Consider the following 113,048-nt stretch of genomic DNA (forward strand, 5'->3'; position numbering starts at 1 on the left):
GGGAAACCCGCCTCCACCCAACCCACCCCCGGACGCCCGGGGTCCGGGGGCGCTGCCCCCGGGAAACCCGCCTCCACCCCCACCCGCCCCCGGAGGGGCCGGGGAAGGGGCGGGGTGGGGCCACGTCAGCCCTTCGGGGCCTCCGCGTCCCGCAGCAGACACGTCAGCCGCGCAGTGCACACCCGCTTGTCCTGCTCATCCGTGATCACGACCTCGTACGTCGCCGTCGAGCGCCCCCGATGCACAGGCGTGGCCACCCCCGTGACCAGCCCGCTGCGCACCCCCCGGTGATGCGTGCAGTTCAGATCGACCCCCACAGCGATCTTGGAGATCCCCCCGTGCAGCATCGACCCCACCGACCCGAGCGTCTCGGCGAGCACCGCCGACGCACCCCCGTGCAGCAGCCCGTACGGCTGGGTGTTCCCCTCGACCGGCATCGTCCCGACGACGCGCTCCGCCGAGGCCTCCAGGATCTGCACGCCCATCCGGGTGCCGAGGTGTCCCGCGGAGAACAGCGCGGGCAGGTCGATGCCCAGCGCCGCGTACTCGTCGATGACCTCCTGCGGGAACTTCACCTTGCTCTGCTCACCCATGGGTGGGACTCCGATCGTGGTCCGGTTCCATCTGGCTGTCCGGCCGGCGGCGGCCCGCGCGGCCGACCTGTCTGAGCGAACGCTTAGACGGTCGCCGATTGTTCCAGACGTACGATCACGGACTTGCTGGCAGGGGTGTTGCTGGTGTCCGCCGTGGAGTCCAGCGGCACCAGGACGTTGGTCTCCGGGTAGTACGCCGCCGCGCACCCCCGCGTCGTCGGGTAGTACACGACGCGGAAGCCGGGCGCCCGCCGCTCCACGCCGTCCTTCCACTCACTCACCAGATCCGTGTACGAACCGTCCGCAAGCCCCAGCTCGCGCGCGTCCTCGGGGTTCACGAGCACCACCCGGCGCCCGCCCTTGATGCCCCGGTACCGGTCGTCCAGGCCGTAGATCGTGGTGTTGTACTGGTCGTGCGAGCGCAGGGTCTGGAGCAGCAGCCGGCCCTCGGGCACCGTCGGATACTCCACCGGCGCGGCCGTGAAGTTGGCCTTGCCGGTCGCGGTGGGGAAGCGGCGCTCGTCGCGCGGCGCGTGCGGCAGCCGGAAGCCGCCGGGCTTCGCCACGCGCGCGTTGAAGTCCTCGAAGCCGGGGACCACGCGCGCGATGCGGTCGCGGATCGTCGCGTAGTCCCTCTCGAACTCCTCCCAGTTCACCGTGGAGCCGGCGCCGAGCGTGGCGCGCGCGAGGCGGGCGACGATGGCGGGCTCGGAGAGCAGATGCGGGCTCGCGGGCTTGAGGTTGCCGCGCGAGGAGTGCACCAGGCCCATCGAGTCCTCGACGGTGACGAACTGCTTGCCGCTCTTCTGTACGTCCTTGTCGGTGCGCCCGAGCGTCGGCAGGATCAGCGCACGGCGGCCGGTGACCGCATGCGAACGGTTGAGCTTGGTCGACACATGGACGGTGAGCGAGGCGCGGCGCATCGCGGCCTCGGTGACCTCGGTGTCGGGCGTGGCCCCAACGAAGTTGCCGCCCATCGCGAAGAACACCTTCGCCTTGCCGTCGCGCAGTGCCTCGATGGAGCGGACCACGTCATAGCCGTGGTGGCGCGGCGGCGCGAAGCCGAACTCCTTCTCCAGGGCGTCGAGGAACGCGGGCGCGGGCCGCTCGAAGATGCCCATGGTGCGGTCGCCCTGCACGTTGGAATGGCCGCGCACCGGGCAGACCCCCGCGCCGGTGCGGCCGATGTTGCCGCGCAGCAGAAGGAAGTTGACCACTTCCCGGATGGTGGCCACCGCGTGCTTGTGCTGGGTCAGGCCCATCGCCCAGCAGACGATGGTGCGCCTGGAGGCGAGCGCCATGGACAGCGCCTGCTCGATCTCCGCGCGCGTGAGCCCGGTCGCGGCCAGCGTCTCGTCCCAGTCGGCCGCCCGGGCCGCCGCGGCGAACTCCTCGTACCCATGGGTGTGTTCGCGGACGAACAGCTCGTCCACGGCCCCCTCGGTCTCCACGATCAGCTTGTTGAGCAGGCGGAACAGGGCCTGGTCGCCGCCGATGCGGATCTGGAGGAACAGGTCGTTGAGCGCCTGGCCGCCGAGCGCGAGGCCCTTGGCGGTCTGCGGGTTCTTGAAGCGCTCCATGCCCGCCTCGGGCAGCGGGTTCACCGAGATGATCTTCGCGCCCGCCGCCTTGGCCTGCTCCAGGGCCGAGAGCATCCGGGGGTGGTTCGTGCCCGGGTTCTGCCCGGCGACGATGATCAGGTCGGCCTGGTGGATGTCCTCCAGGGAGACGCTGCCCTTGCCGATGCCGATGGTCTCGGTGAGCGCCGAGCCGGACGACTCGTGGCACATGTTGGAGCAGTCCGGCAGATTGTTGGTGCCGAACTCGCGCGCGAAGAGCTGGAGCAGGAACGCGGCCTCGTTGCTGGTGCGTCCCGAGGTGTAGAAGAGCGCCTCGTCCGGTGAGTCCAGCGCCTTCAGTTCGGCCGCGATGATCTCGAACGCCCGCTCCCAGGTCACCGCCTCGTACCGGTCGGCGCCCTCCGGCAGATACATGGGCTGGGTGATCCGGCCCTGCTGTCCCAGCCAGTACCCACTGCGGCCCGCGAGGTCGGAGAGGGGGTGCGCGGCGAAGAAGTCGGGGGTGACGCGGCGCAGCGTCGCCTCCTCGGCGACCGCCTTCGCGCCGTTCTCGCAGAACTCCGCCACGTGCCGTTTGTCGCCCTCCGGCCAGGCGCACCCCGGACAGTCGAACCCGTCCTTCTGGTTGACCTTCAGCAGCGTCCGCGTGGCCCGGGCCACGCCCATCTGCTGCTGGGCCACCAGCGCCGTGTACCCGATGGCGGTGAGCCCGGCGGCGGCGTGCTTGGGCGGCGCGACCTGCGGCGCGTCCTGAACCGGGTCCCCATCGGGCGGCTTGGTGGCCATGGCGCTCCCCTTCGAGCGACGTGTGCGATACGTACGGTTCCGATCCTGTCACGGACCACTGACAGCCGTCCCGGCGCGGTCCCCGCTGGGCACTGGCCGGGATTGTCAGTGGGGCGTGGCAGGATCGGGGACGTGGCTGAGACAGCATCGAAGACCCCAGACAACCGACCGCGCCTGCTCCTCATGGACGGGCACTCCCTGGCGTACCGGGCGTTCTTCGCGCTGCCCGCGGAGAACTTCACGACCGGCGCAGGTCAGCCGACCAACGCCGTGTACGGCTTCGCGTCGATGCTGGCGAACACGCTGCGTGACGAGGCGCCCACGCACTTCGCGGTGGCGTTCGACGTGTCGCGCAAGACCTGGCGCTCCGAGGAGTTCCCGGAGTACAAGGCGAACCGCTCCAAGACCCCCGACGAGTTCAAGGGCCAGGTCGAGCTGATCGGCGAGCTCCTGGACGCGATGAACGCACCGCGCTTCGCGACCGAGGGCTTCGAGGCCGACGACATCATCGCGACCCTCGCCACCCAGGCCGAGGCCGAGGGCTTCGAGGTCCTCATCGTCACCGGCGACCGCGACTCCTTCCAGCTGGTCTCCCCGAACGTGACGGTGCTCTACCCCACCAAGGGCGTTTCCGAGCTGACCCGCTTCACCCCGGAGAAGGTCGAGGAGAAGTACGGCCTGACCCCGCAGCAGTACCCGGACTTCGCGGCCCTGCGCGGCGACCCGTCCGACAACCTGCCCGGCATCCCCGGCGTGGGCGAGAAGACCGCCGCGAAGTGGATCAACCAGTTCGGCTCCTTCGAGCAGCTGGTCGCGCGCGCCGAAGAGGTCAAGGGCAAGGCCGGGCAGAACTTCAGGGACCACCTGGAGTCCGTCAGCCTCAACCGCCGCCTCACCGAGATGGTGCGCGACGTGGAGCTGGCCAAGACCCCGGCCGACCTGGAGCGCGCGCCGTACGACAGGACGGCGCTTATCGGCGTCCTGGACGTGCTGGAGATCCGCAACGCGTCGCTGCGCGAGCGGCTGCTCGCGGTCGACCCGGGCGCGGGCGAGGAGGAGGCCCCGGCCCCCGCCGCCGGCGTGGAGCTGGACGGCGCGGTGCTGAGCGCGGGCGAGCTCGCCCCGTGGCTCGCCGAGCACGGCTCCGGGCCGCTGGGCCTGGCCACCGTCGACGCCTGGGGGCTCGGCACGGGCAGCGTCAGCGAGATCGCGCTGGCCGCCGCCGACGGTCCCGCGGCCTGGTTCGACCCCTCCGAGCTCGACGAGGCGGACGAGCGCGCCTTCGCCGCCTGGATCGCGGACGCCGCCAAGCCGAAGGTCCTGCACAACGCGAAGGCCACAATGCGGGTCTTCCCCGAGCACGGCTGGAGCGTCGACGGCGTCACCATGGACACGGCGCTCGCCGCGTACCTGGTCAAGCCCGGCCGCCGCTCCTTCGCCCTGGACGCGCTGTCCGTGGAGTACCTGGGCCGTGAGCTCGCCCCGGCGGCCGCCGCCGGCCAGCTCGCCTTCGGCGCCGACGACCAGGCCGAGGCCGAGGCCCTGATGACCCAGGCGCGCGCGGTCCTGGACCTGGGCGGCGCCTTCACCGAGCGCCTCAAGGAGGTCGGTGCGACCGACCTGCTCCACGACGTGGAGCTGCCCACCTCGACCCTCCTGGCCAAGATGGAGCGGTACGGCATCGCGGCCGACCGCCCCCATCTGGAGGCGATGGAGCAGCAGTTCGCGGGCGCGGTGCAGCAGGCGGTGAAGGAGGCGCACGCCTCGGTGGGCCACGAGTTCAACCTCGGCTCGCCCAAGCAGCTCCAGGAAGTCCTCTTCGGCGAGCTCGCCCTGCCCAAGACGAAGAAGACGAAGACGGGCTACACGACGGACGCGGACGCGCTGGCGTGGCTGGCCGCCCAGACCGAGCACGAGCTGCCGGTCATCATGCTGCGCCACCGCGAGCAGGCGAAGCTGCGGGTCACCGTCGAGGGTCTGATCAAGACCGTCGCGGCGGACGGCCGCATCCACACCACCTTCAACCAGACGGTCGCGGCGACCGGCCGCCTCTCGTCCACCGACCCCAACCTCCAGAACATCCCGGTGCGTACGGACGAGGGCCGCGCCATCCGCCGCGGCTTCGTGGTCGGCGAGGGCTTCGAGTCGCTGCTCACCGCCGACTACAGCCAGATCGAGCTCCGGGTGATGGCCCACCTCTCGGAGGACGAGGGCCTCATCGAGGCCTTCGCCTCCGGCGAGGACCTGCACACGACGGTGGCCTCCCAGGTCTTCGGCGTCGACAAGACCCAGGTCGACCCGGAGATGCGCCGCAAGATCAAGGCGATGTCGTACGGCCTGGCCTACGGCCTCTCGGCGTTCGGCCTCTCCCAGCAGCTGAACATCGAGGCCGCCGAGGCGCGCGGCTTGATGGACACGTTCTTCGAGCGCTTCGGCGGTGTACGGGACTACCTCCAGCGCGCGGTGGAGGAGGCCAGGGCGACCGGTTACACGGAGACGATGCTCGGCCGTCGCCGCTATCTGCCGGACCTCAACAGCGACAACCGCCAGCGCCGTGAGATGGCCGAGCGGATGGCGCTCAACGCCCCGATCCAGGGCACGGCGGCGGACATCGTCAAGGTCGCCATGCTCAAGGTGGACCGCGCCCTGACCGAGGCGTGCCTGGGCTCCCGTCTGCTGCTCCAGGTCCACGACGAAATCGTGCTGGAGATCGCGCCGGGGGAGCGCGAGAAGGTCGAGGCCCTGGTCCGCCGGGAGATGGCCTCGGCGGTGTCCCTGCGCGCCCCGCTCGATGTGTCGGTGGGCGCGGGCGCGGACTGGGAGTCCGCCGCGCACTGACCACCGGCCCGGACCACCGGGCCCCGAGGACCTGCCCGCCCGGTGCCGCACCCGGCGGGCAGGCCCATGTGCGGTAGGGGGAACCGATTCTCCGCCATATCCGGGCAGCCACCGGGTGACGAAGCGGTGAAAAGGTGAATAAGGGTCAGGGGGCGGTGTCGCGCTACCCGGTGGGTCCGTTAGGGTCACCTGAGGCCTGCGCTGGGGAGCGCGAACTGCTGACCACGGGGAGGGGCTGGACGTATGGCACCGCAGATCGGGCGACGGCTGCGCAAGGGAGCGACCACGACCGCTGTGGCCGCGGTGGCGGTGGCGGCGCTCTCCGCCTCCCAGGGACCGGGCGTCCTGGCCAACGGCCCGACGGGTGAACACGCGGCGTCCGGTACCCCGACGCCTCCCCCCGGAGCCCCGGCCAGCGGCAACTCGCCGTACTACACGGACCTCCCGCCCCTCGTCTCCCCGAACCCGGTGCCGGGCGCCCCGACCACCGGCTCGCCCGTCATCGGCGCGGATCTGCAGGGCATACCCGCGACCGTCCTCGACGCCTACAAGAAGGCCGAGGCCGAGCTCGCCCGCGACCGGACCTCCTGCCACCTCCCCTGGCAGATACTCGCGGCCATCGGCAAGGTCGAGTCCGGCCAGGCCAACGGCGGCCGCGTCGACGCCGACGGCACCACCCTCACCCCGATCCTGGGCCCGGTCCTCAACGGCGTCGGCTTCGAGAACATCACCGACACCGACGGCGGCTCCTACGACGGCGACACGGTCCACGACCGCGCCGTCGGCCCCATGCAGTTCATCCCCTCCACCTGGGCGAGCTCCGGCCGCGACGGCAACGGCGACGGCCGCAAGGACCCCAACAACGTCTACGACGCCTCGCTCGCCGCCGCCTACTACCTCTGTGGCAGCCGCGACCTCGCCGTCCAGTCCGACCTGGACAAGGCGGTGCTCAGCTACAACCACTCGCAGGAGTACCTGAGCACGGTCCTGTCGTGGTTCGCCTACTACAAGCGCGGCTCGCACGAGGTCCCGAACGGTACGGGCGTGCTGCCGGGCAGCCGCAGCGACACCCCGGGCCGCCGGCCCTCCGGTACGGTCCCGACGCCGCACCCGTCGGCCCCCGGCCCGATGCCGAAGCCCACCCCGTCCAAGCCGGGCCCGACGCCGACGCACCCGCGGCCCTCCAAGCCCACCCCGAGCGATCCCGGCTCACCCAGGCCGCTGCCGTCGAAGAAGGCGAGTGCGTTCGAGGACGCGGACACCGCGCCCCTGAAGGCCACCGCGGGTTCCTCGTTCGCCGGACAGCCCAAGGTGCGCGTCAAGGACCAGTTCGGCCGGCCGATGGGCAAGGCGACCGTGCGCTTCCAGGTCATCGGAGCCACCGACGCCCGCTTCCCGGGCGGCGCCACCCAGGTCACGGCCACCACCGGCGCCGACGGCCGCGCCACCGCCCCCGCACTGCTGGCGGGCGAGCAGACCGGCAACTTCACCGTCCGGGCCACCGTCGTTGGCACCACCCTGCCCGAGATCAAGTGGACCGCGACCGTCAACGCCCGCCAGGCGGACGCCCTGGCGCGCACCGACACCAAGGAGCTGACGGCCGCCCCCGGCGCCGAGTTCGCCAACTACGTGGAGGTCAAGGCCACGTACAAGGGAGCCGTCGTCCCCGGCATCGCCGTCGCCTCCGCGATGATCGTCACCCCGGAGGCGCCCGCCGTCGGCACCGCGGTCGCCGACCCGAAGGTCAACGACAAGGGCCCCTACTTCAAGGACGACAAGGGCAACCCGATCCGGTCCCTGAAGGATCTGAAGACCGACGCCAACGGTGTGCTGCGGCTTCCCAAGATCTACGCGGACGGCCAGACCGGCACCTTCGTGCTCCGCCTCACCACCCCGGGCGGCGCCACCCTCGACGTCCAGCTCAAGGTCGCCTGACCGCCTTCCCTCCCGCGGCAATCCGCCGCCGTCGTCTCCGGACCGCCCCCGCTGCCGCAAGTGCAGCGGGGGCGGTCCCACGTGTTCTCATCTCACCCCCGCGTTGCTACGGTGCCCCAACCCTGACGACCCATCAGCTCCGGGAGGCCGAGCATGCGCGCCCTCGTCGCCGCGGCCATCGGGCTCGCCGCCGCCCTCGCCATCGTCCTGACCGTCTCGGCGATCGGCGGCCCCGAGGGCACCACCTCGCCCAAGCCCCTGCTCACCACCGTCCCCACCGCCCCCGGGGCCATCCCGCCCGGGAAGTAGAGGAGAGCCGGCCGCATGCGACGCAAAGCCAGCCTCATCCTGCTCGCCCTCGCCGTCTTCTTCACGGCGCTCTCCCCGCTGCTGCGCTGGTACGCCTTCCCCCGGCTCGCCAAGATCCCGCCCAGCCAGTACCAGGAGACGGTCCTGGAGGCGAAGAACGCCACCCTCCTCGACTACAACCGGTTCAAGTCAGTGACGGTCCCAAAGGTGACCATCGTGCAGACCCTCAAGGGCAACGTCGAGGAGTCCCGGAAGATCGAGAAGACCTCGGGCAAGGACGTCGTCGTCTGGGACTCCCTGACGTATGTCCTCGACGACAAGGGCCAGTTCGTCTCCAAGAACCCCGAGCGCTATATCTTCGACGCCCACAGCCAGGCCCCGGTCCACGCCACCGGCGAGATGGTCGACGGCGACCCGGTCAAGCGCGAGGGCATCGAGTTCAAGTGGCCGTTCCTCACCGAGAAGCGGGACTACGAGTACTTCGACGCCCAGAGCCGCACCAGCGCCCCCATCCACTACAAGGGCACCACCACCTTCCACGGCCTGAAGGTCTACTACTTCGAACAGACCATCCCCTGGACCCGGGTCCCCTTCCCCAAGGCGATGCCCCTCGGCGTCACCCCCGAGGTCGCCAAGCAGACCGGCCTGACCCGGTGGTACAGCGCCAAGCGGATGTTCTGGGTCGACCCCGTGACCGGCGGACCGGTCAACGGCGAGGAGATCCACCAGGAGGAACTCCGCAACGCCACGGCTCTGTTCGGCCAAGACAAGATCACCGCCTTCTCCGGTCATGTGAAGATGCGCGAGGACTACGTCGACCACACGGTCGCGCTGATCAAGAAGAACCGCACCCTGGTCCTGCTGCTCACCTCCTACCTCCCCTGGGGCTTCCTCGGACTCGGCACCGCACTGCTCGCCCTCTCCCTGTGGCTGGAGGCCCGCAGCCGCCGCCCCGCCGCCCCGGCCCCGACGGCCCGTACCGAGCCGGAGCCGGTCAACGCGTGATCTCGGCGCGAGAGCGAGCCGGGTCTCCGCAGGACGCCTTTCCCTCGGGTCGCCGTTCCGCGGGTCACCGTTTGAGCCGGGCGTTGGTGTAACGCGTCGGTTGGGCCTGCGAAGGGTCCTCCGGCCAGGGGTGCTTGGGGTAGCGCCCGCGCAGCTCGGCGCGGACCGCCCGGTACCCCTCCCGCCAGAAGTTCGCCAGGTCGGCCGTGACGGCGGCGGGCCGCCCGGCCGGGGAGAGCAGATGTATGAGCACGGGCACCCCGGCGACCTCCGGCGTTCCCTCCAGCCCGAACATCTCCTGGAGCTTCACCGCCAGCACCGGCTGCGCGCCCCCGTACTCCACCCTGATCCGCGACCCGCTCGGCACCTCGATGCGCTCCGGTGCCAGCTCGTCCAGGCGCGCCGCCTCCCCGCTCGCCCACGGCAGCAGCCGGTTCAGCGCCTGCCCGGCGTCCAGCCTCCCCAGATCGGCCCGGCGCCGCGCCCGGGACAGCTCCGGCTCCAGCCACTCCTCGGCCCGCGCGAGCAGCGCCCCGTCCGACACGTCCGGCCACGGCTCGCCCAGCGTCCGGTGCAGAAACGCCAGCCGCTCCCGCAGCCCCCCGGACTCCCGCGACCACCGAAGCAGCCCTATGCCCTCTCTCGCCAGCCCCTCCAGGAGCGCCTGCCGCACCAGAGCGGGGTCGGGCTGTTTCAGCGGACGCACGGACAGCTCCACCGCGCCCAGTCGCTCCACCTCCCGGGCGACCACATCGCCGTCCTCCCAGTGCACCTCCTCGCCCTCGGCCCCCAGCGGCCCGGCCGCCACGCGCGCGATGCCCTCGTCCACGACGGCGGCCAGCCGCACCCGCGCCGAAGCGGCCTGCACCGGCCGGTCCGCCACGGCCACCGCGAGCCACCCGGCACTGCGCAGCCCGGACCCCTGGCCCAGCTCGGCCCGGGTACCGGACACCATCAGGAACGAGCCCTCGCCCCGAGCCCGCGCCACCCGCTCCGGAAAGGCCAGCGCGGTGACCAGCCCGGCAACGGCGTCGTCCGATCCCGATGCCGGGGAGGATTCCGCCCCGGAGCGCGAGGCAGAGGCGGACACGGGGCCCGCTCCCGTCGCCGTGGACACCGAACCCGCTCCCGTCACCGCCGACGTCAGCCGCCGCACCTCCTGGCGCCAGCGCGCCGCGTATCCGTCGCCGCCCCGGCGGGCCGTGCGCCACGCCGCCGCCAGGTCGTCCCCGTACTCCCTCGGCGGCTCCTCGCTCAGCAGCGCCACCACCTCGGCCGCCCGGCGCGCGCCCACCTCGGCCGCGCCGTCCAGGAGCGCCCGCGCCAGCCGGGGGTGCACCCCGAGCCGGGCCATCCGCGCGCCCCGCTCGGTGGCCCGGCCGTCCTCGTCCACCGCGCCGATCGCGGTCAGGACGGAGCGGGCCGCCGCCATGGCCCCGACGGGCGGGGCATCGAGCAGCGCGAGGCCCCGTGCGGTCGGATCGCCCCAGCACGCGGCCCGCAGGGCGAAGGACGCCAGGTCCGCGATCTTGATTTCGGGGGACGGGAAGCGCGGGCGCCGTGCGTCATCGGCCGGCGCCCAGCACCGGTACACCGTGCCGAACGCCTCCCGGCCCGCGCGGCCCAGCCGCTGGGTCGCCCCGGCGTCCGACACCGTCACGGTCGCCAGCGATCCGAGCCCCCGTGCGTGGTCGACGCGCGGCTCGCGGGCCAGCCCCGAGTCGACGACGATCCGCACGCCCGGCACGGTCAGGCTGGACTCGGCCACGGAGGTCGCGAGGACCACCCGCCGACGCCCTTCTCCTCCCCGCAGCACCGCGTCCTGGACCGCCGCCGGAGCCCGCCCGTGCAACTGGAGGACCTCGGCGTCCACCCCGTCCAGCATTCCGGCTGTCCGCGCGATCTCGCCGGTGCCCGGCAGGAAGCAGAGCAGATCCCCTTCGTGCGCCTGCAGTGCCAGCCGGACCGTCGCCGCGACGTGGCGCAGCAGCTGCGGGTCCACCCAGGTGCCGTGGGCCGGGCGGATCCCGGCGCGCGGCGGGGCGTAGTGGATCGCCGCCCCGTGGCCCTGTCCCGTACTCCGCACCACCGGGGCCGGGCCCGAGCCGTCGGCCACCGTCAGAAGCTGTGACCAGGCCTCCGCGTCGCTGGTGGCGGAGGCCGCGATCAGCTGGAGCTCAGGGCGCAGAGCGGCCCGTACGTCCACCAGGAAGGCGATCGCGGTGTCCGCGTCGAGATGGCGCTCGTGGCACTCGTCGAGCAGCACCACGTCCACCCCCGCGAGCTCGGGGTCGCGTTGCAGCCGTTGCAGCAGAACGCCGGTCGTCACCACTTCGACCACCGTGCCGGGGCCGGTGCGGCGCTCCCCGCGCACGGAGAAACCGACCGCGTCCCCGACCTCCTGGCCGAGCAGCCAGGCCATCCGGCGGGCGGCGGCCCGGACCGCCATCCGCCGCGGCTCGGCCACCAGCACCCGCCGCCGTGGGCCGGACCCGGTCAGCCCGGCCAGCGCCAGCGGCACCAGCGTGGTCTTGCCGGTGCCCGGGGGCGCGGACAGGACCGCCGTGCCGCGCCCGTCGAGTGCGCTCAGCAGCTCGGGCACGGCATGGCGTACGGGAAGACGCTCGATCGCGTCGGTTCGGATCACGACCACAGTTTCGTACGTCCGGGCCCGGACCCGTTTCCGGCCGTCCACAGACCAGCTGGTTTGTGGGTTCGTATTACTAATGAGGTGCGGCGGGTCCTCCGCCCGGACAGCCGAACCGGGCGCGGGCCCGGCCGCGCCCGAACTACTCCCGCTCGCACACGAAGATCGCCGTGCCCGGAATCAGATTGCCCCGCAGCGGGGACCAGCCGCCCCACTCCTGCGTGTTCCAGGCCGGCCACTCCGGTTCGACCAGGTCGACCAGCCGGAAGCCCCCGGCCACCACGTCGCGCACCCGGTCGCCCAGCGTCCGGTGGTGCTCGACGTAGACCGCGTGCCCGGCCTCGTCCTGCTCCACATACGGCGTGCGGTCGAAGTAGGACGCGGCCACGCTCAGCCCCTCAGGGCCCGGCTCGTCCGGGAACGCCCAGCGGATGGGGTGGGTGACGCTGAAGACCCAGCGCCCGCCGGGCCGCAGTACCCGTCGTACCTCGCGGAAGACCCGCACCGGCTCGGCCACGAAGGGGACCGCCCCGTACGCCGAGCACGCGAGGTCGAAAGAGCCGTCCGCGAACGGGAGCGCCCCCGCGTCCGCCTCCACCAGCGGAACCGCCCCGCCGTCGATGCGCAGCGCGTGCTGGAGCTGCCGGTGCGAGAGGTCCAGGGCGACCGGCCGGGCGCCCTGGGCGGCCAGCCAGCGCGAGCACTGGGCCGCCCCGGCGCCGATCTCCAGGACGTCCAGTCCCTCAAGGGACTCCACGGGTCCGAGCAGTGCCGCGTCCGCCTCGTCCAGCCCCTCTGGGCCCCAGACGAAACGGTCGTCCCCCAGGAACGCTCCGTGGTCGGTCTGGTACTCATCGGCGTTACGGTCCCACCAGCCGCGGCTGGCCCGGCTGCTCTCCGCGTCGCCTGCGTCACGCCGCGTCGCATCGGGCTCGTATTCGGCCTCGTACTCTTGGATCATCGTGCCCGTCGTTGTAGTTTGCGCAGAAGCGCGAGCGCGGCTTTGCCGCCGCTTTCTGCTTGGGGGCCGGCATGGGCCTGCGTGGCCTCGGAGAACCTTAATTCTGCCGGGATTGCGGAGATCCGCCCCCGGTGTGCGCCTTCGCGCATTGACCCTGTCCGGCTGCCCCCGTATGCTACAAGTTGCGCTGCGAGCCTGCGCACCTCAGACGTAGCAGGCGCGCTTCCATCTGTTGCATGTCCCCTCGGTTGTCGAGGCGCCCACCGGACCGACCCGGAGTGGCGCTTCCCAGGCTGTCCGGCTTCTGCAGAGGGCGATGAGGGCTTTCGGCGTAGCAGTACCTACGACTTTCTGTCCGTAACCGGAGCCCTTTCCCACATGACGAGCAGCACCGAGACCACCGCCACCACCCCTCCGCAGGTAGCGGTCAACGACATCGGCGACGCGGAAGCGTTCCTCGCGGCGATCGACGAGACGATCAAGTACTTCAACGACGGCGACATCGTCGACGGCGTCATCGTCAAGGTGGACCGGGACGAGGTTCTCCTCGACATCGGTTACAAGACGGAAGGCGTGATCCCGAGCCGCGAGCTCTCGATCAAGCACGATGTCGACCCGAACGAGGTCGTCAAGGTTGGCGACGAGATCGAGGCCCTGGTTCTCCAGAAGGAGGACAAGGAAGGCCGTCTGATCCTGTCCAAGAAGCGCGCTCAGTACGAGCGCGCCTGGGGCACGATCGAGAAGATCAAGGAAGAAGACGGCATCGTCACCGGTACCGTCATCGAGGTCGTCAAGGGTGGTCTCATCCTCGACATCGGCCTCCGTGGCTTCCTGCCGGCCTCTCTCGTCGAGATGCGTCGTGTCCGCGACCTCCAGCCCTACGTGGGCAAGGAGCTCGAGGCGAAGATCATCGAGCTGGACAAGAACCGCAACAACGTGGTCCTGTCCCGCCGCGCCTGGCTTGAGCAGACCCAGTCCGAGGTTCGCCAGACGTTCCTCACCACCCTGCAGAAGGGTCAGGTCCGCTCCGGCGTCGTTTCCTCGATCGTCAACTTCGGTGCCTTCGTGGACCTGGGTGGCGTCGACGGTCTCGTGCACGTCTCCGAGCTGTCCTGGAAGCACATCGACCACCCGTCCGAGGTTGTCGAGGTCGGCCAGGAAGTCACCGTCGAGGTTCTCGACGTGGACATGGACCGCGAGCGTGTCTCCCTGTCGCTGAAGGCGACGCAGGAGGACCCGTGGCAGCAGTTCGCCCGGACGCACCAGATCGGTCAGGTCGTCCCGGGTAAGGTCACCAAGCTCGTTCCGTTCGGTGCGTTCGTGCGCGTCGACGAGGGCATCGAGGGCCTGGTCCACATCTCCGAGCTGGCCGAGCGCCACGTGGAGATCCCGGAGCAGGTCGTCCAGGTCAACGACGAGATCTTCGTCAAGGTCATCGACATCGACCTTGAGCGTCGCCGGATCTCGCTGTCCCTGAAGCAGGCCAACGAGTCCTTCGGTGCCGACCCGGCGTCGGTCGAGTTCGACCCGACCCTGTACGGCATGGCCGCGTCCTACGACGACCAGGGCAACTACATCTACCCCGAGGGCTTCGACCCCGAGACCAACGACTGGCTCGAGGGCTACGAGACCCAGCGCGAGGCGTGGGAGGGCCAGTACGCCGAGGCGCAGCAGCGCTTCGAGCAGCACCAGGCCCAGGTCATCAAGTCCCGCGAGGCCGACGAGGCCGCCGCTGCCGAGGGCACTGCCGCCCCGGCCGCCGGTGGCACCGCCAGCGCCGGCATCTCGGGTGGTTCGTACTCCTCGGAGTCGGACGACAACTCCGGCGCCCTGGCGTCGGACGAGGCCCTTGCTGCCCTGCGCGAGAAGCTGGCGGGCGGCCAGAGCTGACGCTCTGACCCCGGTCGGTAGATAGCCGAATGTAAGGCCCGCCCCCCATTGGGGGGCGGGCCTTACATCGTTCTCCGGGGGCGGACGGCCGTCACGGGGTGACCGCGATGTTGGTCAGCCCCCTTCCGCCGGTGACGGTGTTGCTGCTGTAGACGGTCGTCGGGCAGCCGCTCGCGCTGTAGTTGGTCACGTTGACGGCGAGTCGCAGCGAGCCGGGGGAGTCGCTCAGATCCGACTTGTTGGAGCGGAAGACAGTGCCGCAGCCCCAGCCGGACTGCTGGGTGTGCGTCTCGTAGCCGCTGTTGAGGGTGTGGACGCCGGTGTTGCCCTCGACCACGACCTTGTTGCCCTTCACATCGACCCATGAGTCGTCGTAATTGGCGTTGGTCAGCCCGCTGCCGTCGAAGTGGTTGCCGGTGATCCGGGTCCCGGTGGTGCCTTCTTTTACGTCGACGTTCTCGCCGCCGACGCCGGGGCCGATGGTGTTGCCGAGTATCTGGACCTGGTCGCTCCTGTCGGAGAGGTCGCCCGCCGTGCCGACGTACACGCCCTCGCCCATGCCCGAGCCGTCCCGGCCGGTGTCGTAGACGCGCGAGTTCTTGATGACGCCGTTCTTGCTGGACTTGCGGAAGTGGACGCCCTCCATGGCGAGGCCGTGCACGGTCACGGAGTCGATGACGACGCCGCTCGCCGCGTCCATCATGATCCCCTTCTGGCCGCCGGTGACGCTGACGCCCTGGACCGTCCAGTACGAGGCCCCGTTGAGGTACAGGCCATAGCCGCCGCTCGCCTTGAGCACGGCTTTCGACGAGCCCGTGAGGGTGATCCGCGCGGACGGGGTGCCGGCGGCGCTCGTCTTGAAGTTGCCGGCGTACGTGCCGTCCGCGAGCCGGATGGTGTCGCCGGGTTCGGCGGCGGTGAGCGCGGACTTCAGCTGGGCGGCCGTGGACACGTCGATGACGGCGGCGGACGCGTCGGCGGATGCGGCGGCGAGACCGAGTCCACCGGCGGCGAGGGCGCCGGTGAGCAGGGAGGCGAGCAGCGGGCGGTTAGGCATGGGGGGTCCTCCGGGTCGAGGTGGGGGTAACCGTTCTCATATGCGGGAAGTTCTCGTACCTGAACGCTGAACGCGTTTCTGAACTTGGTGTCGTCAGGTGACGGTAGGGAGGGCGCGTGGGCATGTCAAGGTCCGGACCAGCGGCCGGAAATCGCGGACCTGGCCCCGTATCGGCCGTTGTGAGAACAGCATGTGAAACGGACGCGCGCGGGAATGCCGCTGTCCCATGGGGCGTTCTTCCCTACGAACACGAGGAGGAGCGGTAATCGTGCTTGATCCGCAGGGTTTGTACGAATGGGAGCCGAAGGGCCTCGCAGTCGTCGACATGGCGCTCGCGCAGGAGTCGGCCGGCCTGGTCATGCTGTACCACTTCGACGGATACATCGATGCGGGTGAGACCGGCGAGCAGATCGTCGGGAAGCTGCTGGACAGCCTGCCCCACCAGGTGGTGGCGCGCTTCGACCACGACAGACTCGTCGACTACCGCGCCCGCCGACCGCTGCTGACCTTCAAGCGGGACCGCTGGACGGAGTTCGAGACCCCCGCGATCGAGGTGCGCCTGGTGCAGGACGCCACGGGCGCGCCGTTCCTGCTGATGTCCGGCCCCGAGCCGGACGTGGAGTGGGAGCGTTTCGCCGTTGCCGTACGGCAGATCGTCGAGCGCCTCGGCGTACGCCTTTCGGTCAACTTCCACGGCATCCCGATGGGCGTTCCGCACACCCGCCCCGTCGGCATCACTCCGCACGGCAACCGCACGGACCTGATGCCGGGTCATCGCTCGCCCTTCGACGAGGCGCAAGTGCCCGGCAGCGCCGAGTCGTTGATCGAGTACCGGCTGATGGAGGCCGGACACGACGTCCTCGGCGTGGCCACGCACGTCCCGCACTACGTGGCGCGGTCGGCCTACCCGGACGCCGCGCTGACCGCCCTGGAGGCGATCACGGCGGCCACGGGCCTGGTCCTGCCGACCATCGCCCACGGCCTGCGGACCGAGGCGCAGCGCACCCAGACGGAGATCGAGCGCCAGATCGGCGAGGGCGACGAGGAACTCGTCACGCTGGTGCAGGGACTTGAGCACCAGTACGACGCGGTCGCGGGCGCCGAGACCCGGGGCAACCTGGTGGCCGAACCGGCGGACCTGCCGTCGGCGGACGAACTGGGCCGCGAGTTCGAGCGGTTCCTCGCGGAGCGCGAGGGAGACCTGTAATCGTGGGGCGGCGGCAGCTGTGATGGCCCCAAGGCCCTGGGACCGACGGCATGAGCGGCATCCCCTAGGCTGCCGCTCATGCTGAAGGTGGGCCTGACCGGCGGAATCGGCGCCGGCAAGAGCGAAGTGTCGCGCATGCTCGTCTCGTACGGGGCCGTGCTGATCGACGCCGACAAGATCGCCCGCGAGGTGGTCGAGCCCGGAACCGAGGGGCTGGCGGCGGTGGTCGAGGCGTTCGGCACCGGGATCCTCGCGTCGGACGGCACCCTGGACCGCCCGGCCCTGGGCGCGATCGTCTTCGCCGACCCCGCGAAGCTCGCGGTCCTGAACGGCATCGTCCACCCTCTGGTCGGCGCGCGCTCCGCGGAGCTGGAGGCGGCCGCGGGCGCGGACTCGGTGGTGATCCACGACGTTCCGCTGCTGACCGAGAACGGGTTGGTCCCTCTGTACGACCTGGTGGTGGTCGTCGACGCCGCGCCCGCCACGCAGCTGGACCGGCTGACGCGGCTGCGCGGTATGGCGAAGCCCGAGGCCGAGGCCCGGATGGCGGCCCAGGTGCCCCGCGAGCAGCGGCTGGCCGTGGCGGACCTGGTCATCGACAACGACGGCCCGCTGGAAGCGCTGGAACCCCAGGTCAGGAAGGTGTGGGGCCAGCTCCTGGAGCGGGCTGCCGCGCGCTAGGTCCGGGCTCCCGGCCGGAAGTCTCAAATCCCCGCACCGCCTCGTCTCCCGGGATTACGATCCCGATGTGCTCTTCGTACTGGCGGGTTTCACGGTCTTCGGCGGGCTGGTGGCGCTGCTGGCCGGTGCGTACGGGCTGCGTGAGACCCGGCGCATCGCGGCGGCGGGCGGCGTCGCCTGGGCGCTGGTCAAGCCCACCCTGCCCGGTTCCGGGCGCCCGCTCCTCCAGTACGAGACGGCCGACGGCCAAGTCCTGGAGCTGCCGTCCCCCGTACCGCCCACCCGCCGCGAGCCACTGACCCCGGGCGCCCGCGTCCGGCTCGCCTACGATCCGGCCGACCCGCGCGAGGTCGTTCTGCTCGGCCGGGAACGAACGGGCCTGGACCGTACGTTTGTAGCGGCGGGAGCCGCCGTACTGGCCGTGGGTCTGGTCCTGGCGATGGCCGCGCTGTGAACGGGCCTCGCACTCCGTGACGGGCGGAATGAATACGGAATACGGGAACTGGGCAGTGCGTTGTCAACGCGCAGCGAGGGAAAGGACTCGACCGTGGCCGAGAGCACGCCGGAAACACACGTCATCGACTTCCGCGCGGCGGAGCAGCTGCTCGCTGCCCGTGACCCTCGCGGCGCGGTGAAGCTCCTCGACTCGGTCGTCGCGGCCCACCCGGAGAACACCGCGGCCCGCCTTCTGCGCGCCCGCGCGTTCTTCGCCTCGGCCCAACTCCGCGCGGCGGAACTGGAGTTCCAGCTGGTCCTGGAACGCGAACCGGACAACGCCTTCGCCCACTTCGCCCTGGCCCGCACCTACGAACGCACGTCCCGCCCCGACCAGGCGGTCCGCCACTTCCGCCTTGCGGCGGCCCTGGACCCGAAGCCGGAGTATGTGGAGGCGGCGCGGTTCGACGCGGACGGCGCCTAACGCCGCCGAGGCGGCTCGTACGGCGGGATGTCCGGGCCCGGCTGATAGTGGGGGCCCTGGTGGATGTGGTGGATGATCATGCAGAGGTCGATCGTGATCACCAGGGCGAGTACCGCGCACGCGGCCGTCCAGCCGGGGCGGCCCTCCAGGGCGAAGCCCGCCGTGCCGGCAAGGGCCCAGACCAGCCCCCATACGCTCAGCCAGAACCGCATCCGCAGGGGACTGCGCGCAGTCGCGGGTTCACTCCCAGTGCGCATGGCCATCGCCTCTTCCAGGGAAATTTTACCCACTGGATGGCTGAATAGGGCTGTCCGGTGAAGCCCGGTTGTCCGGCAACCCCCGCGTCCCGTGCCCAGTGCCCCGGTGCCGCATAGGGTGACGCGCATGGTGGACGAGGACGCGCTGTTGCCGGTGGGGGACGAGCTGCCCGAGGCGCTGATCGACCTTGCCGTACCGCACGAGGACATCAACGAACTGGTGGGGATCGCACGGAGGATGGTGGGCGATCCGGAAGTGGGCGGGCTTCTGGAGGAGTCCGTTCGGGCGCTCGTGCGGGACATCGGGGGCGTGGGATTTCAGCCTGAAATGCCGGAGTTTCCCGAGGGGTTGGGGGAAGCGGCGGTTGTCCAACGCCTCTTTCCCGTCCTCGTCCTGCTCGCCGCACTGCCGCATACGCGCGCGTACCACGACGAACGCGCCGTGCCCGCCGACATCGCCCGCCGCACCCTCGCCGACCTCGGACGCCACATGGCCCTTCACCGCAGGCGCTACGGGAACGCCGGTCTGGACGAACCGCGCTGGCTGTGGCCGCACTTTCGCGGTGAGCTCTACCAGTTGGGACGGTTGCAGTTCCAGCGGGCTCGGCTGGGCGAACGTACCGGTGAGGCGGTGCGGGCCGCCGGGCTGCCGCTCGGGCCCGGCGACGCCTGCCTCAGCATCCACATCCCGGACTTCCGCGGGCCGTTGACCCCGCAGGCGTGCGACGCCTCGCTCGCGCTGGCCAGGGACTTCTTCGCGCTCCACTACCCCGAGGAGGTCTACCGGGTCGCCGTCTGCCACTCATGGCTGCTCGACGCGCAGTTGGAGAAGTACCTGCCCGCGGAGTCCAACATCGTCCGCTTCCAGCGCCGGTTCCGCACCTCCTACCGGGAGACCGAGGCGGACGATCAGCTTCCGGTCTTCTTCGTCTTCGGGGATCCGGACCTGCCGGTGGAAGCGCTGCTCCAGCGGACCGCCGTGGAGCGCGCCGTCGCGACCCATCTGCTCGCGGGCGAACACTGGTACCGCGGACATGGGTGGTTCGCGCTGTGATCCGGGCGCCGGGTACGCGCCCCGGCCGACGTCAGTGCACGAACGCGTAGCTGCGCCAGGGCAGTGCGTCCGGCGCGATGTTGTCCCCGAGACGGCTCGGGATGTACGCCGTCTCCTTGCCGCGGCAGTTCAGTGTCCGATACACGCGGACGTCCGCCAGCGTGTTGTTGAGGACTGCCGTGGCGCCCGTCGGCGCCATCCGGTGGCAGCCCTTGATGGGCGGGCTGCTGATCTTGACGATCCGCTCCGCCGCGGTTGAGTACGAGAAGGTGCCGACCGCCGTACGGCCGAGGCCGGAGCAGGCCGCGGTGGCAAGCGTCAGCAGCGCCGCCCCGGCGGCGAAGCCGAGCCGCCTCCTGACGGACGCCGACCGCCCCCACGTGGAGCGTCCCGACGCGGACGGGGACGGCGTGGAGGGGGACGGCTCCGACGGGCGCGGCGCGGGCTGGGACACAGGCACGGACATGAGCGGTCCTCGTCTGTACGGTGTACGGCGGTGGTACGGCGGTCAGTAACGTCACCCTGCCCGGTGCACGTCACCCGGGCATCCCGTGCGCGGCCGGCCGGGCGACGCCACTCCCACCAGCCGCCCGCTGGTGATCCGCGCACGGTCGTCCCCACATCCGCTAGCCCGCTTATGTGGTGCGCACACATCCCCCACCCGTGCACCGCCTGCCTAGCGTCTTGGTCGCAGCCAGATCAGCCTAGGCAAGGGGGCCCAAGACGTGCGCAGCAGACACCGTGGGGGATGGAGAACGGCGCTGGCCGTGACAGCGGCACTCGGCGCGATCCTGTCGGCGGGAGGCACCGCCACCGCCGGAAGCACCGCCACAGAGGGCAGCACCGCGACCGCCCCACCGCCGTACCTCACCCAGGAAGCCGCCTACGGCTCCGGCACCGTCACCAACGGCTGGGAGAAGGTCGAGCGCTACCGCGACACCACCCCGGGCTTCCAGGCGGCCGCCGCCGAGGGCTACCCGCCGGACGGGCGCGGCAACCAGGACGGCGTCCGCGTCACCTATTTCGGTGGCGTCGCCCGCCCCACCTCCGACCGCTTCCTGCTCTACTCGGCCCCCGGCTGGAACACGGGCGCCAAAGCCACCCCCGTCCTCCTGGTGCACGGCGCCAACGACACCGCCGACCGGGCCTGGGCCAACCCCGGCGAGTCAGGCGGCTACGGCTGCGGCGCCCTGTCGTGCCCCTCGACCGGCATGATGCAGTACCTGGCGGCCCGCGGCCACCGCGTCTTCGCCATCGGCTTCGCCCACAAGCAGGGCGACAACCTGATGCAGGCGCAGGCCGTCGGCGACGCCGTCGCCCTCATCAGGGCGAAGCTGGGCGTCGGTCAGGTGGACCTGGTCGGCTGGAGCAAGGGAGAGCTCTCCGCGCGCGCGTACGTGTCGTCCCTGAAGCCCTCCTGGGGCCGCGCGTACGCCGGTGACGTACGGAAGCTGCTCACGCTCGGCGGCCCGAACGGCGGCTTCGACTACCCGTACGCCCACGGCTGGGCCCACGACTTCTCGATCTGGCCGGAGTGCGGCGGCAAGATCAACGCACCCTCCCCGCACTCCCGGATGACCTGCTACGGGACATACACGGCGCACCCCGAGTTCTCCATGACGCCGTCCGGCGGCTACGACGACTACCCCGGCCAGCGGCAGATGCTGGCCCGCTGGGACGGCGTGTACGGCGTCGACCAGACGGCTCAGGACTGGTACACGACGTACTACGGAGGCCAGGGCTTCTACACGGCCGGTGACGGCATCCAGCCGGCCATCGACGCGGGCTCGCTGGTCGCCCCGCTGCAGCGGGCCGGAATCCCCGCCTCCGTCACCACGTATCTGCTGGCGGGCGGCTCGCCGGACGTCATCGGCATCTTCAACGAGAACCGCGGCCCGAGCGACGGGGTGGTCTTCGCCTCCAGCGCGCTCGACACGACCGGTGTCGGCAAGGTCGGCGGCAAGGCCACCGTGACCGGCGCCAACCATCTCGAACTCGGCTGGAACAGCGCCTCACAGGCCCAGGTCGCCTCCTGGCTGGCCGCCTGAGCCCGTCGCCCGGCCCCCGGCTCCGGCATCCTGTCGGAGCCGGGGCCGAGGTCCTGAAGCCCCCCGGAAGTCGAACCCTGAAGTCGAAGGACGGCCCGTATGTCCACGCTCACCGCCCGCCGGGTACCGACCGCCCGGCTCACCCAGCACATCCTGGAGGACGCCTCCAGGAACGCGGGCGAACCGGTCGTCTTCGTCCACGGAAACGTCTCCTCCTCCGCCTTCTGGCAGGACGCGATGCTCGCCCTGCCCGAGCGCTACCGGCCGATCGCCGTCGACCTGCGCGGCTTCGGCGGCACCGACCCGCTGCCGGTCGACGCGACTCGTGGACTGCGCGACTACGCCGACGACTTGCTGGCCCTCCTCGATGCCCTGCATATGGAGCGCGCACACTTCGTCGGCTGGTCCATGGGAGGTGGTGTGGTGCTGCAACACATGCGGGACCGGCCCGCCATGGTGCGCTCGCTGACGCTGGTCAACCCGGTGTCCCCGTACGGCTTCGGCGGCACCAAGGGCGTGGACGGGCGGCTCAACTCGCCGGACGGCGCGGGCTCGGGCGGCGGCGCCGCCAACCCCGACTTCGTACGGCTGCTGGCCGAGGGCGACCGTGGTGAGGAGTCCCCGCTCTCGCCCCGCCGCGTGCTCGCCCTCTGCTACGTCAAGCCCCCGCTGCGGCTCGAACGGGAGGACGAGTACGTCGAGTCGATGCTCAGCACCCGGCTCGGCGACGATCACTACCCGGGTGACAGCAGGCCCTGCGAGGTCTGGCCCGGCACCGCCCCGGGCACGCGCGGGGTGCTCAACTGCCTCGCCCCGACCCACTTCCGCCTCGACGACCTGCACACCGCCCTCGCCGCGCTCCCCGCGAAGCCGCCGGTCACCTGGGTGCGCGGCGAGGACGACGTGATCGTCTCCGACACCTCGCTCTTCGACCTCGCCCACCTGGGCGCGATCGGCGCGGTGCCCGGCTGGGACGGCACCCCGGCGCAGCCGATGGTCGCCCAGACACGGCACGTTCTCGCCCTTTACGCGCGCGTGGGCGGCAGGGTACGAGAGGTGACGGTGCCCGGAGCAGGGCACGCGGTGCACGTCGAACGCCCCAAGGAGTTCGGCGAGGCCCTGCTGGAGACGCTGGCCGAAGGAGTCTGAGGCGTAGATGGAACCGATCAAGCCGGTGGAACCGCCCGTGACGCGTGTGTGCACGACCCGGCAGGGCGCGGTGCGCGGCCGGACCGGGAGCGACGCGGTGACGTCCTTCCTCGGCATCCCGTACGCGGCACCGCCGTTCGGCCCGCTGCGGTTCCGCGAACCGGCCCCGGCGGCCTCCTGGGAAGGCGTACGCGACGTCTTCGCGCACGGCCCGTCGGCGCCCCGGGCCCCGTACGCCCCGCCCATGGACGCCCTGATCCCCGACGCCGACGGCGGACAGGGCGAGGACTGCCTCAACCTCAGTGTGTGGACCCCGCACCCCGGGCCGGGCGGCGGCCTGCCGGTGATGGTCTGGCTGCACGGCGGAGCGTTCTCCAACGGCTCGGGGGTGGGTCCGGCGTACGACGGCACTGCCTTCGCGCGCGACGGCGTCGTCTGCGTGAACGTCAACTACCGCCTCGGTACGGATGGTTTCCTGCGGCTGCCCGGCAGGCCGGACAACCGCGGGCTGCTCGACCAGATCGCGGCCCTGGAGTGGGTCCGCGACAACATCGCGGGCTTCGGCGGTGACCCGGACCGCGTGACCGTGTTCGGCGAGTCGGCGGGCGGGATGAGCATCGGCGTCCTGCTCGCGCAGCCACGCGCGCGCGGGCTGTTCCACCGGGCGGTCCTGCAGAGCGGCGCCGCCCACCACTTCCTGCGGCCCGCCACGGCCGACCTGATCACCGCACACCTCGCGGCCGGGCTGGGCATCGAGCCGACGGGTACGGAGCTGACCGACGCGTTCGCCCGCGTCCCCTTCGGGGACCTGCTGCCCGCCCAGGCCGGGCTGCGGGCCGAGATGGGCGCCCGCCCGGACCCGGCGCTGTGGGGTGAGGCGATGCTCAACATGATGCCCTTCGAGCCGGTCCTGGACGCGCTGCCGCTGCCTTCCGCCGACTGCGGGGTGGACCTGCTCGTCGGCAGCAACCGCGAGGAGTACCGCCTCTTCCTGGTCCCCACCGAACGGCTGCACCTCCTGAGCGAGCGGAAGCTGCGCGCGACGACCGAGGCGTACGGGCTCGACCCCGACAAGGCGCTGCCCGTCTACGCCGAGAGCCGCCCCGGCGCGGGCCCCGGCGAGCTCTTCGACGCCGTCGCGACCGACTGGTTCTACCGGATCCCGGCCCTCCGCGTCGCCGAGTCCGTGCCCGGCACGCACGTGTACGAGTTCGCCTGGCGCTCGCCCCAGTACGGCGGTCTGCTCGGCGCCTGCCACAGCGCGGAGCTCGGCTTCGTCTTCGACAACCTGCGCGACCCCGTGTACGCCCCGATGCTCGGCGACCGCCCGCCCCAGGACCTCGCGGAAGCGATGCACGGCGCGTGGGTGGCCTTCGCGGCGACCGGCGACCCGGGCTGGGACGCCTACGACCGGGAGACCCGTACGACGATGGTCTTCGGGGCCTCCCCGGACGCCCCGACCGAGCTGGTCCGGGACCCACGGGCGGCGGAACGTGCCTTGTGGGAGGGGGTGCGCTGAGGCCGTGGTGCCCGATTGTCAGACCCCGCCCGTAAGGTCGTGGAGCAGTCGTGGATCGTGTGCTGATCCACGGCCCTACGCACGAGGGGAGGTGACCTGACATGACGCAGTCCGAGCGGACGACGGCGCTCGCGCCGCTGCCCGGCGTGTCCGCCGCCGCGGTGTTCCTGCCCGCAGGGCTGCCCCGCGAGGGCAAGGTCGCCTTCTGGGACCCGGCGGGCGGCCCGCTGCCCCAAGGCGACGCCGGCGTGGGCGAGGTCACCGAGCTGATCGTGGTGCGGCGCCACGGCAGCGGCGCCGGGCGGCGTACCGTCGCGGCCCGCCTGCTGCCCGTCACCGAGGCCCTGCCCCTGCTCGTCCGGGCCCGGCACCACCCCGCCGCGCACCCCGCGGCCGCCTGCTGGGGCGCCGCCGCTCTGCACGCCCTGCACCTGGTCGCGCGCGGCAAGCTGCTGCCGGGGCTGACCGGGACCGATCACGACGCCTGGCGGGCGGGCCCGCTGGACGCCGACGACATCGCCCAGCTCCGGGCCATCGCCGCCGCCATGCCGTACGAGGCGTACGGAGTCCCGGTGCCGGGCCGCGGCCCGCTGCGGCTGCCCGACCCCGAGGCGCTGGTGCGGGCCTTCCTGGACGCGGTCGCGGACAGCCTTCCGCGCACCCCGGCCGCCGCCCACGCCGTCGGCCCGGCGTTCGCGGCTGCCGCGCCCCAACACCTGCCCGGTGCGCGCCTGTGGGCGGCGGAGGCGGCGGCCGGCATGGACGCGGGCGTACGGGTGTCCCTGCGGCTGGACCTGTCCGGATACGGGATGTTCGACAGTGACGACGAGGAGGACGCGCGGCGCGCGGGCTCGGCGGTCGTCCAGGTCCACAGCCTCGCCGACCCCAGCCTGGTCGTCGACGCGGCGAGCCTGTGGGCGGGCGAGCGGTCCGACGCGTTCGGTCCGCGCGCGCGGATCGACACCCTGCTCGCGCTGCGCCGGGCCGCCCGGGTGTGGCCACCGCTTGGCCTGCTGCTCGAACGGTCGGTGCCGGATGTGCTGCCGCTCACCGAGAGCGAGCTGTACGACCTGCTCGGCTCGGCCGCGACCCGCCTGGACGCGGCGGGGGTCGCCGTGCACTGGCCGCGCGAGCTGGCCCGCACCCTGAGCGCCACCGCCGTCGTACGGCCCGCGCCGGGCTCGGCGACCGACGGCACGGCGTTCTTCGACGCCGGGGAACTGCTCGCTTTCAACTGGGAGCTGGCGCTCGGCGGCGAGCCGCTCAGCCAGTCCGAGATGGACACCCTGGCCGAGGCCCACCGCCCGATCGTGCGGCTGCGCGGCCAGTGGGTGGTGGCCGACCCGGAGCTCGTACGCAAGGCGAGGAAGCGGGACCTGGGGCTGCTCGACCCCGTGGACGCGCTCTCCGTCGCGCTCACCGGCACCGCCGAGGTCGACGGCCAGACGGTCGAGGCGATCCCCGCCGGCGCCCTGGCCGTCCTGCGCGACCGCCTCACCGAGGGCCCGCAGGCCACCGTCCAGCCCCCGGGCCTGGACGCCACCCTGCGCGACTACCAGCTGCGCGGCCTCGCCTGGCTGGACCTGATGACCTCGCTCGGCCTCGGCGGCTGCCTCGCGGACGACATGGGCCTGGGCAAGACGATCACCGTGATCGCCCTCCATCTGCGCCGCGCGCGGTCCGAGCCGACGCTGGTGGTGTGCCCGGCCTCGCTGCTCGGCAACTGGCAGCGCGAGATCGCCCGGTTCGCGCCCGGGGTTCCCGTGCGGCGCTTCCACGGCAGCGACCGCAGCCTGGCGGACATGGCGGGCGGCTTCGTCCTCACCACGTACGGCACGATGCGCGGCAGCGCCCCCCAGCTGGCCGCGCACACCTGGGGGATGGTTGTCGCGGACGAGGCCCAACACGTCAAGAACCCGTTCTCGGCGACGGCGAAGGCCCTGCGCACCGTCCCCGCGCCCGCGCGGATCGCGCTCACCGGCACCCCGGTCGAGAACAACCTCTCCGAGCTGTGGGCCCTGCTCGACTGGACGACGCCCGGGCTGCTCGGCCCGCTCAAGTCGTTCCGCGCCCGCCACGCGCGGGCCGTGGAGAACGGCGAGGACGCGCAGGCGGCCGAGCGCCTGGCCCGGCTGGTTCGCCCCTTCCTCCTTCGGAGGAAGAAGTCCGACCCGGGCATCGTGCCCGAGCTGCCGCCCAAGACGGAGACCGACCACCCGGTCCCGCTCACCCGCGAACAGGCCTCGCTCTACGAGGCGGTCGTCCGGGAGGCCATGGCCGGAGTCGAGGCCGCCGAGGGCATCGCCCGCCGCGCCCTGATCATGAAGCTCCTGACGGCTCTGAAGCAGATCTGCAACCACCCGGCGCAGTTTCTGAAGGAGACCGCGCCCCGGCTGCACGCCCGCTCCGGCAAGCTCACCCTCCTCGACGAACTGCTCGACACGATCCTGGCGGAGGACGGCTCGGTCCTCGTCTTCACCCAGTACGTGTCGATGGCCCGGCTGCTCTCCGCGCACCTCACCGCGCGCGGAGTCCCCTCCCAACTCCTGCACGGAGGAACGCCGGTGGCGGAGCGGGACCGTCTGGTGGACGCGTTCCAGTCCGGTGAGGTCCCCGTCTTCCTCCTGTCCCTGAAGGCGGCCGGCACCGGCCTCAACCTCACCCGGGCGGGCCACGTCGTCCACTACGACCGCTGGTGGAACCCGGCCGTGGAGGAACAGGCCACCGACCGCGCGTACCGCATCGGCCAGACCCAGCCGGTGCAGGTCCACCGGCTGATCGCCGAAGGCACCGTGGAGGACCGCATCGCGGAGATGCTCGCCGCGAAGCGCGCCCTGGCCGACGCGGTCCTCGGCTCCGGCGAGAGCGCCCTGACCGAACTCACCGACCGCGAGCTCGCCGACCTCATCTCCCTGCGGAGGGGAGCATGAACGCTGACCGGCTCCCCACGCCCACGCCCCCGACAGGGCGCCCCGTGTTCTCCACAGGGCACCCCACTCCCCGTTCCGCCCGCGAGAGGAGGCCCGTATGAGCCCGCTTCCGACCACCCGGTACGACGACCGCCGCCGCACCTTCCCGGCCCTGGGCGCCCGTTCGGAGCGGACCGGTACGTGGTGGGGCGGGGCCTGGGTCGAGGCGCTGGAGGACCTGGCCCTGGACCCGGCCAGGCTGGCCCGTGGCCGAAAGTACGCGGAGGCGGGCCATGTCGACGCGATCACCGTCACGCCCGGCCGGATCACCGCGTACGTACACGGCTCCCGCCCCCGCCCCTATCGCACGGAGCTGCGTCTGCGCACCCTGCCCGACCAGGCATGGGAGGACTTCCTGGACACCGCGGCCCAGGACCCCTCCCACATCGCGGCGCTGCTCGACAAGGACCTGCCGCACACCCTCGCCGACCAGGTCGACCTGCTCCCCGCCTCCGGCGACCTGGTCCCCGACTGCTCCTGCCCCGACGACGGCTATCCGTGCAAGCACGCGGCGGCGCTCTGCTACCAGACGGCCCGGCTGCTCGACGAGGACCCGTTCGTCCTCCTGCTGATGCGCGGCCGAGGCGAGCAGGAGACGCTCGCCGCGCTCACCCGCCGCAACACCGCCCGGATGGCGGTGGAGCGGGAGACTCCCGCGCCCGAACTCCCCACGGTCGCCGCCCGCGAGGCCGTCCGGGCCGCCTCGCGGCCCGAGCTGCCGCCCCCGTTCCCGCCCCCGCCGCGCGCGGGCCATCCGCCGGCCTTCCCCACCCTCCAGGGCGCCCCCGACCCGCTCGCGCTCGATCTGCTGGCCACCGAGGCGGCGGCCCGGGCGCACGCCCTGCTGGCCACGGGGGAGGACCCGATCGCGTCCCTGTCGACGTGGCAGGACGCGGTCCGCCTGGCGGCGGCCCACCCGGGCTCCGGCGTGACCTCCACGACCAGGGCGCTGTACGCCGCCCTGTCCCGGGCCACCGGTCGCACCCCCACCGATCTGGCCCGCGCGGTGGCCGGCTGGCGCCAGGGCGGACTTGCGGCGCTTGCCGTCCTGGAAGCGCCCTGGGACCCTCCGGCGGGCCCCTTCGACCGCGCCCGCCCCGCCCTGACAGCCGCCGGCCACCCCGGCTTCCGCCCCTGGCGCAACCACCTCTCCACCCCCACCACCCAACTCCGCTACGGCCGCGACGGCCTCTGGTACGCGTACGAGTCCGACCCGGGGCGCGAGGACTGGTGGCCGCGGGGGATACCGGCGCGGGACCCGGTGGAGGCGGTCACGCGGTGACGCCTCCGACGCGCCGGTGTCACCGTTCCCGCCCCGCAGCCCAAGCCGCCAGCACCGCCTCGATCCGCGGCGCCACCGTCGCCCTGGCCCGGTTGCGCGGCACCCGGGCCATCAGGAGCTCGTCGTAGGGCGTGTCCAGATGGCGTACGGACGCGCGGACCGCCGCCGTCACCGCGTCCTCGTCCAGGGCGCGGCCCGCCGCGCTGCGGCCCACGCGCCCGCTGCCGCGTAACGAGGCGTGGACCGCGACGTCATGGGCCCGTTCGGGCGGGCAGCCCGGGAACAGGCGCAGGATCTCGGCCTCCAGCGCCGCGGTGAAACGGACGTCCTCGGCGGCCCGCCGGAGCGCGTCGCGGGCACGGCGGCGCGCGCGTGCCTCCGCGTCGGCCAGACAGCGCTCCTCGGCGACGGCGAGCGCCGCCTCCTCGACGAGCACGCCTTGGCGTTCGTACCGGTGCCGGCGGCGGTGGAAACGGATCACGACGGCCGAGAACGTGCTCTCCTCGCGGGCGCGGCGCGTCAGGGCCGTGTCGCCACGAGGCAGGAACACGAGGTGTCCGAGATCGGCGCAGTCCAGACAGCGCGGGGCGCCCGTGTCCAGGACCAGCCGGGGGAGGGGACCTCGGTCGCACTCGGCGCAGCGGTGATGGCGTCTGGGTTCGATGACGAGAATGGGGCGCCTCCCTCTCCCGTTTCCCCCACTCTCCCGATCCCGCGATGCGCGTTCGGGTAAACCGCGTACGCGGGCCACGGACCTCGGGCGCCCGCGCTGCGCACCCGGTTCCGGACTACTGCCGGTACCCGCTCAGGAACCGCCCGATCCGGCTGATCGCCGCGTCCAGGTCGTCCGCGTGCGGCAGCGTCAGGATCCGGAAGTGGTCCGGGCGCGGCCAGTTGAAGCCCGTGCCCTGGACCACCTGGATCTTCTCCCGCAGCAGCAGGTCAAGCACGAACCTCTCGTCGTCTTCGATCGGGTGAACCTTGGGATCGATCCGGGGGAACGCGTACAGCGCGCCCTTCGGCTTCACGCAGGACACGCCCGGGATCTCGTTCAGCTTCTCCCAGGCCCGGTTGCGCTGCTCGTACAGCCGTCCGCCCGGCGCGGTCAGCTCCTTGATGGACTGGCGTCCGCCGAGCGCGGCCTGGATGGCGTACTGGGCGGGCGCGTTGGGGCACAGCCGCATGGAGGCGAGCATGGTCAGCCCCTCCAGGTAGTTCTTGGCGTGCTGCTGGGGGCCGCTGACGACCAGCCAGCCGGAGCGGAATCCCGCCACGCGGTATGTCTTCGACAGCCCGCTGAAGGTGAGGACGACCAGGTCGGGGGCGAGGGCGGCGGCGGTGTGGGCGACGGCGTCGTCGTAGACGATCTGGTCGTAGATCTCGTCCGCGAACACCATCAGCTGGTGGCGTCGGGCCAGGTCGAGGATGCCCTCAAGGACCTCCTTCGGATACACCGCACCCGTGGGGTTGTTGGGGTTGATGATGACGACGGCCTTGGTGCGGTCGGTGATCTTCGACGCCATGTCGTCGAGGTCCGGGTACCAGTCGGCCGACTCGTCGCAGATGTAGTGCACGGCCTTGCCGCCCGCGAGCGTGGTGACGGCGGTCCAGAGGGGGAAGTCGGGCGCGGGGACGAGGACTTCGTCGCCGTCTTCGAGCAGTGCCTGCACGGCCATGGAGACCAGCTCGGAGACGCCGTTGCCGAGGAAGACGTCATCGACGGAGACGTCCGGCAGGCCCATCGCCTGGTAGCGCTGGGCGACGGCGCGGCGGGCCGAGAGGATGCCGCGCGAATCCGTGTAGCCGTGGGCCTGCGGGAGCATCCGGATCATGTCCTGGAGGATCTCCTCCGGCGCCTCGAAGCCGAAGAGTGCCGGGTTGCCGGTGTTGAGGCGCAGCACGCTGTGGCCCGCCTCCTCCAGCGCGTTGGCGTGCTCGATCACCGGGCCGCGGATCTCGTAACAGACCTCGCTCAGCTTGCTCGACTGCCGGAACTCCATGCCGTGGCCCTCCCGCGTTGCCCAGATCCCTCTGGTGTGACTCGCCTGTCCTGCGTCACTTGGTTTTACCAAGTTGGAGCTTGGAAAGTCCAACATGTTGTCTAGACTGCGTTGTATGCCACGTCAGCCACGCCGTCGAAGTTACGACCAGTACTGCGCCGCTGCCCGCGCCCTCGATGCCGTCGGGGACCGGTGGACGCTGCTGATCGTCCGGGAACTCCTCGCCGGACCGCGTCGTTATACGGATCTGCACGCAGATCTGCCGGGCGTCTCCACGGACGTGCTGGCCTCCCGGCTCAAGGACATGGAGCGCGAGGAGCTGGCGACCCGCCGCAAGCTGCCCCCGCCCGCGGCCGCGACGGTGTACGAACTGACTGCGCGCGGACGCGAGTTGCTGCCCGTGCTGACCGCCCTCGCGGCGTGGGGTGCGCCGGAGCTCGCCGAGCGGCGGCCCACCGACGCCGTGCGCGCGCACTGGTTCGCGATCCCGCTGATCCCGCTGCTGCGCCGCCTTCCGTACGCCCCGGCGGTCCTCGACGTACGCCTGGACGAGGGCGAGTTCCACGTCCGGACCGGCGGGGACGAAGGCGACGGCGGCGCGGTGTACGGGGACGGGCCCGCGCCGGACGCCGACGCCCGGCTCGCGATGGACGCCGACACCTGCCGCGCACTCGCGGGAGGCAGGCTGACGGTCGAGGAGGGCGTCAAGGCCGGGCGGATCGAGGTGACGGGCGAGGGGCCCGTCGCGGCGGCACTGCGGGGCGAGTGACCGTCCGCCGTACGGCCTGGCTGTACGGAACGTCTCTGTACCCTCCGGGGCTGCCGCCGCACCCGCCGGAGCAGCCCGCATCATGGAGGCGTGCGACTTGAAGCGATCACGTGGGAACGGCTGACCGAGGCCCTGGCGGAAAGGGCCGTTGACGCGCAGGCCGAGGGCGACGTTCCCTGGCTGCGCGTCGGCGTCGACGGGGCGCCCGCGGCCCGTCCCGGTGAGCTGGCGCGGTCGCTCGCCGAGGCGCTGCGCGTACGGGGGCGGTCGGTGCTCGTCCTGTCCACGGAGGGCTTCCTGCGGCCCGCCTCGCTGCGTTACGAGTACGGCCGCGAGGACCCGGACACGTACTTCGACGGCTGGTTCGACACCGCGGCGCTCTGGCGGGAGGTGTTCGATCCGCTGGAGGCCGGGGGCAGCGGTCGGGTGCTGCCCGACCTCTGGGACCCGGTGACGGACCGGGCGACCCGGAGCGAGTACCGGCTCCTCCCGAAGGGAGGAGTGCTGCTGGTGCACGGGCCGTTGCTCCTGGGGCGCTGGTTCCCCTTCGACCTCACCGTCCACGTCCGTCTCTCGCCGGGCGCGCTGCGGCGGCGCACGGAGGACGGCGCCCGGTGGACGCTCCCGGCGTTCGAGCGGTACGAGGACGAGGTGCGGCCCGCCGAGGCCGCCGACGTGGTCGTGCGTGCCGACGACCCCAGGCATCCGGCGTGGAACGGCATGGCCCGCTAGGGGATCAGTCGGGTACGGGCGGCCGTCCGCCCACCACCGTCACCGCCTCCGCGCCCGCCCGGCAGCCGGCCGCCGCCGCACCGGCCGGGTCCGCACCCGCGAGGAGGGCGGCGAGGAAGCCGCCGGTGAACGCGTCGCCCGCGCCCGTCGAGTCGACGGCGGCCGCGCCCGGCGGCGGGGCCGCCACCCGGTCGACGACCTCACCGGCCACCGCCACCAGCGCCCCGGCCGCCCCAAGCGTGACCGCGACCAGCGGGAACCTACGGCTCAACTCCGCCGCCGCCCCCGCCGGTTCGGCAAGCCCGGTGAGCAGCCGCGCCTCGTCGGCGTTGGGCAGTAGCACCTCCACGCCCTTGGCCGCCGCCAGGAACCGCTCGACGCCCAGCTCGGCCAGGAACGCCGCCGACGCGGGGTCCAGGCTCACCGGAACCCCGGCGTCCAGCGCCGAACGGCAGGCGGCGAGGGCCAGTTCACGGCTTGTGTCGGCGAAGAACAGATAACCGGAGAGGTGCAGCCGGCCGACGCCGTCCAGGAACGCCGGGTTCCAGTCGGCCGGGGATATGCGCAGCACGGCGCCGCTGTCGGTGAGGAAGGTGCGCTCGGCGGTCGCGGTGTCGACCAGGGAGACGACGGTGGCGGTGGGCGCCGCCGGGTCCGGGACCAGCAGCGGCCGTACGCCCGCGCGCCGCAGCCGGCGCTCGTGCCAGGCCAGCGCGTCGCTCCCGACCCGCCCCAGGACGCGTACGTCCGCGCAACCCGAACGGGCCGCCCAGCAGGCCGCGTTGGCCCCCGCCCCGCCCGGGACCGTACGGATCTCGGCCGCCGTGTCCGTGGCGGGCGCCAGCGGCCCCCGATACCGGGCGACGACGTCGGTCACCACGTCCCCGACGACCAGGAGGCCGCGGGGCGCACCGGCCGCGGGGGCCGCTGCGCCCTGCCCCGTCCCGGCGGGCGCGTCGGTCACAGCGCCGCCGCGATCGCCGCCGCAAGGCGTACATTGCCGCGCACCGCCGCCACGTTCGCCTCCAGGGACGCCCCGCCGGTGTGCCGCACCAGATGGTCGAGCAGGAAGGGGGTGACGGCCTGGCCCGTGATCCCCTGCTCCCGGCACGCGGCCAGGGCCTCGGCCAGCACCCGGTCGTGCAGCTCGGGGTCGAGCTGTTCGGCCTCCGGCACCGGATTGGCCACGATCAGCGCCGAGTCGGGGCCGATCGCGTCATGGGACCGCAGCACGTCGGCGGCCTCCTCAGGCGTCCGCACCGTCCAGTCGACCGGCTCGCCGGAGTCGGCCAGATAGAACCCGGGGAAGCGGTCCGTTCCGTAGCCGACCACCCCGATGCCCAGCGTCTCCAGCCGTTGCAGCGTCGCCGGTACGTCGAGGATCGACTTCACTCCCGCGCACACCACCGCGACCGGCGTCCGGGCGAGGAGCCGCAGGTCCGCCGACTCGTCCTGGGTCTCGGTCCAGCCCCGGTGGACGCCGCCGAGCCCGCCGGTGGCGAAGACGCGGATGTCCGCCCAGTGGGCCAGATACGCGGTCGCGGAGACGGTGGTGGCCCCGCTCGCGCCCGTGGCGAGCGCCATCGGCAGATCGCGGTGGCCGAGCTTGCGCAGCCCACCGCCCGCGACGCGCTCCAACTGGTCCTTGTCCAGGCCGACATGGGGCCGCCCGTCCAGGACCGCGACCGTGGCGGGGACGGCGCCCCCGGCCCGTACCAGCTCCTCCAGCTCCGTCGCCACCCGCAGATTGCGCGGGCGCGGCAGTCCGTGCGCGATGATCGTGGACTCCAGAGCGACCACGGGACGCCCCTCGGCCAGGGCCTCGCGCACCTCTTCGGACACCTTGAGTACGTCGTCGTAGGACATGCACCATCCCTGGCGCGCCCGCGCACCGCGTAAACGTCTCTCCTGCGATCACCTGTGCGAGGCGCGCGGAGGCGGCGGCCGCGAGGCCTACGGGGCCCGCCCCCGCGACCCACTCACGGGGAGTCTGCTCCCGTTCGGCGGCTCCGGCCAGAGGCGGCGTCGAGGACGTCGAAGGACATGGCTAGATTGGCGCGCCATGACGACCAATGATCACATCGAGACCCCCTCCGTTGTCGCGGCCGCACCGGCCTCGTTCGTTGTCCACATCCCGGACGCCGAGCTGGAGCCCGAGCCCCTGGACCCCGGCCAGATCGTCTCGGGCGCCCCCGAGGTCACCGGCAAGGTGCTCTGGGAGTCGCCCGACGGCAAGCAGGTGCGCGGCATCTGGCAGATCACTCCCGGCGTGGTGACCGACACCGAGGCCAATGAGCTCTTCGTGGTGGTCAGCGGGCGCGCGACCGTCGAGGTGGCGGGCGGCGACACCCTGGAGCTCGGCCCCGGCGACGCGTGCGTGCTGCGCGAGGGCGACCGGACGACGTGGACCGTGCACGAGACGCTGCGCAAGGCGTACCACATCAGCCTCTAGCGCCCCCAGCGCCCGGCCGGGCCTGGAGCACTCAGAACAGCGGCTGCGGGAGCACCCCTTCCAGGGCGAGCAGCTGCCGCTTGGTCTCCAGGCCGCCGCCGAACCCGCCGAGCCCGCCGTCGCTCTCCACCACCCGGTGGCAGGGCACCACGACCGGCAGCGGGTTGGACCCCATCGCGGCGCCCACCGCCTGCGCCGCCCGGGGCTGGCCGACCCGGTCGGCGAGGTCGCCGTACCCCACCACCGTCCCGTACGGAACCGTCGCCTCCAGCTCGCGGAGCACCTGGCGGTTGAAGCCGGAGGACAGCGACCAGTCCAGCGGCAGCTCGAACGCGCGCAGGTCACCCGCGAAGTACGCCTCCAGCTGGCGTATGGGCTCGGCCAGCGGTCCCGTGCCGCCGGGGCCGGCCGGGACCGGCTCGGCCCCCAGCCGGGACGCCAGGCCGCGCAGCGCCTTGTCCCGGACCGCCTCCCGGGCGTGGAAGACCACGTTCACCAGCCCCTGGTCGGTCGCGGCGAGCAGCAGGGGGCCGATGTCGCTGCCGACGACCGCCCACACCACCCGCTCCGGCCCCCGCGAGGCCCGCTCGAACTGCTCGTCGCTGTTCATGTCGCCACCGTACGACCCGCCACTGACAACGCCCGCCGGGCGGGCTGCGGGCGCCGGTCCGTCCGGTCACCGGAGCTCCGGTCGCCGCCCATCGGACGGGCCCGGCCACGCTCTCCGAACCGTCGGAAACGGACCCCCCGGGTCCGGGGTGTCGACAAATTGGCGTGAAAATGTTTGCCTGTCGCTCGGCGAGCCTTAATGTCGCCCCGAACCAGGGCCTCCGCGTCAGCAGTGGGCCTCTTCAGTCGGTAGTCGGTACGGGGTGAAGGGCACACGCATATGCACGGGACGGTCGACGGCTTCACCTACGGCCTCGTTACGCCAGTCGTGGCGTTCCTCATGGCCTGTCTGGGCGGTGCGCTCGGGCTGCGCTGTACGGCCAGGTCACTGCGGGCCGACCGGCCCTTCAGAGCGCTCTGGCTGGCGCTCGGCGCCACCTCCATAGGCTCCGGGATATGGACCATGCACTTCATCGCGATGATGGGGTTCACGGTCCGCCAGGAGGTGCTGAGCTACGACCGGCCGATCACGTTCGCCAGCCTGGGCCTGGCCGTCGTCATGGTCGGGATCGGCATCTTCATCGTCGGTTACCGGGGGGCCACACCCCTGGCCCTGGTCACCGGCGGGACCATCACCGGGCTCGGCGTGGCGTCGATGCACTACCTCGGGATGGCCGGAATTCGACTGCGCGGCGAGTTCGCGTACAACACCCTCACCGTCAGCCTCTCCGTGGTGATCGCGGTCGTCGCGGCCACCGCCGCCCTCTGGGCGGCCGTCTCGGTCAACGGCTTCCTGGCCAGCCTCGGCGCCAGCGTCGTCATGGGCCTCGCCGTGAGCGGCATGCACTACACGGGGATGGCCGCGCTCAGCGTCCATCTGCACGACGGCGCGGGCACCGCCGCCGGGGACTCCTCCGCCACCGTGCTCGCGCCGATGCTCATCGGCCCGGTCGCCTTCCTTGTGCTCGCGGGCGTCGTCGTGATGTTCGACCCGCTCGTGGTGATGGGCAAGCCCGAGTGGGAGAAGCGGCCGCCCCGCCCGGCGCCCGTCCCCCGCCATCTGCCGTCGTTCCCGGACCGGACCGAGTGGGCCGCCCCGCACCGGCCGGGCGAGGGCTCCTCGTCGCCGCACGACTGGTGACCCGGGGGCCGGACGAGCCCGCGCCGGGGCCGATCGCGCCCGACTGTCAGTGGGGGGTCGTACGGTGGTTCCATGCGGCCCGTTTCCAAGATCGAACGTACGGTGGCGCCTTTCGAGGTCGTCAGCCCCTACCAGCCCAGCGGCGACCAGCCGGCGGCCATCGCCGAGCTGGAGCGGCGCATCCGCGCAGGGGAGAAGGATGTCGTCCTGCTGGGTGCGACCGGCACCGGAAAGTCGGCGACGACTGCCTGGATGATCGAGAAGCTCCAGCGCCCCACGCTCGTCATGGCGCCGAACAAGACGCTGGCGGCCCAGCTGGCGAACGAGTTCCGCGAGCTCCTGCCCAACAACGCCGTCGAGTACTTCGTGTCGTACTACGACTACTACCAGCCCGAGGCGTACGTCCCGCAGTCGGACACGTACATCGAGAAGGACTCCTCGATCAACGAGGAGGTCGAGCGGCTGCGCCACTCGGCGACGAACTCGCTGCTGACCCGCCGTGACGTGATCGTCGTGGCCTCCGTCTCGTGCATCTACGGCCTGGGCACGCCGCAGGAGTACGTCGACCGGATGGTGCCGCTGAAGGTCGGCGAGGAGATCGACCGCGACCAGCTGCTGCGCCGCTTCGTCGACATCCAGTACACGCGCAACGACGTGGCCTTCTCGCGCGGCACGTTCCGGGTCCGCGGCGACACCATCGAGATCTTCCCGGTCTACGAGGAGCTGGCCGTCCGGATCGAGATGTTCGGCGACGAGATCGAGGCGCTGTCCACGCTCCACCCGCTCACCGGCGAGATCATCAGCGAGGACCGGGAGCTCTACGTCTTCCCCGCCAGCCACTATGTGGCCGGCCCGGAGCGCATGGAGAAGGCGGTCACCGGCATCGAGCAGGAGCTGGAGCAGCGCCTGGCCGAGCTGGACAAGCAGGGCAAGCTCCTGGAGGCCCAGCGGCTGCGGATGCGCACCACGTACGACATCGAGATGCTGCGCCAGATCGGCAGCTGCTCGGGCGTCGAGAACTATTCGATGCACTTCGACGGCCGCGAGCCCGGCACCGCGCCCAACACGCTGCTCGACTACTTCCCGGACGACTTCCTGCTCGTCCTCGACGAGTCGCACGTGACCGTCCCCCAGATCGGCGCGATGTACGAGGGGGACGCCTCCCGCAAGCGCACGCTGGTCGACCACGGCTTCCGGCTGCCGTCCGCGATGGACAACCGGCCGCTGAAGTGGGAGGAGTTCCTGGGCCGCGTCGACCAGACCGTCTACCTCTCGGCGACGCCCGGCAAGTACGAGCTGTCGCGCGGCGACGGCTTCGTGGAGCAGATCATCCGCCCCACCGGCCTGGTCGACCCGGAGGTCGTCGTCAAGCCCACCGAGGGGCAGATCGACGACCTGGTGCACGAGATCCGCAAGCGCACCGAGAAGGACGAGCGCGTCCTGGTCACCACCCTCACCAAGAAGATGGCCGAGGACCTGACCGACTACTTCCTGGAGATGGGCATCCAGGTGCGGTACCTGCACAGCGACGTCGACACCCTGCGCCGGGTCGAGCTGCTGCGGGAGCTGCGGGCGGGCGAGTTCGACGTGCTGGTCGGCATCAACCTGCTCCGCGAGGGTCTGGACCTGCCCGAGGTGTCGCTGGTCGCGATCCTCGACGCCGACAAGGAGGGCTTCCTCCGCTCGGGCACGTCGCTGATCCAGACCATCGGCCGCGCGGCGCGCAACGTCTCCGGCCAGGTCCATATGTACGCCGACAGGATCACCCCGTCGATGGAGAAGGCCATCGAGGAGACCAACCGCCGCCGGGAGAAGCAGGTCGCGTACAACAAGGAGCGCGGGATCGACCCGCAGCCGCTGCGGAAGAAGATCAACGACATCGTCGCGACCATCGCGCGCGAGGAGGTCGACACCGAGCAGTTGCTCGGCTCCGGCTACCGCAAGGCGAAGGACGGCAAGGGCGCCAAGGCGCCGGTCCCCGCGCTCGGTGCCAAGGCGGCGAAGTCGAAGGCGAAGGCGGGCAAGGGCGGCGAGGTCCTCACCGACCGCCCGGCCGCCGAACTCGCCGAGCAGATCGAGGAGATGACCGACCGGATGCGGGCCGCCGCCGCCGAGCTGCAGTTCGAGATCGCCGCCAGGTTGCGCGACGAAGTCGGGGAGCTGAAGAAGGAGTTGCGGCAGATGAGGGAGGCGGGTCAGGCCTGACGGTCCGCCACCCGCTGTGTTGCAAGACCGACACAAATCCGCCCTGCGCGGTGGCGCACATCGCGCCACTGCGTAGGGTCGGGCCGAGAACGTAAGAAATGCGGAGAGGGGACAGCGCGTGACGGTCAATCTGACCAAGGGCCAGGCCATCAGCCTGGAGAAGCAGGGTGGCGGCACCCTGACCGCGGTGCGGATGGGGCTCGGTTGGCAGGCGGCGCCGCGCCGCGGCCTGTTCGGCTCGCGCACCCGGGAGATCGACCTGGACGCCTCGGCGGTGCTCTTCGCCGACAAGCAGCCCGTGGACGTGGTGTTCTTCCGCCACCTCGTCAGTGACGACGGCTCGGTCCGGCACACCGGAGACAACGTGGTGGGCGGCGCGGGCCAGGGCGGCGACGACGAGTCGATCCTCGTCGACCTCCAGCGCGTCCCGGTCCACATCGACCAGATCGTCTTCACGGTGAACTCGTTCACCGGCCAGACGTTCCAGGAAGTGCAGAACGCGTTCTGCCGCATCGTCGACGAGACCAACGGCCAGGAGCTGGCGCGCTACACGCTGGACGGCGGCGGTCAGTACACGGCGCAGATCATGGCCAAGGTGCACCGCGCGGGCGCGGGCTGGCAGATGACCGCCATCGGCAACCCGTCCAACGGCCGTACGTTCCAGGACCTGATGCCGGCGATCCTGCCGCACCTGTAGACACGGCCGTACGCAGGCACCACCGGCCATCACGGCCGTAACCGCAGCTCCCGGAGGCCAGGCCGCCGGGAGCTGCCCCGCACCACCGTGCGCCACCGGCAACTCGACGAGGGGACAGAGCCATGACGGCCGAGCTGGTACGGGGACAGAACCACCCCCTGCCCCAGACCCGAATGGAGATCCGGGTGTCGGCCGGCACACCGATCGTCGCCGGCGCCACCCTGGGAGACGAGAGCGGCACGGTGCGCGGGACGGAGTGGGTGGCCCACCCCGGCGCGCCCACGCTGCCGGGCCTGGAGGTCTCCCGGCAGGCCGCCGCCGACCACCGCCTCGCCGTGGACCTGGAAGCGCTGCCCCAGGACGTGCACCGGGTGAGCGTGCTGCTCGCGCTGCCGCCCGGGGCGGCGGGCCCGAGCCGGTTCGCCGCCGTCGCCGCGCCCTTCGTGGCCGTCACCGGCCTGGACGGCACCGAGGTCGCCAGCTACACGATCACCGGCCTGGACGCGGAGTCGGCGGTCGTCGCCCTGGAGCTCTATCTGCGAGGCGGCGCCTGGAAGGTCCGCGCGATCGGCCAGGGCTACGCGGGCGGCCTCGCCGACATGCTGGTCGACCAGGGCCTGCCGCAGGCCCGTGAGCTGGCCGCCGTCATCCTGGACGCGGTCGCCCTGGGCGCCTCCCGCTCGGTCGCGGCGCCCCCGCCCCGTACGTCCGACGAGGCGCGGGTACGGGCCGGCGCGCCCGGCACCGGTGGGAGCGACGCCGGTCCTGCGGGCGCCGCACCCCCGCCCGAGGCCGCCCAGCAGCCCCTGACGGACAGCGGGCCCATCGACTACGCTCACCCGCGCCGCACGACCACCGCGCCCCCGCTGCCCCCTCCCACCGCGCCGCCCGCCGCCCCCGGCGAGCCGCCGTCCCCCGTGGCGGGCGACGCCACCGGCTGGTCCATGGACGAGCGGCTCTACAACCAGGTGTGGGGCATGTTCGAGGACCTGGCCCGCACCACCGCCTCGTACCGCAGCGCCGTCGACTTCGCGGACTCGCGGATGGAGCAGGAGCTCGACCGGGCCCTCGCGGATCCGCGCAGCCGGATCGGCTCCACCGGCGACCAGGCCCGCGAGGAGGCCTCGGTCCGGCGCGAGCAGCTGGTCGACCGCGCGCGCGAGGCCTTCGACCGGGACCTCGCGCAGCTGACCGCCGAGTCCGAGGTCGTCGAGCCCGCCCTGCCGCCCGCCTACGCCCGCTGGGACAACCCCGTCTGGCACGCCTACCGGGTGCCGATGGAGATCCCGATGGCCCTGCGTGTCGGCGACCTGCGGCTGCCGGAGCGGCCGGAGCTGCGGATTCCGATGCTGGTGCGGCTGCCGCTGGAGCGCGGGCTGTGGATCGACTCCGGGCGCTCGGCCTCCGAGGCCGCCGCCTTCATGGACGCCGAGCAGGTCAAGCGGCTCGCCGTGGAGACCGCGGTGGCGCTGGCGGCCCGGCTGCTCGCGGTGTACCCGGCGCACGAGTTCGCCGTGCACGTCGTGGACCCGGCGGGGGCGGCGGCCGGGGCCTTCGCGCCCCTGACGCGGTCGGGGGCGCTCGGCGAGCCGCCCGCGGCCGGCGCCGCGGGAGTGGCGGACGCGCTCGCCCGGCTCACCCAGCGCGTCGACCTGCTCCAGATGGCCGCGCGGGGCGGCGCCGGGGCGGACGCGCTGCCGCCCGGCATGGACACCGCCGAGCAGCTCCTGATCGTCAACGACTTCCCGCACGGTTTCGACGACCGCGCGGTCAACCAGCTGCGCTATCTCGCGGACGAGGGCCCGTCGGTCGGGGTCCATCTGCTGATGGTCGCGGACCGTGAGGACGCCAGTGCGTACGGGCCGGTGCTGCAGCCGCTGTGGCGCTCGCTGCTGCGGCTCACACCGGTCCCGGACGACCACCTGGCCGATCCGTGGGTGGGGCACGCGTGGACGTACGAGCCGCCGCTGGTCCCGCCCGGCAGCGCGATCCTGGGGCAGGTGCTCGGCCAGGTCGCGGACGCGCGGCGCGCCTGGCCGCGCTGACCGCCGCCCGGGCGCGCGCGATCCGGCGCGCGCCCGTCCCGTACTCCCTCACCCATTGACGGTCTTGGTTCTTCTTTACCCTTCCCTTTACCTTCTCTTGGCGATTGGGGTAGGGTTCTTGGTGCGGAGGGGAGTACTCCCGACTGCGGCGTTCCCGTCAATACGGACCGAAGTGACCGGTTCCGGGGCGTCGGCCCAGGGCACGTGATGTGCCCGGGTGGAGGAGACCTCCGGCAGCGACGACGCTGATCTGTAGCGGTACGAAGCCGGAGGCACTGTGGACGTTTCCCTGACCCTTTGGGTGCTGACCATTCTCGGTCTGTGCGCCCTGATCGCGGCCGACTTCTTCATCGGGCGCAAGCCCCATGACGTGTCGGTCAAGGAAGCCGGAATCTGGACGGTCGTCTGGGTCGTGCTCGCCGCGCTCTTCGGCGCCGGCCTGCTGGTCTTCGGCGACAGCAAGGCGTCCGGCGAGTTCTTCGCGGGCTTCATCACCGAGAAGTCGCTCTCCGTCGACAACCTCTTCGTCTTCATCCTGATCATGGCGAAGTTCTCGGTACCGACCCACCTCCAGCAGCGCGTGCTGCTCTTCGGTGTGCTGATAGCCCTGGTGCTGCGGGCGGTATTCATCGCGGCCGGCGCCGCCATCATCGCCAGCTTCTCCTGGGTCTTCTACCTCTTCGGCGCCTTCCTGATCTACACCGCCTGGAAGCTCATCCAGGAGGCGCGCTCCGACGACGAGGAAGAGGAGTTCGAGGAGAACCGCCTCCTCAGGTCCATCGAGAAGCGGTTCGGCGTCGCCGACCGGTACCACGGCACCAAGCTCTTCATCCAGGAGCACGGCAAGAAGGTCATGACGCCACTGCTCGTCGTCATGCTGGCCATCGGCATGACCGACGTGCTGTTCGCGATGGACTCGATCCCCGCGATCTTCGGCCTGACCCAGGACCCGTACATCGTCTTCACCGCCAACGCCTTCGCGCTGATGGGCCTGCGCCAGCTGTACTTCCTCATCGGCGGACTGCTCAAGAAGCTGGTCCACCTCAGCTACGGCCTCTCGGTGATCCTCGGCTTCATCGGCGTGAAGCTGGTGCTGCACGCCCTGCACGAGAACGGGGTGAACGTCCCCGAGATCTCCATCCCCCTCTCGCTCGCCGTCATCTGCGGTGTGCTGGTCGTCACCACGATCACCAGCCTGATGGCCGCCAAGCAGCAGACGGCGGACGAGGAGTCCGAGAAGAAGAGCGTCGGGGTCTGACCCCCGGGGGCGCGCGGGGCAACCGCACCGGCGCGCGCACCGGCCGGCCGGGCGCGGAGTTGCCGTGCCGGTCGGCCGGTGCTTGCTTGGACGAGGAGAGCCCCCGGTCCGCGGGGGCACCGCGGACCAGGAGGACCCCATGAAGTTCGCGCAGATCATCGACTTCGAGACCGAGCGTGCGGACGAGATGCGCGAGCTCATCCGCCAGTACGAGGAGAGGGCCCGGGCGGAGGGCCGCAAGCTCGGCCCCTCGCACCGCACCCTGCTGCGCGACCGGGCCAATCCGAACCGCTATCTGGCGGTGGTGGAGTTCGACTCGTACGAGGACGCGATGGCCAACAGCGACGCTCCGGAGACGACCGAGCTCGCCAAGCAGCTCGCGGCCCTGTCGACGCGGCCGCCCGCCTTCACGGACTGCGACGTGGCGGAGTCGGAGTCCCTGTAGCGTCCCAGGGGCGGTCAGGCGGGCGCCGCCTCCGGTGCCGCCTCCGCCGGGTCGAGCACCGGCCGGGTCTCCGGCAGGAGAGCGAAACAGCCGAGGCTCAGCAGCGCGACCCCGGTCAGATATGCCGCCACGCCCCACGGCGGCCCCTCGCCCCGTGCGAGCGCGGTCGCCACGACCGGGGTCAGCGCGCCGCCCAGCACCCCGCCCAGGTTGTAACCGACGGCCGCGCCCGTGCAGCGCACCCGGGGCTCGTAGAGCTCCGGCAGATAGGCCGCGATCACCGCGAACATGGTGATGAACGCGATCAGCGCGCCCAGGATGCCGGCGAACATGAGCAGCGGTTCGCCGGTCTGGAGCAGCGCGACCGTCGGGAACATCCACAGCGCGCAGGCCGTGCACCCCGCCAGGCAGAGCGGCCGCCGCCCGTACCGGTCGGCGAGCAGGGCCGAGACCGGGGTCAGCGCGCCCTTGACGGCGACGGCGGCCATGACGCAGACGAGCATGACCGTACGGCTCACGCCGAGGCGCTCGGTGGCGTACGCCAGGGCCCAGGTGGTCACCGCGTAGAAGACGGCGTACCCGACCGACAGCGCTCCCGCCGTCAGCAGCACCAGCCGCCAGTGGTCGCGGAGCACCTCCGCAAGCGGCAGCCGGGCGCGTTCGCCGATCTCCTGGAACTGGGGGGTCTCGGTGAGGGAGGAGCGCAGCAGCAGCCCGCCCGCCGCGAGCAGCCCCGCCCCCCAGAACGGGATCCGCCACCCCCACGCCCGGAACTCGGCGTCCGTCAGCCCCGCCGAGAGCGCCAGCATCACGCCGTTGGCCAGCAGGAACCCCAGGGACGGGCCCATCTGCGGAAAGGACGACCACAGGACCCGGCGCCGCGCGGGCGCGTGCTCCACGGTGAGCAGGACGGCCCCGCCCCACTCGCCGCCCAGCCCGAGCCCCTGAAGGAAGCGCAGCACGAGCAGCAGGACGGGGGCGGCGGCTCCGATCGTCGCGTACGAGGGCACACAGCCGATGGCGACCGTGGCAAAACCGGTCAGGAGCAGCGAGAGGAACAGCACCGGGCGCCGTCCGTGCCGGTCACCGATATGACCGAAGACGACAGAACCGAGCGGGCGAGCGATGAACCCGATCCCGAAAGTGCCGAAAGCGGCCAGGGTTCCGGCGAGCGGGGAGAACGTCGGGAAGAAGAGCGGGCCCAGGACCAGCGCGGCGGCCGTCCCGTACACAAAGAAGTCGTAGAACTCGACCGCCGTCCCGGCGAGCGAGGCGGCGGCGAGCCGCGTCATCGACGGTGGTGCGTGTGTGGGGGGAGAGGTGGGGGAGAAGCGCATGCCGCGCCAACTACCCGTGCTTACGGGCGGTTATGGGGGGCGTGCGGAAGCACGCCCGCGCGGCGAACGAGCGCTCGGCCCGATGGGGCTACCAGCCGCGCGCGTGCCACTCCGGCAGCTTGGGGCGCTCGTCGCCGAGCGTGGTGTCGTTGCCGTGGCCCGGGTACACCCAGGTCTCGTCCGGCAGGACCGCGAAGAGCTTGGTCTCCACGTCGTGGATGAGGCTGGCGAAGGCCTGCGGGTCCTTGTGGGTGTTGCCGACCCCGCCCGGGAACAGGCAGTCGCCGGTGAACAGGTGCGGGTGGCCGTGCGGGTCGTCGTAGAACAGCGCGATCGAGCCCGGGGTGTGGCCGACCAGGCGGCGGGCGGTCAGCTCGACCCGGCCGACGCGGATCGTGTCCCCGTCTTCGACGGGGACGTCGGTCGGCACGGGGATGCCCTCGGCGTCGTAGCGGCCCGCGTAGGTCGTCGCGCCGGTGGCGGCGACGACCTCGGCGAGCGCCTGCCAGTGGTCGCCGTGGCGGTGGGTGGTGACGACGGACTTGATGCCGTCGTCACCGATAAGCGTCAGGAGGGTGGAGGGCTCGGCCGCCGCGTCGATCAGCAGCTGCTCGCCGGTGGTCCGGCAGCGCAGCAGATACGCGTTGTTGTCCATCGGGCCGACCGCGACCTTGGAGATCATCAGATCCCCGAGCTCGTGCACATCCGCCGGACCGCCGACCTTCACCGCTCCGCTGTACGTCATGGGCTCAGCGTAACGCCGGGCCTACAGGGGCGGCAGGGCGGGCAGCGGGCCGCCCGAGGCCTCCAGGGCGGCGCCGTCCCTGCGGCCCGCGAGCCAGCCCAGCAGGTCCCATGCGGGGCCGCCGACGGTCACCGGGACGCCCTCCGTGCCGCCGGTGCGCAGGGTGTGGCCGTTGTTGCCGGTGAGGGTGACCGGTGGGACCGAGGCGTTCCCCGAGAAGCGGTCGGCCAGGAACTGGATCTCACGCCGGACGAACTCGTCCGGCAGGTCCTCCAGCTCGTAGCCGACGCCCAGGTCGACATGGTGCAGCTCGACCTCGATCAGCCGCCTGAAGGGGATGCGGGCGGCCTGGTCGAGGACGCCGTTGCGGAGCTCGACCGTACGGGCCCAGTCGGCGGGCCGGGCGCCCTCCTCCTGGAAGCGGGCCGCGCTCTCACGCAGGTCGGCGAGGTGGGCGTCGAGCGGGCGCGCCGCATCGCGCGCGATGTCGGCGTCCCGGGCCTCGGCGCTCTCGTACATGGAGCGGCCTGCGAGCACGTTGACGAGCGCGTCCGCGTTGCGGGCGACATGGGCGAGCACGTGCCCGCGGCTCCAGCCCGGCAGCCGTGACGGCCCGGCGACTGCCGCGTTGTCCAGTTCGGCGGCTGCGGTGAGCAGCCGGTCGGTGGCTTCCCGTACGGATGCCAGGTCGTGCGCATGATCAATCATGGCGCCGACGATAGTCCCGCCACTCATTCGGGTGAAGCCGCTTGGACGAGTCCGTAAATCGAATGCGCGTGCTATAGGCTCGTCGGTGGCATCAGGCATCCTTGGATGTAAAACGATCCATCGCCCTGGCGGCCCCCCCATAGTCTGAGACGGGGGCTCCGCCCCCTGCTTCTCTTCAAGAAAGGTGCGGACCGGCGTGGCCGACCGTCTCATCGTCCGTGGCGCGCGCGAGCACAATCTCAAGAACGTCTCGCTCGACCTCCCGCGCGACTCCCTCATCGTCTTCACCGGGCTCTCGGGGTCGGGCAAGTCGTCCCTCGCGTTCGACACGATCTTCGCCGAGGGGCAGCGCCGCTACGTCGAGTCGCTCTCCTCGTACGCCCGCCAGTTCCTCGGCCAGATGGACAAGCCGGACGTCGACTTCATCGAAGGTCTGTCGCCCGCGGTCTCCATCGACCAGAAGTCGACCTCGCGCAACCCGCGCTCGACGGTCGGCACCATCACCGAGGTCTACGACTACCTGCGTCTGCTCTTCGCGCGCATCGGCAAGCCGCACTGCCCCGAGTGCCGCCGGCCGATCACCCGCCAGTCGCCGCAGGCCATTGTCGACAAGGTGCTCGAACTGCCGGAGGGCAGCCGCTTCCAGGTGCTCTCGCCGCTGGTGCGCGAGCGCAAGGGCGAGTTCGTCGACCTCTTCGCCGACCTCCAGACCAAGGGCTACAGCCGCGCGCGCGTGGACGGCGAGACGATCCAGCTCTCCGAGCCGCCCAAGCTCAAGAAGCAGGAGAAGCACACCATCGAGGTGGTCATCGACCGCCTCACCGTGAAGGACTCCGCCAAGCGCCGCCTCACCGACTCGGTGGAGACCGCGCTCGGGCTGGCCGGCGGCATGGTGGTGCTCGACTTCGTCGACCTGGCCGCCGACGACCCCGAGCGCGAGCGGATGTACTCGGAGCACCTGTACTGCCCGTACGACGACCTGTCCTTCGAGGAGCTGGAGCCGCGCTCCTTCTCCTTCAACTCGCCCTTCGGCGCCTGCCCCGACTGCACGGGCATCGGCACGCGCATGGAGGTCGACCCCGAGCTGATCATCCCGGACGAGGAGAAGTCCCTCGACGAGGGTGCGGTCTCCCCCTGGTCGCTCGGCCACACCAAGGACTACTTCGCCCGCCTGGTCGGCGCGCTCGCCGAAGAGCTCGGCTTCCGTACGGACATCCCCTGGGCGGGGCTGCCGCAGCGCGCCAAGAAGGCGCTGCTGTACGGCCACAAGACGCAGATCGAAGTGCGCTACCGGAACCGGTACGGACGGGAGCGCGCGTACACGACCTCCTTCGAGGGCGCCGTGCCGTTCGTCAAGCGGCGCCACTCGGAGGCGGAGTCCGACGGGGCGCGCGAGCGCTTCGAGGGCTATATGCGCGAGGTCCACTGCCCGACCTGTGAGGGCTCGCGACTGAAGCCGCTGGTCCTCGCGGTCACCGTGATGGACCGCTCGATCGCCGAGGTCTCCGCGATGTCGATCAGCGACTGCGCCGACTTCCTGGGCGAGCTCAAGCTCAACGCGCGCGACAAGAAGATCGCCGAGCGGGTCCTGAAGGAGGTCAACGAGCGGCTGCGCTTCCTCGTCGACGTCGGCCTCGACTACCTCTCGCTCAACCGCGCCGCCGGGACGCTGTCGGGCGGCGAGGCCCAGCGAATCCGCCTCGCCACCCAGATCGGCTCGGGCCTGGTCGGCGTGCTGTACGTGCTGGACGAGCCGTCCATCGGTCTGCACCAGCGGGACAACCACCGGCTGATCGAGACGCTGGTCCGCCTGCGCGACATGGGCAACACGCTCATCGTCGTCGAGCACGACGAGGACACCATCAAGGTGGCCGACTGGGTCGTCGACATCGGCCCCGGCGCCGGTGAGCACGGTGGAAAGGTCGTCCACAGCGGCCCGTTGAAGCAGCTCCTCGCCAACAAGGAGTCGATGACGGGGCAGTATCTGTCGGGCAAGAAGTCCATCCCGCTGCCGGACGTACGGCGCCCCGCGGACCCGTCGCGCCAGCTCACCGTGCACGGCGCCAAGGAGAACAACCTCCGGGACATCGCCGTCTCGTTCCCGCTGGGCGTGCTGACCGCGGTCACCGGTGTCTCCGGCTCCGGAAAGTCGACCCTGGTCAACGACATCCTCTACACGCACCTGGCGCGCGAGCTGAACGGCGCGCGGGCGGTCCCCGGGCGGCACACGCGCGTGGACGGCGACGACCAGGTCGACAAGGTCGTCCACGTCGACCAGTCGCCGATCGGCCGTACGCCGCGGTCGAACCCGGCGACCTACACGGGCGTATTCGACAACGTGCGCAAGCTGTTCGCCGAGACGATGGAGGCGAAGGTACGGGGGTACCTCCCGGGCCGGTTCTCCTTCAACGTCAAGGGCGGCCGCTGCGAGAACTGCTCGGGCGACGGCACGATCAAGATCGAGATGAACTTCCTGCCGGACGTGTACGTGCCGTGCGAGGTCTGCCACGGGGCGCGCTACAACCGGGAGACGCTGGAGGTCCACTACAAGGGCAAGTCCATCGCCGAGGTCCTCGACATGCCGATCGAGGAGGCGCTGGACTTCTTCGAGGCGGTGCCGACGATCGCCCGTCACCTGCGGACGCTGAACGAGGTGGGGCTTGGCTACGTCCGGCTCGGCCAGTCGGCCCCGACGCTGTCGGGCGGCGAGGCGCAGCGCGTGAAGCTGGCGTCGGAGCTGCAGAAGCGGTCTACGGGGCGGACGGTGTACGTCCTGGACGAGCCGACGACCGGCCTCCACTTCGAGGACATCTCGAAGCTGATCAAGGTCTTGTCGGGACTCGTCGACAAGGGGAACTCGGTGATCGTCATCGAGCACAACCTCGACGTCATCAAGACGGCGGACTGGGTCGTGGACATGGGCCCCGAGGGCGGCAGCGGGGGTGGCCTGGTGATCGCCGAGGGGACGCCGGAGCAGGTCGCGTCGGTGGCCGCGAGCCACACGGGGAAGTTCCTGCGCGACATTCTGGGTGCGGACCGGATCAGCGACGCGGAGCCGACTCCTGTGCGGAGGGTGGCGAAGCGGGCGCCGGCGAAGAAGGCGGTGGCGAAGAAGGCGGTGGCCAAGGCCCCGGCCAAGAAGGCGGCGTCCCGGGCCCGGAAGGCCTGAACCACTCGGTCCCGGGGGTTTCGGCCCCCGGGGCCCCGGTTGTCCGGCTGCGGGCCGGTGGCCGTGCGCGGGGCTTCGCCCCGGCCCCGGGGGTTTGCCCGCCCGCCCGCCCGTTGCTGGGGTCGGGAGGGCTCGGCTCCTGGGGGCTTCGCCCCCAGACCCCGTGTTTGTCTGCGGGCTCGGTGGGGGCTGGTCGCGCAGTTCCCCGCGCCCCTAAAGGCTGGCAGAAGGGGGCGCGGCCAAGATTCAGCCCCTCCGGCGTTTGAGGAGCGGGGCAGGGGCCGCAGGCCGCGCCCTTCAGGGGTGCGGGGCTGTGACATGTGTGGCTCCGCCGCGTGGGCGCGGCCAGCCGCAGACGGCCTGCAGACGAACGGGGTCCGGGACGGAGCCCTTCAGGGGTGCGGGGCTGTGACATGTGCGGCTCCGCCGCGTGGGTGCGAGCAGCCGCAGACAGCCCGCAGACGAAACCGGAGCCCGGGGCGAAGCCCCGAAGCGGGGGCGGGGCCTCAGGCCCCCCGAGGGGGTACGGGGGCGGAGCCTCCGCACCGGAGGTCCGGGGCGTAGCCCCCGGGAGAACCACCTCCACCCCCACCCACCCCCGGAGGGTTTAGGGAACGGGCGGGGTGGGGGTGCTCAGGGACCCGGCGTGTGGCGGCTGCGCGCCCCGCTGCCCGCACGTCAGGGCCGCCGCGTGGGCCGCGTACGCGAGCGCGGCGGACCACGCGGACGCGGACAGGGGCCCCCGCCCCGCCACCGCGTGCAGCAGCGCCGCGTTCACCGTGTCCCCCGCCCCGATCGTGTCGACCACCTCGACCCGCTCGCCCGGGACGGAGACCTCGTCGCCGGACCGGGTCCACACGGTCATCCCCGCCGCGCCCCGCGTCAGGACCACCGCCTCCGGCCCCGCCGCCAGCCACTCCTCCACCCCGCCGCCCAGCCACGCCGCGTCCTCCTCGGACAGCTTCAGGAGGGACACGTACGGCAGCCAGGAGCGGAAGCGGGCCCGGTAGGCGTTCGCGTCCGGGACCAGGCCGGGGCGGACGTTCGGGTCGAGCAGGGTGAACACGCCCCGCCCCGACTCCCGCCGCAGCAACGCCTCGTACGCACTGGCCCCGGGCTCCAGGACAAGCGAGCACGTGCCGAGCGCCAGCGCCCGTACACCGGAGGGGAGTTCGGGCGGCAGCTCGAAGAGGCGGTCCGCGGTGCCGGACGCGTAGAAGCCGTATCCGGCGGCCCCGTCCGCCCCGACCGCCGCCACCGCCAGCGTCGTCGGCTCGGGGCCGCGCTGGACCAGGGAGGTGTCGACACCGGCGGCGCGCAGGCCGTCGAGGAGGGCCTCGCCGAAGCCGTCCGTCGACACGCGGGAGCAGAACGCGGTCTTGGCGCCGAGGCGCCCGAGGGCCACCGCCGTGTTGTACGGGCCGCCCCCCAGCCGGGGCGACAGGGGGCCCAGCCGGTCGCCGGGGCGCTCGGGGACGAGGTCGATGAGGGCTTCTCCGGCGACGACGATCACGCGGCCGAACGTACACCCATCCGGACCGGTCCCGTCCAGCCCCGGCCCCGCCACTACCCACCCCTCCGCCCCACAGCTCCCGCCGGTATCGTCGGATACGTCACCAACCCCCCATGACCTGTGGAGACCCCATGTCCGGCCAGCCCGCCGCCCGTCGTACCGTGCTGAAAGGCGCGGCCCTCGCCGGGGCCGCCGGGCTGGGAGTGGCCGCCTGCTCCACCGACTCCAAGCTCGGCCACGCCGAGACGCCGACCCCGACCGCGCCGGTCACCCTGGGCGCGCCCGAGGAGATCCCCGTCGGCGGGGCCAAGCTCTACCGCGAGCAGCGCGTGATGGTGTCCTGCCCGGCCAAGGGCGAGTACAAGGCGTTCAGCGCCCAGTGCACCCACGCCGGCTGCGTCCTCGACAAGATCGAGGACGGGCACGGGAACTGCCCGTGCCACGGCAGCCGCTTCAACGTGATGACCGGCCAGCCGGTCCACGGCCCGGCGACCGTCCCGCTGCCCTCCGTCCCGGTGAGGGTCAAGGACGGCAAGCTCGTCGCGGGTCCGGACGCCTAGCCGTACCGCCTACGTACTACGTACGTAGGCGGACCGTTACGCCCAGTCCCAGCCGATCCCCAGGATTCCCGGCCGTACCCCCTGCTCGACCAGGTGCACCGTCCGGTGCCGGCCGCTCAGGGTCAGGTCGCCGCGGGGTGAGCGGGTCGAGCCGGTCGACGTCTGGCTGAAGCGGCGGCACCGGACCGGCAGGGCGTGCTCGTCGAAGCGGACCTGGAGCACGTACTGGCCGCCCGCGAAGCTGAAGCCGCGTACGTACTCGCTGCTCGCCCCCGCCGTGCCGTCCTCGAAGCCGTAGCCGAAGAGGTACGTCTCACCGGCCCGCAGTCGGGCGTCGAACAGCAGCTCGGCCACCAGGACGCCGGTCTCGGCGTCCCAGCGCACCCGGCCGGTGCGGCAGTTCTCGGCGGCGCGCACCCGGATCCGGGACGGGTCGCCGCCCGGGTCGCCGTGGTGGATGGCCAGGTAGCGGTCGACGCCGTCGCGGTGGGCCCGCACCACCTGCTGGGAGTCGCGGCCGAGCAGCTCCCGGTGCGCCCCGATGCTCACCCGCTCATGGTGGCCGACGGTGTGCAGCCCGCCGTCCACCGGTGACTCCATTCCGGTTATCAGCCGCTCGACGGCGCCGGAGGCCTCCACCAGGGAGCGGTAGGAGCGGCCCGCCGGGCGTTCCGCCTCGCGCGCGTCGCCGTCGTCGAGCAGCCGCAGCAGCGACCGCTCCGGCAGCCCGAGGACCTCCTCCAGGGCGCGCACCGCCCGTAGCGACTCTGCGCGCTGCGGGCGCCGGGCGCCCTGCTGCCAGTAACTCAGGCTGGTCACGCCGACCTTGACGCCGCGCCCGGCGAGATGGTGCTGCACGCGTTGGAGCGGAAGTCCGCGGACGGCGAGCGCGGCGCGCAGCGCCAGGTGGAACGGGCCGGTGTGCAGCACCTGTGCCAGATCGGCATCGGTGTGGAGCATGGGGGACTCCCTCGGGACTGCTCGGATCTCGGTGGGGGTGGCCGTACAGGGCGGCCTGGTTCAACTGCGCTGCTGGTCCGGGGGGTCGGACCGCGCAGTGAACGTTCACGGCGGGGGGTGGTCAAGGGGCGCCGCGGGACCCGGGTGGCCTGGTGGGCCTGGAAGGCCTGTTCACATGGCGGCCACTCCGTTCACACCCGTGTCTCACCCCGCATTGAAGCGCGTTGACCAGCTCACGACAACGTTCGATGCTCACCGAAAGCGTCCGGACGCGCTCCTCCAATCCCCACACCCCCCGCTTCGGGAGGAACGCGATGCACAACCGCAAGAGACGGCTCTCGGCCCTCGCCCTCGTGGTGACGGCCCTGCTCGTCGCCCCCACGGCGAGCGCCGTCGCATCCCCGCACGAGCACGGCGCCACCACAGCCGCCACCACCACGACCGCCGCCACCGACACCCGTACCGCCGCCGACTCGCCGTCCGCCACGGCAGCCACGTCGAAGCAGCTCAACATCACCATGCAGGCCCAGCAGAAGAACAACTGGTGCTGGGCCGCCAGCGGAAACACCATCGCCACCTGGTTCGGGCGCAACTACAGCCAGAACCAGTTCTGCAACGCCGCCTTCGGGCGTCAGCAGGGCTACGACTGCCCCAACTGGCAGGCGGACCTGGGCAATGTGCAGAACGCCCTGGGCTGGGCCGGGATCAACTCCGGCTCGTACGTCACCGGCTGGCTGCGCTACTCGACCGTACAGACCGAGATCAACGCCGACCGGCCCATGGAGAGCCGGATCCAGTGGTCCAGCGGCGGCGGTCACATGCATGTGATCTACGGGTACGACACCGCAAACAGCTGGGTCTACTGGGGAGACCCGTGGCCCTCCAGCAACCGCTACAACTGGGCCTCGCACGACTGGTACGTCGACAACGACTCGTTCTCGTGGACCCACTCGCTCTACCGGATCGGGGCGTGACGACGATGACCCAGCGACGTCTGTCCTCCGCCGCCGTCGCGGCGCTGCTCACCGGCCTCGCCGGTCTCTGCGCCCCGTACGCGGCGGCCGCCGACAACCCCACCCCAACGGCCGACTCCAAGGCGGCCGCCCACCGGGCGGCCGCGGCCCCCGCCACCCTCGACACGCTCTCCCGCTTCTTCGCCCGGGACGGCAAGGTGTCCCTGACCACCGCCGCCCCGCGCATCCAGGGCGACGCGGTGCCCGTCTACACGCTCTCCCCGGAGTTCGTCGCCGGGCGGGCGGGCGCTCCCGTCGCGAAGCTGGAGTACCTCGCCTCCACGGCCGTCTCCTCGGACGGCCAGAAGGCCTCCCTGTGGTCCGTTCCGCAGGGCACCACCTGGAAGGTGGTGAACATAGCCACCGGTGACGACGAGTCCCGCTATGCCGCGGCGGGCGCGGGCAGGCTGCCGGGCGGCACCGTCTTCCAGGAGCCGCAGATCAACGCCTGGTACGTCCAGAAGGGCGCCACCGTGCTTCCCCTGGACGAGGACGCGGTGCGCGCGGTCGGCGCCAGGGGCACCACCCTGGCCGCCTACCGGCAGCGCGTCCAGCGGGCCTACGGCGACAAGCTGCCCGGCTCCGCGTACGCGAAGTCCGGCAAGGCCGGGGGGTACGGGCAGAGCCCTGAGGAGGTCCGGGCCCAGGCCGCGTCAGCCGGCCACGGCGGTGGGACGGGCACGGCCGGGGTCACCTCGGTGACGGCCGGTGCGGGTGCGCTCGCGGCGGCCGGCCTCGGCGCGGTGGCTCTGCGCCGCCGCAGGCGCGGGGCGAACCGGGGGTAGGCAATTCCCCTGACCGTGTGACCGGCCACGGATCGTGCGTGGCCGGTCGCGCGGTTTCCGCGCCCCGTGAAACCGCGTTGTCGGTCCCCGCCAGTAGGGTGGTGGACATGGCAGACCCCTCCACCTACCGCCCCAAGCCGGGACAGATCCCCGACTCGCCGGGGGTCTACAAGTTCCGGGACGAACACCGCCGGGTGATCTACGTCGGCAAGGCCAAGTCCCTGCGCCAGCGGCTCGCGAACTACTTCCAGCCGCTCACGAGCCTGCACCCGCGCACGGCGACGATGGTCACCACGGCCGCGTCCGTGGAGTGGACGGTCGTCTCCACCGAGGTCGAGGCGCTCCAGCTCGAATATTCGTGGATCAAGGAGTTCGACCCCCGCTTCAACGTCAAGTACCGCGACGACAAGAGCTATCCGTACCTGGCGGTCACCCTCAACGAGGAGTTCCCGAGGGTCCAGGTGATGCGCGGCGCCAAGAAGAAGGGCGTGCGCTACTTCGGTCCGTACGGACACGCGTGGGCGATCCGCGAGACCGTGGACCTGATGCTCCGCGTCTTTCCCGTACGGACGTGCTCCGCCGGGGTGTTCAAGCGCTCCGCCCAGATCGGCCGGCCCTGTCTGCTCGGCTACATCGGCAAGTGCGCGGCCCCCTGCGTCGGCCGGGTGACGCCCGAGGAGCACCGCGAACTGGCCGACGACTTCTGCGACTTCATGGCCGGGCGCACCGGTACGTACATCCGCCGCCTGGAGAAGGAGATGACGGCGGCGGCCGAGGAGATGGAGTACGAGCGGGCCGCGCGGCTGCGCGACGACATAGGGGCGCTGCGCCGGGCCCTGGAGAAGAACGCGGTGGTCTTCACCGACGCCACCGACGCGGACCTGATCGCGGTCGCCGAGGACGAGCTGGAGGCGGCCGTCCAGATCTTCCACGTCCGCGGCGGGCGTGTGCGGGGCCAGCGCGGCTGGGTCACCGACAAGGTCGAGGCCGTCGACACGGCGGGCCTGGTCGAGCACGCCCTCCAGCAGCTGTACGGGGAGGAGACCGGCGACTCCGTACCGAAGGAGGTGCTGGTCCCGGCGCTGCCCGAGGACACCGGGTCGGTCGGCGCCTGGCTGGCCGGGCGGCGCGGGTCGCAGGTGTCGCTGCGGATCCCGCAGCGCGGCGACAAGAAGGACCTGATGGCGACGGTCGCGCGCAACGCGCAGCAGGCGCTCGCGCTGCACAAGACCAAACGCGCCTCCGACCTGACCACCCGCTCCCGGGCCCTGGAGGAGATCGCTCAGGCCCTTGAGCTGGGAAGCGCCCCGCTGCGGATCGAGTGCTTCGACATCTCGCACCTCCAGGGCGAGGACGTGGTGGCGTCCATGGTCGTCTTCGAGGACGGCCTGGCCAGGAAGAGCGAGTACCGGCGCTTCCAGATCAAGGGCTTCGAGGGCCAGGACGACGTCCGGTCCATGCACGAGGTGATCACCCGCCGCTTCAAGCGCTATCTGGCCGAGAGCGCCCGGCTGGGGGAGTGGGCGGACGGTGAGGAGGGCGAGGGCGCCGAGGCGGGCCCGGCCCCCTCCGGCGAGGTCCCGGCGCCCGGCGAGGCCGCCGTGGAGGCCGGGCCCCGCACCGAGGACGGGCGGCCCAAGCGGTTCGCCTACCCGCCGCAGCTCGTGGTCGTCGACGGCGGGCAGCCGCAGGTGGCGGCCGCCAAGCGGGCCCTGGACGAGCTCGGGATGGATGACGTGGCGGTCTGCGGGCTCGCCAAGCGCCTGGAGGAGGTCTGGCTGCCGGACGACGACGACCCGGTCGTCCTGCCCCGCTCCAGCGAGGGGCTGTATCTGCTCCAGCGCGTGCGTGACGAGGCCCACCGGTTCGCCATCACCTATCAGCGGGTCAAGCGGACGAAGAGGTTCAAGGCGAGCCCGCTGGACGAGGTGCCGGGCCTGGGCGAGTCCCGCAAACAGGCTCTGGTCAAGCATTTCGGCTCGGTGAAGCGGCTCCGGTCGGCGACAATCGAGGAGATCTGCGAAGTTCCCGGGATAGGCCGCAAGACGGCCGAGACCGTGGCGGCGGCCCTGGCGCGGACAGCCCCGGCCGCACCCGCCGTGAACACGGCGACAGGAGAGATCATTGAAGACGACGGGGGAACCGCGAAATGACTGAGCACGACCGAACAGAAGCAGAAGCTGGAGCCGAAAACGTGAGTACGGGCACGACGAACGACGCCGCCGCAGAGGCGGCCATCCCCGAGCTGGTGATCATCTCCGGGATGTCCGGCGCCGGACGCAGCACCGCCGCCAAGTGCCTGGAGGACCTCGGCTGGTTCGTCGTCGACAACCTGCCGCCCGCGCTGATCCCCACCATGGTGGAGCTCGGCGCCCGGTCCCAGGGCAATGTGGCCCGCATCGCCGTCGTCGTCGACGTGCGCGGCCGCCGTTTCTTCGACAACCTCCGCGAGTCGCTGGCCGACCTGGACTCCAAGCAGGTCACCCGGCGGATCGTCTTCCTGGAGTCGTCCGACGACGCGCTGGTGCGACGCTTCGAGTCGGTGCGCCGCCCGCACCCGCTCCAGGGTGACGGCCGGATCGTCGACGGCATCGCCGCCGAGCGCGATCTGCTGCGCGAGCTGCGCGGCGACGCCGACCTGGTGATCGACACCTCCAGCCTCAACGTCCACGAGCTGCGCGCCAAGATGGACGCCCAGTTCGCCGGGGACGAGGAGCCGGAGCTGCGCGCCACGGTGATGTCGTTCGGTTACAAGTACGGCCTGCCGGTCGACGCCGACCTGGTGGTGGACTGCCGCTTCCTGCCGAACCCGCACTGGGTGCCGGAGCTGCGCCCGTTCACGGGTCTGAACGAGGAGGTGTCGGGCTACGTCTTCAACCAGCCGGGCGCCAAGGAGTTCCTCAACCAGTACAGCGAGCTGCTCCAGCTGATCGCGACCGGCTACCGCCGCGAGGGCAAGCGGTACGTGACGGTCGCCGTGGGCTGCACCGGCGGCAAGCACCGCTCCGTCGCGATGTCCGAGAAGCTGGCCGCCCGCCTCGCCTCCGAGGGGATCGAGACCGTCGTCGTACACCGGGACATGGGGCGCGAGTGAAGGTGTACCGACGGCGCACGAGCGGACCGGTGCTGCGCACCGGCCGCAAGCGTGGCGCCCAGCCCAAGGTCGTCGCCCTCGGCGGCGGCATGGGTCTCTCCGCGTCGCTCGCGGCGCTGCGCCGGATCACCGGCGACCTGACCGCCGTCGTCACCGTGGCCGACGACGGCGGTTCCAGCGGCCGGCTCCGGGAGGAGCTGGGCGTACTGCCGCCGGGCGACCTGCGCAAGGCGCTGGCGGCGCTCTGCGGCGACGACGACTGGGGCCAGACCTGGGCCCGGGTCATCCAGCACCGCTTCCAGTCCCAGGGCGAGCTGCACGAGCACGCGGTCGGCAATCTGCTGATCGTGGCCCTGTGGGAGCAGCTGGGTGACCATGTCCAGGCGCTCGACCTGGTCGGCAAGCTCCTCGGGGCGCACGGCAGGGTGCTGCCGATGTCCGCCGTCCCGCTGGAGCTGGAGGCGCTGGTCAGGGGCCACGACCCGGCCCGCCCCACCGACGTGGACACGGTCCGCGGCCAGGCCACGGTGGCGCTCACCCCGGGCGAGGTGCAGTCCGTCAACCTGGTCCCGCACGACCCGCCGGCGGTCCCGGAGGCGGTGGAGGCCGTCCTGGACGCCGACTGGGTGGTGCTCGGCCCGGGGTCCTGGTTCTCCTCGGTCATCCCGCACCTGCTGGTGCCCGAGCTGCTCGACGCGCTCACGGTCACCAAGGCCCGCAAGGTGCTCTCGTTGAACCTGGCGCCCCAGCCCGGCGAAACCGATGGCTTCTCTCCGCAGCGTCATTTGGAGGTTTTGGGACGACACGCCCCTAAACTCGCCCTGGACGTGGTGCTGGCCGACGAGGCCGCCGTGCCCGACCGCGAGTCCCTCGCCGACGCCGCCAGGCAGCTCGGTGCCGTGGTCGAGCTGGCGGCGGTCGCCGCGCCCGACGGGTCCCCGAGACATGACCGGGAGCTGTTGGCCGCCGCGTACGACCGTATTTTTCGGATGCATGGAAGGATCGGCCCATGGCGATGACGGCAGCGGTGAAGGATGAGATCTCCCGGCTCCCCGTCACCCGGACCTGCTGCAGAAAGGCGGAGGTCTCGTCGATCCTGCGGTTCGCGGGCGGCCTCCACCTGGTCAGCGGCCGCATCGTGATCGAGGCGGAGCTGGACACCGCGATGGCGGCGCGCCGGCTCAAGCGGGACATCCTGGAGATCTTCGGCCACAGCTCCGAGCTGATCGTGATGGCTCCGGGCGGGCTGCGCCGCGGTTCGCGCTTCGTCGTACGGGTGGTGGCGGGCGGCGACCAGCTGGCGCGCCAGACCGGCCTCGTGGACGGCCGGGGCCGCCCCATCCGGGGTCTCCCGCCCCAGGTGGTCTCGGGGGCCACCTGTGACGCCGAGGCGGCCTGGCGCGGGGCCTTCCTCGCCCACGGCTCGCTCACCGAGCCGGGCCGCTCCTCCTCGCTGGAGGTGACCTGCCCGGGTCCGGAGGCGGCGCTCGCGCTGGTCGGCGCGGCCCGCAGGCTGCAGATCCCGGCCAAGGCCCGTGAGGTGAGGGGCGTGGACCGGGTTGTCGTGCGGGACGGGGACGCGATCGGTGCCCTGCTCACCCGGCTCGGCGCGCACGATTCGGTGCTGGCCTGGGAGGAGCGGCGGATGCGCCGCGAGGTGCGCGCCACGGCCAACCGCCTGGCCAACTTCGACGACGCCAATCTGCGCCGCTCGGCGCGGGCCGCCGTCGCCGCCGGGGCCCGCGTCCAGCGCGCCCTGGAGATCCTCGCCGACGAGGTGCCCGAGCACCTGGCGGCCGCCGGGCGGCTGCGCATGGAGCACAAGCAGGCCTCCCTGGAGGAGCTGGGCGCGCTCGCCGACCCGCCGCTGACCAAGGACGCGGTGGCGGGCCGGATCCGCCGGCTGCTCGCGATGGCCGACAAGCGGGCCCAGGACCTGGGCATCCCCGGCACCGAGTCCAATCTGACCGAGGAGATGGCGGACGGCCTGGTCGGCTGATCGGGGGACCGCTCCCTCCGCTTCGCGCCGGTGCCCTTCTCGTACCGCTGTCAGCTCTATGGTTCAACTTGCTGTGACCGGCGCCCACTTGGTGGGCGCCGGTTCCGGTTTCACCACCCTTCCATGGTATTGACATGATCATGAAGTGTCATGAGCCTGGCGTCTGTCCACTTTCGTGGCACACAACAGCAAGGGGGGCCAATGAGACGCAGAGCGAGAGCGATCCTCGCCGCGGCTTCACTGCTCACGGCCGGCCTGGCGGCGGTACCAGCCGCTCACGCCAGCCCGGGCGGCGGCGGAGGTGAAGGACTCTCCGTCTGGTACGCCAACGTCACCAAGGCGCAGCTGCCACTGCTGCTCCAGCAGGGCGCGGACGGTCAGGAACTGACAGCGCAGGTACCCGACCGGGGGACCGCCAAGGTCGAGCTCTACCTCACCCAGAAGCAGGCCGGCACGCTGAGGAAGCAGGGCGTCGACCTCACCGAGCACATGCTCTCGACGGCGACCGAGAAGCGCCTCAAGGCCCAGGGAGACGGCGTCTTCCGCCCCTACAGCGGGGACAACGGGCTGCGGAAGGAAATCGTCGACACCCAGCTCGCCCACCCGGCCCTCACCAAGGTCGAGTCGATCGGCAAGACCGTCAAGGGCCAGGACATCCTCGCCCTCAAGCTCACCAAGGGCGCGGCCAGGAGCCGCGACGGCTCCAAGCCCTCCGTGCTCTACATGTCGAACCAGCACGCCCGTGAGTGGATCACCCCGGAGATGACCCGGCGGCTGATGCACTACTACCTCGACAACTACGGCAAGGACCCGCGGATCACCAAGCTCGTGGACTCCACCGAGCTGTGGTTCGTGCTCTCCGCCAACCCCGACGGGTACGACTACACCTTCACCGGCACCCAGCAGCGCCTGTGGCGCAAGAACCTGCGCGACAACAACGGCGACGGGAAGACGGCCCCCGGCGACGGCGTCGATCCCAACCGCAACTTCCCGTACAAGTGGGGCTACGACAACGAGGGTTCGTCCCCCGACCCCGCCGACGAGACCTACCGCGGCCCCTCCGCCGGCTCCGAGCCGGAGACCCGCGCGCTGGACGCCTTCGAGAAGCGGGTCGGCTTCGGCTACGCCATCAACTACCACTCCGCGGCCGAGCTGCTGTTGTACGGCGTGGGCTGGCAGGTCGCCACCCCGACCCCGGACGACGTCCTCTACAAGTCGCTGGCCGGCACGCCCGAGAAGCCCGCGATCCCCGGTTACCACTCCCAGCTCTCCTCCGAGCTGTACACGACCAACGGCGAGGCCGACGGCCACGCGGGGAACGTCAACGGGATCCATATGTTCACCCCGGAGATGTCGACCTGCCAGACCGCCTCCCGGATCGACCCGGGCGACCAGTGGAAGCCCGGTGACTGCCAGTCGGTCTTCAACTTCCCGGACGACGAGAAGCTGATCCAGCAGGAGTTCGCCAAGAACATCCCGTTCGCGCTGGCCGTCGCCGACACCGCGCGCCAGGCCGACCAGCCGGTCTCCCCGGTCGGCATCGAGGCCCCCGACTTCACTCCGGACGCCTTCACCACCTCGTACGCCCGCGGCGAGGACCAGGAAGTCGCCGTCACCGTACGCAAGTCGGTGCGCGACAAGACCCTGAACTACCGCATCGACGGCGGCCGTACGCACACCGAGGACCTCACGGCCTGGAAGGGCGGCGACGTCTACGGCGGCGAGGACAACATCCACTTCGACCAGTACCGGGCCACCGTCGAGGGCGCGGACACCGGCTCCAAGGTGGAGGTCTGGTTCACCGGGCGCACCCGGGCCGGCAAGCGCACCTCCAGCACGCCGTTCACCTACACCGTGGCCGCCCGGCCCAAGGGCGACACCCTGGTGATCGCGGAGGAGGGCGGCACCGCGCCCGCCCAGCACGTCGGCGCGTACACCAAGGCGCTCGCCGACAACGGCCGCAAGTCCGCGGTCTGGGACGTGGCCACCCAGGGCACCCCGAGCGCGCTCGGCGTGCTCAGCCACTTCAGGACGGCCGTCTGGTACACGGGTGCCGAGCGGCCCACCGCCGCGGTCACCGTGGCCGTGCGCGACTACCTCAACGAGGGCGGCCGGCTCGTCAACGCCGGTGAGAAGGCGGGCGGCACCGTCGACCTCGGCGGCGCCGACTCCGACGACTTCGCCCAGTACTACCTCGGCGCCTACAACCGCGTCGGCCTGAAGTCCCCGCCGGCCTTCGAGGGCGCCGGGAAGCTGGCGGGCGCCAAGGCGGCACTCGGCGACGCAGGCGACAATCCGCTGGACCTGGCCGGGGCGTACACGATCACCTCGGACACGCTCAAGCCCGACCAGTTCCCCCAGTTCAAGAGCGCGGCCGCGGGCAGCTACCCGGGGATCCGCACCCCGTTCGAGCCTGCCGCCGGCGACTGGTTCGCGGCGGCCGAACACCAGGACAGCGCCTATATGCGACTGTCCAGGACCGTCGACCTGAGCGGCACGGCGGCGGCCGCCAAGCCGAGCCTGCAGTTCCAGCTCAGCTATGACACCGAGCCCGGCTTCGACAACGTGATCGTCGAGGCGCACACGGTCGGGCAGGAGGACTGGACGACCCTGCCGGACGCCAACGGCGGCACCAGCACCGCGGTGCCCGCCCAGTGCGAGCAGGGCTACTACGTCCAGGGCCACCCGTTCCTGGCGCACTACCTCACCGTCGGCTCCGGCGCCTGCGCGTCGACCGGCACCTCGGGCGCGTGGAACCGGTTCACCGGCTCCTCCAACGGCTGGCAGCCGGTCTCGGTCGACCTCAGCGCCTACGCGGGCAAGCAGGTCGAGCTCTCCCTCTCCTATGTGTCGGACCCCGGCACCGGTGGGGTGGGCGCCTTCGTCGACGACACCAGGCTGGTCATCGGCGGCACCGCACAGGGCGCCGAGGGCTTCGAGACGGCGCTCGGCCCGTGGAGCGTGCCGGGACCGCCGGCCGGCAGCCCCGGCAACGCCGGCGACTGGGCCCGCTCCCAGGCGCTCTTCCACTCCCAGGCGGCCGTCACCACCCACGACACCGTGCTGCTCGGCTTCGGCCTTGAGCACGTGCCGGCGGCGGCCGACCGCAAGAACGTGATCGGCAAGGCGCTCCGCGCGCTGAGGGACTGATCCGGTCCGGGCGCCCCCGTGCTGAGCACCGGGGCGCCCCCCTACCCCGGACATCACGCTCCGTAGTCGGGACGAAAGTCCCCCCGGCGGCCCTTACCCGTTGGTAGGTATGGGCCGTCGGCCATGTCCGGGCCGTTGGGGCCGCTCATGGGGTGCGCTCGATGTCACTCCACGGCTCCGGGAGAGGTAGGGTCATAAGCGGTCGGGGACATCCCATACAACTCGCCGGCGTCGAAAACCGGCGTACCTAACGAGGAGATCGGTTCGTGACGATCCGCGTAGGCATCAACGGCTTTGGCCGCATCGGGCGCAACTACTTCCGCGCGCTGCTGGAGCAGGGTGCTGACATCGAGATCGTGGCTGTCAACGACCTGGGTGACACCGCGACCACTGCTCACCTGCTGAAGTACGACACGATTCTGGGCCGTCTCAAGGCCGAGGTCACGCACACCGCCGACACCATCAGCGTCGACGGCCACACCATCAAGGTGCTCTCCGAGCGCAACCCGGCCGACATCCCCTGGGGTCAGCTGGGCGTCGACATCGTCATCGAGTCGACCGGCATCTTCACCAAGAAGGCCGACGCCGAGAAGCACATCGCCGGTGGCGCCAAGAAGGTCCTCATCTCGGCTCCGGCCAAGGACGAGGACATCACCATCGTGATGGGCGTCAACCAGGACAAGTACGACGCGGCCAACCACCACGTCATCTCCAACGCCTCCTGCACCACCAACTGTGTGGCGCCGATGGCCAAGGTCCTCGACGAGAACTTCGGCATCGTCAAGGGCCTGATGACGACGGTCCACGCGTACACGAACGACCAGCGGATCCTGGACTTCCCGCACTCGGACCTGCGCCGCGCCCGCGCCGCCGCCGAGAACATCATCCCCACCACCACCGGTGCCGCCAAGGCCACCGCGCTGGTGCTCCCCAAGCTCAAGGGCAAGCTCGACGGCATCGCGATGCGCGTCCCGGTCCCGACGGGCTCGGCCACCGACCTGGTCGTGGAGCTGGAGCGCGAGGTGACCAAGGACGAGGTCAACGCCGCGTTCAAGAAGGCCGCCGAGGGCGAGCTGCAGGGCATCGTGGCGTACACCGAGGACCCGATCGTGTCCTCCGACATCGTCGGCGACCCGGCCTCCTGCACCTTCGACTCCTCCCTGACCATGGTCCAGGAGGGCAAGTCGGTGAAGATCCTCGGCTGGTACGACAATGAGTGGGGCTACTCGAACCGCCTCGTCGACCTCACCGTCTTCGTCGGCGGCCAGCTCTAAGTCTGATAAGTCTCAGGGCAGGCATCTCGATGTGAGCACAGGGCTCGGGCAGCGCAACGATGCGCCGCACGAGCCCTGTCGCTTGCCTCGTCCTTCTCCAAGGAGTCGCAGAAACACATGAAGACGATCGACGAACTTCTCGCCGAGGGCGTCTCCGGCAAGCGGGTATTCGTCCGCGCCGACCTCAATGTGCCGCTCGACGGCACCGCCATCACCGACGACGGCCGCATCCGCGCCGTCCAGCCGACGATCGCCAAGCTCGCCGAGGCCGGCGCGCGCGTGGTCGTCGCCTCGCACCTGGGCCGCCCCAAGGGCGCCCCGGACCCGGACTTCTCGCTCGCCCCGGCGGCCGCGCGGCTCGGTGAACTGCTGGGCGCGGACGTCGCGTTCGCCACCGACACCGTGGGCGCCTCCGCCAAGGAGACCGTCGCGGCGCTGGCCGACGGCCAGGTCGCCGTCCTGGAGAACCTGCGCTTCAACGCCGGTGAGACGAGCAAGGACGACGCCGAGCGCGGCGCCTTCGCGGACAAGCTCGCCGAGCTCGCCGACGTCTACGTGGGCGACGGCTTCGGCGCGGTGCACCGCAAGCACGCCTCGGTCTTCGACCTGCCCGCGCGGCTGCCGCACGCGGCCGGCTTCCTCATCGCCACCGAGGTCGGCGTCCTGAAGAAGCTCACCGCCGACGTCAAGCGCCCGTACGTGGTGGTGCTCGGCGGCGCCAAGGTCTCCGACAAGCTGGCCGTCATCGACCAGCTGCTCGGCAAGGCCGACCGCATCCTCATCGGCGGCGGCATGGCGTACACCTTCCTCAAGGCCAAGGGCTACGAGGTCGGCATCTCGCTGCTCCAGGAGGACCAGATCCCGGTCGTCACGGAGTACATGGAGCGTGCCGAGGCGAACGGCGTCGAGCTGGTCCTGCCGCTCGACATCCTGGCCTCGGGCGACTTCCCGGACCTGAAGACCAAGGCCCCGGCCGACTTCATCACCGTCGACGCGGACAAGATCCCCGCCGACAAGGAGGGTCTGGACATCGGTCCCAGGACCCGTGAGCTGTACGCGTCGAAGATCGCCGACGCCGAGACCGTGTTCTGGAACGGTCCGGTCGGTGTCTTCGAGCACCCCGACTACGCCGGCGGCACCCAGGCCGTCGCCCGGGCGCTCCTGAACTGCGACGGCTTCACCGTCGTCGGCGGCGGCGACTCCGCCGCGGCCGTGCGTACGCTCGGCTTCGACGAGAACGCCTTCGGTCACATCTCGACCGGCGGCGGCGCGAGCCTCGAATACCTTGAGGGCAAGACGCTTCCCGGCCTTGCCGCACTGGAGGACTGAACACCGTGACCACGCGTATCCCGCTGATGGCCGGCAACTGGAAGATGAACCTCAACCACCTTGAGGCCATCGCGCACGTCCAGAAGCTCGCCTTCGCCCTGGCCGACAAGGACTACGACGCAGTCGAGGTCGCGGTCCTGCCGCCCTTCGTGGACCTGCGGTCGGTGCAGACCCTGGTCGACGGCGACAAGCTCAAGATCAAGTACGGCGCCCAGGACCTCTCGGCCCAGGACTCCGGTGCCTACACCGGCGAGATCTCGGGCCTGATGCTCTCCAAGCTGAAGTGCACCTATGTGGCCGTGGGCCACTCCGAGCGCCGTCAGTACCACCAGGAGAGCGACGAGCTCTGCAACGCCAAGGTGAAGGCCGCGTTCAAGCACGGTCTGACCCCGATCCTCTGCGTCGGCGAGGGCCTGGACATCCGCAAGGCCGGCCAGCAGGTTCCGTACACGCTGGCCCAGCTGGACGGCGGCCTCAAGGACGTCCCGGCCGAGCAGGCCGAGTCCGTCGTGATCGCGTACGAGCCGGTGTGGGCCATCGGCACCGGCGAGGTCGCCACCCCGGAGGACGCCCAGGAGGTGTGCGGAGCCATCCGCGGCCGCCTCGCGGAGCTCTACTCGCAGGCGCTGGCCGACAAGGTCCGCATCCAGTACGGCGGCTCGGTCAAGGCCTCGAACGTGGCCGCGATCATGGCGCAGCCGGATGTCGACGGGGCCCTGGTGGGCGGCGCGGCGCTGGACGCCGAGGAGTTCGTCAAGATCGTCCGCTTCCGCGACCAGTGAGTATGCGGTAGCGCGGATCCGTCGTACCCTTGCGGGGGTCGGGCTCGGGACACGGAAGACGTCCCCCCGGCCCCCGTCGCCATATCAGTCCTAGGAAGTTGGTCCAGCCGTGATTGTCGGGTTCTCGATTGCCCTGATCGTCTTCAGCCTGCTGCTGATGCTGCTGGTGCTGATGCACAAGGGAAAGGGCGGCGGCCTCTCCGACATGTTCGGTGGCGGAATGCAGTCGTCCGTCGGCGGTTCCTCGGTCGCCGAGCGCAACCTGGACCGGATCACCGTCGTGGTCGGTCTGCTGTGGTTCGCGAGCATTGTCGTACTTGGTCTGCTGATGAAGCTGGACAGCTGATCTGTCGTATCCGCGTTCACGGGTGGGTGTAACTACAATCACTGGACGCGCGTTGGGCCTTACGTAGACTGGGGCATCTTCGAGCACCATCACGCAGGGAGTTACGACCGTGGCAAGTGGCAACGCGATCCGGGGAAGCCGGGTCGGAGCGGGGCCGATGGGTGAGGCCGAGCGCGGCGAGTCCGCGCCGCGTCTCCGCATCTCCTTCTGGTGCTCGAACGGGCACGAGACGCAGCCGAGCTTCGCCAGTGACGCACAGGTTCCGGAGACGTGGGACTGCCCGCGCTGCGGATTCCCGGCCGGTCAGGACCGGGACAACCCGCCGGACCCGCCGCGCACGGAGCCGTACAAGACCCACCTCGCGTACGTACGGGAGCGGCGCAGCGACGCGGACGGCGAGGCGATCCTCGCGGAGGCGCTCGCCAAGCTCCGCGGCGAGATCTGACAGCGAAGGGCCCGGCGGACGAACTCGGTTCGTCTGCCGGGCCCTTCGGTATCACCCCAGGTCAAAGGGGATTGTCAGTGGCTCCCCCTACCGTGTGAATCAGTCGACCACATGGGGGAGTTGTGGCAACGCTGGAGAGCGCCGCCGATGCGGCGGCCGAGGTGCCCGCGTGGCGCGGGGGGTTCGGGCGGCTGTGGACGGCCGCGGTCGTATCCCGGTTCGGAGACTCGCTGCGCGCCGCGGCGCTGCCGCTGCTCGCGGCCTCGCTGACCAGCGATCCGATGCTGGTCGCCCTGGTCACGGCGTGCGGCTTCCTGCCCTGGCTGCTCTTCGGGCTGCTCGGCGGCGCCGTCGCGGACCGGGTGGACCAGCGCCGGGCGATGTGGGCCGTCGACCTGGTGCGCGGCGCGCTCATGGCCGCCTTCGCCGCGGCCGTGGCCCTGGGGCACGCCTCGATAGCCCTGCTCATCGCGCTCGCCTTCGCGCTCACCTCGCTCCAGACGCTCTTCGACAACGCGGCCACCGCCCTGCTGCCCTCGCTGGTGCCGCAGTCCGCGCTCGGCCGGGCCAACGCCCGCCTGATGACCGGCCAGCAGATAGCCGGCGGCTTCCTCGCCGCGCCGCTGGTGCCGCTGCTCCTGACGGCGGGGGCGGGCGTGCCGTACGTGGCGGACGCCTTGAGTTTTGGACTGGCGGCGGCGCTGGTGGCCACGCTGCGCACGGCCGCCCCCGAGCGGCCCGCCCGCAAGCCCGGCTCCACCCTGCGGAGCGAGACGGCCGAGGGGCTGCGCGCGCTGTGGGGCGAGCGGAGCCTGCGCGCGCTCTGCGTGGCCACGACGCTCTGCAACATCGGCATGGGCGCGCTCATCGCCACCCTGGTCCTGCACATCACCGGCTGGCTCCACGCGAGCCACGGCGGCTACGCGGCGGCGATCACGGCGTACGGGGCGGGCAGTGTGGCGGGCGGTCTGCTCACCCACCGACTGGCCCGCCGGCTGGGCCGGATGGGGAGCGTGCTCCTCGCGGGCGCGGTCCAGACGGTGTGCCTGGCGGCGATGGGGTCCATACGGGAGTTGTGGGTATCGATCGCGGCCATGGCGGTGTTCGCGGTGATGGGAATGGTGTGGAACGTCAACCAGGTGACCCTGATGCAGGAGCGCACCCCGCAGGCCATGCTGGGACGGACGAGCGCGGCCTTCCGGACGCTCGCCGTGGCGGGGACACCGCTGGGCGCCCTCATGGGCGGCGCGGCGGCCTCCTCCTGGGGGCTCAACACACCCGCCCTGGTGGCGTCCGGACTGTTCCTGGCCGCCGTGGCCACTCTGATTCCTGCCCTTACGTCCTGATCAACTAGGTTGGAAGGGCAGCGGGGCAGGTACGTACGCGAGTACGAGGAAGTGGGCTGATGTCCGAGATGAACGCAGAAGGCCGTACCAGGCTCAACCAGATGCCCGAGTGGACCGCACTGGGCAAGCACCGCGAGCAGTTGGGGGACACCCATCTGCGCGAGCTGTTCGCCGCCGACCCCGGCCGCGGCACCGGATACACCCTGACGGTCGGCGATCTGCACCTCGACTACTCGAAGCACCTCGTCACCGACGAGACGCTGGGGCTGCTGCGCGAGCTGGCCGCGGCCGCCGACGTGGCCGGGCTGCGGGACGCCATGTTCCGCGGCGAGAAGATCAACACGACCGAGGACCGCGCGGTGCTGCACACCGCGCTGCGCGCCCCGCGCGACGCGGTCGTCGAGGTCGACGGTGAGAACGTGGTGCCGGGCGTGCACGCGGTGCTCGACAAGATGGCCGCCTTCTCCGAGCGCGTCCGGTCGGGCGCGTGGACCGGGCACACCGGCAAGCGGATCAAGAACATCGTCAACATCGGCATCGGCGGATCCGACCTCGGTCCGGCGATGGCGTACGAGGCGCTGCGCTCGTTCACCGACCGGGGTCTGACGGTCCGTTTCGTCTCCAACGTCGACGGCGCCGACCTCCACGAGGCGGTCCGCGACCTGGACGCGGCCGAGACGCTGTTCATCGTCGCGTCCAAGACCTTCACCACCATCGAGACCATCACCAACGCCACCTCCGCGCGCGACTGGCTCCTCACCGGGCTGAACGCGGGTCAGGACGCGGTCGCCAAGCACTTCGTGGCGCTCTCCACCAACGCCGAGAAGGTCGCGGACTTCGGCATCGACACGGCCAACATGTTCGAGTTCTGGGACTGGGTCGGCGGGCGCTACTCGTTCGACTCGGCGATCGGCCTCTCGCTGATGATCGCCATCGGCCCGGACCGCTTCCGCGAGATGCTGGACGGCTTCCACCTGGTCGACGAGCACTTCCGCACCGCCCCCGCCGAGGCCAACGCGCCGCTCCTGCTCGGCCTGCTCGGCGTCTGGTACGGGGCGTTCTTCGACGCCCAGTCGCACGCCGTGCTGCCCTACAGCCACTATCTGTCGAAGTTCACCGCCTACCTCCAGCAGCTCGACATGGAGTCCAACGGCAAGTCCGTGGACCGCGACGGCAACCCCGTCGAGTGGCAGACCGGCCCGGTCGTCTGGGGCACCCCGGGCACCAACGGACAGCACGCCTACTACCAGTTGATCCACCAGGGCACCAAGGTCATCCCGGCCGACTTCATCGGCTTCGCCGAGCCGGTCGCCGACCTCCAGCCCGGTCTGGTCGCCCAGCACGACCTGCTGATGGCCAACTTCTTCGCCCAGACGCAGGCCCTGGCCTTCGGCAAGACACCCGAAGAGGTACGGGCGGAGGGCGTCGCCGAGGAGCTGGTGCCGCACAAGACGTTCCGCGGCAACCACCCCACGACCACCGTCCTGGCGCGCGAGCTGACGCCGTCCGTCCTCGGCCAGCTCATCGCGCTGTACGAGCACAAGGTGTTCGTCCAGGGCGCGATCTGGAACATCGACTCCTTCGACCAGTGGGGCGTGGAGCTGGGCAAGGTCCTCGCCAAGCGGGTCGAGCCCGCGCTGAGCGAAGGGGCCGACGTGCCGGGCCTGGACCAGTCCAGCAAGGCCCTGGTCGCCAAGTACCGGGCGCTGCGGGGCCGTTGAGGCCATGACGGGGGCGGGGGCGGTGCTGAGACCGCCGGAGAACGAGCTGGACCCGGCGGTCGTCGGCTGGTGGCGCGCGCAGTGGCTGGCGCTCACCGCGGCGCCGGTGGTGGCCCTGGCCGTGCTCGGCGTGCTCATCGCCCCCGCCCGGCCGTGGCTGCTCACGATGGCGGCGGCGCTCGCCGTCCTCGGGACGCTCTCCACCGCCCTGCTGCCCCCTTGGCGCTTCCTGCCGGCCGAGGTGGCCGCCCGGGTGCTGCGTGAATCGGCCGTCCCCGACCGGCGCCGCCGCGCTGGTCACGCATCCGCGTGCGGCCCCGGTCCGGCGGCTGCGGTGGGCGCTGCTCACGGTCCCCGTCCCGGTGGCGGCCCTGGCCCCGCTCGGGGCGCTCCTGCCCCCGGTCCTGCTCCATGTGGCGGCCGGGTGCGCGGCGGCAGGGGTGCCGCTCGCGGTGGCCCTCGCCCTCGACGCGTACCGGGACCTGGGGCACGGCGTCGACGGGGCGTATCCGGTGGCCCGTTCGGGCACGGTCCGCCGGGCCACGGCGGACCCGACGGCTCGACCGAGCCGGACCTGGCGGGCGTCGAGCCGACCAACATCTGCAACAGGACCCTGCTCGGCAAGGGCGCCCAGCTGGCGATCACGACCGAGCTGCGCAAGTCCATGTTCACCGTGAACACCATCGCGGGCCGCGCGACCAGCACCACTCCCGTCTATGACGGCTTCGTGGCGGCGGTCCGTACCGCCATCGCCCGTCTGGAGGCCTCCGGCGGCGAGCAGATCATCCTCTGACGCTCGCGCCGTACCCGGGGACAAAGCAGCGGGCCCGGCTCACCAGGAGGTGGACCGGGCCCGTTCGCCTCAGGGTGAGGCGGGCGGATACAGCGCGCGCGGCAGCCGGGACGCGGCCGCCGAGTCGAGCAGCCACAGGGTGCGGCCACGGCCGTACGCACCCGCGGCCGGAGCCTGCACCTCGCCCGCGCCCGACAGGGCGATGGCCGCCGCCTGCGCCTTGTCCTCGCCCGCCGCGAGCAGCCACACCTCGCGGGCCGCCCGGATCGCCGGCAGCGTCATCGAGACCCGTACCGGCGGCGGCTTGGGCGCGCCGTGCACCCCGACCACCGTCCGCTCGGTCTCGCGCACCGCGGGCAGCTCCGGGAAGAGCGACGCCACATGGGTGTCGGGGCCGACACCCAGCATCAGCACGTCGAACGTCGGCACGTCGCCGTGGTCCTCCGGGCCGGAGGCGGCGGCCAGCTCCTCCGCGTAGGCCGCCGCGGCGGCGTCGACGTCCTTGCCGTACGGGCCGTCCGAGGCGGGCATCGCGTGCACCCGCTCCGGGTCGACCGGCACCGCGTCGAGCAGCGCCGCCCGGGCCTGGGTGACATTGCGCTCCGGGTCGCCCTCGGGCAGGTACCGCTCGTCGCCCCACCACAGGTCGAGCCGCGACCAGTCGATCGCGTCCCGGGCCGGCGAGGAGGCGAGGGCAGCGAGCAGCCCGTTGCCGTTGCGGCCGCCGGTGAGGACCACGGACGCCGAGCCGCGGGCGGCCTGGGCGTCCACGATCTTCGTGATCAGCCGGGCCGCCGCGGCCTGCGCCATCAGCTCCTTGTCGCGGTGGACGACGAGCTGAGGGGTGCTCACTTCGTCGCCGCCTTCTTGGCCGGAGCCTTCTTCGCGGCGGGCTTGGCGTCCGAGGAGTCACCGGAAGCGGAAGCGGAAGCGGGAGCGGGACCTGAGGCCTCGGCCGGGGCCGCGGCCTTTCCGTTCGACGGATCGGCGAGCCGGTCCACGCCGAACTTCAGCGCGGAGGCGTAGGTGTCGTCCGGGTCGAGGCGCCGCAGCTCCTCGGCGATCAGCTCGGCCGTCTCGCGCCGCTTGAGCGCCACCGCGCGGTCCGGCTGGCCCTGGATCGAGAGCGTGGCCAGCGAGCCGTCGGAACGGCCCAGGATGATCGGGCCGCAGTCCGTCTCCATCCGTACGGCGGTCAGGCCCGGGCCCGAGGACTGCGAGCGCCGCACCGGCACGTCCAGCCGGTCCGCGAGCCACATGGCGAGCAGCTCGCAGCTCGGGTTGAACTCCTCGCCCTCCACCTCGACCGAGGTGACCTCGCACGACACCTGGTCGAGCGCCGCGGCCAGCATCGAGCGCCAGGGCGTGATGCGGGTCCACGACAGGTCGGTGTCGCCCGGGGTGTAGGTCTCGGCGCGGCCGGTCAGCTCCTCGATGGGCTGCTCGGCCGAGTAGGTGTCGGTGACCCGGCGCTGGGCGAGCGCGCCGAGCGGGTCGTTGGCCGGGTCGATCGGCGAGTTCACCGGCCACCAGACGACGACCGGCGCGTCCGGCAGCAGCAGCGGCAGCACCACCGACTGGGCGTGGTTGACCACCTCGCCGTACAGCCGCAGGATGACCGTCTCACCGGTGCCCGCGTCCGCGCCGACCCGCACCTCGGCGTCCAGGCGCGACTGGGTGCGGTCGCGCGGCGAGCGCGAGACCCGCTTGATGACCACGAGGGTGCGCGAGGGGTGCTCGCGCGAGGCGTCGCTCGCGGCGCGGAGCGCGTCGTACGCGTTCTCCTCGTCGGTGACGATGACCAGGGTCAGGACCATGCCGACGGCTGGTGTGCCGACGGCGCGGCGGCCCTGGACGAGCGCCTTGTTGATCTTGCTGGCCGTGGTGTCCGTAAGGTCGATCTTCATGGCCGGCGCCAGCTCCGTCCGTCTCGTGCGAGCATTTCGTCCGCCTCGACCGGGCCCCAGGTGCCCGACGCGTACTGCGCGGGCTTGCCGTGGGCGTCCCAGTACTGCTCGATCGGGTCGAGGATCTTCCAGGACAGCTCGACCTCCTCCAAGCGCGGGAAGAGGTTGGAGTCGCCGAGCAGGACGTCGAGGATGAGCCGCTCGTACGCCTCGGGGCTGGACTCGGTGAAGGACTCGCCGTAGGCGAAGTCCATCGACACGTCCCGGACCTCCATCGAGGTGCCCGGCACCTTGGAGCCGAACCGGACGGTGACGCCCTCGTCCGGCTGGACCCGGATGACCAGCGCGTTCTGCCCCAGCTCCTCCGTCGCCGTGTGGTCGAAGGGGGAGTGCGGGGCGCGCTGGAAGACCACCGCGATCTCGGTGACCCGGCGGCCCAGGCGCTTGCCGGTGCGCAGGTAGAACGGGACGCCCGCCCAGCGGCGGTTGTCGATCTCCAGCTTGACCGCGGCGTAGGTGTCGGTCTTCGACTTGGGGTCGATGCCGTCTTCCTGGAGGTAGCCGACGGCCTTCTCGCCGCCCTGCCACCCGGCCGCGTACTGGCCGCGCACCGCGCCCGCGCCCAGGTCCTTCGGCAGCCGCACGGCGCCCAGGACCTTGGTCTTCTCCGCCGCCAGCGCGTCCGCGTCGAAGGAGGCGGGCTCCTCCATCGCGGTCAGCGCGAGCAGCTGGAGGAGGTGGTTCTGGATGACGTCACGGGCGGCGCCGATGCCGTCGTAGTAGCCGGCCCGGCCGCCGATGCCGATGTCCTCGGCCATGGTGATCTGGACGTGGTCGACGTACGACCGGTTCCAGAGCGGCTCGAACATGGTGTTGGCGAAGCGGAGCGCCAGGATGTTCTGGACGGTCTCCTTGCCGAGGTAGTGGTCGATCCGGAAGACCTCGTCCGCCGGGAAGACCTCGTGGACGACCGTGTTGAGCTCCTGGGCGGAGATCAGGTCGTGGCCGAAGGGCTTCTCGATGACCGCGCGGCGCCAGGAGCCGTCCTTCTGGTCGGCGAGCCCGTGCTTCTTGAGCTGCTGGACGACCTGGGGGAAGAACTTCGGCGGCACCGAGAGGTAGAAGGCGAAGTTGCCGCCGGTGCCCTGCGCCTTGTCGAGCTCGGCGATCGTCGACTTCAGCTGCTCGAAGGCGTCGTCGTCGTCGAAGTCGCCCTGGACGAAGCGCATGCCCTGGATGAGCTGCTGCCAGACCTCCTCGCGGAAGGGGGTCCGCGCGTGCGCCTTGACGGCGTCGTGGACCTCCTGCGCGAAGTCCTCGTCCTGCCACTCGCGGCGGGCGAAGCCGATCAGGGAGAAGCCCGGCGGAAGCAGACCCCGGTTGGCGAGGTCATAGACAGCGGGCATCAGCTTTTTACGGGACAAATCGCCCGTGACGCCAAAGATCACCAGGCCCGACGGCCCCGCGATACGCGGGAGCCGTCGGTCTGCGGCGTCACGCAGCGGATTGCTGCTTGACAAGATTTACGCCTCCGGGGGTGCGAGGCGCTGGAGCTCCGCCTCGGTGGACTTGAGCAGGTCGTTCCAGGCGGACTCGAACTTCTCGACGCCCTCGTCCTCAAGGAGCTGCACGACCTCGTCGTACGAGATGCCCAGCTTCTCGACGGCGTCGAGCTCGGCGCGCGCCTGCTCGTAGGTGCCCGAGACGGTGTCGCCGGTGATCTGCCCGTGGTCGGCGGCCGCCTCCAGGGTGGCCTCCGGCATGGTGTTCACCGTGTTGGGGGCGACCAGGTCGTCGACGTACAGGGTGTCCTTGTACGCCTTGTCCTTGACGCCGGTGGAGGCCCACAGCGCGCGCTGCTTGTTGGCGTGCGCCTTGTCCAGCGCGGCCCAGCGGTCGGAGGAGAAGACCTCCTCGTACGCCTCGTAGGCCAGGCGGGCGTTGGCGAGACCGGCCTTGCCGCGGGCGGCCCTGGCCTCGTCGGTGCCGAGCGCGTCGATCCGCTTGTCGATCTCGGTGTCCACGCGGGACACGAAGAAGGACGCCACGGAGTGGATCTTCGCCAGGTCCAGGCCGCGCTCCTTGGCCTTCTCCAGGCCGGCCAGGTAGGCGTCCATGACCTCGCGGTAGCGCTCAAGGGAGAAGATCAGCGTGACGTTGACGCTGATGCCCTTGCCGATGACCTCGGTGATCGCGGGCAGGCCCGCCCTGGTCGCCGGGATCTTGATGAGCGTGTTCGGCCGGTCCACCAGCCAGGCCAGCTGCTTGGCCTCGGCGACGGTGGCCTTGGTGTTGTGCGCCAGGCGCGGGTCGACCTCGATGGAGACCCGGCCGTCCTGGCCCTCGGTGGCGTCGAAGACCGGGCGCAGGATGTCGGCGGCGTCCCTCACGTCCGCCGTCGTGATCATGCGGATGGCCTCTTCGACGGTGACCTTGCGGGCGGCGAGGTCGGCGAGCTGCTGCTCGTAGCCGTCACCCGAGGAGATCGCCTTCTGGAAGATCGACGGGTTGGTCGTGACACCCACGACGTGCTGCTGGTCGATCAGCTCGGCGAGGTTGCCGGAGGTGATCCGCTTGCGCGACAGGTCGTCGAGCCAGATCGCGACGCCTTCGTCGGAGAGGCGCTTGAGTGCGTCTGTCATGAGAAATGCATCTCCTACTAGTTCGTATACCGGCGTCAGCGCGCGGCGGCGGCGAGAGATTCCCGGGCGGCGGCGGCCACGTTCTCGGCGGTGAAGCCGAACTCGCGGAAGAGCACCTTGCCGTCGGCGGAAGCACCGAAGTGCTCCAGCGAGACGATGCGGCCCGCGTCGCCCACGTACCGGTGCCAGGTCAGGCCGATACCGGCCTCGACCGCGACCCGCGCCCTGACCGACGGCGGCAGGACGCTGTCCTTGTACGCCTGGTCCTGCTCCTCGAACCACTCGACGGACGGCATCGAGACGACCCGGGTCGGGACGCCCTCGGCCTGGAGCTGCTCGCGCGCCTCGACGGCGAGCTGGACCTCGGAGCCGGTGCCGATGAGGACGACCTGGGCGTCAGCGGTCTCACCCGAGGGGCCGGTGGCCTCGAACAGCACGTAACCGCCCTTGGCGGCGCCCTCGTTGGGCTCGTACGTCGGCACGCCCTGGCGGGTCAGCACCAGGCCGTGCGGGGCGCCCTTGCCGAACACCTTGGTGTAGCGCTTGAGGATCTCGCGCCAGGCGATGGCGGTCTCGTTGGCGTCCGCCGGGCGGACGACGTTGAGGCCCGGGATCGCGCGCAGCGAGGCCAGGTGCTCGACCGGCTGGTGGGTCGGGCCGTCCTCGCCCAGACCGATGGAGTCGTGCGTCCACACGTACGTCACCGGCAGGTGCATCAGGGCCGACAGACGCACCGCGTTGCGCATGTAGTCGGAGAACACCAGGAAGGTGCCGCCGTAGATACGGGTGTTGCCGTGCAGCGCGATGCCGTTCATCTCGGCGGCCATCGAGTGCTCGCGGATGCCGTAGTGGATCGTGCGGCCGTACGGATCGGCCTCCGGCAGCGGGTTGCCCTCGGGCAGGAACGACGAGTTCTTGTCGATCGTCGTGTTGTTCGAGCCCGCGAGGTCGGCCGAGCCGCCCCACAGCTCGGGGATGACCGCGCCCAGCGCCTGCAGGACCTTGCCGGAGGCGGCGCGGGTGGCGACGCCCTTGCCGGACTCGAAGACCGGGAGCTTCTCCTCCCAGCCCTCGGGCAGCTCGCCCGCGTTGACGCGGTCGAACTCGGCGGCGCGCTGCGGGTTGGCGGTGCGCCAGGCGGCGAACGACTTCTCCCACTCGCCACGGGCCTCACGGCCGCGGTCCAGGACGGCGCGGGTGTGCGCGAGTACCTCGTCGGCGACCTCGAAGGTCTTCTCCGGGTCGAAGCCCAGGACGCGCTTGGTGGCCGCGACCTCGTCGTCGCCGAGCGCCGAGCCGTGCGCGGCCTCGGTGTTCTGCGCGTTCGGGGCGGGCCAGGCGATGATCGAGCGCATCGCGATGAAGGAGGGGCGCCCGGTCTCGGCCTTGGCGGCCTCGATCGCCTCGAACAGCGCCTTCGGGTCGAGGTCGCCGTTCTCCTGCGGCGCCACGCGCTGGACGTGCCAGCCGTACGCCTCGTACCGCTTCAGCGTGTCCTCGGAGACGGCGGTCTCGGTGTCGCCCTCGATCGAGATGTGGTTGTCGTCCCAGAGCAGGACCAGGTTGCCCAGCCTCTGGTGACCGGCCATCGAGGACGCCTCGGCGGAGATGCCCTCCTGGAGGCAGCCGTCGCCCGCGATCGCGAAGACGAAGTGGTCGAACGGGGAGGTGCCCGGGGCCGCCTCCGGGTCGAACAGGCCGCGCTCGTAGCGGGCGGCCATGGCCATGCCCACGGCGTTGGCGACACCCTGGCCCAGCGGGCCGGTGGTGGTCTCCACGCCGGTGGTGTGGCCGTACTCCGGGTGGCCCGGGGTCTTGGAACCCCAGGTGCGGAACGCCTTCAGGTCGTCCAGCTCCAGGCCGTACCCGGCCAGGTAGAGCTGGATGTACAGCGTGAGGGACGAGTGGCCCGCGGACAGCACGAAGCGGTCGCGCCCGGTCCAGTCGGCGTCCGCCGGGTCGTGGCGCATCACCTTCTGGAAGAGGGTGTACGCGGCCGGGGACAGGCTCATCGCCGTACCAGGATGGCCGTTGCCGACCTTCTGTACAGCATCCGCGGCCAGGACGCGGCCGGTGTCTACGGCCCGCTGGTCCAGTTCGGTCCACTCAAGGTCTGTGGTGGTCGGCTTGGTGCTCACCCTGAGTCAGGGCTCCTCTCCACATGTTCGATCCCGGTGACTGTGGGCGCACCGGGCGCTGTCGAGCCTACCCCCGCCGGAACGCTCATTTTTTCGACTGCCCACCGGTTGGGACACACACCTCCAGAGTGCCCAAGACCGGTCGCTTCCGCCTCACGGCGAAGTCTCCGTGACCCGGTCCCAACACGAGCCCACCCCCGCGAAGGGCGGCGTATGGGCAACGTCTACAGTGGCGTGGTACGCGCAAGTCTTCACCGGGTTCTCATGCCCGGAACGTCCGGGCCCATCCGACCGATTGCCCCGGGACTTGCTGGGAATTCTCTGTCAGGGGTGTGCGTGACGGCCGTCGAGTCCCGACCCGCAGGGGTCGTCTTGACTCCCAGCCCGGGGGCCCATCGGCCGTTCGGGGCCCGCGTCAAGGCGTTCGTGGCACTGACCAAGCCGCGGATCATCGAACTGCTCCTCATCACCACCATTCCGGTGATGTTCCTGGCCGAGCAGGGCGTGCCGTCACTCTGGCTGGTGCTGACCACCACCGTCGGCGGCTTCCTCTCCGCGGGCGGCGCCAACGCGCTGAACATGTACATCGACCGCGACATCGACGCCCTGATGGACCGCACCTCGCAGCGGCCGCTGGTCACCGGGATGGTCTCGCCGCGCGAGTGCCTCGCCTTCGGCATCACCCTCGCGGTCGTCTCCACGCTGCTGTTCGGCTTCGCCGTCAACTGGCTGTCGGCCTGGCTGTCACTCGGAGCGCTCCTCTTCTACGTCGTCGTCTACACGATGATCCTCAAGCGCCGCACCTCGCAGAACATCGTGTGGGGCGGCATCGCCGGCTGCCTCCCGGTGCTCATCGGCTGGTCGTCCGTCACCAACTCCATGTCGTGGGCGCCGGTCATCCTCTTCCTCGTGATGTTCTTCTGGACGCCGCCGCACTACTGGCCGCTGTCGATGAAGGTCCGGGAGGACTACGCGCGCGTGGGCGTGCCGATGCTGCCGGTCGTCGCCTCCAACAAGGTGGTCGCCAAGCAGATCGTGGTCTACAGCTGGCTGATGGTCGCCGTCTCCCTGTTGCTGACCCCGCTGGGCTACACCGGCTGGTTCTACACGCTGGTGGCGCTGCTGGCCGGCGGCTTCTGGCTGTGGGAGGCGCACGGGCTGCAGAACCGGGCGAAGTCGGAGGTGACGGGCGCCAAGCTCAAGGAGATGCGCCTGTTCCACTGGTCGATCACCTATGTCTCGCTGCTGTTCGTGGCGGTCGCGGTGGACCCGTTCCTGCGGTAGCCGCCCGCTCTTCGACGGGAGGGCCCAGTGGTGGAAACCACTGGGCCCTCCCGTCGCATGTGGATCTACTCGCGAGTAGCATCCTGGACATGGCAGAAACCCAGGTTGACGAGAAGCAGGCCGCCAAGGCCGAGCGGCGGGCGGCGCGCCTCGCCAAGCAGATCGGCCACTTCGCCAAGGAGCACGGCGGCGCCGAGGGCCAGGTGGCGTACATCGGCCGGCGCGGCGCGCGGATCGTGCTCGTCGGCGAGGACGGCGGCTGGGGCGACCTGGTGGCCCCCAGCCACGCGATCGCCCTGAGCGCGGTCGAGAAGGCCGGGATCACCGTCCACGAGGACTTCGACGGCGAGTTCGCGGCCAAGGTGAAGACCGGTCGCTACGAGTGGACCCGGATGGCCGGGATCCAGCTCGGCGGTCCTAAGAACGGCTGAACGGCAACAGCAACACTCATCCGGGGCTCACCCGTTAGTGAGGTGGAAGCACACCACCCAGGGAGCCCCGGATGATCCTCGCCGTGCCGCAGCCGGAGCTGGTGGACCAGTACTGCCACGGAGTGCTCCGCACCGAGCTGGGGCTCGGCACGTTCGAGACGCAGCTCGGCAGGACCGGCGGTCCGCCCGCCCCCGGCACCACGTTCTTCGACACCCAGACCGGCTTCGCCGTCCGCCGCTGGTGCCCGCCGCTGCTCGGCCTGGAGGCGCACTGCGCCCCCGCCCGCTATCTCGCCCGCCGGCGCGAGCTGGGCGTCCTGGAGACCGTCAGACGGCTCCTGCGCGGCTCGGGCGTCTCCACCTATCTGGTGGACACGGGCCTGCCGGGCGATCTGACCGGGCCGGGGGAGCTGGCCGCCGCCGGGGCCGCCGACGCCCATGAGATCGTCCGCCTCGAACTCCTCGCCGAGCAGGTCGCCGACACCTCCGGCACCGTCGACGCCTTCCTCGCCAACCTCGCCGAGGCCGTGCACACAGCGGCCGCCTCGGCCGTCGCCTTCATCTCCGTCACGGCCGTGCGCCAGTGCCTCGACCCGGACCCGCCCGGGCCCGGCGAGGTGCGCGGGGCGGCGGGCCGCTGGCTCACCCGGCGCCGCATCCAGGAGCCGCTGGAGGACCCCGTGCTGCTGCGGCACCTGCTGTGGAGCGCGGTCGCCTCGGGGCGGCCGCTCCAGTTGCGGCTCGGCATGGACGACGCGACCGGGCTCGCCGGGTTCGCCGCCGCGACCAACGGCCTGGGCACGGACCTGGTGCTGCTGCACGGCTATCCGTACCACCGCCAGGCCGCCCATCTGGCGAGCGTCTTCCCGCATGTGTACGCGGACGTGGGGCCCGCCCTGGTGCGTACGGGGGCGAGGGCCGCCGATGTGCTGGCCGAGCTCCTGGAGCTGGCGCCGTTCGGGAAGCTGCTCTACTCCAGCGGCGCGCGCGGGCTGCCCGAGCTGCACGTGGTGGGCGCGCGGCTGTTCACCCACGCGCTGAGCCGGGTCCTGGGCGCCTGGGTGGCCGACGGCGCGTGGGCCCGTACGGACGCGGAGCGGGTCGCCGCGATGATCGGGGCGGGCAACGCCCGGCGGGTGTACGGGCTGTCAGGCTCGGGTGAGCGCCGGGTCTGACTGGGCCGGGACGGGCACGGTGATCTCCGGCCGCTCGCGCAGCGAGAACAGCACGCGCACCACGGCGATCCACACCAGGCACGAGCCGAACATGTGCAGCGCGACCAGGGCTTCGGGGGTCTTGGTGAAGTACTGGACGTATCCGACGATGCCCTGGCCCATCAGCACCAGGAACAGGTCACGGGCCCGGTCGCGCGGGCCCGCCGGGGCGTCCACGGCCTTCAGGACGAACCAGAGCGCCACGGTGAGGGCCACCACGACCCAGGCGAGGTCGGCGTGGAGCTGGCTGATCATCGTCCAGTTCAGCGGGATGCGGTCCACGTCGCTGGAGTCGCCCGCGTGCCGCCCGGCGCCGGTGACGACCGTGCCGACCGCGACCAGCGCGCCCGCCGCGACCACAAGCAGCCAGGTCAGCTGGACCACGGCCTTGCCCACCAGCGGGCGCGGCTCGCCGTCGCCCTCGCGGGTGCGCTGCCAGGTCATCATCGCGACCGTGAGGAGCGCGGTGGAGAGCAGGAAGTGCGCCGCGACGGTGTACGGGTTGAGGCCGACCAGGACGACGATGCCGCCCAGGACCGCGTTGCCCATGACGACCCAGAACTGGATCCAGCCGAGCCGGGTGACACCGCGCCGCCACGGGCTCGCGGCCCGGGCCGCGATGATCGCCCAGCCGACGGCCGCGCACAGCACGTACGTCAGCATGCGGTTGCCGAACTCGACGGCGCTGTGGAAGTCCATCTCGCCGGTCGGCGTCAGGCTCTGGTCGGTGCACTTGGGCCAGGTCGGGCAGCCGAGCCCGGACCCGGTGAGCCGCACCGCGCCGCCGGTCACCACGATGACGACGGCCATGACGACGGCGGTGAGCGCCGCGCGCTGGACGGTCCGCGGGGACGGTGTCCACCGCTCGGCGATGAAGGCGAGCGGGTTGCGCACCGCCTGAGCCACATCGGCTCGGGTCACGTTCGGCATGCGCCCTATCGTAGGGGGCTGTTTGTGCACGTTTTCACGAGGGGGTCCCGGGGGAGTCGGCTCCCCCGGGAGAACACGGCACGAGGGGTCCGCGCACCCGCACCCGGCCGCTACTCCCAGCGGAAGAACTTGGCCGCCGCGCCCAGGCCCAGGACCGTCCAGACCGCCAGGATCCCCAGGTCGCCCCAGGGCATCGACGCCCCGTGCTGGAGGATGTCGCGCAGCCCGTCGGAGAGGGCCGAGACGGGCAGAAGGCCTAGCGCCGTCCGCACGCCGTCCGGGAACTTGTCCATCGGCACGATGACCCCGCCGCCCACGAGCAGCAGCAGGAACACCAGATTGGCCGCGGCGAGCGTGGCCTCGGCCTTGAGGGTGCCCGCCATCAGCAGCCCGAGCCCGGAGAACGCGGCCGTGCCGAGCACCAGGAGCAGCAGTACGGCGAACGGGTTGCCGTGCGGCGACCAGCCGAGCGCGAAGGCGATCACCGTCAGCAGAATGACCTGGAGAACCTCGGTGACCAGCACCGACAGCGTCTTGGCGGTCATCAGCGCCCAGCGCGGCAGCGGGGACGCGCCGAGCCGCTTCAGCACGCCGTAGCGGCGGTCGAAGCCGGTGGCGATGGCCTGGCCGGTGAAGGCGGTGGACATCACGGCGAGCGCGAGGATCCCGGGGGTGAGGAAGTCCACCGACTTGCCCGCGCCGGTGTCGATGATGTCGACCGCGCTGAACAGCACCAGCAGCAGCGCCGGGATGACCACGGTGAGCAGCAGCTGCTCACCGTTGCGCAGCAGCATCCGGGTCTCAAGGGCGGTCTGCGCGCCGATCATCCGGCCGACGGGCGCGGCCCCCGGGTTCGGCGTGTACGTACCGGTACCGGCGCTCATCGGCGCAGCTCCCTGCTCGTGGGTTCCAGGCTGTGTCTTCCCGGGGGACGCCGCGTCTGACAGCGGCTGCGCCGCGGGCCGGACCCCCGGCCGATGCGGGTGTCGTCCAGCGTCACGAGCGCAGCTCCCTACCGGTCAGTTCCAGAAAGACGTCTTCGAGGGTGTGGCGTTCGACCGCGATGCCGTCGGGCATCACACCGTGCTGGGCGCACCAGGAGGTGACGGTGGCGAGCAGCTGGGGGTCGACGGTGCCGCTGATGCGGTACGCGCCCGCGGTGAGCTCGGCCGCGGCCGAGCCGTCGGGCAGCGCCTTGAGGAGGGAGGCGAGGTCGAGCCCGGGGCGGCCGGTGAAGCGGAGCGTGTTCTCGGCGCCGCCGCGGCAGAGCGTCTCGGGGGAGCCCTGGGCGACGACCTTGCCCGCGTCGACGATCGCCACGTCGTCCGCGAGCTCCTCGGCCTCGTCCATGAAGTGCGTGGTCATGACCACGCAGACGCCGTCGGCGCGCAGTTCCCGTACGAGGTCCCAGGTGGCGCGGCGGGCCTGTGGGTCCAGGCCCGCGGTCGGCTCGTCCAGGAAGACCAGCTCGGGGCGGCCGACCACGGCCATGGCGAGCGCGAGGCGCTGCTGCTGGCCGCCGGAGAGCCGGCGGTAGGTGGTGCGCCCGCAGCTTTCCAGGCCGAGGCGCTCGATGAGCGCGGGCACGTCCAGCGGGTGGGCGTGCAGCTTGGCCATATGGCGGAGCATCTCCTCGGCGCGGGCGCCCGAGTACACGCCGCCGGACTGGAGCATCACGCCGATGCGGGGGCGGAGCCTTTCGGCCTCGGTGACCGGGTCGAGGCCGAGGACGCGGACCGTGCCGGCGTCCGGTCTGCGGTAGCCCTCGCAGGTCTCGATCGTGGTGGTCTTGCCGGCACCGTTGGGGCCGAGGACGGCGGTGACGGTCCCGGCGGCGACCCGCAGGTCGAGGCCGTCCACGGCGGTCTTCGATCCGTACCGTTTGACCAGGCCGCTGACCTCAAGGACGGGGTGCGACGCGAAGCGTCTCCCTGAGGGGCGGTGGTCGGGCGACGGGCGGGCGGACTCGCTCTTCATGACCGGCAAGTCTAGGCAGGGCGGGCGGCGCCCCGGACCGTGGGGCGGGGGTCGTACGGGGGCACGGACGCGCGGATGTGCGACCTCTGATTTTCGGCCACCGGCGGCCCGGCCAGGCCCCTGCGCGGACCCGGCCGGACGAGCGCGGAGACGGCTGTTCGAAAAGGGCCTCGGCACGTCATACACCGAGGTCAAGCCGGTCGGCGGCGCCCTTCGCAAGGGAGCCCCATTTGATCGATCAGAGATCGTTTCCGCAGGTCATCTTAGGTATGCCTAAGTGATGCACCGCACCGTTCAACGATCAAGGCGCGGCTTGTCAGGCTCTGAGGAATTACGCAACAATGGTGTTGTGAAAAACGTTGGCGAGGCTCCGCAGGAGGAACTCGCGACCGGTGAGCGGTCCACCCGCAACCGGGTCGCGCGCTCCATCCTGGACCACGGGCCCTCCACCGTCGCGGACCTCGCGAAGCGCCTCGGCCTCACCCAGGCCGCCGTCCGCCGCCACCTCGACGCGCTGGTGGCCGACGAGGTCGTGGCCTCCCGCGAACAGCGGGTGTACGGGGCACGGACCCGTGGCAGGCCCGCCAAGGTCTTCGCCCTCACGGACTGCGGGCGGGACGCCTTCGACCAGTCGTACGACAAGCTGGCCGTGGACGCGCTCCGCTGGATCGAGAAGTCCGCGGGCGGTGGCGCGGCCGGCGAGGAAGCCGTCGTCGCCTTCGCCCGGGCGCGGATCGAGTCCCAGTCCGAGGGCTACCGCGAGGCAGTCGAGGCGGCACCGCCCGAGGCGCGCACCGAGGCGTTGGCCAAGGCCTTGACCGCCGACGGGTACGCTGCTACGGCGCGCAGCGCGCCCCTCCCCGGACGGGGCGAGCAGCTCTGCCAGCACCACTGCCCGGTCGCCCACGCGGCCGAGCAGTTCCCGCAGCTGTGCGAGGCGGAGACGGAGTTCTTCTCCCGCCTGCTCGGAACCCATGTGCAGCGTCTGGCCACCATCGCCCACGGCGACGGGGTGTGCACGACGTTCATTCCGCACAGCGCACCACAACCCCTGCATGACACCGAATCAGCATCCACAAGCACGGCCGGGAGGAACCCCGCATGACTCTCCCCACGGAGACTGCCCACCCCGAACTTGAGGGCCTGGGCAACTACGAGTACGGCTGGGCCGACTCCGACGCGGCCGGTGCCGTTGCCAAGCGCGGTCTCTCCGAGGACGTCGTCCGCGACATCTCCTCGAAGAAGAACGAGCCCGAGTGGATGCTGAAGCTGCGCCTCAAGGGCCTGCGGCTGTTCGACAAGAAGCCCATGCCGAACTGGGGCTCCGACCTCTCGGGCATCGACTTCGACAACATCAAGTACTTCGTGCGCTCCACCGAGAAGCAGGCCGCTTCCTGGGAGGACCTGCCGGAGGACATCAAGAACACGTACGACAAGCTCGGCATCCCGGAGGCGGAGAAGCAGCGCCTCGTCGCCGGTGTCGCGGCCCAGTACGAGTCCGAGGTCGTCTACCACCAGATCCGTGAGGACCTGGAGGAGCAGGGCGTCATCTTCCTCGACACGGACACCGCGCTGAAGGAGCACCCGGAGCTCTTCCAGGAGTACTTCGGCACGGTCATCCCGGTCGGCGACAACAAGTTCGCGTCGCTGAACACGGCCGTGTGGTCGGGCGGCTCGTTCATCTACGTGCCCAAGGGCGTCAAGGTCGACATCCCGCTCCAGGCCTACTTCCGTATCAACACGGAGAACATGGGCCAGTTCGAGCGGACGCTGATCATCGTCGACGAGGACGCGTACGTCCACTACGTCGAGGGCTGCACCGCCCCGATCTACTCCTCGGACTCGCTGCACAGCGCCGTCGTCGAGATCATCGTGAAGAAGGGCGGCCGCTGCCGCTACACGACCATCCAGAACTGGTCGAACAACGTCTACAACCTGGTCACCAAGCGCGCCGTGGCGTACGAGGGCGCGACCATGGAGTGGATCGACGGCAACATCGGTTCCAAGGTCACCATGAAGTACCCGGCCGTCTACCTGATGGGCGAGCACGCCAAGGGCGAGACCCTGTCCATCGCCTTCGCGGGCGAGGGCCAGCACCAGGACGCCGGCTCCAAGATGGTCCACATGGCACCGAACACGTCCTCCAACATCGTCTCCAAGTCGGTGGCGCGGGGCGGCGGCCGCACCTCGTACCGCGGTCTGGTCGAGATCGGCGAGGGCGCCCACGGCTCCAAGTCGAACGTGCTCTGCGACGCGCTCCTGGTCGACACCATCTCCCGCTCCGACACGTACCCGTACGTGGACGTCCGCGAGGACGACGTGTCCATGGGCCACGAGGCGACCGTCTCCAAGGTCTCCGAGGACCAGCTCTTCTACCTGATGAGCCGTGGTCTGACCGAGTTCGAGGCGATGGCGATGATCGTGCGCGGCTTCGTCGAGCCGATCGCCAAGGAGCTGCCCATGGAGTACGCCCTGGAGCTCAACCGGCTGATCGAGCTGCAGATGGAGGGTTCGGTCGGCTAGCACAGCCTGACGACCGACCCCGGCAGCGCACGCAGACTGATCTAGGAAGAGAGCACTACGACAGCCATGGCTGAGGCTCAGAACGCCCCCACTCTCAACTCCGTTCGAGCGGGGGGACCCCCGCCGCTTGGCTCCACCACCGCGGGTTCGATCGCGGTGGCCGCCGAGTCGACCGTCGCCACGCGCATGAGCGCGCCCCCGTCCTTCGACGTGGCGGACTTCCCGGTTCCGCACGGCCGCGAGGAGGAGTGGCGGTTCACGCCGCTGGAGCGGCTGCGCGGGCTGCACGACGGCACCGCCGTCGCGACCGGTGACGGACTGCGCGTCGAGGTGACGGCCCCCGAGGGCGTCACCGTCGAGACCGTCGGCCGCGACGACGCCCGGCTCGGCCGGGCCGGCACGCCCGTCGACCGCGTCGCCGCCCAGGCGTACTCCTCGTTCGAGAAGGCCTCGGTCGTCACCGTCGCCAAGGAGGCGGTCCTCACCGAGCCGATCCGCATCGCCGTGCACGGCGAGGGCGGCACCGTCTTCGCGCACCAGCTCGTCGAGCTCGGCGCGTTCGCCGAGGCCGTCGTGGTCATCGACCACACCGGTGACGCGGTGCTCGCCGCCAATGTGGACTTCGTCCTGGGCGACGGCGCCAAGCTGACCGTCGTCTCGGTGCAGGACTGGGACGCCAAGGCCGTCCACGTCGCCCAGCACAACGCGCTGGTCGGCCGCGACGCCTCCTTCAAGTCCGTCGTGGTCACCTTCGGCGGCGACCTGGTCCGTCTGCACCCGCGGGTCTCCTACGCGGGCACCGGCGGCGAGGCCGAGCTCTTCGGTCTGTACTTCACCGACAAGGGCCAGCACCAGGAGCACCGCCTCCTCGTCAACCACAACACGCCGCACTGCAAGTCCAACGCCGTGTACAAGGGCGCCCTGCAGGGCGACGGCGCGCACGCCGTGTGGATCGGTGACGTCCTCATCCAGGCCAAGGCCGAGGGCACCGACACCTACGAGATGAACCGCAACCTGGTCCTGACGGACGGCGCCCGCGTCGACTCCGTGCCGAACCTGGAGATCGAGACCGGCGAGATCGCCGGCGCCGGTCACGCCTCGGCCACCGGCCGCTTCGACGACGAGCAGCTGTTCTACCTGATGGCGCGCGGCATCCCCGCGGCCGAGGCCCGCCGTCTGGTGGTCCGCGGCTTCTTCGCCGAGCTGGTCCAGCAGATCGGTGTCGCGGACGTCGAGGAGCGACTGCTCGCCAAGATCGAGGCGGAGCTGGAGGCGTCGGTCTGATGTCCGCCTTCGTCCGCGTCTGCGCACTGAGCGAGCTGGAGGAGGACACCCCGAAGCGGGTGGAACTCGACGGCACGCCGGTGTCGGTCGTCCACACCGGGGGCGAGGTGTACGCGATCAACGACATCTGCTCGCACGCCAACGTCTCCCTGTCGGAGGGCGAGGTGGAGGACTGCCAGATCGAGTGCTGGCTGCACGGCTCCAGTTTCGACCTCCGTACCGGCAAGCCGTCCGGCCTCCCCGCGACGCGACCCGTGCCCGTTTATCCCGTAAAGATCGAAGGGGACGATGTGCTCGTCTCCGTATCCCAGGAGAACTAAGTCCCCATGGCAACGCTTGAAATCCGCGACCTGCACGTCTCCGTGGAAGCCGAGAACGGCCCCCGGGTGATCCTCAAGGGCGTCGACCTGACCGTGAAGCAGGGCGAGACCCACGCCATCATGGGCCCCAACGGCTCCGGCAAGTCCACCCTCGCGTACTCGCTCGCGGGTCACCCCAAGTACACGATCACCAGCGGCACGGTCACGCTGGACGGCGAGGACGTCCTGGAGATGTCCGTCGACGAGCGCGCCCGCGCCGGCGTCTTCCTGGCCATGCAGTACCCGGTCGAGGTCCCCGGCGTCTCGGTCTCCAACTTCCTGCGCACCTCCGCCACCGCCATGCGCGGCGAGGCGCCCAAGCTGCGCACCTGGGTGAAGGAGGTCAAGTCCGCGATGGAGCAGCTCCAGATGGACCCGGCCTTCGCCGAGCGCAACGTCAACGAGGGCTTCTCCGGCGGTGAGAAGAAGCGCCACGAGATCCTCCAGCTGGAGCTCCTCAAGCCGAAGATCGCGATCCTCGACGAGACCGACTCCGGTCTGGACGTCGACGCGCTGCGCCAGGTCTCCGAGGGCGTCAACCGCGTCCGCGCGACCGGCGAGGTCGGCACCCTGCTGATCACCCACTACACGCGCATCCTGCGCTACATCAAGCCTGATTTCGTCCACGTCTTCTCCGAGGGCCGCATCGTCGAGTCCGGCGGCGCCGAGCTCGCCGACAAGCTGGAGAACGAGGGCTACGAGGCCTACAGCACGAAGGGCGGCGCTTCCGAGTGACGATTCTGCCGGGCCTCCTCGACACCGAGGCGATCCGCAAGGACTTCCCCTTGCTGGACCGTGTGGTCCACGACGGGAAGAAGATCGTGTACCTCGACAGCGCGGCGACTTCGCAGAAGCCGCGCCAGGTGCTCGACGCCCTCAACGAGTACTACGAGCGGCACAACGCCAACGTCCACCGTGGTGTGTACACGGTGGCCGAGGAGGCCACGGCGCTGTACGAGGGCGCGCGCGACAAGGTCGCCGCGTTCATCAACGCGCCGAGCCGCGACGAGGTGATCTTCACCAAGAACGCCTCGGAGTCGCTCAACCTGGTCGCCAACATGCTGGGCTGGGCCGACGAGCCCTACCGCGTGGACCACGAGACCGAGATAGTCATCACGGAGATGGAGCACCACTCCAACATCGTGCCGTGGCAGCTGCTCTCGCAGCGCACCGGCGCGAAGCTGAAGTGGTTCGGCCTCACCGACGACGGCCGTCTCGACCTCTCCAACATCGACGAGATCATCACCGAGAAGACGAAGATCGTCTCCTTCACGCTGGTCTCCAACCTGCTGGGCACCGTCAACCCGGTCGAGGCGATCGTCCGCCGCGCCCAGGAGGTCGGCGCGCTGCTCTGCATCGACGCCTCGCAGGCCGCGCCGCACATGCCGCTGGACGTGCAGGCGCTCCAGGCCGACTTCGTGGCCTTCACCGGCCACAAGATGTGCGGCCCGACCGGCATCGGCGTCCTGTGGGGCCGCCAGGAGCTGCTGGAAGACCTTCCCCCCTTCCTCGGCGGCGGCGAGATGATCGAGACGGTCTCGATGCACTCCTCGACGTACGCTCCGGCGCCGCACAAGTTCGAGGCCGGTACGCCCCCGATCGCCCAGGCCGTCGGCCTCGGCGCGGCGGTGGACTACCTCTCGGCGATCGGCATGGACAAGATCGCCGCGCATGAGCACGCGATCACCGAGTACGCGGTGAAGCGCCTGCTGGAGGTCCCCGACCTGCGGATCATCGGCCCGACCACGGCCGAGGACCGGGGCGCCGCGATCTCGTTCACGCTCGGCGACATCCACCCGCACGACGTGGGCCAGGTCCTCGACGAGGAGGGCATCGCGGTCCGGGTGGGCCACCACTGCGCACGCCCGGTCTGCCTGCGCTACGGAGTTCCCGCGACCACGCGAGCGTCTTTCTACCTGTACTCCACGCCCGCCGAGGTCGACGCCCTGGTGGACGGTCTGGAGCACGTACGGAACTTCTTCGGCTAGGGGTGGCGACGTGCTGTGTCTTCCCGGGGGACAACCCCCCGGACCCCCGGCCGGAAAACACGTCGTGGCGAGCGATTACAGGGACGCGAGGTAATTCGTTGTGAAGCTGGATTCGATGTACCAGGACGTCATCCTGGACCACTACAAACACCCGCACGGGCGGGGTTTGCGGGACGGCGACGCCGAGGTGCACCACGTGAACCCGACGTGCGGCGACGAGATCACCCTGCGGGTGAAGTACGACGGCTCGCAGATCTCCGACATCTCGTACGAGGGCCAGGGCTGCTCCATCAGCCAGGCGAGCGCCTCGGTCCTCAACGACCTGCTGGTCGGCAAGGAACTGGACGAGGCACAGCGGATCCAGGAGACCTTCCTGGCGCTGATGCAGTCCAAGGGCAAGCTGGAGCCGGACGACGCGATGGAGGAGGTCCTGGAGGACGCGGTGGCTTTCGCCGGCGTCTCCAAGTACCCCGCACGCGTCAAGTGTGCTCTGCTGAGCTGGATGGCCTGGAAGGACGCGACGGCCCAGGCGCTGGGCGCCGGAGCCGAGAGGAAGAGCGCATGACCGAGAACGCAGGGGCCACGCTGAAGCCGGCCTCGGAGGAAGAAGTCCGCGAGGCGCTGTACGACGTCGTCGACCCCGAGCTGGGCATCGACGTCGTCAACCTGGGCCTCATCTACGGCATCCACATCGACGACGCCAACATCGCCACCCTGGACATGACCCTGACGTCGGCGGCCTGCCCGCTGACCGATGTGATCGAGGACCAGGCGAAGTCGGCGACGGAGGGCCTCGTCAACGAACTCAAGATCAACTGGGTCTGGATGCCGCCGTGGGGCCCGGACAAGATCACGGACGACGGCCGCGAGCAGCTTCGGGCGCTGGGGTTCAACGTCTGATCCCGCTCGTACGTCGCGTGGGCCCCCGGTACCGATGGTGCCGGGGGTCCTTCGCGTTACGGGGGCACGACCAGGTGGCCGCCACGGTCGCGGAAGAGCCGGGGGTCTACTCATCGCGAGTCACCGCGCATGGTCGGTGAACACGCGCCGGAACAGGTCGTGCTCGGGGTTCCGGCCGACGTGCCGAAGGCGCCAGTCCTGAGTCGCCTCCTGATTGCTCTGGAGGCAGGAGTCCTCACCACACTCCGGCGCAGCGCAGATGGCTCGGAGGGCAACTGCCCATGCTTCCCTGCCGGATGGCGTGGCGGACGAACCGCAGAACGGCGCGGCTCAGGGGGAAGCCTCCGACGCCAGCGGAAGCGCGTTCAAGAGCGCCACTGCCGAGCCGACGGGAAGCGCCCCGATTTCCACGTATGCACGCCCCTTTCCGGTGACCAGGGCACGCACCCGTGAGACCTCGTGCTCGGGCACGCCGGCACGTTGCAGGGCCGCGCGCAGTAGAGCCACCGTGTGCTCCGCCTCAGCAAGCGCGCTCTTGTACTGGCCCATGGGGATCACTGCCCCTCCTCCTTCGGGGCGCAGTCCGCATGCCAGTACGCCACGGTCGGAGCCGCGTCACGCCGGGCCAGCAGCGCCCGGCGGCAGCTTTCAAGGCTCTTGATGGGCCTTCCGCACGCCGGGCACGTCTCACCGGCGGGCGCATAGGTCGTGTACTCCCACTGCCGCGCGTCGGTATCACCCTTCGCCCGCTGGGGACTTTCGGGAGGTCTGGCTGTAGCTTTGGGCACCGTCGTCAACCCCTGATGGTTGGTGGCCACTCCCCCGGACCGTCGCCACGGTCGCGGGGGTTCGTGTTGTCCAGCGCGCGGGTGGCGCCGTCTGAAGAGCTTCAGTCGAGCGGGGCTCCTCACGGAACAGCGAACGGGGAACCCCGCAAGCCCATTTGGGGAACCCCGTTTCGGTTCGTTTCGGGGAACCCCGTTCAGGGCCCGGGGCTACTCTGGAGGAGATCACTCCCGTCCCTCCCAGGTGGCGCCCGTGGACGAACGCGAGACCCGGCGCAGCGGCTATCCGCTGACGATCCCCGACACGCTTCTACAGAGTGAGGCCATGCAACAGGCCTGCTTCGCAAGGGACTTCCGAGAGATCTTCCGACTCGTGAACCGACGCACCGGATCAAGTCATGCGGCCATGGCGGCAGCCATCGGGAAGATGACCAGTTCACGCGTCAGCGACATTATCCGGGGTGTCCGTGGTATCCGGGGGCGTGCGGTCATTGAACGCGTGGCTGACGGATTCGGCATTCCCGGAGAAATGATCGGCCTGCCGAGACGGCCGTGGGAGGGGTCCCCTGAAAATATTGACGAAACCACTGACGCCTGCACTGGTGTCTGGACTGTAGTCGACTCCGAGGTAAAATCGCAGGACGGCACATCCGCCGCCGCCCTTGATGCACCCGGCGCTACGGCCTTACCATTTCGTCGCGCTCTCCTAAAAGGAGGGATCGCCGCTGCCGCCATGACAGGGGCTGACCTCGAAGAGGTCCCACACGTAGCCGCAGCGCTGGAAGATGCGCACCGCTACCTTGATGGTCCGTTGATCGATTTTTTCCGTAAACAGCTCGAAGTGGCCAAACATGACGATGGGGCTCTGGGTTCGCGGAAGAGCCTGCCGCTAGTTCTTGGCTTGTTGAATGCCATGGGAGAGTGGGCCCGCGACGTGAAGCCGACCGTACGGCGAGAGTTGTTGTCGGTCGGTGCGGATGGTGCGGAGTTCGCAGGATGGCTATACCGAGATATTCAGCAACCAGCCACTGCCGTTTTCTGGTATAACCAGGCCGTGGAATGGGCGCAAGAAGCCAACGACCCTGCCATGCAGGGCTACATGTTGCTCAAGAAATCTCAAATGGCGTATGACGACGGAGATGCTGGGCGCATTTTAACGCTGGCGCAAGCGGGCCAGCATGAGAGGTGGCAACTTCCGACCCGTGTCCAAGCGGAGTTGCTGCAGCAGGAAGCGCTGGGGTGCGCCATGATCGGTGAACCGTTCTCGCTGGTGGAGCAGAAACTCGGTACGGCATGCGAACTGCTGGCTCACGCCGCTGATACTGAACCAAGCGACCTTGGTGCCTACTTCAATGAACATACGCTGTTGCTCCGGAATGCCGTGACCTATACCGAGGCAGGTAAGCCAGGCCTTGCCGCCGACTTGTTCGGGAAAATGATTTCAGCTGGGGCACTCTCTCGCCGCGACGTCGGATTCTTCAATGCTCGGCGTTCAGCTGCCTTGGCGCTGAGCGGCGAGCCGGACGAGGCGGCCCGGATTGGTAGTGCTTCGGCGAAGGTGGCTCGGGCAATGAAGTCAGAACGCACCATGCGGGTATTGGATGAAGTGGCGCAGACACTGAGTCGCTGGCGCAGTCGTCCTGTGGTGCGAGAATTCCGTGAAGCACTCCGGGCGGCCTAATCCTGCGAAGGGTCTACGGTCAACCACTCGGTCACGGTGCGGATGACGAACGCCTGCCACTTCTGACTCTGAGGGCTCAGGTATTTCGGATCGTCGTGCACGGCAAAACCGTGCTGTGATCCTTCGATCTCGACGAGTTCACAGGGGGCGCGGAAGTTCCGTACAGCGGCCCGCGATGACTCGATGGGCACGAGAGTGTCTTGGGTGCCATGCACGATAAGCGTCGGGGATTGCACCTCGCCGAGTGCCAGGTGTGGGTGCACCCAGAACACCTCATTGAGCAGCGGTCGCCCATGCCGCAGTGTTGGTGTGAACTGGATGAATCCGTGCTCGGTGAGGTGCTGTGCTGCTTCCTCGCTGATTGAATCATCCACCCAGTAGGGACGCGTATCGATGGTGCGCCATTTGTAGTCCAACTGAGGATTGAACAGCACTAGTCGCGAAATGTCCATCGAACGTTTTGCGGCGTAGTACGCGCAGATGCCACCTCCGAAGCTGGCGCCCAGCAAGGTAATTTCCTGAGCAGCCGTGGCGTTGCGCAGATGGGCGATGCCCGCACGAATGTCGTTGAGGATCGTGGTGAGCGTCAGCTCTTCCTGCCGACCCTCACTTTCGCCGTGGCCTCGCATGTCGAAGCGGAGAGACGCCACACCACCATCAGCCAGTCCGGCGGCCAAGCGTGTGAAGAACCCGCCCTCTTCACGGGTGACGCCGCCGCCGTGCACAAGGACCACACCGCGCGAGGCGGGCGTGTCGGGGCTCACGAGTGTGCCAGCCAGGTGCAGACCGTCAAGCGTCCGAAGTGTCACGCTGTCAGCTGTAGGCATGGCGCGAGCCTAGTGATGGGCACCGGACGCGGCGAGACCGCACAACGCGGCCCGCAGGGTCTCGCCGTAGACCGTGCCCACCCGGCGGCCGTACGGATCTGTTCGCCCCCCGTACGTATCCCGTACGGCCGGAATTGGCGCACGCACCGGAGCCTTCTCGGCGACATCGCGCCGACGAGAGGCACCCAGTGCTGTATGACGTTTCCCGGAGCAAGCGCGTCGCCCTCGCGGTGGCGGGCGGGGCTCTTACGCTGGCCGGCATGGGTCTGAACGCACCCGCGCACGCGGCCGGTTACGGCACCCCGACCCTCTCGCTCTCGGCCGGATACCTCACGGGCGCCGTGGGGGCGAGCGGGGACCCCGTGGTGACCGTGACCGTGGGGCAGGGCGGGGCCGACGCCTCCGCGCTCACCGTCGCCGCCTCTGCCAGCACCAAGGCCTCCGTCGCCGGGACCGGGGACGTGAAGGTCACCGGGACCGGGGCCATCCGGCAGGTGGCGGTGGCCGCGCGCGGGCGCGGGTACACCGACCTCACCCTCAAGGTCACCGGGCTCGGCGGCAAGAGCGTCACCAGGACGCTGCACTACGCCGCCTCGGCCGCCGTCCAGTACGCCTCCGGCGCCCGGTACTTCACCGGGTCCAGCGACGCCTCCGCCGCCGTCGACGTGGGCGGCGGGTACGTGGTCGTCGCCGACGACGAGTCCAACACGCTGCGGCTCTACGACCGTTCGGCCTCCGGCGCGCCCGTGCGGACCTGGGACGTCAGCTCCGGGCTCGGGGTCAGCAAGGAGATCGACATCGAGGGCGCCGCCCGCGTCGGCAACACCGTCTACTGGACCGGCTCGCTCGGCAACAACAAGGACGGCGAGTACAAGGCCGACCGCAACACCGTCTTCACCACGACCGTCACCGGGTCCGGGGCCACCACCCAGCTCACGCTCGGCCACTCGTACAAGAAGCTGCGCGACGACCTCGTCGCCTGGGACCGCGCCAACGGCGACCGGTACGGCTTCGCCGCCGCGACCGCCGCCGGGCAGCCGCCCAAGCGGATCGACGGGTTCAACGTGGAGGGCCTGGAGTTCGCGCCCGGGTCCACCACCACCGCGTACGTCGGCTTCCGGGCGCCGCTCGTGCCCCCGGCGGGCGGCGGCAAGGCGCTCATCGTGCCCGTCACCAACATCGACAAGGTCGTCAACAGCGGGGTCAAGGCCGCCTTCGGGGCGCCCATCGAGCTCGATCTCGGCGGGCTGAGCATCCGGGACATCCGCAAGAACGCCGCCGACCAGTATCTGATCGTCGCCGGGTCGTGGGCGGCCGACGACAACTCCGACCCGTACGCCCTCTACTCCTGGGACGGCGTCGCCGCGCACGCCCCGGTCAAGCTGCGCGACCTGCCCACCAGCGACCCGGGCGGCTGGGAGGCCGTCGTGGACGTGCCGGACCTGTCGGTGCCGGGGGCCCGCGCCCAGCTGATCACCGACGACGGGTCGGCCGACCTGTACGGGGACGGGACCGAGGCGAAGGACCTCACCCACCCCGAGTGGCGGAAGTCCCGCGCCACCTGGTTCACCGTCACCGGCTGACCCCCGCGCCGCCCGTCGGCGGCACCCCCTTCGTCTCGGCCGTCGCCTCCCGCAGTGCGGGGGCGGCGGCTTCGAAGTAGCGGAACAGGACGCGGAGTTCGTCGGGGGCGAAGCCGCCGAACACCTCCGCCATCCGCCGGCGCGCGGCGCCGAACGCCTGCTCGTCCTCCTCCGCCGGGACCGGGACCGGCTCGACCACCACCCGGCGGCGGTCGGCCGGGTCCGGGGCGCGGCGCAGCCGTCCCGCCTTCTCCAGCCGGTCCACCAGCCGCGTCGTCGCGGACTGGGTCAGCCCGATCCGCTCGGCGAGCGCGCCCGTGGTGAGCGGCCCCGCGAGTTCCAGGACGTTGAGGGCGTAGAGGTCGGTCGGGTTCTGGCCGAGGACGTCGGCCGCCGCCTGGCCGTGCAGGACGACGGCGGTCAGATACGCGCGGTACGTGCCCGCGCCCCGCCGCAGCAGATCCCCGGTCTCACGCGCTCTCTCCTGCTCCGGCATGTCTCGTCCTGTCTCCGTGAGGGATTGCCCAACACATGCATGTGTGCATATATTGCATGTGTGCAACTAATCGTACCCGAATCTCAGGAGACAGTCATGCCCACGTCGACCGCCGACGCCGATCTCCACTCCGTCCGCGAGCTCTTCGAGGGCCACCGCCTCGCCTGGGGCGACGCCGACGCGTACGGGGCGCACTTCACCGAGGACGCCGACTACGTCACCTTCTTCGGCGGTCGCCTCGTCGGCCGAGAGGCCGTGGTCGAGGGGCATCGCGGGCTGTTCGACGGGGTCCTCAAGGGCTCGCGGCTGTACGCGGAGATCACCGCCGCCGACTTCCCCGCACCCGGCGTCGCCCTCGTCCACGCGCGCGGTGCCGTGCTCAAGGGCCGGGCGCGCAGGCCCTCGCGGCGGGCGCTCTCCGTGCAGACGTACGTCATCGTCCGGGGCGCGGACGGCCGTTGGCGCATCCGGGCCTTCCAGAACACCCGGCTGCGGCCCCGCGTCGAGGCCCTCTCCCACTGGCTGGCCGCGCGGGCGCCCAAGGGCTGAGACCGGCCGCCCGGTACGGTCGTGCCATGGCCCCCGTCCCAGGAACGTGCGACTGATGGCCCGCCGGTACGACCCCGACCGGCGGCGCCGCATCATCGACGCCGCGATCCGCGTGGTCGGCGAGCGCGGTATCGCCGGGCTCAGCCACCGCAGCGTGGCCGCCGAGGCCGATGTGCCGCTCGGCTCCACCACGTACCACTTCAAGACGCTCGACGAGCTCCTGGTCGCCGCGCTGCGCCAGGCCAACGAGGGCTTCGCCGCCGCGATCCGTGAGAGCGGGGCGCTGGCGGAGCCGGGCGTGGACGTGGCCGCGGAGCTCGCGCGGCTGATGGGTGAGTGGATCGCGGGGGACCGGGCGCGGGTGGAGCTGGAGTACGAGCTCTATCTGGCGGCGCTGCGCCGGCCCCCGCTGCGGCCCGTCGCCGCCGAGTGGACCGAGGGCGTGGCGGAGGTCCTGGCCCGGCACACGGACGCGGTGACGGCCCGGGGCCTGGTCGCCCTGATGGACGGCATCTGCCTCCAGGCGCTGCTGACTGGCGGTGCCTATGACCAGGGTTACGCACGGGAGTTGCTGGGGCGGCTGTTGCGGTAGCGCTCTGCGGGGCGTGGTCCTTCGGCTGCGGACCGTGGGTGGCTGGTCGCGCCCACGCGGCGGAGCCGCACAATGACACAGCCCCGCGCCCCTAACTGCCCAGGGGTGCGGGGAACTGCGCGGGCAACCCACCACAGCCCGCAGACGGACTCCGCGCCCCAACCGTTATGTACGCCCGTACGCATCGCTGTGTACGCTTGTCCGTATGCCGTACGTCCTGCTCTCCTGCGCCATCGCGTCGGAGATCGCCGCCACCTCCGCGATGAAGTACAGCGAGGGCTTCACGCGGCTCTGGCCCTCGCTGGTTACCGGCTGCGGATACCTCCTCGCGTTCTATCTGCTCTCGCTCACCCTGAAGTCGATGTCCGTCGGCACGGCGTACGCGATCTGGTCGGGCGCGGGCACGGCCGTCATCGCCGCCATCGGGATGCTCTTCCTGGGCGAGGCGATGACGGCCGCCAAGCTCGCCGGGGTCGCGCTGATCATCGGCGGCGTGGTGCTGCTCAACCTCGGCGGCGCCGCGCACTGAGGCTCAGTTCCCCGCCCGGCGCACCGCCTCCAGCGCCGCCCGCACGCTCGCCTCGATGTCGGTGATCGGATACAGCGCCTCGATCACCGTACGGTCCCGGGCGACCACCAGCGTCAGGCGCTTCAGCCGGCTCACCCCCGCCGTGCGGAACGTCGGCAGCCGCAGCGCGGCCGTCAGCGTCAGGTCCGCGTCCGACAGGAGCGGGAAGCGCAGCCGCTCCTTGTCCGCGAACGCCCGCTGCTCGTCCGGGCGTTGGCCGGACACCCCGTGCACGGTCGCGCCCGCCGCGGTGAACTCGGCGAGCTGGTCGCGGAACGTGCACGATTCGAGCGTGCAGCCCGGTGCCCCCGGGATCCCCGCCCAGCCGGGCGGATAGGACTCCTTGCGGGCGTAGGCGCCCGGGAAGCAGTAGAGCACGGTGTACGCGCTCTCCTGAGCCACCGGGTCCCGCAACTCGCCGTCGAAGTCGGTGAGTCGGAGCTCCGGCACTTTCGTGCCGACCAGCTCCCGCACCCGTTCGGTCTCCCCGGAGTTCTCCGTCGCCGTGGCCATCGTCTCTCCTTCTCCCAGCACCCAGGTGTCTCCCCAGTCCTGGAGCGCGATCAGTACGGGCAGCAGGGCACGGCCGCGCGGAGTGAGCCGGTACTCGTACCGGACCGGGCGGTCCTGGTACGGCTCCCGGGTCAGCACCCCCGTCTCGACCAGCAGCTTCAGCCGCTCGGCGAGCACCTTGCGGGACATGCCGAGTTCGCGCTGGAGCGCGTCGAAGCGGTGCACCCCGCGTGCGGCGTCGCGCACGATCAGCAGGGTCCACCAGTCGCCGACGACGTCCAGGGCCTGGGCGATGGCGCAGTGCTCGTCGTGGAGACGGGTGCGTTGAGGCATGGCCCCATCCTTCCGTACGCCGTTGACCTGCGGTCTCCATGCTGACATAGTCCGTTCCCATAAGGAACTTACTCGGAAACGGGAGCGAACGAGAGCTCAGGGGGGGCGACGGCGTGAAGACCTTGCGCGCAGTACCGAGAACCGTCCGGCTGTTGTGCTTCGGCATGTTCTTCAACGCGGTCGTCAGCTTCACGTTCATCTATCTCTTCGTGTACCTGACCGGCCCGCGCGGCCTAGGCGTCGGCCAGGCCGGAGTGATCAGCGGGGTCGGCGGCATCGGCCTGGTCGCCGGGAACTTCACCGGCGGCTGGTTCGGCGACCTTCCCCAAGCTCTCAACTTCGTTCGAGCAGGGGAGACCCCATCGGCCACCGGCGTGCCCTGCTGGCGGGAGCCGTGGTCAGCGGCGTCCTCCTGGTCACCCTAGGGCTGCTGCCGACCGCCCTGCTGGCCGCCGCCCTGCCGCTCGCCCAGTACGCCTCCGGAGTCGTGCGGTCCGCCAACTCCGCGCTCGTCGCCGTCGGCGTCCCCGAGGGCAGCCGCCGCCAGGGCTTCGCCGTGATGCGGTTCGCGTCCAACGCCGGGTTCACCGTGGGACCGCCGCTCGGCGCCCTGGCCGCCGCCCACTGGTCGTACGACTGGCTCTTCGCCGCAGACGGCATCGGCACCCTGCTCTTCGCGGCGTACGCGGCCCGGCCAGGTGCTCGCCCCGCCGCTCGGCGGCGCCCTCTACAGCGCCGAGCCCGGTCTGCTCTGGCCGCTGTGCGCCGCCCTCGCGGGCCTCGCCGGGCTCGCCGTGCTGTGGGCGCGCGGGCTTCCGGCGCCGCTGACCGGGGGTGACGCGCGCCCGGGACATGAGACCGGTTCGCCCCGGCGGGCGGTGGCCGGTTAGGTTTTCTGCCATGACCGACACGACTGCTACTGCTTCTCGCTCCACCGGCGCCGTCGCCGCCGGCCTCGCCACCCTCGCCGGCGACGGCACCGTTCTCGACACCTGGTTCCCCGCCCCCGAGCTCGTGGACGAACCGGGACCGGCCGGCACCGAGCGGCTCACCGCCGACCAGGCCCTCGCCCTCGTCGGCAAGGGCGCGGCCGACGCCCTCGGCGTCGACGAGCGCCGGGGCGTCGAGGTCGTCGCCGTCCGTACGGTCATCGCCTCGCTCGACGACAAGCCGCTGGACGCGCACGACGCGTACCTGCGCCTGCACCTGCTCTCGCACCGCCTGGTCAAGCCGCACGGCCAGAACCTGGACGGCGTCTTCGGCCTGCTCGCCAACGTCGCCTGGACCTCGCTCGGCCCGGTCGCCGTCGACGACGTCGAGAAGGTGCGCCTGAACGCCCGCGCCGCCGGGCTGCACCTCCAGGTGACGTCCATCGACAAGTTCCCGCGCATGACGGACTACGTGATCCCCAAGGGCGTCCGCATCGCCGACGCCGACCGGGTGCGCCTCGGCGCCCACCTGGCCGCGGGCACCACCGTGATGCACGAGGGCTTCGTGAACTTCAACGCGGGCACGCTGGGCACGTCGATGGTCGAGGGCCGTATCTCCGCCGGTGTCGTCGTCGGCAACGGCTCCGACATCGGCGGCGGCGCGTCCACGATGGGCACGCTGTCCGGGGGCGGCAACGTCCGTATCGTCATCGGCGAGCGGTGCCTGGTCGGCGCGGAGGCCGGGGTGGGGATCGCGCTCGGTGACGAGTGCGTCGTCGAGGCGGGGCTTTACGTCACCGCCGGTACGCGGGTGACCATGCCCGACGGACAGATCGTGAAGGCCCGCGAGCTTTCCGGGGCTTCGAACATCCTGTTCCGGCGGAACTCGGTTACGGGTGCGGTCGAGGCCCGGCCCAACAATGCGGTGTGGGGCGGGCTCAACGAGATTCTGCACGCCCATAACTGAGTGGGTTGTTCGTCTGCGGGCCGGTGGGGGCTGGTCGCGCAGTTCCCCGCGCCCCCTGAACGGTGGGTGCGGCCGCAGCCGGCACGGGGTGAGCGCCCCCTGCTAGCCCCGGACCAGGTCGTCGTGCGCCTTGCGCAGTGCGGCGGCCTGGTCCGGGGTGGCGGGGCGCAGCGGCTCCCGCACCGGGTTGTTCAGCAGCGCCTTCGCCGTCACCGTGCCCGGTAGGCCGCTCGCCATCATCAGTTCCGACAGCGGGAGCGTGAGGTGGTTGAGGCGGGCTGCCTCGTTCACGTCTCCCTTGTCGTAGGCGTCCAGCGGTGCCCGCATCTGGCTCGGGGCCACGTTCGCCACCGTGCTCACGTATCCCGCGCCCCCTACCGCGTACAGCGGCAGGTTCGTCTCCTCGCAGCCCGAGTAGTACGCGAGCGAGGTGCGGCCGATGACCTTGGTGGAGGCGAGCAGGTCGTACGCGCAGTCCTTGACCGCCACGATCCGCTCGTGTTCCGAGAGCCGCAGCAGCGCGTCCGTGCCGATCCGGACGCCCGTCCGGCCGGGGATGTCGTAGAGCATCACGGGGAGCCCCGTGGCGTCCGCCACCGTGCGCAAGTGCGCCTCCACCGCGTCCTGCGGCGGGCGGCTGTAGTACGGCGGTACCACCAACAGGCCGTTCGCGCCCGCCTCTTCGGCCTGCCGCGCCAGCTCCACGGTGTGCCGGGTGGAGGCGGTCCCGACCCCGGCCACCACGTGGACGTCGTCCCCGACCTCCTCGCGCACCGCCCGTACGAGCGCCGCCTTCTCGGCGTCGGTCGTGGTGGGCGACTCGCCCGTGGTGCCGCTGAGCACCAGACCGTCGCAGCCCTCGGCGACCAGGTGCGCCGCCAGCCGCCGCGCGTGGTCGAGGTCGAGGCGGTCGTCGGCGGTGAAGGGCGTGATCATGGCGCAAAGTGCGCGCCCGAAAGGGCGGGGAGTGCTCATTCGCGAAGTCTGGGCCGAAGTGAGCGTGAAGGTCTACTTAGATTTGCTTTCGGTTGATCAACAGCATCGCTGAAGTGTTTGGTGCGCAGGCGCTCTTGGCGGCCGCCAGGGCGTACGTCACCATGAGAGACCGGTGTGTCCGTTCATGTCCGTACCGTCGTACCGTCGGAGGCCGTCATGAAGCTCGGCAAGGCTCTCGCCACTGGTGTCGCGGAGGAACAGCCCGAGGATGTCGTACGGGACGAGGCGCCGCCCGTGCCCGAGGAGGTCCCGGCCGAAGCTCCCGTCGAGGTGACGGCGGGCCGATGAGGCTGCGGCTCCCCGAGGAACGCCCGACGGAGCCGCCCACCGGCTACAAGATCGCCCACGCGGCGCTCTCCCAGGACGGCTCCCGGGCCGGGTTCCTCGGCATCTCGCTGGGCGCCGCCCTGCCCTACGGCGTCCTCGACGACGCCCACTGCGCCTACGGGCGGCGCCACCGCTCGCCGTCCAGGCTCTGCGACTGCGGCTTCCACTGTCTGCACACGCGCGCCGAGGCGGCCGCGCTGACCTGCACGGCCGAGCACCGTGGGGCGCTGCTGCTCGAAGTGGCGGTGCTCGGGCGCTACATCAGGTTCGAGCGCGGGATGCGCTACGCCCGCCAGCGGGTGCGCACCGCCACGGCCGGACCGTGCCGCTGCCGACGGCGGGCGACCGGCCTCGCCGACGCGGGCCGGGGGCGGCCCGGATGGCGGGTCGTCGAGCCGGTCTGCGAGGTGTGCGCGGGGTCGCGCGCGACCGTGGCGTTCGACGACTTCGCCCGGCGCGGCGGCGCCGGGCTGAAGCTCCTGGCCGCGCCCGCTGCCGACGCGGGCGCCCCCGGGCCCGGCCGGACCTTTCCGGAGCTGGTCGCGGAGGCGGCGCTGCTCCAGGCCCGGCTCGACTGGTTCCAGAGCGAGCTGGCGCGGCTCGGCAGCCAGGGGGACTCGCGATAGAGGGGCAAGGAGGGCTCTGTCCGTTCTTGACCTCAAGTGACCCTGACGTTTCAGGATGGTGATCGTCCACGCGGCACAGCACAGCGACGATCACCAGGAGACCGCCATGTCCGCCACGCCCACCGACGTGCAGTTCGACGCCCTCCCCGACCTCCGCCGCCCCGGCGTCGGAGTCGTCAAGTCCAGCGTCTGGCGCATGGGCACCCCCGAACGGCAGCGGGCCGCCGTCGAGGCGATCGCCAAGGCGTGGGGCAGCCGGGACTGGCCGGACGTCGGCCTGCTCTCGTACAGCGTGTACACCGGCACGGACGGCGACGCGCTCCTGCACTACTCGCAGTGGGAGAGCGAGGCCGCCTACCAGGACTTCTTCCGGCGGTTCCGGGACGGCCGCAACGCCGAGATCGACGCGGCCGTCCCCGGCATCGAGCGCGCGGGCCTGCACTCGTACGAGCTCTACCGCAGCAGCGACCCGCGGCCGGGCGACCCCCGTACGCCCGGCTGCATCGTGATCGTCGACGTGGAGTTCGAGGCACCGGACCCTGACCGCCGGCGCGCCTGGGTGGACGGTGTCTTCGAGGCGCTCGACACCGACCCGGACCTGCCCGCCGGCGGCCTCTCCGCCCACTTCCACGCGAGCCTGGACGGCACCCGCGTCCTCAACTACGCCGAGTGGGAGAGCGAGCAGGCGCATGTCGACGCCCTGGGCGCGCCCGGTGCCGGGGTCGGCTCGAAGACCCCGCAGTGGGCCCGGGTGCAGAACTACCCGGGTGTGACCGGTGGCGGGGTGACGCGCTACCTTCCGGCGCTGACCGTCACCCCGGCCGGGTGACCTACGGGCGGAAGCGGATGACCTGCGGGTCGTGGTCGCTGGTCTGGTCCGAGAACTCGGCGTTGATGTGCACGCTGTCGTAGTCGAAGCCGCGGACGGCCGGGCTGGTCAGGATCTGGTCGAGCACCTGGGTGTTGCCCTGGTACACGTAGGAGTAACGCTCCTTCTTCGGCAGCGTGCGGAACGCCGAGCGCAGCGCGCCGCCGTCCTCCAGGGCCCTGGTGGTGTCCGAGAAGTCGAAGTCGTTGATGTCGCCCAGCGCGAGCACCCGGGCGTGCTTGTCGACCGCGAGGATCTGCTTGACGAAGCCGTTCACGGCCTGCGCCTGGAGCAGCCGCTTGGCCTCGGAGGAGCGCGGCACCGGCTGGTGCTGCGAGACCAGGCCCTCGTCGCCGCCCTTGGAGGCGAAGTGGTTGGCGATGACGAAGACCGTCTGCCCCTTGAAGACGAACTCGCCCGCGAGCGGCTTGCGGCTGTCCGCCCAGGCCGGGTTGGCCGGGTCGATGCGGCCGGGGGAGAGCGTGAGGGCCGGGCGGCCCTTGGTGCCGGTGACGCCGACGGCGGCTTTGGAGTCGCCGCCGGGGCGGTCGGTGAACGAGACCCGCGCCGGGTTGAAGAGGAACACCTGGCGGATGTTGCCGCCGGGCTCGCCGCCGTCCTTGAGGTTCTCCGGGTCGATCGAGCGCCACTGGTAGGCGGGGCCGCCCTTGGCGACGATCGCGTCCGTGAACTTCTTGATGGTGGCGGACGCGTCGACCGTGCCGTCGTTCTTGGCGCCGTTGTTGTCCTGGATCTCCTCCAGGGCCACGATGTCGGGCGAGGCGAGGTGGGTGACCACACCGTCGGCCAGCGCGTCGAACTTCGCCTGCGGGTCGCTCGGGTCCAGGTTCTCCACGTTGTACGTGGCGACCGCGAGCTCGCCGGTGCGCTGCTTGCGGGTGGTCTCCCGCTTGAGGCCGCTGTCCTTGACCGTGCCGAGCGTACGGGCGGTGATCGTGTACCCGCCGAACTGGTTGAAGTCCAGCGGCCCTTCGGTGGCGCCGGTCAGCGTGTCACCGACGTTCGCCTTGGGGAAGGGCTGCTGCGCGCTCGGCACCAGGCTCTGGATCTGGAGGCGGCCGGTGTTCTGGTCGTCGTACGACGAGTACAGCGAGCCGCCCCGCTTGGTGCGGTTCTCGCGCGGCTTCACGGTGACCCACAGCTCGCTGTACGGGTCGGTGGCGCCGACGATCCGCGAGGTGCCGATGCGGACGTTCATGCCCTCAAGGGACTCGTAGTAGTCCAGGGCGTACTTCTTCGGCTGGAGGGTCAGCCCGTTGACGCTGTTGGCGGCGGCCGGGTCGCCCGCCGGGGTGTAGCGGCCGGGAACCGTACGGGCCGTCACCGTGACCGGGGCGGGCAGCGGGTTGCCCGGGGAGACGACCGTCACGGTCGGCTTCGATATCTGGGTCAGCGACTGGTTGCCGGAGGACAGGCCGCCCGGGACGTACTCGGTGACCGTGCCGGAGACCAGCACCCCGTCGCCCACGGCCACGGTCGGGGCCGAGCCCGTGAAGACGAAGACGCCCTCGCTGGTGGCCGGGTCGTCGTCCGGTGCGGTGTCCTGGAACCAGAAGCCCTTCGAGGAGCCGTACGTCCGTACGCCCGTGACGACGCCCGGTACCTCCGCGACCTGCTTGCCGGCCAGCGGCGAGGTGCGGGTCGTGCCCTGGATGTCGTGGATGCGGGCCGGGGCGGGGACGGTCGGGTCGGCCGCGGCCGATACGGTGCCGGCGAGCAGACCGGCGCCCAGCGCTGCGGCGACGACGGCGGAGACGGCGGCGGATCTCGGAACGGGCATCAAGAAACTCCGGAGGATGAGGGATCGGTGCACGTGCGGGTGCGGTGCTGCTCAGGTGTGCAGCAAGTTCTACGCGCGTCAATCTCTTGGCTGAGCGGTGCAGTTGTCAAGGGTCGCCGGGTGGCCGGAATCTGACGGCTGGATGAACCGGCCGGCGGGGGAGGCCGGACATCTCCCGGCGATTCCCGTACGCAACCGTCGCCGCCCCGGCCGGAACCCGCCGTGCGGCTCGGCCCGGCTCTCGGCGGGCGCGGCGATACCCGGTGAAATACGTCTACGCTGGGTGCCTCTCGAATCACATCGCTTCGCCCGAGGAGTACGCCAAAGATGTCCGGAGACCGCCCCACCCTGCCGCCGGTGCGGCTGCACTCCGAGGCCGAACTCGCGCGGGCGGCGCTCGCCGCCCCGCTGCTGGCCCGCGCGGCCCGGCTCGCCCGCTGGGCCGGGCCCGGGACCCGGGTCGGCGCCGGGGGCGAGCTCGTCGAGGAGCAACTGCCCGCGGCGGCCGAGGCGCTGGGCCTCACCGCCGACGACGACGGCGCGGCGGACGCGAGCGAGGCGTGGCGGATCGCCGTCGACGCGGGCCTCGTCGACGTCACCGACGCCGAGGACGAGGACGGCGAGGGGACGGCCGCGACGGGCGAGAGCCTCGCCCTGCTCACCTCCGGCTCCCCGCAGGACGTCCTCACCACCTGGCTGGACGCCTTCGACGCGGTCTTCGCGGACGCGACCGCCCCCGTGCTCGACGACTTCGCCGACCTCATCGGGGACGACGGCGAGCTCGACTTCGACCGGCTCGACTGGGACCCGCAGGCGGAGGCCGACTTCCTGGAGGGCGTGCTCGGCAACCTGTATCTGCTCACCGTGACCGAGGGCGGCGCGGGCGAGGGCCCGGTGCCGCTGCCCGCGCTCGCCGCGTCGATGATCGTCCCCGACGACATGGGGGAGCCCACCGACGACATCCTGGAGCAGGTGTCGGACGCGATGATGCGCCTCGACGACCAGTTCCGGCTGCTCGAACCGATCGGCCTGGTGGAGTACCGGCCGGTGGACGAGGCGCTGATGGCCGAGGAGGACGAGGAGCCCGCCCCGCCCGTCGACGACGAGGACGTCGCCCGGTACGGCATGGTCCGCCTCACCCCGCTCGGCCTCTACGGCGTACGCGCCCGGATGCTGGAGGCGGGCGTCGAGGCGCCGGCCGTCGGCGACCTCGCGGACAAGGGCGCGGACGTGCTGCTCGACGGCATCGCGTACTACCCGGAGGCGGCCGCCCGCGCCGAGACCGAGCAGTGGCTGGCGCGGCACGAACTCCCGGCCGCCGTGCGGGAGTTGCTGGCCGCGTCCCGCGGCTCGGACGAGCGTGGCCCGCTGCGCCGCCTCCACTGCCAGCAGGCGCTCGCCCTCACCGGCGCCGAGGCCGAGCCCGCGCTGCGCGAGGTCCTGGACGACGCGGAGCTGGGCGGCCTCGCCCGGGTGTGGCTCGCCGAGCGGGGCGCGGTGGACGTCCCCGCGCCGCCGGAGGCGATGGTGTTCTGGCTCGCGGTGGACACGATCGCCGCGCAGCTGGCGGTGGACGGGGACCTGGAGGAGCTCCAGGGCCTGGTGGAGGGCCTGGTCGGCCAGCACAGCGGCTTCTTCGACGCGGCGTGGCGGGTGGATCACCCGGCCACGGCGGACGTGCTGGAGGCGATGGGCCGTCTGCACCCGGACAAGAAGGTGGCCAAGGAGGCCCGCAAGGCGGCGTTCAAGGCGCGGTCGCGGGGGTAGCCCGCGGGGTTTGGGCGACGGGGCTGCTGGGCGCCCTCACAGTGGCGGCGCCCGGCACCGGGGCGGAGGCTCCGCCGGGAGTGCGGTGATTTCGGCTGCGGGCGGGCGGGGGCTGGTCGCGCCCGCGCGGCGCAGCCGCACGGCGTCACGGCCCCGCGCCCCTCAGGCCGTACGGGGTGCCCGGTACCGCGCAGTGACTCCGCAAGGCCGCGCGGGAGTGCGGGAGTTGGGGCGGGCGTCACCCCGTGTTGGCGTGATGTTCGCCCGGCCTCGGGACCCTGGCCCCGCCCCCCTCCTCCCGCAACCCCCGTCAGGAGACCCCGATGTCGCTCAGCCGCAGGGAGTTCGCCAGGAATTCCGCCCTCACCGGTGCCGGGGTCGCCCTCACCGGATCCGTCGGGGCGCTGGCCACGGCGCCGGGCGCGCTGGCCGCCGAGGACGCGTACGGCGCCGCCGGACACGGGCACCACGAGCCGGGCTACGGCCCGCTGCTGCCCGACCCCGAGGGCATACTCGCGCTGCCGAAGGGCTTCTCGTACCGGATCGTCACCCACAGCGGCGTCACCAAGCTGGAGTCCGGCGAGATCACCCCGTCCAACCACGACGGCACCGCCGCCTTCGAGGGGCCGCGCGGCGTCACCCTGCTCGTCAACAACCACGAGCTGAAGGGCCCGCGCAAGAGCTGGCCGCACCCGGTGCCGCTCACCGAGGGCCTGGTGTACGACCCGGCCGCGTCCGGCGGCTGCACCGTCGTCGAGGTGCACCCGCACGGCGGCCCGGTCGCGGAATGGGTCGGCGTCGCCGGTACCTCCACCAATTGCGCGGGCGGCGCCACTCCCTGGGGCACCTGGCTGACCTGCGAGGAGACCGAGGACAAGGCCGGCTCCAACGGGATGACCAAGGACCACGGCTATGTCTTCGAGGTCGACCCCTACGACCGGCGCGCCAACCGCGCCCCCAAGCCCCTCAAGGCGCTCGGCCGGTACGCCCACGAGGCCGTCGTCGTCGACCCCCGGCGCGGCCACCTCTTCCTGACCGAGGACGCCGCCGGGCCCAACGGCCTGCTCTACCGCTGGACCCCGCCGCACGGCTTCAAGCACGGCCGCGGGAAGCTGCGCACGCTGGCCGACGACGCCGGAGTCCTCCAGGCCACCAAGTGCTTCGACGCGGGTGGCCGGTTCGTCGACGACCTCTCGCGGGCCACGAAGACCGGCACGGTGTACGGGGTCGACTGGGTCGACGTGCCCGACCGCGACGCCCGCACCACCTCCGTGCGCAAGCAGTTCACCGGCCAGGACGTCACCCGCGCCCGCAAGCTGGAGGGCATGTGGTGGGGCGACGGCGGTGTGTACATCGTCTCCTCGTACGCCCGTGAGGAGTCCCCGGTCCAGCACGACGGCCAGGTGTGGTTCTACGACCCGCGCCGTCGCACCCTCACCCTCAAGGTGCTGCTCGGCGTCAACGCCGCGCCCGGCCAGGACGGCGCCTTCGACGGCCCGGACAACATCACGGTCTCGCCGTACGGCGGTCTGGTCATCGCCGAGGACGGCGCGGGCATCCAGCACCTCTTCGGCGCCACCGACTCCGGGCGTACGTACCCCATCGCCCGCAACGAGCTCAACCAGGGCACCGAACAGGCCCCGGAGTACAGCGAGTTCACCGGGGTGACCTTCTCGCCCGACGGGCGGACCCTGTTCGCCAACATCCAGGAGCCGGGCATCATGCTCGCCATCACCGGCCCCTGGCGCCGCCAGCCGCGCTGAGCGCGGGGAAGCGTCGTGATGCGGCTGCGGGTTGCTCGTGGCTGGTCGCTCCCCCAAGTTCTCGGCTTCGCTCGAACAGGGGGGACCCCCATCGCGGCGGAGCCGCACATGTCACAGCCCCGCGCCCCTGAAGGGGCGCCGTGGCGCAGCCGACTCTGCCGCTCAGGCCGAGGACTTGTCGTACGCCCGTATCGACGCCTTGCCGATACGGGCGTACCAGCCCGCGCCGTCCGCCGCGAGCTCGCTCACCCGGTCCGGCATCGGCCGGCTCCGCGGCGCCCGCCCGTCGGTGAGGCGCAGTGCGGTGCGGGCGCTGCCCGCCGCCGCGTAGACCACCGGGCCCGCCACCACCGGCGGGACCTGGGCGACCCCGCCGCTCACGCGCGCGCTCCAGCGGACCCGCCCGGTCGCCGGGGCCACCGCCTCCAGGGTGCCCGCGTCCCGCCGGTGCGGCAGCGCCGTGGCCGGCCACGGCACCGGCGAGTCGGGACCGGCGTCCAGGACCGGGGCCGTGTGCGCGCCCGCCCCGGCCCGCGCGGCGGGCGCCTCGCGCCGGAACCGCTGCCGGTAGTGCGGGTCGTCCGCGAGGTGCTCGTGGACGGTCTTCACGGCGACCAGCCGCCCGCCTGTCGTACGCCCGAGGTACACCTGCCCCATCCCGCCCGCGCCGAGCCGGCCGAGCAGGCGGATCCCGCCCAGCCGGCGCGGATCCGAGGCGAGTGACGGATCCGTCATGCGGCGCCGTCCGGGCCGTGGAAGGTGGTGAGGACCGACCCGGCGCACACGTGCACCAGACCGCCCCCGGCACTCCCGAGCAGTTCGTCGCGTCCCTCGAACGGCACGGCCCACACCAGCTTCCCCGTCGCCGGGTCCAGCGCGTGCAGCCCCCACTTCGGCCCGCCCAGCGCGAGCCGGTCACTGCCCGGCTCCGGCCCGGTGACGTACAGCCGCCCCTCGGAGAGCAGCGGCGGCGGCGATGCGTGGGGTGCCTCGGTGAGCCGTCGCACGTCCGTACGCAGCCAGTGGGTCCGGCCGGTTGCCGCGTCCAGCGCGCTCACCTCCGAGTGCGAAGCGGCGTGCACCAGGCCCCCGGTGGCCGTCGGCGTCACGGACACCGAGCCGGTGACGCCCCGGGACCACAGCGTGGTCCGGGTCGCCAGATCGACGGCGCTGACCGCCTCGCCGAGCGCGAAGCAGCCCGTGCCGGTGGCCCCCGGATGGGCGTCCGGCCGCAGCGCCCCGCCCACGACGGTCGTCTCCAGGCGGCCGTCGGAGGCCCGCAGCACATGGAGCGGCTCCTGCGCGCGGACCTTGAGCTGCTCCGGCTCGTCCGACTGGGCGTAGACGGACGCGGCGACCGCGAACCGCCCGCCCGCGTGCCGCACCGCCGTCACCCCGGCGGCCGTCCCCTCGTGGTACCAGAGCCCCTCGCCGGTCGCCGCGTCGTAGCCGTACGCCCGCCAGGGCCGCTTCTGCCCGGCCCGCCGCGACCAGGCGGTGTCGTACGGCTCGTACGTGACGAAGCACACGACCGCGTCGCCGAGCGCGAACATGCCCCGGGAGCCCTCAAGTTCGACGTCGTCGGGCAGGAGCGAGCTGCGCGGCCGCAGCCCTTCGAGCTGCGGATCGCGGGTCTCCCAGCGGGTGTCGCCGGTGGCGGAGTCGAGCGCGGCGAGGGTCGGAGCGCCGGCGGGCTCGGTGCGTACGAGGTAGACGAGGTCCGTGCCGTGCGGCACGACCTGGCCGGCGCCCTTGGCGTCCCGCTGCCAGCGGACGGCGCCGGTGGCGGGGTCGAGGCAGGTGAGGGAGGCGTTGTCGCGGACGTAGAGGGCGTCGCCGTGGCGGATCAGGGCGCCGCCGTACTGGGTGGGGCCGAGCGTACGGGTCCACAGGGCGCGGCCGCGGGGCCAGGAGGTGGGGTCGGCGTCGGGGTCGGCGGCCTGCTCCCCGACACTTCCACTTCCACTTCCACTTCCGCTTCCGCTTCCGCTTTCGTTGTCGCCGAGTGCGACCGCGGTGGAGATCCCGGCGGCGGCGACGGCGCCGGAGGCGGACCAGAGGAGGAAGTGGCGGCGGGACGCGCGGCTGGAGTCGGGCAGCGCTGTGTCCGGCGGAGAGGGAGCCGCCTCGATCAACTCGGCGGTGGCTTCCTCGTGCTGGCATATCAGACCGGTGACCGGCTCCTGCTCCCACCACGGCTCGGGGGCGCTGCGCCCGGCGCACCACGCCAGGACCTCGGCGACGTCGGGCCGGTCGGCGGGCTCGCGGGCCAGACACCGCCCGAGGAACTCCCGCCAGTCGTCCCCCGGTACGCCGTCGAGGTCCGGCTCCTCGTGGAGCGTGCGGTAGAGGACCTGCGGGGCGCTGCCCGCGCCGAACGGGTTGCGGCCGGTGGCGCAGAGCGCGAGCAGCCCGCCGAGCGCGAACACGTCGGCGGCCGGGCCGGGTTCGCCGTCGCGGGCGAGCTGTTCGGGGGCGATGAAGCCGGGGGAGCCCAGGGTCTCGCCGGAGTGGGTGAGCGCCTCTCCTTCCACGCCTTCTACGGTCCCCTTGGCGATCCCGAAGTCGATGACCTTCGGCCCGTCCCGGGTCACGATCACCTTCGCGGGCTTGAGGTCGCGGTGCACGAGGTGCGCGGCGTGCACGGCGGCCAGCGCCTCCGCCAGCAGGGCGCCGAGCGCGGCGAGCTGCCGGGGGCCGAGGGGGCCGAGCGCGGAGACGGCCTCGGAGAGGGCGGGGCCGGCGGCGTACGCCGTGGCCAGCCACGGGGGTTCGGCGTCCGGGTCGGCCGCGAGTACGCCTGCGGTGTACGGGCCGTCCACCGCCCTGGCGGCCGCCACCTCGCGGCGGAAGCGCTCCCGGAAACGGGGGTCGGCGGCGAGGTGCGGGTGCACGGTCTTCAGCGCGACCAGCCGCCCGGAGGCGGCGCGGGCGAGGTGCACCTGGCCCATGCCGCCGTCGCCGAGCAGCGCGACGAGGCGGTACCCGCCGATCTCCCGCACCGCACCTCCCGATCCGCTCGCCTCGACCTTACGGCCATCAGCATGTGCGACGCGGCCTGCCCCACCCCTGGTTGCGCCCCAGCCCGCCCGTTCCCGCTGTGACAGCTCCGTTCATCTGCGGGTTGTCCGTGGTTGGTCGCGCCCACGCGGCGGAGCCGCACGCTGTCACAGCCCCGGGCCCCTTGAATGCCGCTGCGCGGCATCCCCTGGGCGCCCCGAAGGGGCGCATCCAGGGGCGCGGGGAACCGCGCGACCAGCCCCCACCGAACCCGCAGACAAACACGGGGCCCGGGGGCGCGTCCGCGTCAGCCGTTCGTCGGCGTCCGCGTCAGGACCAGGCTCACGTTGTGGCCCCCGAAGCCGAAGGAGTTGGCGAGCGCCGCGTCCCACTCGCCGGTGCGGTTCGTGCCCGCCACCACATCGAGCTGCACCGCCGGATCCAGCCGGTCCAGGTTGCGCGTGGCCGGGACCGTGCCGTCGTGGAGGGCGAGCAGGGCCGCCATCGCCCCCACCGCCCCGGAGGCGCCGAGCATATGGCCGGTCATCGACTTGGTCGCGGTGACCACCGGGTGGGTGCCGATCGCCCGTGCCACCGCGTCCGCCTCGGCCAGGTCCCCCGACGGTGTCGACGTGGCGTGCGCGTGCACCACGCCGATGTCGGCGGGGCCCAAGCCGGCGTCCCGCAGCGCCGTTTCGATCGCCCGGACCTGGCCCGCCACGTCCGACGCGGTGATGTGGTCGGCGCTGGAGGTCACGGCCGCCCCCGCCACCGCCCCGTACACCCGCGCCCGCCGGGCCCGCGCGAAGGAGGCCCGCTCCAGGACGAGTACGCCCGCGCCCTCGCCCATCACGAACCCGCTGCGGTCCGCGTCGAACGGCCGGGACACCGTCTCGGGGTCGTGCTCCTGTGGCGACAGCGCCTTCATCTGCGCGAACGCGGCGAGCGTGAACGGGTGCAGACAGGCTTCCGTGCCGCCCGCGACCACCACGTCGGCCCGCCCCGCGCGGATGAGGTCGAGCCCCATCGCGATGGCCTCGGCCCCGGACGCGCAGGCGCTCACGGGCGTGCGCGCCCCGGCCCGCGCGCCCAGGTCCATGGAGACCCAGGCCGCCGGGCCGTTGGGCATCAGCATCGGCACGGCGTACGGCGAGAGTCCGCGCGCGCCGCTCTTCTCGTACGTGTCGTCCTGGCCCAGCGTGGTCAGCACGCCACCGGTGCCGGTGCCGATCACCACCGCCAGCCGCTCGGGCTCCACCTCGGGGGTGCCCGCGTCCCGCCAGGCCTCGCGGGAGCTGATCAGGGCCAGTTGTTCACATCGGTCAAGGCGCCGCGCCTCGACCCGGTCGAGCAGCGAGACCGGGTCGACGGGCAGGCCCGCCGCGACCCGGACCGGCAGGTCCGCCGCCCACTCCTCGGTGAGCAGGGACACCCCGGACTTGCCGGTGAGCAGACCGGACCAGGTGGATACGGAGTCCGCGCCGAGCGGAGTGATCGCGCCGAGACCGGTCACCACTACGTCTTCATGATCGTTCATGCCCTCGACCCTGCCAGTCGCGGGCGGGTGCGGGGGAGGGGCCGAACGGATCGATTTGTCCCAGGAGGGTTGTGAGCTTCGGACAACAGGTGTCCCGTGTCGCCTCGCGTCACGGAACGCGCGGGGCCCGTCGCCCGCGTGCGGCGGGTGACGGGCCCCGGTCGTCTCGGGCCGTCGTCGCGGTCTTCCGGCGGGTCAGAGCGCCTCGGCCGACGGCTTCACCATCCCGCGCACCGTCCGGGACTTCACGAAGTTCCCCAGCGCCGTCATCTCCCATTCGCCGGAGAACTGCTTGATCAGCTTGGCCATCATCACGCCCGTCTGCGGCTCGGCGGTGGTCAGGTCGAAGCGGACCAGTTCCTCGCCGGTCGCCGCGTCCATCAGTCGGCAGTACGCCTTGGCGACCTCGGTGAACTTCTGGCCGGAGAACGAGTTCACCGTGAAGACCAGGCCCGTGGCCTCCGCCGGGATGCGGCCCAGGTCGACGACGATCACCTCGTCGTCGCCCGCGCCCTCGCCCGTGAGGTTGTCGCCGGAGTGCTTGACCGCGCCGCCCAGGATCGAGAGCCTGCCGAAGTAGCAGCTGTCCAGGTGGTTGCGCTGCGGCCCGTACGCGATCACCGAGGCGTCCAGGTCGATGTCCTTGCCGCGGAACGCGGGCTCCCAGCCGAGGCCCATCTTGACCTGGGAGAGCAGCGGGCGGCCGCCCTTGACCAGCGACACCGTCTGGTTCTTCTGGAGGCTGACGCGGCCCTTGTCCAGGTTGATCTTCCCGCTCGGCGCCGCGGCCGGCGCGGCCGGAGCCGGGGCCGGGGGCGCGGCGGGCATCGGCGGCGCGGCCGCGGGGGCGACCGG

The 113,048-nt window shown here is 71.5% G+C and carries 98 protein-coding genes and 1 pseudogene; 64 read left to right on the forward strand and 35 right to left on the reverse strand.

What is annotated here, in order from left to right; translation table 11 throughout:
• Positions 1-125 precede the first annotated feature (125 nt).
• Together ACFWA7_RS11410 and ACFWA7_RS11415 are read right to left on the reverse strand one after the other, a co-directional pair.
• Positions 126-593 (reverse strand): PaaI family thioesterase, encoded by a 468-nt coding sequence (locus ACFWA7_RS11410; protein WP_385537071.1) that lies wholly within the window; start codon positions 591-593, stop codon positions 126-128.
• Positions 594-676: 83 nt separating this feature from the next.
• On the reverse strand, positions 677-2,959 hold the full coding sequence (locus tag ACFWA7_RS11415) for an FdhF/YdeP family oxidoreductase (protein ID WP_385537068.1): 2,283 nt from the start codon (positions 2,957-2,959) through the stop codon (positions 677-679).
• 132 nt (positions 2,960-3,091) lie between these two features.
• Between ACFWA7_RS11415 and polA the strand changes: the two genes are divergently transcribed.
• The 4 genes from polA to ACFWA7_RS11435 all read left to right on the forward strand — a co-directional run bounded on the left by polA (position 3,092) and on the right by ACFWA7_RS11435 (position 9,046).
• Complete coding sequence (gene polA / locus ACFWA7_RS11420; RefSeq protein ID WP_385822467.1) at positions 3,092-5,797, forward strand: DNA polymerase I; 2,706 nt, start codon at positions 3,092-3,094, stop codon at positions 5,795-5,797.
• A gap of 243 nt (positions 5,798-6,040) precedes the next feature.
• Complete coding sequence (locus ACFWA7_RS11425) at positions 6,041-7,732, forward strand: lytic murein transglycosylase (RefSeq protein ID WP_385822469.1); 1,692 nt, start codon at positions 6,041-6,043, stop codon at positions 7,730-7,732.
• 153 nt (positions 7,733-7,885) lie between these two features.
• On the forward strand, positions 7,886-8,041 hold the full coding sequence (locus ACFWA7_RS11430; protein WP_283143937.1) for an SPW_0924 family protein: 156 nt from the start codon (positions 7,886-7,888) through the stop codon (positions 8,039-8,041).
• A 15-nt stretch (positions 8,042-8,056) separates the two neighbouring features.
• Positions 8,057-9,046: a DUF3068 domain-containing protein gene (locus ACFWA7_RS11435; RefSeq protein WP_385822471.1), complete on the forward strand. Its 990-nt coding sequence runs from the start codon at positions 8,057-8,059 to the stop codon at positions 9,044-9,046.
• 64 nt (positions 9,047-9,110) lie between these two features.
• Here ACFWA7_RS11435 and hrpB read toward each other — a convergent pair whose 3' ends face one another.
• Both hrpB and ACFWA7_RS11445 read right to left on the reverse strand, forming a co-directional pair.
• The gene (hrpB, locus tag ACFWA7_RS11440) at positions 9,111-11,693 is read right to left on the reverse strand and encodes an ATP-dependent helicase HrpB (RefSeq protein ID WP_385822473.1); all 2,583 of its coding nucleotides are present in this window, start codon (positions 11,691-11,693) and stop codon (positions 9,111-9,113) included.
• Positions 11,694-11,835: 142 nt separating this feature from the next.
• A complete protein-coding gene (locus ACFWA7_RS11445; protein ID WP_385822475.1) occupies positions 11,836-12,654 on the reverse strand; it encodes a class I SAM-dependent methyltransferase in 819 nt (272 codons plus the stop codon).
• Between the two features lie 378 nt (positions 12,655-13,032).
• On the opposite strand from ACFWA7_RS11445, the gene rpsA reads away from it, so the two are divergent.
• A complete protein-coding gene (gene rpsA / locus ACFWA7_RS11450) occupies positions 13,033-14,544 on the forward strand; it encodes a 30S ribosomal protein S1 (RefSeq protein ID WP_385537052.1) in 1,512 nt (503 codons plus the stop codon).
• A gap of 91 nt (positions 14,545-14,635) precedes the next feature.
• Here rpsA and ACFWA7_RS11455 read toward each other — a convergent pair whose 3' ends face one another.
• Positions 14,636-15,601 carry a right-handed parallel beta-helix repeat-containing protein gene (locus ACFWA7_RS11455; protein WP_385822478.1) on the reverse strand — a complete coding sequence of 322 codons (966 nt, stop codon included), beginning with the start codon at positions 15,599-15,601 and terminating at the stop codon, positions 14,636-14,638.
• Positions 15,602-15,926: 325 nt separating this feature from the next.
• On the opposite strand from ACFWA7_RS11455, the gene ACFWA7_RS11460 reads away from it, so the two are divergent.
• The 4 genes from ACFWA7_RS11460 (at position 15,927) to ACFWA7_RS11475 (ending at position 18,408) form a co-directional block, all read left to right on the forward strand.
• Positions 15,927-16,808 carry a PAC2 family protein gene (locus tag ACFWA7_RS11460; RefSeq protein WP_385537129.1) on the forward strand — a complete coding sequence of 294 codons (882 nt, stop codon included), beginning with the start codon at positions 15,927-15,929 and terminating at the stop codon, positions 16,806-16,808.
• Between the two features lie 78 nt (positions 16,809-16,886).
• Positions 16,887-17,489, forward strand: a complete 603-nt coding sequence (coaE, locus tag ACFWA7_RS11465) for a dephospho-CoA kinase (protein WP_385537048.1) — start codon at positions 16,887-16,889, stop codon at positions 17,487-17,489.
• Positions 17,490-17,556: 67 nt separating this feature from the next.
• Positions 17,557-17,943, forward strand: a complete 387-nt coding sequence (locus ACFWA7_RS11470; RefSeq protein WP_385537045.1) for a DUF3592 domain-containing protein — start codon at positions 17,557-17,559, stop codon at positions 17,941-17,943.
• A 93-nt stretch (positions 17,944-18,036) separates the two neighbouring features.
• Positions 18,037-18,408, forward strand: a complete 372-nt coding sequence (locus tag ACFWA7_RS11475; protein WP_385537042.1) for a tetratricopeptide repeat protein — start codon at positions 18,037-18,039, stop codon at positions 18,406-18,408.
• On the opposite strand, the gene ACFWA7_RS11480 is transcribed toward ACFWA7_RS11475, so the two are convergent.
• Complete coding sequence (locus tag ACFWA7_RS11480; RefSeq protein ID WP_385537040.1) at positions 18,405-18,665, reverse strand: DUF6343 family protein; 261 nt, start codon at positions 18,663-18,665, stop codon at positions 18,405-18,407. The genes ACFWA7_RS11475 and ACFWA7_RS11480 overlap by 4 nt on opposite strands.
• A gap of 127 nt (positions 18,666-18,792) precedes the next feature.
• Here ACFWA7_RS11480 and ACFWA7_RS11485 point away from each other — a divergent pair, with 127 nt between their 5' ends.
• A complete protein-coding gene (locus ACFWA7_RS11485) occupies positions 18,793-19,719 on the forward strand; it encodes an acyltransferase domain-containing protein (RefSeq protein ID WP_385822480.1) in 927 nt (308 codons plus the stop codon).
• Positions 19,720-19,750: 31 nt separating this feature from the next.
• On the opposite strand, the gene ACFWA7_RS11490 is transcribed toward ACFWA7_RS11485, so the two are convergent.
• Positions 19,751-20,185 (reverse strand): hypothetical protein, encoded by a 435-nt coding sequence (locus tag ACFWA7_RS11490; protein WP_385537038.1) that lies wholly within the window; start codon positions 20,183-20,185, stop codon positions 19,751-19,753.
• Positions 20,186-20,486: 301 nt separating this feature from the next.
• Between ACFWA7_RS11490 and ACFWA7_RS11495 the strand changes: the two genes are divergently transcribed.
• From ACFWA7_RS11495 to ACFWA7_RS11515, 5 genes are all read left to right on the forward strand, one after another.
• Entirely contained in the window at positions 20,487-21,767 is a 1,281-nt protein-coding gene (locus ACFWA7_RS11495; RefSeq protein ID WP_385822483.1) for an esterase/lipase family protein, read from the forward strand.
• Between the two features lie 99 nt (positions 21,768-21,866).
• Complete coding sequence (locus tag ACFWA7_RS11500; protein WP_385822485.1) at positions 21,867-22,916, forward strand: alpha/beta fold hydrolase; 1,050 nt, start codon at positions 21,867-21,869, stop codon at positions 22,914-22,916.
• Between the two features lie 7 nt (positions 22,917-22,923).
• Entirely contained in the window at positions 22,924-24,435 is a 1,512-nt protein-coding gene (locus ACFWA7_RS11505) for a carboxylesterase/lipase family protein (protein WP_385822487.1), read from the forward strand.
• Between the two features lie 101 nt (positions 24,436-24,536).
• The gene (locus tag ACFWA7_RS11510; protein ID WP_385822489.1) at positions 24,537-27,365 is read left to right on the forward strand and encodes an SNF2-related protein; all 2,829 of its coding nucleotides are present in this window, start codon (positions 24,537-24,539) and stop codon (positions 27,363-27,365) included.
• A 97-nt stretch (positions 27,366-27,462) separates the two neighbouring features.
• Complete coding sequence (locus ACFWA7_RS11515) at positions 27,463-28,686, forward strand: SWIM zinc finger family protein (protein ID WP_385822492.1); 1,224 nt, start codon at positions 27,463-27,465, stop codon at positions 28,684-28,686.
• A gap of 19 nt (positions 28,687-28,705) precedes the next feature.
• Here the strand turns inward: ACFWA7_RS11515 and ACFWA7_RS11520 are convergent, their stop codons facing one another.
• Entirely contained in the window at positions 28,706-29,359 is a 654-nt protein-coding gene (locus ACFWA7_RS11520; protein ID WP_385822583.1) for a DUF2293 domain-containing protein, read from the reverse strand.
• Positions 29,360-29,474: 115 nt separating this feature from the next.
• The gene (locus ACFWA7_RS11525; RefSeq protein ID WP_385822495.1) at positions 29,475-30,686 is read right to left on the reverse strand and encodes a pyridoxal phosphate-dependent aminotransferase; all 1,212 of its coding nucleotides are present in this window, start codon (positions 30,684-30,686) and stop codon (positions 29,475-29,477) included.
• A gap of 115 nt (positions 30,687-30,801) precedes the next feature.
• Between ACFWA7_RS11525 and ACFWA7_RS11530 the strand changes: the two genes are divergently transcribed.
• Together ACFWA7_RS11530 and ACFWA7_RS11535 are read left to right on the forward strand one after the other, a co-directional pair.
• Complete coding sequence (locus ACFWA7_RS11530; RefSeq protein WP_385822498.1) at positions 30,802-31,455, forward strand: winged helix-turn-helix transcriptional regulator; 654 nt, start codon at positions 30,802-30,804, stop codon at positions 31,453-31,455.
• 90 nt (positions 31,456-31,545) lie between these two features.
• Positions 31,546-32,187 carry a uridine kinase gene (locus tag ACFWA7_RS11535; protein WP_385537015.1) on the forward strand — a complete coding sequence of 214 codons (642 nt, stop codon included), beginning with the start codon at positions 31,546-31,548 and terminating at the stop codon, positions 32,185-32,187.
• 4 nt (positions 32,188-32,191) lie between these two features.
• Here the strand turns inward: ACFWA7_RS11535 and ACFWA7_RS11540 are convergent, their stop codons facing one another.
• Together ACFWA7_RS11540 and ACFWA7_RS11545 are read right to left on the reverse strand one after the other, a co-directional pair.
• Complete coding sequence (locus ACFWA7_RS11540) at positions 32,192-33,151, reverse strand: carbohydrate kinase family protein (protein ID WP_385822501.1); 960 nt, start codon at positions 33,149-33,151, stop codon at positions 32,192-32,194.
• Positions 33,148-34,053, reverse strand: a complete 906-nt coding sequence (locus ACFWA7_RS11545) for a pseudouridine-5'-phosphate glycosidase (protein WP_385537011.1) — start codon at positions 34,051-34,053, stop codon at positions 33,148-33,150. Before ACFWA7_RS11545 ends, ACFWA7_RS11540 begins: the two co-directional genes overlap by 4 nt.
• A gap of 196 nt (positions 34,054-34,249) precedes the next feature.
• On the opposite strand from ACFWA7_RS11545, the gene ACFWA7_RS11550 reads away from it, so the two are divergent.
• Positions 34,250-34,639: a cupin domain-containing protein gene (locus tag ACFWA7_RS11550; protein ID WP_385537008.1), complete on the forward strand. Its 390-nt coding sequence runs from the start codon at positions 34,250-34,252 to the stop codon at positions 34,637-34,639.
• A gap of 31 nt (positions 34,640-34,670) precedes the next feature.
• Here ACFWA7_RS11550 and ACFWA7_RS11555 read toward each other — a convergent pair whose 3' ends face one another.
• Complete coding sequence (locus ACFWA7_RS11555; protein WP_385822502.1) at positions 34,671-35,249, reverse strand: methylated-DNA--[protein]-cysteine S-methyltransferase; 579 nt, start codon at positions 35,247-35,249, stop codon at positions 34,671-34,673.
• Between the two features lie 279 nt (positions 35,250-35,528).
• Here ACFWA7_RS11555 and ACFWA7_RS11560 point away from each other — a divergent pair, with 279 nt between their 5' ends.
• From ACFWA7_RS11560 to ACFWA7_RS11585, 6 genes are all read left to right on the forward strand, one after another.
• Positions 35,529-36,389, forward strand: a complete 861-nt coding sequence (locus ACFWA7_RS11560) for an MHYT domain-containing protein (protein ID WP_385822504.1) — start codon at positions 35,529-35,531, stop codon at positions 36,387-36,389.
• 72 nt (positions 36,390-36,461) lie between these two features.
• Positions 36,462-38,594 (forward strand): excinuclease ABC subunit UvrB, encoded by a 2,133-nt coding sequence (gene uvrB / locus ACFWA7_RS11565; protein WP_385537000.1) that lies wholly within the window; start codon positions 36,462-36,464, stop codon positions 38,592-38,594.
• A gap of 118 nt (positions 38,595-38,712) precedes the next feature.
• Positions 38,713-39,291: a TerD family protein gene (locus ACFWA7_RS11570; protein ID WP_385536997.1), complete on the forward strand. Its 579-nt coding sequence runs from the start codon at positions 38,713-38,715 to the stop codon at positions 39,289-39,291.
• 122 nt (positions 39,292-39,413) lie between these two features.
• A complete protein-coding gene (locus ACFWA7_RS11575) occupies positions 39,414-41,336 on the forward strand; it encodes a TerD family protein (RefSeq protein WP_385822507.1) in 1,923 nt (640 codons plus the stop codon).
• Between the two features lie 277 nt (positions 41,337-41,613).
• The gene (locus tag ACFWA7_RS11580) at positions 41,614-42,594 is read left to right on the forward strand and encodes a TerC family protein (protein WP_385822509.1); all 981 of its coding nucleotides are present in this window, start codon (positions 41,614-41,616) and stop codon (positions 42,592-42,594) included.
• Between the two features lie 139 nt (positions 42,595-42,733).
• On the forward strand, positions 42,734-43,039 hold the full coding sequence (locus tag ACFWA7_RS11585) for a hypothetical protein (protein ID WP_371652055.1): 306 nt from the start codon (positions 42,734-42,736) through the stop codon (positions 43,037-43,039).
• A 14-nt stretch (positions 43,040-43,053) separates the two neighbouring features.
• Here ACFWA7_RS11585 and ACFWA7_RS11590 read toward each other — a convergent pair whose 3' ends face one another.
• The 3 genes from ACFWA7_RS11590 to ACFWA7_RS11600 form a co-directional block, all read right to left on the reverse strand.
• Positions 43,054-44,331 carry an MFS transporter gene (locus ACFWA7_RS11590; protein WP_385536989.1) on the reverse strand — a complete coding sequence of 426 codons (1,278 nt, stop codon included), beginning with the start codon at positions 44,329-44,331 and terminating at the stop codon, positions 43,054-43,056.
• 133 nt (positions 44,332-44,464) lie between these two features.
• Positions 44,465-45,121, reverse strand: coding sequence for an MBL fold metallo-hydrolase (locus tag ACFWA7_RS11595; RefSeq protein ID WP_385822511.1), 657 nt, complete (start codon positions 45,119-45,121; stop codon positions 44,465-44,467).
• A gap of 21 nt (positions 45,122-45,142) precedes the next feature.
• Complete coding sequence (locus ACFWA7_RS11600; protein ID WP_385822512.1) at positions 45,143-45,829, reverse strand: maleylpyruvate isomerase family mycothiol-dependent enzyme; 687 nt, start codon at positions 45,827-45,829, stop codon at positions 45,143-45,145.
• Between the two features lie 196 nt (positions 45,830-46,025).
• On the opposite strand from ACFWA7_RS11600, the gene uvrA reads away from it, so the two are divergent.
• Positions 46,026-48,998 (forward strand): excinuclease ABC subunit UvrA, encoded by a 2,973-nt coding sequence (gene uvrA, locus ACFWA7_RS11605; protein ID WP_385822513.1) that lies wholly within the window; start codon positions 46,026-46,028, stop codon positions 48,996-48,998.
• A gap of 607 nt (positions 48,999-49,605) precedes the next feature.
• Here the strand turns inward: uvrA and ACFWA7_RS11610 are convergent.
• On the reverse strand, positions 49,606-50,511 hold the full coding sequence (locus ACFWA7_RS11610; RefSeq protein WP_385822515.1) for a carbohydrate kinase: 906 nt from the start codon (positions 50,509-50,511) through the stop codon (positions 49,606-49,608).
• A 131-nt stretch (positions 50,512-50,642) separates the two neighbouring features.
• Between ACFWA7_RS11610 and ACFWA7_RS11615 the strand changes: the two genes are divergently transcribed.
• Entirely contained in the window at positions 50,643-51,071 is a 429-nt protein-coding gene (locus tag ACFWA7_RS11615; RefSeq protein WP_385822517.1) for a Rieske (2Fe-2S) protein, read from the forward strand.
• 36 nt (positions 51,072-51,107) lie between these two features.
• Here the strand turns inward: ACFWA7_RS11615 and ACFWA7_RS11620 are convergent, their stop codons facing one another.
• Complete coding sequence (locus tag ACFWA7_RS11620) at positions 51,108-52,031, reverse strand: hypothetical protein (RefSeq protein ID WP_385822520.1); 924 nt, start codon at positions 52,029-52,031, stop codon at positions 51,108-51,110.
• A 314-nt stretch (positions 52,032-52,345) separates the two neighbouring features.
• On the opposite strand from ACFWA7_RS11620, the gene ACFWA7_RS11625 reads away from it, so the two are divergent.
• From ACFWA7_RS11625 to ACFWA7_RS11695, 15 genes are all read left to right on the forward strand, one after another.
• Positions 52,346-53,005, forward strand: a complete 660-nt coding sequence (locus ACFWA7_RS11625) for a papain-like cysteine protease family protein (protein ID WP_385822521.1) — start codon at positions 52,346-52,348, stop codon at positions 53,003-53,005.
• A 5-nt stretch (positions 53,006-53,010) separates the two neighbouring features.
• Positions 53,011-53,829, forward strand: coding sequence for a hypothetical protein (locus ACFWA7_RS11630; protein ID WP_385822585.1), 819 nt, complete (start codon positions 53,011-53,013; stop codon positions 53,827-53,829).
• 107 nt (positions 53,830-53,936) lie between these two features.
• Positions 53,937-55,982, forward strand: a complete 2,046-nt coding sequence (gene uvrC / locus ACFWA7_RS11635) for an excinuclease ABC subunit UvrC (RefSeq protein ID WP_385822523.1) — start codon at positions 53,937-53,939, stop codon at positions 55,980-55,982.
• Entirely contained in the window at positions 55,979-56,923 is a 945-nt protein-coding gene (rapZ, locus tag ACFWA7_RS11640) for an RNase adapter RapZ (RefSeq protein WP_385536963.1), read from the forward strand. The genes uvrC and rapZ overlap by 4 nt, the downstream gene beginning before the upstream one ends.
• Complete coding sequence (yvcK, locus tag ACFWA7_RS11645; RefSeq protein WP_385536960.1) at positions 56,920-57,942, forward strand: uridine diphosphate-N-acetylglucosamine-binding protein YvcK; 1,023 nt, start codon at positions 56,920-56,922, stop codon at positions 57,940-57,942. Before rapZ ends, yvcK begins: the two co-directional genes overlap by 4 nt.
• Positions 57,933-58,922, forward strand: a complete 990-nt coding sequence (whiA, locus tag ACFWA7_RS11650) for a DNA-binding protein WhiA (RefSeq protein ID WP_371652041.1) — start codon at positions 57,933-57,935, stop codon at positions 58,920-58,922. Before yvcK ends, whiA begins: the two co-directional genes overlap by 10 nt.
• A gap of 201 nt (positions 58,923-59,123) precedes the next feature.
• Complete coding sequence (locus tag ACFWA7_RS11655; protein WP_385822525.1) at positions 59,124-62,072, forward strand: M14 family zinc carboxypeptidase; 2,949 nt, start codon at positions 59,124-59,126, stop codon at positions 62,070-62,072.
• A gap of 266 nt (positions 62,073-62,338) precedes the next feature.
• Positions 62,339-63,346 carry a type I glyceraldehyde-3-phosphate dehydrogenase gene (gap, locus tag ACFWA7_RS11660; protein ID WP_385536952.1) on the forward strand — a complete coding sequence of 336 codons (1,008 nt, stop codon included), beginning with the start codon at positions 62,339-62,341 and terminating at the stop codon, positions 63,344-63,346.
• Between the two features lie 117 nt (positions 63,347-63,463).
• Positions 63,464-64,675 (forward strand): phosphoglycerate kinase, encoded by a 1,212-nt coding sequence (locus ACFWA7_RS11665; RefSeq protein ID WP_385536950.1) that lies wholly within the window; start codon positions 63,464-63,466, stop codon positions 64,673-64,675.
• Positions 64,676-64,680: 5 nt separating this feature from the next.
• The gene (gene tpiA, locus ACFWA7_RS11670; RefSeq protein WP_385536947.1) at positions 64,681-65,457 is read left to right on the forward strand and encodes a triose-phosphate isomerase; all 777 of its coding nucleotides are present in this window, start codon (positions 64,681-64,683) and stop codon (positions 65,455-65,457) included.
• A 109-nt stretch (positions 65,458-65,566) separates the two neighbouring features.
• On the forward strand, positions 65,567-65,803 hold the full coding sequence (gene secG / locus ACFWA7_RS11675; RefSeq protein WP_266978384.1) for a preprotein translocase subunit SecG: 237 nt from the start codon (positions 65,567-65,569) through the stop codon (positions 65,801-65,803).
• A gap of 109 nt (positions 65,804-65,912) precedes the next feature.
• Entirely contained in the window at positions 65,913-66,248 is a 336-nt protein-coding gene (locus ACFWA7_RS11680) for an RNA polymerase-binding protein RbpA (protein ID WP_003976875.1), read from the forward strand.
• Between the two features lie 122 nt (positions 66,249-66,370).
• Positions 66,371-67,594, forward strand: coding sequence for an MFS transporter (locus ACFWA7_RS11685; protein ID WP_385822527.1), 1,224 nt, complete (start codon positions 66,371-66,373; stop codon positions 67,592-67,594).
• A 68-nt stretch (positions 67,595-67,662) separates the two neighbouring features.
• A complete protein-coding gene (gene pgi / locus ACFWA7_RS11690) occupies positions 67,663-69,315 on the forward strand; it encodes a glucose-6-phosphate isomerase (RefSeq protein ID WP_385541701.1) in 1,653 nt (550 codons plus the stop codon).
• A 22-nt stretch (positions 69,316-69,337) separates the two neighbouring features.
• Entirely contained in the window at positions 69,338-70,108 is a 771-nt protein-coding gene (locus ACFWA7_RS11695; RefSeq protein ID WP_385822530.1) for a poly-gamma-glutamate hydrolase family protein, read from the forward strand.
• Between the two features lie 69 nt (positions 70,109-70,177).
• Here ACFWA7_RS11695 and pgl read toward each other — a convergent pair whose 3' ends face one another.
• The 5 genes from pgl to tkt are packed head-to-tail and all read right to left on the reverse strand — an operon-like array spanning position 70,178 to position 76,795.
• Positions 70,178-70,960 (reverse strand): 6-phosphogluconolactonase, encoded by a 783-nt coding sequence (gene pgl / locus ACFWA7_RS11700; RefSeq protein ID WP_385822533.1) that lies wholly within the window; start codon positions 70,958-70,960, stop codon positions 70,178-70,180.
• Positions 70,957-72,015, reverse strand: coding sequence for a glucose-6-phosphate dehydrogenase assembly protein OpcA (opcA, locus tag ACFWA7_RS11705; RefSeq protein ID WP_385822536.1), 1,059 nt, complete (start codon positions 72,013-72,015; stop codon positions 70,957-70,959). The genes pgl and opcA overlap by 4 nt, the downstream gene beginning before the upstream one ends.
• On the reverse strand, positions 72,012-73,535 hold the full coding sequence (gene zwf / locus ACFWA7_RS11710) for a glucose-6-phosphate dehydrogenase (RefSeq protein ID WP_385541638.1): 1,524 nt from the start codon (positions 73,533-73,535) through the stop codon (positions 72,012-72,014). Before zwf ends, opcA begins: the two co-directional genes overlap by 4 nt.
• Positions 73,536-73,538: 3 nt before the next feature.
• The gene (gene tal / locus ACFWA7_RS11715; RefSeq protein WP_385822538.1) at positions 73,539-74,657 is read right to left on the reverse strand and encodes a transaldolase; all 1,119 of its coding nucleotides are present in this window, start codon (positions 74,655-74,657) and stop codon (positions 73,539-73,541) included.
• Between the two features lie 35 nt (positions 74,658-74,692).
• Positions 74,693-76,795, reverse strand: coding sequence for a transketolase (gene tkt, locus ACFWA7_RS11720; protein WP_385822540.1), 2,103 nt, complete (start codon positions 76,793-76,795; stop codon positions 74,693-74,695).
• Positions 76,796-77,125: 330 nt separating this feature from the next.
• On the opposite strand from tkt, the gene ACFWA7_RS11725 reads away from it, so the two are divergent.
• The 3 genes from ACFWA7_RS11725 (at position 77,126) to ACFWA7_RS11735 (ending at position 79,685) form a co-directional block, all read left to right on the forward strand.
• Positions 77,126-78,079 (forward strand): heme o synthase, encoded by a 954-nt coding sequence (locus ACFWA7_RS11725; protein ID WP_385541641.1) that lies wholly within the window; start codon positions 77,126-77,128, stop codon positions 78,077-78,079.
• An 89-nt stretch (positions 78,080-78,168) separates the two neighbouring features.
• Positions 78,169-78,510 carry a hypothetical protein gene (locus ACFWA7_RS11730; RefSeq protein WP_385541642.1) on the forward strand — a complete coding sequence of 114 codons (342 nt, stop codon included), beginning with the start codon at positions 78,169-78,171 and terminating at the stop codon, positions 78,508-78,510.
• 71 nt (positions 78,511-78,581) lie between these two features.
• Positions 78,582-79,685 (forward strand): amidohydrolase, encoded by a 1,104-nt coding sequence (locus tag ACFWA7_RS11735; protein WP_385822542.1) that lies wholly within the window; start codon positions 78,582-78,584, stop codon positions 79,683-79,685.
• On the opposite strand, the gene ACFWA7_RS11740 is transcribed toward ACFWA7_RS11735, so the two are convergent.
• The 3 genes from ACFWA7_RS11740 to ACFWA7_RS11750 all read right to left on the reverse strand — a co-directional run bounded on the left by ACFWA7_RS11740 (position 79,659) and on the right by ACFWA7_RS11750 (position 82,631).
• Complete coding sequence (locus tag ACFWA7_RS11740; protein WP_385822545.1) at positions 79,659-80,654, reverse strand: heme A synthase; 996 nt, start codon at positions 80,652-80,654, stop codon at positions 79,659-79,661. The two genes, ACFWA7_RS11735 and ACFWA7_RS11740, sit on opposite strands and share 27 nt — an antisense overlap.
• 110 nt (positions 80,655-80,764) lie before the next feature.
• On the reverse strand, positions 80,765-81,538 hold the full coding sequence (locus tag ACFWA7_RS11745) for an ABC transporter permease (RefSeq protein WP_385822548.1): 774 nt from the start codon (positions 81,536-81,538) through the stop codon (positions 80,765-80,767).
• Positions 81,539-81,650: 112 nt separating this feature from the next.
• A complete protein-coding gene (locus ACFWA7_RS11750) occupies positions 81,651-82,631 on the reverse strand; it encodes an ABC transporter ATP-binding protein (RefSeq protein WP_385541647.1) in 981 nt (326 codons plus the stop codon).
• Between the two features lie 349 nt (positions 82,632-82,980).
• Between ACFWA7_RS11750 and ACFWA7_RS11755 the strand changes: the two genes are divergently transcribed.
• From ACFWA7_RS11755 to ACFWA7_RS11790, 8 genes are all read left to right on the forward strand, one after another.
• Positions 82,981-83,736: a helix-turn-helix transcriptional regulator gene (locus ACFWA7_RS11755; protein ID WP_385822551.1), complete on the forward strand. Its 756-nt coding sequence runs from the start codon at positions 82,981-82,983 to the stop codon at positions 83,734-83,736.
• A complete protein-coding gene (gene sufB, locus ACFWA7_RS11760; RefSeq protein ID WP_385541651.1) occupies positions 83,733-85,154 on the forward strand; it encodes a Fe-S cluster assembly protein SufB in 1,422 nt (473 codons plus the stop codon). The genes ACFWA7_RS11755 and sufB overlap by 4 nt, the downstream gene beginning before the upstream one ends.
• A gap of 66 nt (positions 85,155-85,220) precedes the next feature.
• Positions 85,221-86,438 (forward strand): Fe-S cluster assembly protein SufD, encoded by a 1,218-nt coding sequence (sufD, locus tag ACFWA7_RS11765; protein ID WP_385822553.1) that lies wholly within the window; start codon positions 85,221-85,223, stop codon positions 86,436-86,438.
• Entirely contained in the window at positions 86,438-86,758 is a 321-nt protein-coding gene (locus ACFWA7_RS11770) for a bifunctional 3-phenylpropionate/cinnamic acid dioxygenase ferredoxin subunit (RefSeq protein WP_385541654.1), read from the forward strand. Before sufD ends, ACFWA7_RS11770 begins: the two co-directional genes overlap by 1 nt.
• Before the next feature lie 6 nt (positions 86,759-86,764).
• On the forward strand, positions 86,765-87,532 hold the full coding sequence (gene sufC / locus ACFWA7_RS11775; protein ID WP_385541656.1) for a Fe-S cluster assembly ATPase SufC: 768 nt from the start codon (positions 86,765-86,767) through the stop codon (positions 87,530-87,532).
• Positions 87,529-88,785 (forward strand): cysteine desulfurase, encoded by a 1,257-nt coding sequence (locus tag ACFWA7_RS11780; protein ID WP_385541658.1) that lies wholly within the window; start codon positions 87,529-87,531, stop codon positions 88,783-88,785. The genes sufC and ACFWA7_RS11780 overlap by 4 nt, the downstream gene beginning before the upstream one ends.
• A gap of 100 nt (positions 88,786-88,885) precedes the next feature.
• Entirely contained in the window at positions 88,886-89,350 is a 465-nt protein-coding gene (gene sufU / locus ACFWA7_RS11785) for a Fe-S cluster assembly sulfur transfer protein SufU (RefSeq protein ID WP_385541660.1), read from the forward strand.
• Positions 89,347-89,685, forward strand: a complete 339-nt coding sequence (locus ACFWA7_RS11790) for a metal-sulfur cluster assembly factor (protein ID WP_385541662.1) — start codon at positions 89,347-89,349, stop codon at positions 89,683-89,685. The genes sufU and ACFWA7_RS11790 overlap by 4 nt, the downstream gene beginning before the upstream one ends.
• A gap of 330 nt (positions 89,686-90,015) precedes the next feature.
• Here the strand turns inward: ACFWA7_RS11790 and ACFWA7_RS11795 are convergent, their stop codons facing one another.
• The gene (locus ACFWA7_RS11795; protein WP_385541663.1) at positions 90,016-90,234 is read right to left on the reverse strand and encodes a hypothetical protein; all 219 of its coding nucleotides are present in this window, start codon (positions 90,232-90,234) and stop codon (positions 90,016-90,018) included.
• A 489-nt stretch (positions 90,235-90,723) separates the two neighbouring features.
• On the opposite strand from ACFWA7_RS11795, the gene ACFWA7_RS11800 reads away from it, so the two are divergent.
• Positions 90,724-92,151 carry an XRE family transcriptional regulator gene (locus ACFWA7_RS11800; protein ID WP_385822556.1) on the forward strand — a complete coding sequence of 476 codons (1,428 nt, stop codon included), beginning with the start codon at positions 90,724-90,726 and terminating at the stop codon, positions 92,149-92,151.
• Here ACFWA7_RS11800 and ACFWA7_RS11805 read toward each other — a convergent pair.
• The gene (locus ACFWA7_RS11805; protein WP_385822559.1) at positions 92,148-92,978 is read right to left on the reverse strand and encodes an alpha/beta hydrolase; all 831 of its coding nucleotides are present in this window, start codon (positions 92,976-92,978) and stop codon (positions 92,148-92,150) included. The two genes, ACFWA7_RS11800 and ACFWA7_RS11805, sit on opposite strands and share 4 nt — an antisense overlap.
• 260 nt (positions 92,979-93,238) lie before the next feature.
• On the opposite strand from ACFWA7_RS11805, the gene ACFWA7_RS11810 reads away from it, so the two are divergent.
• Positions 93,239-94,561, forward strand: coding sequence for a hypothetical protein (locus tag ACFWA7_RS11810; protein WP_385822563.1), 1,323 nt, complete (start codon positions 93,239-93,241; stop codon positions 94,559-94,561).
• Here the strand turns inward: ACFWA7_RS11810 and ACFWA7_RS11815 are convergent.
• Positions 94,551-95,057: a MarR family winged helix-turn-helix transcriptional regulator gene (locus tag ACFWA7_RS11815; RefSeq protein ID WP_385541671.1), complete on the reverse strand. Its 507-nt coding sequence runs from the start codon at positions 95,055-95,057 to the stop codon at positions 94,551-94,553. The genes ACFWA7_RS11810 and ACFWA7_RS11815 overlap by 11 nt on opposite strands.
• A gap of 96 nt (positions 95,058-95,153) precedes the next feature.
• Between ACFWA7_RS11815 and ACFWA7_RS11820 the strand changes: the two genes are divergently transcribed.
• From ACFWA7_RS11820 to ACFWA7_RS11830, 3 genes are all read left to right on the forward strand, one after another.
• Entirely contained in the window at positions 95,154-95,606 is a 453-nt protein-coding gene (locus ACFWA7_RS11820) for an SgcJ/EcaC family oxidoreductase (protein WP_385822565.1), read from the forward strand.
• Between the two features lie 55 nt (positions 95,607-95,661).
• Entirely contained in the window at positions 95,662-96,198 is a 537-nt protein-coding gene (locus tag ACFWA7_RS11825) for a TetR/AcrR family transcriptional regulator (RefSeq protein WP_385541675.1), read from the forward strand.
• Between the two features lie 205 nt (positions 96,199-96,403).
• On the forward strand, positions 96,404-96,727 hold the full coding sequence (locus ACFWA7_RS11830; protein ID WP_385541677.1) for a DMT family transporter: 324 nt from the start codon (positions 96,404-96,406) through the stop codon (positions 96,725-96,727).
• Positions 96,728-96,730: 3 nt separating this feature from the next.
• Here ACFWA7_RS11830 and ACFWA7_RS11835 read toward each other — a convergent pair whose 3' ends face one another.
• Positions 96,731-97,612 carry a winged helix-turn-helix transcriptional regulator gene (locus ACFWA7_RS11835; protein ID WP_385822567.1) on the reverse strand — a complete coding sequence of 294 codons (882 nt, stop codon included), beginning with the start codon at positions 97,610-97,612 and terminating at the stop codon, positions 96,731-96,733.
• A 164-nt stretch (positions 97,613-97,776) separates the two neighbouring features.
• On the opposite strand from ACFWA7_RS11835, the pseudogene ACFWA7_RS11840 reads away from it, so the two are divergent.
• Both ACFWA7_RS11840 and dapD read left to right on the forward strand, forming a co-directional pair.
• Positions 97,777-98,339: pseudogene (locus ACFWA7_RS11840) on the forward strand (MFS transporter); the annotation flags it as partial.
• Between the two features lie 173 nt (positions 98,340-98,512).
• Entirely contained in the window at positions 98,513-99,508 is a 996-nt protein-coding gene (gene dapD, locus ACFWA7_RS11845; RefSeq protein ID WP_385541680.1) for a 2,3,4,5-tetrahydropyridine-2,6-dicarboxylate N-succinyltransferase, read from the forward strand.
• A gap of 102 nt (positions 99,509-99,610) precedes the next feature.
• Here the strand turns inward: dapD and dapA are convergent, their stop codons facing one another.
• The gene (gene dapA, locus ACFWA7_RS11850; RefSeq protein ID WP_385541682.1) at positions 99,611-100,483 is read right to left on the reverse strand and encodes a 4-hydroxy-tetrahydrodipicolinate synthase; all 873 of its coding nucleotides are present in this window, start codon (positions 100,481-100,483) and stop codon (positions 99,611-99,613) included.
• Positions 100,484-100,618: 135 nt separating this feature from the next.
• On the opposite strand from dapA, the gene ACFWA7_RS11855 reads away from it, so the two are divergent.
• The 3 genes from ACFWA7_RS11855 to ACFWA7_RS11865 all read left to right on the forward strand — a co-directional run bounded on the left by ACFWA7_RS11855 (position 100,619) and on the right by ACFWA7_RS11865 (position 102,286).
• Positions 100,619-100,792 (forward strand): hypothetical protein, encoded by a 174-nt coding sequence (locus ACFWA7_RS11855; RefSeq protein WP_385541684.1) that lies wholly within the window; start codon positions 100,619-100,621, stop codon positions 100,790-100,792.
• Positions 100,789-101,457 (forward strand): hypothetical protein, encoded by a 669-nt coding sequence (locus ACFWA7_RS11860; RefSeq protein ID WP_385822569.1) that lies wholly within the window; start codon positions 100,789-100,791, stop codon positions 101,455-101,457. Before ACFWA7_RS11855 ends, ACFWA7_RS11860 begins: the two co-directional genes overlap by 4 nt.
• A 106-nt stretch (positions 101,458-101,563) precedes the next feature.
• Positions 101,564-102,286 (forward strand): antibiotic biosynthesis monooxygenase, encoded by a 723-nt coding sequence (locus tag ACFWA7_RS11865; RefSeq protein WP_385541688.1) that lies wholly within the window; start codon positions 101,564-101,566, stop codon positions 102,284-102,286.
• Position 102,287: 1 nt separating this feature from the next.
• On the opposite strand, the gene ACFWA7_RS11870 is transcribed toward ACFWA7_RS11865, so the two are convergent.
• Positions 102,288-104,126 carry an endonuclease/exonuclease/phosphatase family protein gene (locus ACFWA7_RS11870; protein WP_385822571.1) on the reverse strand — a complete coding sequence of 613 codons (1,839 nt, stop codon included), beginning with the start codon at positions 104,124-104,126 and terminating at the stop codon, positions 102,288-102,290.
• 327 nt (positions 104,127-104,453) lie between these two features.
• Here ACFWA7_RS11870 and ACFWA7_RS11875 point away from each other — a divergent pair, with 327 nt between their 5' ends.
• Both ACFWA7_RS11875 and ACFWA7_RS11880 read left to right on the forward strand, forming a co-directional pair.
• Complete coding sequence (locus tag ACFWA7_RS11875; protein ID WP_385541692.1) at positions 104,454-105,893, forward strand: hypothetical protein; 1,440 nt, start codon at positions 104,454-104,456, stop codon at positions 105,891-105,893.
• A gap of 323 nt (positions 105,894-106,216) precedes the next feature.
• Positions 106,217-107,656 carry an alkaline phosphatase PhoX gene (locus ACFWA7_RS11880; RefSeq protein ID WP_385822573.1) on the forward strand — a complete coding sequence of 480 codons (1,440 nt, stop codon included), beginning with the start codon at positions 106,217-106,219 and terminating at the stop codon, positions 107,654-107,656.
• Positions 107,657-107,818: 162 nt separating this feature from the next.
• Here ACFWA7_RS11880 and ACFWA7_RS11885 read toward each other — a convergent pair whose 3' ends face one another.
• The 4 genes from ACFWA7_RS11885 to ACFWA7_RS11900 form a co-directional block, all read right to left on the reverse strand.
• Complete coding sequence (locus ACFWA7_RS11885; protein WP_385822575.1) at positions 107,819-108,391, reverse strand: hypothetical protein; 573 nt, start codon at positions 108,389-108,391, stop codon at positions 107,819-107,821.
• Positions 108,388-110,658 (reverse strand): PQQ-binding-like beta-propeller repeat protein, encoded by a 2,271-nt coding sequence (locus ACFWA7_RS11890; protein ID WP_385822577.1) that lies wholly within the window; start codon positions 110,656-110,658, stop codon positions 108,388-108,390. The genes ACFWA7_RS11885 and ACFWA7_RS11890 overlap by 4 nt, the downstream gene beginning before the upstream one ends.
• 305 nt (positions 110,659-110,963) lie before the next feature.
• Entirely contained in the window at positions 110,964-112,193 is a 1,230-nt protein-coding gene (locus ACFWA7_RS11895; RefSeq protein WP_385822579.1) for a beta-ketoacyl-[acyl-carrier-protein] synthase family protein, read from the reverse strand.
• A gap of 195 nt (positions 112,194-112,388) precedes the next feature.
• The coding region (locus ACFWA7_RS11900) for a TerD family protein (protein WP_385822581.1) at positions 112,389-113,048 on the reverse strand (660 nt) is incomplete at its 5' end.

Origin of the sequence: Streptomyces sp. NPDC059994 (assembly GCF_042737755.1) — a bacterium.
Lineage (GTDB): Bacteria > Actinomycetota > Actinomycetes > Streptomycetales > Streptomycetaceae > Streptomyces.

Bases quoted from the DNA above. Each gene is read 5' to 3' on its own strand.
- ACFWA7_RS11485 (WP_385822480.1), top strand. From the start codon at position 18,793: ATGGTGGACGAGGACGCGCTGTTGCCGGTGGGGGACGAGCTGCCCGAG.
- whiA (WP_371652041.1), top strand. From the start codon at position 57,933: ATGGCGATGACGGCAGCGGTGAAGGATGAGATCTCCCGGCTCCCCGTC.
- ACFWA7_RS11585 (WP_371652055.1), top strand. From the start codon at position 42,734: ATGAAGTTCGCGCAGATCATCGACTTCGAGACCGAGCGTGCGGACGAG.
- ACFWA7_RS11430 (WP_283143937.1), top strand. From the start codon at position 7,886: ATGCGCGCCCTCGTCGCCGCGGCCATCGGGCTCGCCGCCGCCCTCGCC.
- ACFWA7_RS11835 (WP_385822567.1), bottom strand. From the start codon at position 97,612: ATGCCTCAACGCACCCGTCTCCACGACGAGCACTGCGCCATCGCCCAG.
- ACFWA7_RS11600 (WP_385822512.1), bottom strand. From the start codon at position 45,829: ATGATTGATCATGCGCACGACCTGGCATCCGTACGGGAAGCCACCGAC.
- ACFWA7_RS11530 (WP_385822498.1), top strand. From the start codon at position 30,802: ATGCCACGTCAGCCACGCCGTCGAAGTTACGACCAGTACTGCGCCGCT.
- sufC (WP_385541656.1), top strand. From the start codon at position 86,765: ATGGCAACGCTTGAAATCCGCGACCTGCACGTCTCCGTGGAAGCCGAG.
- sufD (WP_385822553.1), top strand. From the start codon at position 85,221: ATGGCTGAGGCTCAGAACGCCCCCACTCTCAACTCCGTTCGAGCGGGG.
- ACFWA7_RS11460 (WP_385537129.1), top strand. From the start codon at position 15,927: ATGGCGCTCGCGCAGGAGTCGGCCGGCCTGGTCATGCTGTACCACTTC.
- sufB (WP_385541651.1), top strand. From the start codon at position 83,733: ATGACTCTCCCCACGGAGACTGCCCACCCCGAACTTGAGGGCCTGGGC.
- ACFWA7_RS11445 (WP_385822475.1), bottom strand. From the start codon at position 12,654: ATGATCCAAGAGTACGAGGCCGAATACGAGCCCGATGCGACGCGGCGT.
- ACFWA7_RS11870 (WP_385822571.1), bottom strand. From the start codon at position 104,126: ATGCCCGTTCCGAGATCCGCCGCCGTCTCCGCCGTCGTCGCCGCAGCG.
- ACFWA7_RS11740 (WP_385822545.1), bottom strand. From the start codon at position 80,654: ATGCCGAACGTGACCCGAGCCGATGTGGCTCAGGCGGTGCGCAACCCG.
- dapA (WP_385541682.1), bottom strand. From the start codon at position 100,483: ATGAGCACTCCCCGCCCTTTCGGGCGCGCACTTTGCGCCATGATCACG.
- ACFWA7_RS11825 (WP_385541675.1), top strand. From the start codon at position 95,662: ATGGCCCGCCGGTACGACCCCGACCGGCGGCGCCGCATCATCGACGCC.
- ACFWA7_RS11525 (WP_385822495.1), bottom strand. From the start codon at position 30,686: ATGGAGTTCCGGCAGTCGAGCAAGCTGAGCGAGGTCTGTTACGAGATC.
- ACFWA7_RS11735 (WP_385822542.1), top strand. From the start codon at position 78,582: ATGATCCTCGCCGTGCCGCAGCCGGAGCTGGTGGACCAGTACTGCCAC.
- ACFWA7_RS11415 (WP_385537068.1), bottom strand. From the start codon at position 2,959: ATGGCCACCAAGCCGCCCGATGGGGACCCGGTTCAGGACGCGCCGCAG.
- ACFWA7_RS11895 (WP_385822579.1), bottom strand. From the start codon at position 112,193: ATGAACGATCATGAAGACGTAGTGGTGACCGGTCTCGGCGCGATCACT.
- ACFWA7_RS11435 (WP_385822471.1), top strand. From the start codon at position 8,057: ATGCGACGCAAAGCCAGCCTCATCCTGCTCGCCCTCGCCGTCTTCTTC.
- ACFWA7_RS11455 (WP_385822478.1), bottom strand. From the start codon at position 15,601: ATGCCTAACCGCCCGCTGCTCGCCTCCCTGCTCACCGGCGCCCTCGCC.
- ACFWA7_RS11620 (WP_385822520.1), bottom strand. From the start codon at position 52,031: ATGCTCCACACCGATGCCGATCTGGCACAGGTGCTGCACACCGGCCCG.
- ACFWA7_RS11860 (WP_385822569.1), top strand. From the start codon at position 100,789: ATGAGGCTGCGGCTCCCCGAGGAACGCCCGACGGAGCCGCCCACCGGC.
- ACFWA7_RS11745 (WP_385822548.1), bottom strand. From the start codon at position 81,538: ATGAGCGCCGGTACCGGTACGTACACGCCGAACCCGGGGGCCGCGCCC.
- ACFWA7_RS11655 (WP_385822525.1), top strand. From the start codon at position 59,124: ATGAGACGCAGAGCGAGAGCGATCCTCGCCGCGGCTTCACTGCTCACG.
- uvrC (WP_385822523.1), top strand. From the start codon at position 53,937: ATGGCAGACCCCTCCACCTACCGCCCCAAGCCGGGACAGATCCCCGAC.
- ACFWA7_RS11515 (WP_385822492.1), top strand. From the start codon at position 27,463: ATGAGCCCGCTTCCGACCACCCGGTACGACGACCGCCGCCGCACCTTC.
- pgi (WP_385541701.1), top strand. From the start codon at position 67,663: ATGAACGCAGAAGGCCGTACCAGGCTCAACCAGATGCCCGAGTGGACC.
- ACFWA7_RS11865 (WP_385541688.1), top strand. From the start codon at position 101,564: ATGTCCGCCACGCCCACCGACGTGCAGTTCGACGCCCTCCCCGACCTC.
- ACFWA7_RS11550 (WP_385537008.1), top strand. From the start codon at position 34,250: ATGACGACCAATGATCACATCGAGACCCCCTCCGTTGTCGCGGCCGCA.
- ACFWA7_RS11665 (WP_385536950.1), top strand. From the start codon at position 63,464: ATGAAGACGATCGACGAACTTCTCGCCGAGGGCGTCTCCGGCAAGCGG.
- coaE (WP_385537048.1), top strand. From the start codon at position 16,887: ATGCTGAAGGTGGGCCTGACCGGCGGAATCGGCGCCGGCAAGAGCGAA.
- ACFWA7_RS11425 (WP_385822469.1), top strand. From the start codon at position 6,041: ATGGCACCGCAGATCGGGCGACGGCTGCGCAAGGGAGCGACCACGACC.
- ACFWA7_RS11730 (WP_385541642.1), top strand. From the start codon at position 78,169: ATGGCAGAAACCCAGGTTGACGAGAAGCAGGCCGCCAAGGCCGAGCGG.
- ACFWA7_RS11885 (WP_385822575.1), bottom strand. From the start codon at position 108,391: ATGACGGATCCGTCACTCGCCTCGGATCCGCGCCGGCTGGGCGGGATC.
- ACFWA7_RS11875 (WP_385541692.1), top strand. From the start codon at position 104,454: ATGTCCGGAGACCGCCCCACCCTGCCGCCGGTGCGGCTGCACTCCGAG.
- ACFWA7_RS11810 (WP_385822563.1), top strand. From the start codon at position 93,239: ATGGGTCTGAACGCACCCGCGCACGCGGCCGGTTACGGCACCCCGACC.
- ACFWA7_RS11805 (WP_385822559.1), bottom strand. From the start codon at position 92,978: ATGCCTACAGCTGACAGCGTGACACTTCGGACGCTTGACGGTCTGCAC.
- ACFWA7_RS11490 (WP_385537038.1), bottom strand. From the start codon at position 20,185: ATGTCCGTGCCTGTGTCCCAGCCCGCGCCGCGCCCGTCGGAGCCGTCC.
- ACFWA7_RS11830 (WP_385541677.1), top strand. From the start codon at position 96,404: ATGCCGTACGTCCTGCTCTCCTGCGCCATCGCGTCGGAGATCGCCGCC.
- ACFWA7_RS11575 (WP_385822507.1), top strand. From the start codon at position 39,414: ATGACGGCCGAGCTGGTACGGGGACAGAACCACCCCCTGCCCCAGACC.
- ACFWA7_RS11790 (WP_385541662.1), top strand. From the start codon at position 89,347: ATGACCGAGAACGCAGGGGCCACGCTGAAGCCGGCCTCGGAGGAAGAA.
- ACFWA7_RS11410 (WP_385537071.1), bottom strand. From the start codon at position 593: ATGGGTGAGCAGAGCAAGGTGAAGTTCCCGCAGGAGGTCATCGACGAG.
- tal (WP_385822538.1), bottom strand. From the start codon at position 74,657: ATGACAGACGCACTCAAGCGCCTCTCCGACGAAGGCGTCGCGATCTGG.
- ACFWA7_RS11615 (WP_385822517.1), top strand. From the start codon at position 50,643: ATGTCCGGCCAGCCCGCCGCCCGTCGTACCGTGCTGAAAGGCGCGGCC.
- ACFWA7_RS11555 (WP_385822502.1), bottom strand. From the start codon at position 35,249: ATGAACAGCGACGAGCAGTTCGAGCGGGCCTCGCGGGGGCCGGAGCGG.
- ACFWA7_RS11500 (WP_385822485.1), top strand. From the start codon at position 21,867: ATGTCCACGCTCACCGCCCGCCGGGTACCGACCGCCCGGCTCACCCAG.
- ACFWA7_RS11880 (WP_385822573.1), top strand. From the start codon at position 106,217: ATGTCGCTCAGCCGCAGGGAGTTCGCCAGGAATTCCGCCCTCACCGGT.
- ACFWA7_RS11590 (WP_385536989.1), bottom strand. From the start codon at position 44,331: ATGACGCGGCTCGCCGCCGCCTCGCTCGCCGGGACGGCGGTCGAGTTC.
- uvrB (WP_385537000.1), top strand. From the start codon at position 36,462: ATGCGGCCCGTTTCCAAGATCGAACGTACGGTGGCGCCTTTCGAGGTC.
- rpsA (WP_385537052.1), top strand. From the start codon at position 13,033: ATGACGAGCAGCACCGAGACCACCGCCACCACCCCTCCGCAGGTAGCG.
- ACFWA7_RS11560 (WP_385822504.1), top strand. From the start codon at position 35,529: ATGCACGGGACGGTCGACGGCTTCACCTACGGCCTCGTTACGCCAGTC.
- opcA (WP_385822536.1), bottom strand. From the start codon at position 72,015: ATGAAGATCGACCTTACGGACACCACGGCCAGCAAGATCAACAAGGCG.
- rapZ (WP_385536963.1), top strand. From the start codon at position 55,979: ATGACTGAGCACGACCGAACAGAAGCAGAAGCTGGAGCCGAAAACGTG.
- ACFWA7_RS11815 (WP_385541671.1), bottom strand. From the start codon at position 95,057: ATGCCGGAGCAGGAGAGAGCGCGTGAGACCGGGGATCTGCTGCGGCGG.
- ACFWA7_RS11795 (WP_385541663.1), bottom strand. From the start codon at position 90,234: ATGGGCCAGTACAAGAGCGCGCTTGCTGAGGCGGAGCACACGGTGGCT.
- ACFWA7_RS11545 (WP_385537011.1), bottom strand. From the start codon at position 34,053: ATGTCCTACGACGACGTACTCAAGGTGTCCGAAGAGGTGCGCGAGGCC.
- ACFWA7_RS11480 (WP_385537040.1), bottom strand. From the start codon at position 18,665: ATGCGCACTGGGAGTGAACCCGCGACTGCGCGCAGTCCCCTGCGGATG.
- ACFWA7_RS11770 (WP_385541654.1), top strand. From the start codon at position 86,438: ATGTCCGCCTTCGTCCGCGTCTGCGCACTGAGCGAGCTGGAGGAGGAC.
- ACFWA7_RS11820 (WP_385822565.1), top strand. From the start codon at position 95,154: ATGCCCACGTCGACCGCCGACGCCGATCTCCACTCCGTCCGCGAGCTC.
- ACFWA7_RS11510 (WP_385822489.1), top strand. From the start codon at position 24,537: ATGACGCAGTCCGAGCGGACGACGGCGCTCGCGCCGCTGCCCGGCGTG.
- ACFWA7_RS11625 (WP_385822521.1), top strand. From the start codon at position 52,346: ATGCACAACCGCAAGAGACGGCTCTCGGCCCTCGCCCTCGTGGTGACG.
- ACFWA7_RS11750 (WP_385541647.1), bottom strand. From the start codon at position 82,631: ATGAAGAGCGAGTCCGCCCGCCCGTCGCCCGACCACCGCCCCTCAGGG.
- ACFWA7_RS11505 (WP_385822487.1), top strand. From the start codon at position 22,924: ATGGAACCGATCAAGCCGGTGGAACCGCCCGTGACGCGTGTGTGCACG.
- dapD (WP_385541680.1), top strand. From the start codon at position 98,513: ATGACCGACACGACTGCTACTGCTTCTCGCTCCACCGGCGCCGTCGCC.
- ACFWA7_RS11595 (WP_385822511.1), bottom strand. From the start codon at position 45,121: ATGACGTACAGCGGAGCGGTGAAGGTCGGCGGTCCGGCGGATGTGCAC.
- ACFWA7_RS11630 (WP_385822585.1), top strand. From the start codon at position 53,011: ATGACCCAGCGACGTCTGTCCTCCGCCGCCGTCGCGGCGCTGCTCACC.